This is a genomic window from Serratia sp. GW822-FHT06E05, from assembly GCF_058799445.1.
On the sequence record NZ_JBXALM010000012.1, the window covers coordinates 1 to 113,558 of the forward strand.

Sequence of the window (113,558 nt, forward strand, 5' to 3'; positions counted from 1 at the left end):
TAGTTCAGTTGGTTAGAATACCTGCCTGTCACGCAGGGGGTCGCGGGTTCGAGCCCCGTCCGTTCCGCCACTTATTTGATAAGCCCTGAGTCTATGACTCAGGGCTTTTTCATATGCAAAATTCAAGAAAATCCAAATCACTACGTGATTTATGCGGTGAAAATCTGCTTTTATAAATCATTATCTGAATTGTGCACCAATATAAAGAATAATATACCCGGCAATGTTATTCTCGCCGGGTAGTCTTTTTCTTTATCGTTATTTGATATTCTGACGGGCCAGTTCCAGTTGAATATCTTTATCCAGGTTGGCGACCCAGCGGTTATAATTCGGGTGAATATTTCCGCCTTTGACATCCATATTACTGCTGGCAATATACTTAATCTGATAACTATTCGAATTGTAATTTATACGAATATCGGCGCTATGGCCACGCAGTAAGATCTTGCCATCGATCACACCGTCACTGACTGGGTTCATGATCCAACCACGGTTAAGCCCTGCGGCGAGAATGGCCTGACGCACCTGCGCATTACTGTGGCTACCTGCAACGTTTTGACTGACGTTTTTTACTGGCGCAGTGCCTGCACAGCCGCTGGCCAGAATCGCTGCGAATACACCCGTTAAAATGAGTTTTAAAGGTTTCATACTCTTTTCCATGAGTGTTCGTTATTAAGATGTGTAATATTCATACATGAGATGTTATGTATGCTTACCCTCAATAAGATACTCCTCCGGGAGATTTTCGACAAATATTGCGGCTTTTCATTGTGATAATTCCCTCTGCGCTCAAGTCTCACGGCGTTATGTCGATAAATAACTCTAATCGGTTAATCGAGCATTTCAGCTAAAAATAGGAATTTTGGGAATGCAATCCAGGATTAAATATAATAGATTTAGCCACGGAATTTTTCTGACCGGTAATACCATTAATGGCGGGCGACATGAATATACTCAGTTGGTGGGCAATGGCTCCCGATCGTGGAACGCGTGAAGCATGGCGTCAATGGTCATCAGATGACTTTCTTGCCTCCGATTATCAGGGCTCGTTGCCTGCCTGTTCTCATATCCCCATGATGTCGCTGCGCCGAATGAGCGCCGGAACGCGTTTGGCAGTAGAAAGCGGGCTGATCTTATTGAAGGACTATCGGGCAGATATGGCGATCTTCACCAGTCGGCATGGTGAGCTGGAGCGGACGCACAAGATTCTTCAACATCTGCATCAGGAACAACCGCTATCGCCAACGGATTTTGCCATGTCGGTGCATAACACGGCGGCGGGATGGTTAACGATTATAGCGAAGAATACCTTGCCAACCACCTCGTTGGCTGCCGGCGAGGACAGTTTTCAGCAGGGCATGATAGAGGCTCAGGCCTTGTTAGCTACGGGCAGTGCGCAGCGGGTGTTATTAATTGATTTCGACGGTACCGTACCGGATGTCTATCGGCCCTTCGCGCCAGAAAATACATTCCCTTATGCGATAGCCCTGTTGCTGGAAAACGGTGGCTCGTTACACTGCAAGGTTGCTGAATCGGCGCAGGTTGAGGCTAGCCGTCGGGAACCACAGGGCCTGGCATTTTTGCGCGGTTGGCTTGGCGCTGATGCATTCACGGTCCCCGGCCAACGGCATGACTGGGTGTGGGGACGCTGATGGAAAAGGCGATGCCTGCAGAAAATACGCCGGAACAATCCTCATGGTTTAACCGTTGTTGGCGGGTGATAGCTACGGGTTTTTGTTTCTCGTTGTTTGGCCTGGGCGGTCTGTTATTGTCCGGTGTTTGGTTTAATCTTATGCGTCTTGCAGTGCGTGATCCTGCTCGTCGCAACCAACTGACGCAAAGTTCTATCCGCCACAGTTTCCGTTTCTTCCTGGCTACCACGAGGTTTTTCGGCGTACTGGACTACCATTTCGACAATGCGGAGCGCTTTCGCGAAGATCGCGGTTGTTTGGTGATCGCCAATCATCCCAGCCTGTTGGATTACGTGTTATTGGCTTCGCAAATGCCACGTTGCGACTGCATAGTGAAAGAGGCTTTGCTGAGCAATGTGTTTGTCAGCGGAGTGATCAAGGCCGCCGGATATCTGGCCAATGCGCAGTCGGATATATTGTTGGAACAGTGCGGACAAAGGCTGGCTGCCGGGGGGACAATCTTAATCTTCCCGGAAGGCACCCGCACCACACCAGGCAAGGCTCTGGCACTGCAGCGAGGAGCGGCCAATATTGCGCTGCGCGGTCAATGTAGCATCCGCATTGTGCATATCCACTGCCACCCCCCCATGCTGACGAAGCAAGGCAAATGGTATAAGATCCCGGCGGTAAAACCGCAATTCCGGATCACCGTTCAGGATAAGATCGACACCCGCGCATTCATTCATGCAAATGATGTTTCGCCCGCCCTTGCGGCAAGAAGATTAACCCAGCATTTAACTGACGCTTTACAGTCAGAACCTATAAATAATGAGAAATAGCGTAATGAATTTATTGAGCACCGAAATCAAGCAATTGATCATTGATACGCTCAATCTTGAAGGTATGACACCGGAGGAGATTGACGCCGAAGCGCCGCTGTTTGGTGATGGACTGGGTCTGGACTCCATTGATGCATTGGAACTGGGGCTGGCTTTAAAAAACCGTTACGGCGTGGTGCTGTCGGCTGAAAGCCAGGATATGCGCCAACACTTTTATTCCGTGGAAACGCTGGCGAAGTTTGTTTCTGCACAGCGTAGCCAATAAGGGGTTTTCATGGATAAGCAAGAAATTTACCTGCAAATTCAGGCGCTGCTGGTCAAACTGTTCGAGCTGGACGCCGATGACATCAAGCCAGAGTCCCGTTTGTACGAAGAGCTGGAGCTAGACAGCATCGATGCGGTGGATCTGGTGGTGCACCTGCAGAAAACGACCGGCAAAAAGATCAAACCGGAAATGTTCAAGTCGGTGCGAACCGTACAAGACGTGGTTGACGCCATTGATGAACTGCTGAAGTCAGACAGCTAAGGCTGCGGGCTAAGGTGGAGAGTCGTTGGCTGACCCCGATGTTGCGGTTGCTGCAGGGCGCAGTATGGCTGGTGCTGTCGCTGTATCCGCTGGCGGTTTGGGTCGGCCTGACGCATTGGGGAACCGCTCTCCTGGCACCGTTGTTGGTGGGAGTCTTTAGCTTGCGCCTGCTGATGTTGCGCGGGAAACTGCGCCAACAAATGTGGCTGGGAAAAGCCTTGGCCATAGTGGGCATCTTGCTGGCGCTCGCCAGTTGGGCGCTAAAGCAGAGCCACTGGTTGCTGTACTACCCGGTGCTGGTCAACGCAATACTGCTGCTGCTGTTTGCCTATTCGCTGTTTGCCCCGCCTACGGTGGTTGAGCGATTGGCCCGTATAACGGAACCGCAGTTGGACGCTGCCGGCATTGCTTATACTCGCCGGGTGACTCAGGCGTGGTGCGGGTTCTTTATTGTTAACGGTGCGATAGCGCTGACAACCTGTCTGTCCGGTGATATCACACTCTGGACGCTGTATAACGGCGGCATCAGCTATCTGCTGATGGGGGCATTAATGGGTATTGAATGGATAGTCAGGAAAAGGATCCGGCACGCCTGAGTTTGCCAATGAACCGCTGGCTCAGCACGCAACGCGATGATTCGGTGCCGATCGCCTGGCGTGGCGATCAGCTATTCTGTCTCGGCCAATTTCGCCGTGACGTTGCCGCATTGGCCGCGATACTGGCGAGTAGGGAAGAGCACCGCTGGGCGCTGTGCTTTGATGATAGCTATCGCTTTGCCGTCGCCTTGCTGGCGTCGTTGTATGCCGGCAGGCTGCCGGTGATTTTTGGTCACCAGCGAGAAGCTATCCTCAAAGAGCAACGAGCGGATTACGATGCGCTACTGACCGATTTGCCTCTCGATCCTGGCGTGCCCGTTTTGGCTGTGCGCGAGGGCGGTTGTGAGGATATCGCGCTACCCGCCTGGCCTCAGGATCCTCGTTTTATTCTTTACACTTCCGGCTCGACCGGCCAACCGCAGGCTGTGTGCAAATCCGTCGCCTGCATGGACCGTGAAAGCGAACTGTTGGCTGCCGCTTTTGGTGACGTCTTGCGAGGATGCTGCGTCGTCGCATCGGTATCCCATCAGCATATGTATGGCCTGAGCTTCCGGCTGTTTCTACCGCTGGCTTTAGGGCTGCCGTTTGATGCGCAGTTGACGCAATACCAAGAGCAGTTGATTGCCCGACATCAGGGCCGACGTTTGGTGTTTGTCAGCAGTCCGGCATGGCTCAAGCGTTTGGATAATCGTTTGACGCTCGCTGAGTGCGTGGAGGTTTTTTCCGCCGGCGGCCCGTTATCCGAAGTGGAAGCACAGCTTGCCCGGCAAATGCTGGGGGTATTGCCATTGGAAATCTACGGTACCACGGAAACCGGTTCACTGGCCTGGCGCAGGCAAAATCGGGACATTGCCCTGTGGCAGCCGTTTGCTTGCGTCAGGTTAAGGGTGGATTCAGACCACCGGATTGAGGTTATGTCACCCCTGATACCTGACACGGGTAAAACGTTGCTGAGCGACATTATCGAACTGGCGCCGGATGGTCGACAATTCCAGTTAAATGGCCGCGCCGACCGCATTATCAAGCTGGAAGAGAAACGGTTGTCGTTAACCGAGGTGGAACGTCGCCTGGTGGCCTTGCCGGAGGTTGCCGATGCTGCCGTGCTAACGCAGCAGCAAAGAGGGCGCACGCTGCTGGTGGCCGTTGTCGTGCTATCTCCGTACGGCGAGCTCCGCCGACAAACCTTGTCCGAAGGGGCTTTTACCCGTGAACTGCACCAGGCGCTGCGGGGCTGGCTGGAGCCGGTGGCTCTGCCGCGCAGTTGGCGCATTATCGATGCCATTCCGCTTAATCCGCAGGGCAAGCGCGCCTATGCTGAGCTACAGGAGCTGTTCTTATGATGCAACCTGAGGTGCTGCAACAGCAGGTGAGCGATGCCACCCATGCCAGCCTGCAACTGCATTTGCCCGCTGAACTGTTTTGGTTTCGCGGCCACTTTCCGCAACATCCGATCCTGCCGGGGGTCACGCAACTGAACTGGGTCATGCAGTATGCCCGTCAGTTGCTGGCTATCGAGGCCGGATTCAAAGGGATCGAGGTGGTCAAGTTTCAACAACCGTTACTGCCGGGGCAGAGGGTGTTACTGCAACTCGAATGGCAACCGGAACGACACAAGCTGTTGTTCAGCTATCGCGTCGGTGAGGCGATCGCCAGCAGCGGCAAGATCTCGTTATGTCAGTAAGCGCCCCTTTTTCCCCCTGTCTTCTTATCCCTTGTTTTAATCACGGGCAGATGATGGCCGCGGTACTGACATCGTTGGCGGGTTATGGCCTGCCTTGCCTGGTTGTGGACGACGGCAGCGCTGCTGCCACCGCCGAAACGCTACAGCGGCTGGCCGCCGAACTGCCCTGGGTTAGCCTGTTGCGGTTGGAAAAAAACCAGGGGAAGGGCGCAGCGGTCATCGCCGGTCTGCAATTGGCTCAGCGACAGGGCTACAGCCATGCTTTGCAGGTGGATGCCGACGGTCAGCATCAACTGAGTGATATACCGGCAATGATTGCCGAAGCGCGCGCTCATCCGGACTGTCTGATTTCCGGCCGGCCAGTCTATGACAGCTCGGTACCCAAAGCGCGCCTGTATGGGCGTTACGTCACCCACGTCTGGGTGTGGGTCGAAACCCTGTCGCTGTCATTAAAGGACAGCATGTGCGGTTTCCGCGTTTACCCGGTAGCGCCGACGCTGGCGTTGACGGCGCGCCGACCGCTTGGCAAACGCATGGATTTCGATACCGAAGTGATGGTCCGGCTGTATTGGCAGGGGGTGCAAAGCCGTTTCTTGCCGACGCGGGTTACTTACCCGGTCGATGGCGTTTCGCATTTCGATGCGCTGCGCGATAACTTGCGTATTTCCTGGATGCACACCCGGTTGTTTTTCGGCATGTTGCCGCGGATTCCGCGTTTACTGCGTCAACGCCAACGGGCGAAGAAAGCGCAGCATTGGTCAGCAACTCAGGAGCGTCATGGTCTGTGGGGGATCCGACTTATGCTGCAGGTCTACCGGATGTTTGGCCGCCGGGCATTTCAATGGCTGCTGTATCCGGTGATCGGCTACTTCTGGCTGACCGGGCGTGCCCAACGTGAAGCTTCGCGTGATTATCTGCAACGTCTGCGGCAGTTTGCCCACAATCGACAGCAACCATTACCCACGCCGCTCAACAGCTTTCGGCACTTTATGCGTTTTGGCGATGCGATGCTCGACAAGCTGGCGAGCTGGCGTGGTGAACTTCGTGACGTTCGGCTGGTAGATCCCGCGGCCTGTGAACGGCAGATCGCTTCCGGCAGAGGTACGCTGATCCTGGCCTCGCACTTGGGGGATATCGAGTCTTGCCGCGCTTTGGGTGAGTTGAATTCTGGCGTCAAGGTGAATGCTCTGGTGTTTACCGAGCATGCCGAGCGCTTCAATCAGGTGATGAAAGAGGTCAACCCTCGCGCCAACCTTAACCTGATACCGGTGACTTCACTGGGGCCTGAAACCGCCATGCGTCTGCAGGACAAACTCGATGCCGGCGAGTGGGTGGCTATCGTTGGCGATCGCACCTCGGCCGGAAAACATCAGCGCGGCGAGCAACCGAGGGTGGTGTGGAGCCGCTTTCTCGGTCAATCGGCACCTTTCCCTCAGGGGCCTTTTGTTCTGGCCGCTGCGCTGCGTTGTCCGGTATACCTGATGTTCGGTCTCAAACAGCAGGGGCGTCTGAACGTTTATTTCGAACCGTTTGCCGATCCGCTGTCATTACCCCGGCAGCAGCGCCAACAGGCGTTGCAGGATGCGGTGGACCGCTATGCCGCCCGGCTGGAGCATTATTGCCTGCTGGCGCCGCTCGACTGGTTTAATTTTTTCGATTTCTGGCAGTTGGCGGCACCGTCGCCAACGCAACAGGGGCCTGAGACATGAAGCTTAAAGACAATCCGCGATTCTCCGTCAGGGTTGAAATCACCATCCCTTTCCATGATACCGATGCCATGGGCGTGGTCTGGCACGGTAACTACTTCCGTTATTTCGAGATCGCTCGTGAAGCCTTGCTCAAACAGTTCAATTACGGATACCGACAGATGCAGGCGTCGGGCTATGTTTGGCCGATCGTAGATACGCGGGTGAAATACATTGCGCCTGTCCTGTTTGAGCAGCGCATCATCGTCTGCGCAGAGCTGGAAGAGTATGAAAACCGCCTGCGCATCGGCTACCGCATTCTGGATGCAGAGAGCGGAATAACCACCACCCGCGGCCATACTATTCAGGTCGCGGTGGACGCCGACAGCAAAGAAATGTGCTTTGTCTCCCCGCAAGTACTGTTGGATAACATCGAGGGGGCACAATGAAATTTTGGATGCTGGCTGTTGTGACCTTCTTCAGTCTGGGTGTGCAGGCGGTAACGCTGCCGGAGATGCAGCAGCGGTTTAGCCAACAGCCGGTGCTGCGCGCCGAATTTGAGCAGCAGCGCAGTATCAGCGGCATGGCAAAACCGTTAAAGTCCAGCGGTGAGCTGTTGATTTCTCAGCAGAAAGGATTGTGGTGGGCGCAACAGAAGCCTTTCCCGCTGACCCTGCTGCTGGATGATAAACGCATGGTGCAAACCCTGGCGGGCCAGCCGCCGCAGGTGGTAACGGCGGACAACAACCCGCAGATGTTCCAGTTCAATCACCTGCTGACCGCGCTGTTTCATGCCGACAGCCAGGCGCTGGAACAAAACTTTGCTCTGCAGTTCACCGATTTGGGGCATAACCACTGGCGGCTGGTGCTGACGCCGAAAACCACGCCGCTCGACAAACTGTTCAAGCGCATTACCCTCAACGGCGAACAGTACCTGGAAACTATTGATATCGACGATATGCAAAGTGACGCCACCCATATTCGCTTCTTTAATCAACGTACGGTGCCGCAGGCGCTGACTGACGAGGAGCAACAGCGTTTTGCGTCCTGAACTGCATCGGCGGCTGGCATTTGGCTGGCTGGCGATTTGCCTGCTGCTGATTGCGGCCTTGTGCTGGCTGTTGCCGCGCAGTCAAATCAACAGCAGCGTCCTGGCGTTATTGCCGAAACAGCAACTGGTTGGCGTGCCGGATGAATTAGCCGACGGCTTCAGCCGCCGCCTGGATCGTCAACTGATGTGGCTCGTCAGCCCGCCGCCAGGGGCGGATAACGCCGCAGTGGATTGGTGGTGGCAGCAGCTACGTCAGATGCCTGAGCTGCAGCGGGTTGGCGGGCCTATGGATGCACAACGTCAGCAGCAGTGGGGGCGTTTTTTCTACCAGCATCGCAATGTGCTGCTGGATGATGCCACGCGGCAACGTTTGCAGCAGGGGGCAGACGCGCAGAGCCAGTGGATCCTCGGCCAGCTCTACTCTGCTTTCGCCGGCGTCAGCGGCAAAGAGCTGGCGAACGATCCGTTGATGCTGGTACGTGCCTCACAGTTGGCGCAGCAACAGAACGGCGGCTTGCTGAGCCTGTCCAAGGGGTGGCTGGTGGCGCGTGATGCACAGGGGCGCAGTTGGTATTTGTTGCACGCCGAGCTTAGCGCATCATCTTATGACATCAGCAGTGCCCGGCTAACGGTAGATAAACTGACAGCGTTGCAGCAACAGCTGCAGCAGCGCTGGCCGGGAGCCGAAGTGCTCAGCCGCGGCACGTTGTTTTACAGCAACTACGCCAGCCAACAGGCCGAAAAGGATATTTCCACGATTGGCCTGGCGTCGGTGGCGGGCGTGTTTTTATTGGTGTTGTTTATGTTCCGCTCACCTTTGCCGCTGTTGTTGTGCGCGCTGTCGGTGGGTATTGGCGCTCTGGCCGGCACCGTCGCTACGCTGCTGGCCTTTGGCGAAATACATTTGATGACGCTGGTGCTGAGCATCAGCATCGTCGGCATTTCGGCTGACTACACGCTCTATTTCCTGACCGAGCGAATGGTGCATGGTCGGCAGTCGACGCCATTAGCCAGTTTGCAAAAGCTGTTGCCGGCATTATTGATGGCGTTGCTGACCACCGTAGTGGCCTACCTGGCGCTGTTGATTGCGCCGTTCCCCGGCTTGCAGCAGTTGGCGGTATTTGCCGCTGCCGGATTGAGCGCCGCCTGCATTACCGTTATTTGCTGGTACCCGCAATTGTCGCGACGGTTGCCGGTACGCCCAGCGCCGGGGTTAACGCTGATCCTGAATTGGCTGCATGCCTGGCGCCATCGGCCGCTGTTGCGTTATGGGTTGCCCGGCGCGGTGCTGTTGCTGGTGGTCGCGGGGTTCAGCCAGTTGAAGGTAGATGACGACATTGGCCAACTGCAGGCATTACCTGTGGCGTTACAGCAGCAGGAGCAGCGTATCGCCGCACTGACGGGCCAACATAACGATCAGAAGTGGCTGGTGGTCTACGGCGCCAATGCCGAGCAGCTGTTGCAACGTATCGAGTTGTTGCAACCCAAACTGGCTGAGGCCAAACGGCAAGGCGTGCTGGCGGATTATCGCCTGCTGCCTCTGCCTTCTTTCCAACGCCAGCAAGAAAACATCGCTTTATTGCAGCGCGTTGCGCCGCAGGTGATGAACAACCTGCAGCAGGCAGAGTTGGTACTGAGTACACCAGATTTAACGCCTGAATGGGTGAGCCCGCAGCAGTGGCTGGGCAGCGTGGTTAGCGAGGGTTGGCGTCTGCTGTGGCTGACGTTGCCCGATGGGCGCAGTGCGGCGCTGGTGCCCGTTAACGGCGTGAAGAACAGTGCGATGATGAAGACACTGGCGGAGCAGGTTCCCGGTACCGGTTGGATCGATCGGAAAACCGAGTTCAGTGACCTGTTTGGTCAATATCGCCTGTATCTTTCTTATCTGTTGGCATTGTCGGTTGCAGCGATTGCGCTGATTTACCTGTGGCGTTTTGGTCTGCGTCATGGCTTGCGCTGCATGGTGCCGACGCTACTGTCACTGGGAAGCGGTATTGCGGTATTGGCACTGAGTGGCCATACGCTAAATCTGTTTTCACTGTTGGCGCTGGTGCTGGTTTTGGGGATCGGCATCAACTATACGTTGTTCTTTACCAATCCCCGGGGCACGCCGACCACCTCGATGTTCGCCATTTTTATGGCGGTATTCACCACCCAACTGACGTTCGGCATGCTGGTACTGAGCCACACTCAGGCCATCAGTAGTTTTGGTATCGTATTGAGCAGCGGAATTGCCGTGGCATTTTTATTGGCACCGCTGACGTTAGTATCGAAAAGAAAAAGAGGGAAAGCCTGATGCGCGGCTTACGAATGGTGCTGTTAATGTGGATTGTCGTGCTGGCCGGCTGTGCCGGTTCGCAGGATCCGACGCTGCCGCAGGCGTGGCTAAAACCCGGTACGCAGGTGACCTTACCACCTCCTGCGCTGGCTCAGCCGATTAATCAGCAACAGTTGCTGACCGCCGAAGTCAAAGGGCAACAGCACTCGATGCTGGTGCTGCTCAATGCCGACGGTCAGCACTTGCAACTGGTGGGCATGTCGCCGCTCGGTATCCGTCTGTTTAACCTGACCTACGATCGTCAGGGGATCCACACCGAACAATTGATCAAGGTGGGGGAACTGCCGCCAGCCAGCCAGGTGCTGGCGGATATCATGTTGAGCTACTGGCCGGTGAAGGACTGGCAACCCTTGCTGCCAGCAGGGTGGCGACTGGAAGACCAGGCGCTGGTGCGTCGCTTGTATGACGAGCATGGGGCGGTGATCAATGAAATCCGTTACCAGCAGATGGACGGAAGGCGAGAACCGGTGTCGATCGCGCAATCTGCCTTCCATTACCGCATCATCATTCAAACGCTGGGGAACGAATAATGATCTATTTCTCCGCCGTAGGGATGGTGAATGCGCTGGGCAACGATCTGCCGCAGATCGCGCAAAACCTGGCGCGTGGTATTTCGCCCGGCATGCAGCAGCAGACGCAGTGGCTGACGGGCGGCGCGCCATCCTGGTTTGGCAACGTACAGGGGGATTTACCGGTGATCCCCGAGTCGCTCAAGCGGCATAATTCTCGCAATAATCGCCTGCTGTTGGCCGCTTTTGCGCAGATCGAGACGCCGGTACGCGAGGCCATTGCCCGTTACGGCGCCGATCGTGTCGCGGTGATTATGGGCACCAGCACTTCCGGCATTCACGAAGGCGAACTGGCGCTGCAACAGTATCAGGCGGGGCAGTGGCCACCGGGTTACCATTATCACCAGCAGGAGCTGGGCGATCCGAGCCAGTTTCTCAGCGCTTTTCTCTCGACCCGCGGTCCGGCCTATACCCTGTCGACGGCATGCTCCTCAAGCGCACGCGCCATCATCAGCGGTAAACGTCTGATTGACGCCGGGTTAGTGGACGCGGCGATTGTAGGCGGGGCAGACAGCCTGTGCCAAATGCCGATTAACGGTTTCCACAGCCTGGAGTCACTGTCCGCGGAGCGCTGCACGCCTTTTGCAACAGGACGCAGCGGGATTAATATCGGCGAGGCGGCGGCGTTAATGCTGTTGACGCGGGAACCTGCGCCGGTGGCGTTGTTGGGCGTTGGCGAATCTTCGGATGCCTGGCACATGTCGGCACCGCATCCAGCCGGTGAAGGCGCCGAGCGTGCAATGACCATGGCATTGCAGCAGGCCGGTTTGAGTACCGACCAAGTTGGTTATATTAATTTGCACGGCACGGCCACGCGGCTTAACGATCAGGTTGAAGCCCTGGTGGTGAATCGCCTGTTTGGCGAACAAACGCCGTGCAGTTCAACCAAGCATCTTACCGGCCATACGCTGGGGGCGGCTGGAGCGGTGGAAGCAGCGCTGAGCTGGCTGTTGTTGACCCAGTCATTGCCGCTGCCGCAGCAAGATTTCAGTGCAGTTCCCCGCGATGCCGAACTGGCGCCGATCGGTCTGGTGTGTGAGCCCCAGACGTTGGGAGCGCGCGCTATCCTCTCCAATTCATTTGCCTTCGGCGGCAACAATGCCTGTTTGCTGTTGGGAGATGCTCCATGAATGCTTACCGGACGGCAGAATATTACTTACCTCATGCCTCACCGATGGTGCTGCTGGAACGGGTGCTGGAAGTGGGTGAAGAGCATGCACGCTGCGCGGTCAACGTCAGTGCGAATAGCGTGCTGGCGCCGTTTCTCGACGAGCAGGGGGCACTTCTTGGTTGGTACGGCATTGAGCTGATGGCGCAGGCGATTGGGGTTTGGAGTGGCTGGCACGGTCGCCAGAGTGCCAAGCCGCCGCAGCTGGGTATGCTGCTTGGCGGGCGGGCCATTCACTGTGAGTTGCCCGCTTTTCCTGCCGGCAGCGAGCTGGTGGTTAGCGTGCAACAGTTGTTGAAAGACGAGAAATTAGCCAGTTTTGAGTGTGAAATCAGTATCGATAATGTGCCGATCGCACAGGGCAGGTTGAACACCTATCAACCTGATCAACAAGAAATTATTCAATTGACGACCTTAAGGGGAGACGCATGATGCGTTCCGTTTTAGTCACCGGCGCCAGTAAAGGGATCGGTCAGGCCATAGCCTGCCGCCTGGCTGCGGATGGCTTTTTGATTGTAGTCCACTACCACAGCGATAAGACCGGGGCAGAACACACCTTGCAGCAAATTGTCAGTGCCGGCGGGCAAGGGCGATTGATGCAGTTTGATATCAGCAACCGCATGCAGTGCCGTGAGGTGTTGGAGCAGGATATTGAAACCCACGGCGCCTACTACGGCGTGGTGAATAATGCAGGGATCACCCGCGACGGCGCTTTCCCGGCGTTAAGCGAGGAGGATTGGGATGGGGTGATCCATACCAATCTCGACAGCTTCTACAACGTGCTTCACCCCTGTGTCATGCCAATGATTGGCCTGCGCAAAGGCGGGCGGATCATCGCGTTGTCGTCGGTGTCGGGCGTCATGGGCAACCGTGGACAGGTAAACTACAGTGCGGCCAAGGCAGGTGTGATCGGTGCCTGTAAGGCGTTGGCTATCGAACTGGCGAAACGCAAAATTACCGTTAACTGCATCGCCCCGGGTTTGATTGACACTGGCATGATCGACATCGAGCCGGCGGCGCTGGATGAAGCGATGCGGGCAATCCCGCTTAAGCGTATGGGGTCGGCGGAAGAGGTGGCGGGGTTGGCCAGCTACCTGATGTCGGATATCGCCGGCTATGTAACGCGGCAGGTCATTTCCATTAATGGAGGAATGGTATGACGCAACGAGTGGTCGTCACCGGCATGGCGGGCGTTACGGCGTTCGGCAATAGCTGGGCAGAGGTATCCAGCCGGTTGAAGCAGGGCAAGAATGCGGTGCGTTACATGACGCAATGGGAAGAATACCAGGGGTTGAACACCCACCTCGGTGCCCCTATCGATAATTTCGTACTGCCTGATCACTATACGCGCAAGCGTATTCGTTCCATGGGCCGTGTTTCGCTGTTGGCGACTCGAGCGACGGAACTGGCGCTCGAACAGGCCGGGTTGCTGGGCGAGAAGGTACTGACTAACGGTGAGACCGGTATCGCCTACGGTTCTTCGACCGGCAGCACCAAGCCGGTCAGTGAATTCGCCACCATGCTCACCGAGAAGCACACCGGCAATATTACCGGCACCACCTATGTGCAGATGATGCCTCATACCGCGGCGGTAAACACTGGCCTGTTCTTCGGCCTGCGAGGCCGGGTGATCCCGACATCCAGTGCCTGCACCTCCGGCAGTCAGGCGATTGGTTATGCCTATGAGAGTATCCGCCACGGGTATCAGACGGTGATGGTGGCCGGCGGGGCCGAAGAGCTGTGCCCTTCGGAAGCGGCGGTGTTCGATACGCTGTTTGCAACCAGCCAGCAGAACGATCGCCCCGAGTTTTCGCCACGGCCGTTTGACCGTCAGCGAGATGGATTAGTGATTGGCGAAGGGGCAGGAACGCTGATCCTGGAGTCACTGGAACATGCACAGGCGCGTGGTGCGACCATTTACGGCGAGGTTATCAGCTTTGCCACCAACTGTGATGCGGCACATATCACTCAGCCGCAGCAGGAAACCATGCAGATTTGCATGCAGCAGGCGCTGAGGGCTTCCGGGTTGGCAACCGGTGATATCGGCTATATCAGTGCCCACGGCACGGCGACCGATCGTGGCGATATCGCGGAAAGTCAGGCAACGGCGGCGATTTTCGGCAATCGAACGCCGATCTCCTCGCTGAAAAGTTATTTTGGCCATACGTTGGGCGCCTGTGGTGCGTTGGAAGCCTGGATGACGTTGGAGATGATGCGCGAAGGTAGCTTCGCCCCTACCATCAACCTCAGCGAACCGGACAGCGCCTGTGGCGATCTGGACTACATCATGGGCGGCTATCGTCAGATTGATACCGAGTTTGTGCAGTCGAATAACTTCGCTTTCGGCGGCATCAATACTTCACTGATCCTGCGCCGCTGGGCGTAATCTTGCACTGCCGGAGGTTTTCCTCCGGCAATTGTTGCTATCTAATCAAAAGTCTTATGCACAATAGGGCGTTTTTGATCAACAAAACAGTTGCCATAATCCTCTCATATCGCTTCAACATCCTAATGAGAGAATAAAATTATGAGCATCCCTGCATTTGGTTTAGGCACCTTCCGTCTCCAGGAACAGGTGGTGATCGACTCGGTCACTACGGCACTCGAGCTGGGATACCGCGCGATCGATACGGCGCAAATCTATGAAAACGAAGCGGCGGTGGGGCAGGCGATTGCCGCCAGCGGCGTACCGCGTGAAGAGCTGTTTATCACCACCAAGATCTGGATCGCCAATTTGGCGAAAGGCAAGCTGATCCCGAGCCTGCAAGAGAGCCTGAGCAAGTTGCAAACCGGCTATGTTGATCTGACCCTGATTCACTGGCCTTCGCCGAACGACGAAGTTCCTGTTGCCGAGTTTATGGCCGAACTGGCGGAGGCGAAAAAATTAGGCCTGACGCGCCAAATTGGCGTTTCCAACTTCACTCTGGATCTAATGCAGCAAGCGATTGACGCCGTTGGGGCAGAGCAGATCGCCACAAACCAGATTGAGCTCTCGCCCTACCTGCAAAACCGCAAAGTGGTGGAGTTTGCCCAGCTGCACGGCATTGCCATCACTTCCTACATGACGCTGGCCTATGGTCAGGCGCTGAAGGATGAGACCATCAAGGCGATTGCGGCACGCCGCAATGCCACTCCGGCACAGGTTATTCTGGCCTGGGCGCTGCAGCTGGGTTACGCGGTGATCCCATCATCGACCAAACGTGAAAACCTGGCGATCAACCTGTTGGCGCAGCAGTTGACGTTAAGCAGTGAGGAAATGGCAGAAATTGCCAAGCTGGAAAGCAATGGCCGTTTGGTCAGCCCGGAAGGCCTGGCACCGAACTGGGATTAATTTTCCGTATCTTTGCATCAGAGAGGCGCCCAGACGGGCGCCTTTTTTATTGCCCCAGATGTTTGCTGAGAAAGTCGATAAAGCTGCGCAGGCGGTTGCTGACGGCACTGTCGCTGTAATACACCGCATTGATTGGCATGGCGACCGGCAGCGTCTCCTCCACCAAAACAGGCACCAGATCGCCGCGCTCGATGTCTGCGCTAATCATAAAATCGGACAGGCAGGCAATGCCGTTGCCATGCAGGCACAGGTGACGCTGAGTTTCACCACTGTTGGTGGTGAGGCCTGGGGTGATTTCCAACTGCCGACCGTCGGCGCAGGCCAGTGGCCAACGATTCAAACTGGGCAGATCGTTAAAACCGATGCAGCAGTGTTGCGCTAAGTCTTCCACCTTTTGTGGCATGCCATATTGTGCCAAATAGGCAGGGGAGGCCAGCACGCGTCGATAGCTGGTCATCAGTTTGCGTGCCTTCAGGCTGGAGTCGGTCAACTCACCGACGCGGATGGCAATATCCACCTTACGCTCGATCAGGTTAATAAAGTTCTCTGACGACACCAGTGACAGCGACATTTCCGGGTACAGGGCCCTAAATTCCGCCACTAGCGGCGTTAATACGTGCAGCACGACTGGCGTGGCTGCATCGACGCGCAACAGCCCCTGTGGACGCTGACGGCTTTCCATCAGCGCATTCTCCGCCGCGGCCATATCACTCAGTACCTTCTGCACCTGGCGGAAATAGTTTTCCCCTTCCTGCGTCAGGCTGATCTGACGCGTCGTGCGGTTGAGCAGCGTGACTCCGAGCTTGGTTTCCAGCTTTTTGACGGTGCGGCTAACCACCGAATTGGCCTGATCCAGCCGTTCGGCCGCACGGCTGAAACTGCCGCTTTCCACCACGGTCACGAAAGTAATCAACTCATCGGAATTCGCTTTCACTGTTGCTCCATTGGCAAAATTCATTTGATATTTTGAGCATTTTTATCATTTAAGCACAGACCGATAATAGTCGCCATCAACCTGAACGCTATTTGGAGTAAAAAAGATGCCTCTCGCATTACTTGCATTGACCATCAGCGCCTTTGCTATCGGCACCACCGAGTTTGTGATCGTCGGGCTAATCCCGACTATCGCGGAACAACTGGGGGTGACAGTACCGTCCGCCGGGCTGCTGGTTACCATTTATGCTATCGGCGTGGCGATTGGTGCGCCGGTACTGACGGCTTTAACCGGCCGCGTACCGCGCAAGCTGCTGCTGATCAGCCTGATGGTGCTGTTTACCCTCGGCAACCTGCTGGCCTGGCAGTCGCCGAGCTACGAGTCGTTGGTCGTGGCCCGCTTGTTGACCGGCCTGGCCCACGGGGTATTCTTCTCCATCGGCTCTACTATCGCTACCAGCCTGGTTGCGAAAGAGAAAGCCGCCTCGGCGATCGCCATTATGTTCGGCGGCCTGACCGTGGCGTTGGTGACAGGGGTACCCTTGGGGACCTTTATTGGCCAGCATTTTGGCTGGCGTGAAACCTTCCTGGCGGTATCGCTTATTGGCGTGATTGCCACGGTGGCCAGCGTCATCCTGGTACCCAACAACATTAAAAATCAGGCCAGCGCCAGCATTGGCGAGCAGTTTAAAGTGCTGACTCATCCACGCCTGCTGCTGATTTACGCCATCACCGCGCTGGGTTACGGCGGCGTATTCACCACCTTCACCTTCCTGGCGCCAATGATGCAGGAACTGGCGGGGTTCTCCGCCCCCGCGGTCAGTTGGATCCTGCTGGCCTACGGCATTGCGGTAGCGATTGGCAACATTTGGGGCGGAAAATTGGCCGACCGCCATGGTGCCGTCCGTGCCCTCAGCTTTATCTTTGCCGCGCTGGCCGTTTTGCTGCTGGTGTTCCAGTTCACCGCCAGCCATAGCATCGCAGCGCTGATGACGGTGGTGGTGATGGGCGTATTCGCCTTCGGTAACGTACCGGGGCTGCAGGTTTACGTGGTGCAGAAAGCCGAACAGTACACGCCGAATGCGGTAGATGTCGCTTCCGGGCTGAACATCGCAGCTTTCAACGTGGGTATTGCTCTGGGCTCGGTCATCGGCGGTCAGACCGTATCCACGCTGGGCCTGGCGCAAACGCCGTGGATTGGTGCGCTGATCGTGCTGGTGGCTCTGCTGCTGGTGGGGGTTAGCGGGCGTCTGGATAAGAAGTACCGGCAGCAATTGGCTTGATAGCAGCACCTTCCCCTTATCTGGCCCGCAAAATGCGGGCCTTTTCGCATTTATCATCGATCACCGCTAACCTTTACACACATATACTGTCAGAAGATTGAAATCCCTACCTCACGCCCCTATAACTGGAAAGGATATACCCCGTAAAAGCCATGCCGTCAGGTGAGGGCAGGCGTATAATCGATTCAATGTTGGCGGGAATGTCACCGTCAGTTTCATCCTAATGGGAAATAGGCGAATAGCGTGCCGAAACGAACTTATGCAATGAGGTATGTTGCAGGTCAGCCAGTTGAGCGAATTTTCCCTGGCGCTATTAATCAACCGCTGCCGCCCGGGGCTGCATTGCCTACGTCCGGCGCGTTGCGAGTGATGGTGTGGAACATCTTTAAACAGCAACGGGCAGACTGGCTCTCGGTGTTGAAAAGCTATGGCAAGGATGCGCAACTGGTCCTGCTGCAGGAGGCGCAAACCACGCCTGAACTGGTGAGCTTTGCCACGTCAAACTATCTGGCTGCCGATCAGGTGCCGGCTTTTGTATTGCCGCAACACCCTTCGGGTGTGATGACTTTGGCGGCAGCGCATCCGGTGTATTGCTGCCCATTACGCGAACGCGAACCACTGCTGCGGCTGGCCAAATCGGCGTTAATCACCGTTTACCCGTTGTTTAACGGCCAGCTTTTGATGGTCGTAAATATTCATGCGGTGAACTTCAGCCTGGGCGTGGACGTCTACAGTAAGCAACTGGGGCCGATTGGTGAGCAGATTGCCAACCACCACGGGCCGGTGATTATGGCCGGGGATTTTAATGCTTGGAGCCGTAAACGAATCAATGCGCTGTATCAGTTCGCCAGCGATATGGCACTGCGTGAGGTGAACTTCACGGACGATCATCGTCGTAAGGCGTTTGGCCGACCGCTGGACTTTGTGTTTTATCGCAATATGGGCGTGGCGGAGGCTTCGGTGCTGGTGACCAGCGCGTCAGACCATAATCCGCTGCTGGTGGAGTTTCATCCCGAGGCTGACAAACCGCACTGGTGATTATCGTCCGTATTCAGACAATAAAAAAGCACCCCGCAGAGTGCTTTTTTTGTGCCGAAAATTTAGGTATCCGGCGACGACTTATCACTGACAAACAGGGTCAATTTCAGACCCGGTTGCAGATTGTTAGCCTTGGCTAGCGTTGAGTTCCAACGCATCACGTCGTTAATATCGACGCCGTGACGACGTGCAATACTGGCCAGCGAATCACCTTTGCGAACCTGATAGGTGATACTGCTGTTACTGCCGGTGTTGCTGGCCACTTGCAGGGTTTGCCCAACTTTTAAGGTGCTCTTGGCACGTAAGTTGTTCCAACTCTGCAAATCGCTGGACTTAATATTCAACCGCTTGGCAATGCCCGATACCGTGTCGCCAGAGCGAACCTTATACGAGCTACCGCCTGTCAAACCGCTGTTCTTCGCCAACTGAGTGGTTGGCTGAGTCACTGCGATCTGGCCATCGGCCAACGAGTCTTTCAGCTGATCAGCATGACCTTTGGGAACCATAATGTAATGGGGCCCGTTGGGTGCCGTAACGCCTTTTTTGTAGCCTGGGTTATAAGCTTTCATCTTGGTGATTGAAAGCCCAGCCATCTCAGCCGCCTGAGTTAACTGTATTTGCTGCCCAACATCGATACGCGCCAGTGCACGGGTATTATCAGTCTTCGGAAGATTGATACCGTACTTCTTGCTGTTTTTAATGATGTCGCTCAGCGCCAGCATTTTCGGAACATAAATTGACGTTTCACGCGGAAGCGACAATGCCCAGAAATTGGTTGGCTTACCCTGGCGTTTATTCGCCTTAACCGCTTGCATGACACGGCCTTCACCACTGTTATAAGCGGCAACGGTCAGTAACCAGTCACCGTTAAACATGCGGTTCAAATACTGCATCATATCAAGCGCAGCCGTCGTCGAGGCGACGACATCGCGTCGCCCGTCATACCACTGGTTGTTTTTCAAACCATAATTGCGACCCGTTTGCGGCACGATTTGCCATAGCCCTGCGGCGTTGGCACTTGACGTGGCGTGTGGGTCAAAAGCGCTCTCCACTATGGGTAGCAGTACCAGTTCCATCGGCATATTGCGTTTCTTAATCTGCCCGACTATCCAGTACATGTACGGCTCTGCCCGTAATGTTACATCGTGGAGATAGCTCTTACTTTTTAGGTACTTTCTTTTTTGATCACGGATCCGGGAATTTTCCGGAACCTCCATCTTCAGCTCGTCGCTAATGAAGTTCCACAGGTTCTGTTGCGCGGCACCACTATTGTTATCTAGCCACCGCGCCGAGCTCGCTCGACCATTCGCTGTGTACTCTCCTGCTTCACTCTCTTGACCTGCCGAAGACAAACTCTGTGCATGCTGTTCTGGGGCCGGTGCGTCCTGCCTGGACGACTGGCACCCCACTAGCAAGACTGAGGCGAGAAATATCGCTTTAGCCTTCATGTGTGTGTCAATGTAGTTGCTTAAAAGACGAGCAATCATACTTTGCTTCGTCAAATAACACAACTAAAAGCTCAGAAGTTGTCTTTTCGCAGGCGTAATTCGGAAAAAACCGAATGAAGGTGCTGTGGTGGCGTGTGAAAGCCTAATTTTCTTTGTAAATCAGTGTCATGACAGCGTAAAAATAGGTTAATTTTACGCTCTAATTGTAGCTGAGTGGGGACGCTAGGCAGGCCTTTTGCCCGTAACGCTTCAACTTGTTGCTGATATGTTTCAATTCCTCGATCTTCCGGCAAAATAGCCCGCGCAAACTTAAGATTTGAAAGTGTATATTCATGCGCGCAACAAATTAAGGTGTTATCGGGAAGTTGCGCGAGTTGTTGAAATGAGTCGTACATTTGTTCTGCGGTCCCTTCAAACAGCCTGCCGCAGCCGGCAGAAAAAATAGTGTCTCCGCAGAAAAGATAAGGGGCGCTATAGAATGCAATATGGCCCAAGGTATGTCCGGGAACCGCGATTACGGCGAATTTTCGGCCATCGATCTCGAGGGTTTCTCCGTCATGAACGATGTGGTTAGCGCCTTTGTCGGCAGTTTCCTGTGGCCCATAGACCTTCAGCCCAGGATAGCGTGCCACAATTTGCGCTACGCCACCGACGTGATCGTGATGATGGTGGGTCAACAGAATCGCGTCAGGCGTCAAATTCAGGCGTTCCAGCGCATCAAGTACCGGCTGTGCCTCACCGGGATCGACAATGATGCCGTGCCCCTGCTGGTTATCTAACAACCAAATGTAATTGTCCTGGAAGGCGGGAATACTGATAAGATTCATCTTGGACCTCTCGTTGGCAACGGCTTGAAAGAAGATAATAAATCATGAAACCAGCCCATACTCTACAAAAGCTCGCCAGCCCACAGTCTTGGGCCGAGTTGCCGTGGGGGGAATACTATCGTGAGGCGCTAGAGCGGCAGTTGCAACCCTGGTGGCCGAAGCTGTTTGGTTTCCACCTGCTTAAAATCGGTAATCTCAGCGCCAGTCTGGCAACGGATAAATGCGCCATTTCCCACCAGGTCAACGTCAGCATGGAAGGCGATAACCTGCAGGTGGTCGCAGATGCTTACCAATTGCCCTTCGCCGCCAAGTCGGTAGATGCCTGTTTGCTGGCACACACGCTATCCTATGCTGACGATCCGCACCGCATGCTGCGTGAAGTCGATCGCGTGTTGATCGACGACGGCTGGCTGGTGATCAGCAGCTTCAACCCGTTCAGTCTGTTGGGGTTGGGGAAACTGGTGCCAGGGTTACGCCGCCGCCAGCCTTACGTCAGCCGGATGTTTACTCAAATGCGCCTGCTGGACTGGCTGAGCCTGTTGAATTATGAGGTGTTGCATCAGTCGCGTTTTCACGTGCTGCCGTGGCAGCGTAAGGGCGGGAAGTTTTTGTGCACCCATTTACCGGCGCTGGGGTGTATGAGCGTGATTGTGGCGCGTAAGCGCACTTTGCCGTTGACGCCCACGCCGATGAAGTTCGGGGCGCGAAAGCCTTCTCTCAGCCGCGCCGTCGGCGCGACCAAGAGTTATCGCAAGCAGCCTTAGTTTTCCGGTTTGTAACCCACGTCTTCCTGCGTTGGATTGCCGGCCGCCTCACGTGCCAGTACGTCGCAGCGTTCGTTTTCCGGATGGCCGGCGTGGCCCTTGACCCATTCCCATTTGACGGTGTGGCGCTGAATGGCCAGGTCCAGACGCTGCCAAAGATCGACATTCTTGACCGGCTTTTTGTCGGCGGTCTTCCAGCCACGCTTTTTCCAGTTATGGATCCAACTGGTAATGCCCTGGCGTACATATTGGCTGTCGGTGCTGAGGATCACTTCGCAAGGCGTGGTCAGCGCTTCCAATGCGACAATCGCCGCCATCATCTCCATGCGATTGTTGGTGGTCAGGCGGAAGCCCGCGCTAAAGGTTTTTTCCGTCTGCTTATAGCGCAGTATGGCGCCGTAACCACCGGGACCCGGGTTGCCAAGGCAGGAGCCGTCGGTGAAAATTTCTACCTGTTTAAGCATCTCTGGTAGACTCTTCCTATCAGTTTTATAAAAGCCAAGTCTGACATAAACGAACGCTGTGAGCACTGCAATATGATCACTACAACCACCAGACAGATTGTCCTCGATACCGAAACCACCGGTATGAACAAGCTCGGGGTGCATTACGAAGGCCATCGCATCATTGAAATTGGTGCGGTCGAGGTCATTAACCGTCGCCCGACCGGTCGCCACTACCACGTCTACATCAAGCCGGATCGGCTGGTGGACCCGGAGGCCTATGGGGTTCACGGCATCAGCGACGAGTTCCTGGCGGATAAACCGACGTTCGACCAAATTGCCGATGAGTTTATCGACTTTATCCGCGGCGGTGAGTTAGTTATCCATAATGCGGCGTTCGACATCGGCTTTATGGATCACGAATTCCGCATGCTGCAGCAGGGCATTCCGAAGACCGATACCTTCTGCACCATCACCGACAGCCTGTTAATGGCGCGTCGCCTGTTCCCGGGCAAGCGCAACAACCTCGACGCCCTGTGCAGTCGTTATGAGATAGACAACAGCAAGCGTACGCTGCACGGCGCATTGCTCGATGCCGAGATCCTGGCGGAAGTCTATCTGGCGATGACCGGCGGTCAGACGTCAATGGCCTTCCAGATGGAAGGGGATACGCAAAACAACAATTCGACGCAGGACATTCAGCGCATTGTGCGTCCGGCAACGGCAATGAAAGTGGTTTACGCCAGCGATGAAGAAGTGATGGCCCATGAGGCGCGTCTGGATTTGGTGGCGAAAAAGGGCGGCAGTTGCCTGTGGCGTACGGAAGCGGAATAACGGTATTTTCGACGTAAATAAACCGGGCGTTATCACCTTTGGGTTCCGTTAGCTGAAAAACTGTGCAAACGGTTCATTTGGTAAGAAAAAGGCATTGACGACATAGTGGCTCAACCGTAATATGCGCCTCGTTCCTCTCGCAAGAGAAGAACGGCGCGGAGCGGTAGTTCAGTTGGTTAGAATACCTGCCTGTCACGCAGGGGGTCGCGGGTTCGAGCCCCGTCCGTTCCGCCAACATTTAGAAGCCCTGAGTTAGCAATAACTCAGGGCTTCGTTGTTTTTAATCTTTGCTCAATTGCGTTTTGGCGAAGGTCACCGCCTGATTGGCTGCCCACTCCCGGCGAGCAATGATCCGATAACAGCCCCCACCCAACGCTGCCCCGATAAACCAACTGAAGTTAGCCACCTGATGCAAACTCGGCGTGAAGCTGATCGCCAACCCGATAATCACTGAGGGTACCAGCGCCCAAATCGCATTCGGATTGAAGCCATTTTTATACCAGTAACGGCCGCCTGGCGTGGCATTGTACAGGTCGTCGACGTGCAGTTCACCGCGTTTGATAATGTAGAAATCCACCAACAGAATGCCGAACAACGGGCCGATAAAGGCCGCTAATACGTCCAGCGTGTAGTGAATCAGCTCGGGTGACTGGAACAGGTTCCAGGGGGTCAACAGGAACGAGCCAACGGCGGCAATCATCCCGCCGGTACGGAAGCTGATCTTCTGCGGCGAACAGTTGGAAAAATCAAAGGCCGGCGAGACAAAGTTGGCCACGATATTGATGCCGATGGTGGCGACGATCATCGTCAGCAACCCAAGGGCCACGGCGATATCGCTGTCGAGGCGGGTGACGGTTTCGATCGGATCGGTGATCAGTTGCCCGAACAATGGCAGGGTGCCGGAAACGATCACCACGGTGACCAACGAAAACAGCAGGTAGTTGAAGGGTAAACCCCAGCGATTGCCGCGCTGTACCTCAGCAAAACTTTTTCCGTAGCGGGTAAAGTCGCCGAAGTTAAGCAGCGGGCCGGAGAAATAAGAGACCACCAGCGCGGTGGCGGTCAGCATCAGCCAGCCTTGCTCACCGGCACTCAGGTTTTTGCTCGCCAGAGTAAGGGAGAGATTAGAGAAACCGACTCGGTATACAATCCAGCCTGCCAGTGCGAACATCACCACGTAAACCGCCGGCCCGGCGATGTCGATAAAACGCTTAATTGCCTGCATACCGTGCCAAAACACCATCGCCTGCAGCAGCCACATGGTGATGTAACAAACCCAGCCAAGCTGCGACAGCCCAAGAAAATGCGGCTGGGTCATCGGTTCCAGCGACGGGAAGAATTTCAGCAGTGTGAGCATCAGCGCGTTGGAGGCCAGATAGGTTTGGATGCCATACCAGGCGAAGGCGATCATGCCGCGGATCACCGCCGGGATATTGGCGCCGAACACGCCAAACGCCTGGCGGCTTAATACGGCGTAGGGCACGCCGCCGAGCTGGCTGGGCTTGGCCACCAGGTTAGCGCAAAACTGCACGATGCAAATCCCCACCAGCAGGCAAATCAGGACCTGCCAGCTCGACAGGCCGAGGGCGAAGAAGCTGGCGGCCACCACATAGCCGCCCATGCTGTGTACATCGGACATCCAGAAAGAAAAAATGTTGTACCAGCTCCAGTTCTGGTCACGCGTAGGTGCCAGATCGTCGTTGCACAGCTTGGGACTGTAGTTTTCATTAGGGTTTGGCATAAATCGTGCTCCTCTCAAGAACGTCACCCGGATGTTGTTATCTGTTTTTTGGCAAAGGTTGCTGAGAGGGCTTTTGCAGGATCCAGGCCAGACTTTTCTTTTTTGTATACAAAATATCTTCATCTTGTATACGATTTGACTATTCAAGGGGACGGGGAGCAGAAAATGGTCGGCACGACGATCGGTACCAACGCCGCGTGGCATGGGCAACAGGCCACTTATTTCATTGAAGATAAAGACGATCATATTTACAACTCGTTGGTGAAAGCCATTGTCGAACATCGGTTGCTGCCCGGCAGCAAATTGCCGGAAGAAGCCTTGGCCGAGACCTTCGGCGTGAGCCGAACCGGGATCCGTCGGGTGCTGCAGCGCCTTGCCGCAGTGCAATTGGTGACCCAACTGCCCAAACGTGGTGCACAGGTCGCTACGCCCGGGCAGGACGAGGCAACCCAGGTATTCCAGACGCGAAAAATGCTGGAATGCACCAACCTGCCGCAGGTGCTTGCCCACTGCGACGAAAAGCATCTGCTGGCGATGGAGGAGATCGTGGCGCAGGAACAGCAGGCGCACCGCGATCAGGACGGCGCTGCGGCGATCCGCCTGTCCGCCGCGTTTCACGTTCAACTGCAGGCTATCGCCGGTAATCAGGTGCTGACCGAAATGGTGTCGCAGCTCACTTTGCGATCGTCGCTGGCGATTGCCGTTTATGGTTCACCCTGGCAGCAGGGGTGTCGCTGCCACGATCACAGCGATTTGCTGGCGCTGTTGAGGGGGAAAGACAGCGCGGCGCTGGCAGATCATATGGTCCGCCATTTTGACGATATTGTGGCGAATTTACGGTTTAACCATGACGCGAATGAAACGCCGGATTTCGCCCATATTTTTGCCGACGCAGATCCGCGGGAGACGCTATGACAACTCGCTGCATTATTCAGGTCATCAATCCGAACACCAGCCAGGCAATGACCGAAACCATCGCCGCTGCGGCGCGTGCGGTGGCTGCGCCGGGCACCGAAATCCTGGCGGTCTGCCCGCAGGAAGGGGCGCCATCGATAGAGGGACATTTTGACGAAGCCATTGCTGCCATTGGCGTTTTGCAGCAGGTGAAAGCCGGCCGAGAAGCCGGTGTGAGCGGTCATGTCATTGCTTGCTTTGGCGATCCGGGTTTGCTGGCCGCGCGTGAGCTGGCCGACAAGCCGGTGGTCGGCATCGCCGAGGCGGCAATGCACATGGCAACGCTGGTGGCGACGCGTTTTTCCATTGTTACCACGCTGCCGCGCACGTTGGTCATTGCAAGGCATTTACTGCATCAATACGGTTTTGAGCGGCACTGTGCGGCGCTGCATGCGATTGATCTGCCGGTGTTGGCGCTGGAGGACGGCAGCGGTCGGGCTCAGCAAAAAGTGCGTGAGCAGTGCATCCGGGCTAAGCAACAGGATGGCAGCGGGGCGATTGTGCTTGGCTGCGGCGGCATGGCCGATTTGGCGCGCGAACTGACGCTGGAATTGGGGATCCCGGTGATCGACGGCGTCAGCGCTGCGGTAAAAATGATCGAATCGCTAAGCGCGCTCGGTCTGAGCACCAGCAAGCACGGCGATCTGGATTTTCCGCGGGCAAAACCTTTGTCCGGCATGTTCAGTCATTTTAACGGGTGATCGGTAAGGGGAAACAACGATGAGTGATTTCGCGTTCAATAAAGATTATCCCCGTGATTTGATCGGCTACGCCGGTCGTCCGCCGCATGCTCGTTGGCCTGGTCAGGCGCGCATCGCGGTGCAGTTTGTCCTCAATTATGAGGAAGGGGCTGAAAACAACGTGCTGCATGGCGACGCCGGCTCCGAACAGTTTCTTTCCGATATCATCGGCGCGGCCAGCTATCCAGAACGGCATATGTCGATGGATTCCCTTTACGAATATGGTTCACGCGCCGGGTTCTGGCGCATCCACGATGAATTTCAGCGTCGCGGCCTGCCCTTGACGGTGTTTGGCGTGGCGATGGCGCTGGCGCGTAACCCGCAGGTGGTCGAAGCGATTAAAAACGCCGGTTACGATGTGGTCAGCCACGGCTGGCGCTGGATCCACTATCAGCAGATGGATGAAGTGACCGAACGGCAGCACATGCAGCAGGCGATGACGGTATTGCGGGATCTGTTCGGCCAGGCACCGCTCGGTTGGTATACCGGGCGGGACAGTCCCAATACCCGTCGTTTGGTGGTAGAGCACGGTGGCTTGCAATACGACAGCGACTATTACGGAGACGATTTACCGTTCTGGACCGAGGTGCAGTGCGCCAATGGTGAAACAAAGCCGCACCTGATCGTACCCTATACCCTCGAGGCCAACGATATGCGCTTTGCCTCGCCACAGGGGTTTAACACCGGCGAGCAGTTCTTTACCTATCTGAAAGACAGCTTCGACGTGCTGTATGCCGAAGGCGAGGAGTCGCCGAAGATGCTGTCGATCGGCATGCACTGCCGTTTATTGGGCCGTCCGGGCAAGTTTCGCGCGCTGCAGCGATTCCTGGACTATATCGAGCAATACGATCGGGTTTGGGTATGTCGACGCCAGGATATTGCTGACCACTGGCTGGTACAGCATCCTTTTAAGAAGTAAAAAAGGGCCGATGTGGCCCTTTTCGTTATGTTTGAGCGCAGGATTCACTCCTGCATGGATCAGAACAGTACGGAGTAGTTCAGACCAAAGGTACGGCCGCGGCCTTTATAGCTGTAAAGCTCGGGCGAGCCGTAGGTCGGGCTATAGAGAATGGGTGCGCGCTGGCCCCAAACGGTGGTGTATTCCTTATCCAGCAGGTTTTCTACGCTGAAGCTGAGTTTACCCACCGGCAACGCGTAGCTGCCGAGGAAATCGATGGTGTTGTAGCCATCAATTTTACGTCCCTGGGTAGAGCCTGCCTTGGTGTAATCGCCGTCATCCGATACGTCGAAAGTCTGCTGTGACTGCAGGCGCAGGTTCCAGTCGCCCGGCGCCCAGCCGACATAGGCAGTCACTTTGGATGGGCTGGCGGTATCCACTACCAGCTTTTTCCATTCGCCGTTGACCTTGGTCTCGGAGCGGATGAAGTTAAAGTTGGTGCCCGCACTCCAGTCGCTGTCTTCGAAGAAGTAATCGACCGCGCCTTCCATCCCGTAAATACGGCGTTTGTCCGAGTTGACGTTAATGGTCATGTCGGTTTTGTTGATCGAAATACTCTTATCGGACAGGGAGTAGTAGCCGGCAATCTGCGTGCGCAGGTTATCGCCGGTGTAACGCCAGCCAAGTTCGTAGGAGTTAACCTTAATGCCTTCCAGCTTGGAGTCGCCAACGTTGACGCTTTTGTTCAACTGGTAGTGGCCGTTGTTCAGCGCATAGGTACCGTTGCCGTAATATTTGCCCGGATCCGGGATCTCGTAACCCTGCGAGAAGTTGATCCAGGTCTGCTGACGTTCGGTCAGGTGTGCCAACAGGCCGGCGTTGAACAGGGCGTTGTTGTAGTCCGTTTTCCCGCCCGGGATAGCATCAGCCGAGGTGGCGGCGCCGGTAGCGATAGCCTGCTGCTGGTTGTAGCCGACGAAGTCATCAATCTTGTTTTCGGTGTACTGGTAGCGCACGCCGCCGCTCAGGGTAAAGATAGGGTTGATGTCGTAGCTTGCCTGCAGGAAGGACGCCAGGTTGGTGGTGCTGTAGCCTGGGTAGCGGCCGGTGTTATAGGCGTTTTGCAGGTCCATACCGCCAGACTGCTGCGCTTTCGCCAGATCGAAGAACTGCTGGTTGGAGTTGAACGTCTCATGCTCGGCGTCGATGCCGTAGGTTAACGTCAGGGCCTCGATCGGCTTACTGTTCAGCGTCAGCTTGCCGCCGTAAAAGTCGGTTTTTTGCTGGGAAGCACCGATGCTGCTGACGTAATAATTCGGGGCTTTGCCCGCCAGCGTCGGGAACGGATAGAAGGTCAGCGACTCATCACGATAGTAGACCTGCGCTACCAGATCCTGGCCGAGGAAATCGGTGTTGGAGTACTGCAGGTTGATCAGGTGGCGTTCGGTGCCTGGAATACGATCCGAATTGAGATTGCCGCTGTTGTACGCCTTGGCGCTGCCGGTCACCGCGGCGAAATTTTCCCCCAGGAACAGGCCGTGGTCGCCATCGGACTGGCTTTTGTAATACTGAGTGGTCAACTGCAACTGCTGGTGGTCATCGATATTGATGGTGCCGGTGCCCATCACGTCGAGGCGATCGGAATATTGCAGGCCAGTCTGAGTATTATCAATCAGGACTTCGTTGCCCTTGCCGTCATACCAGCCACCGTAGCGCTGATAGGAGACCGACAACCGGCCCGAGGCGTTGTCGTTGCCGCCGCTGACCGCTGCCGCTACGTTCTCGTCGTGGTCGGTGTGGCCGCCAAAGCCGGTTTTACCGCCGATCTGCAGTTCAACCTGCTGCTCTTTCTGGCCTTTTTTGGTAACGATGTTGATCAAGCCGCCGGTGCTGCCGCCGCCGTACAGCGAGGTAGCACCGGAGATCACTTCAATGTGATCGATATTAAAGGGATCGATCGAATCCAACTGGCGACTGTCGCTGCGCGATGAGTTCAAACGTACGCCGTCGATCATCACCATCATTGAGCGGCCGCGCAGGTTCATGCCGTAGTTGGTACGCCCCTGACCGCTGACGTCCATGCCCGGGATCAACTGCGCCAGCATGTCCTTGATCTCTTTACCGCCCTGGACTTGCTGCTCAATTTCCTGGCTCTCAATCACCCAGGTGGTCTGCGCCATTTCTGCCACTGTACGGTGCGTACGGCTGGCGGAAACCACCATTTGCTCTTCGCTTTTTTGTTCTTCTGCCCAGGCCGTAGGGGCGAGCATCGCCAGCAGGCAAGGGTTTAATACCCAGAGGTGTTTGCGTTTCATCGTTATTTTCCAGAGTGTCCCATATTGGTGTGTAGTTAAAACTCGGTGTAATTGAGCATGACGTGCTCGGCGCGGGACGGAATACCCGGCTGCCGACTACGCCATTGGATCACAGCCGGGGTGGACGTTAAATCGAACTGGTCGCGTCCTAAAGCCCGGTTGAGAATGCGTGCCGAACGCCAGGCCATCAGGCTGAGCTGGGGTTCGGCGATGCCGTGGCTGTGCATGCCGGCATTAACGGCAAACAGGCAGTTTTCCTTGGGGCCTTCCCACTCCAGGCTGAAGTCGGGGGCTACGCGGAACTGGTCATCGGCGGTGGTCAGCAGGCGATCGGCCAGCGGTTCGAGGAACGCTGGGCGATCCTGCTGATAGCCGGTGGCGAAAATCACCACGTCGGTGTCGAAGGTTTCTTTACCCTGATCAAGATGGTGATGGGTAACCAACTGCCAGCCATCGCCTGCGGCCTGGATTGCCGCCAGCGAACGGCTTGGCAGCAGGTGCGCCCAGGGCTTTTCGCGCAACACTTCAAACTGGTGATACATCGCGCGGTAAATAGCCAGCAGCGAATCGCTGGTGATGCCGTCAGAGGTCATCTTCTGCTCGGTCAGCATGCGCTGCTTCGCACCGTCGTTCAGGCCATAGAAGCTGTCAACGTAGTCCGGCGTGAAGTACTCGTTGGCGAAGGCGGCTTCATCCAGCGCGTTATAGTTATTGCGACGCGAGATCCAATTCAGTTGTGCAGGCTGCCCCCATTCGGCGCGGAAGATGTTCAGGAACAGGTCTGCACCGCTCTGGCCGCCACCGACGATGGTGACGCGTTTTCCGGCCAGGTTCGGGTTGCGCATCGTCATTTCGCTGGCATGGAAGCAGCGATCGTTTTGCTCGGTAACGCAGTCCGGCAGTTTGATGCGTTTGCCTATGCCCAGGCAGACGTGGCGCGCCCGGTAAGTCGCACGCTGGGTAGTGACGACGAATTGGCGCTGCTGGTCGTCAAAATCGACGCTCTGAATATCCTGACTGAACTCCAGCGACTTCAGCCCGTTGGCGGCCCAGTCGAGGTAGTCGGCGAACTCTTCGCGCGACACCGTACGCAGCTCGGTGGTCAGGAATCGATAAAACTTCTTCCTTTTCACCAGGTAGTTAAGAAAGCTGTAGGGATTGGTTGGCGATACCGCGCTGACCAGATCTTTCAGGAAGCTGGTCTGCATATGGCAATCCGGCACCATCATGCCGGGATGCCAGGAAAAGTGCGGCTTGCGTTCGAGGAATTTACTGTTAAAACCGGCAACTTCACTGCCGAGTGCGGCAATGCTGAGGTTGAACGGGCCGATACCAATGCCGATGAAATCCAGGGGCTGATTCATTGGGCAAACTCCTTGGTGACCAAGTAAAGAGGGTTATCCAGATCCTGCAGATAGTTTGGCAACATGCGGCTGCCGCCATCCTGCTCTGAGTAGGTGAGTTTTACCGGGTTGAGCACCACGCGAATAATTTGTGGTTTGAAAAGATCAAACAACGCAAAGCGTTCCGCCATGTCCGGATGCTGTGCCATATAGCCTTTCAGCACCTGTGCCAGCAGTTGATAGAAGCGGGTTTCACTGACCCCACAGGCCTTCATCAGCGGCGAGATAAAGCGCAGCACGGTGACGAAATGCCCGGTTTGCAAATCATGGATCAAATAGTCGGCGGACAGGCGCACGGTGACGTCTCTCACCACTTTCGGCAGTGATGCTGCCTCGGGGAAGTCCTGATCCACCAGACGCATATCGCCCTGGAAGTCTTTCAACAGCACGCGCTGCGGCACATGATCTTTCATCACCAGCGTGATGTTTTGCCCATGGGCGATCAGCGCTACGCCGTAGCGGCACATCAGGTGGTACATCGGCACCACCACCACCCTGAACATCTGCTGCAGCCAGGCTTCAGCGCTCAGGCCGGAACGGGCGATATAGGCGGCAATCAGCGGCTGGCCGTGGTTGTCGGTTTCCATCAGCGTCGCCATCAAGATGGCCTGTTCGCCTTCCTGCAGGTAGCAAGAGGGATTCTCACGCCAGATCACCCCCAGCATTTCCTGGTAGCGATAAGGCGCTTTGGCTAAAGAGGCGTAGGTCGGGTGGGTCATATAGCCTGCCGCCGGCTCGCCGAGGATCTCGGCACCGCTGGCGCTCAGCGTATCGTCCTCGATAAAAATCTGCTGCAGCCAACGGGAAGCGGCCGGCCCGGCGCTGATGTACTTGCCCGGAATGCCGCGATAGCACGAGGTGTTGTAAATGGTCAGCGGTAGCTTGATGTCGAAAGCGGAACGGCGGCTGATGTTGGTCAGCGTGCGTAACGATTGCTGCGCCAGATAGCTGTCGCCGAATTCACCCAGTTCCACCAGATCCCCTTCGGCCAACTGCGGCAGGAAGTGCAAAGCGATCTTTTGCTGCCACTGCCACGGGTGCAGCGGGACCGGGATCCAGTCATGGGTCAGTTTCAGCTCGCGCCAGCGGCGGTCGAAGCGTTGGCGTTCGGCACTGTCCATCGCGCTGTTAAGCAGGTTATCCAGTGAATACTCTTCGTCGGCGCACCAGACAAAGCTGCCGCGTTTAGCCGCCACCCAGTGCAGTTGGAACTGCCCCTGGTATTCGGGCGCGTACTGATGCAGCGCGGTCAGGCCCCAGCCACGACGACCTTTATTGAAGATAAACTTGGGGTGTCCGGCCAACAGGCACTGCAGCGCGTCAGCATCCAGGGCAATCAAATCCTGTGCGCTCATGCCGTGACGGGCGGACAGCAACTGCATATCGCCGCGCAGCGTGGCGTACAAATCCTCCAGATGTTCGGCGACCTGCGCATCGTCCATTTTCAACACCTGAGCCAGTTGGCGCAGCGTTTGGTCGGCGGCTAACGGCGATTGATCACAGGTCAGCGTTGCCGGGTCGATGTGCAGCCAACCCCAAATGCCGCGTTCGGCGCTGAAGCTATACTGAGCGTCGCCCAGCAGAATGCGCCATTGTTCGCCGTGTTGTTCGGCCTGCAGCGTGCGTTCATATTCCAGCTCTGCGAGGATCTTGGCGATCATCTGGCGGTTTACGCGCTGCCAGTCGGCGTAATCTACGGTGTTCATACTGAAGCCCCCCGGAAGAATTCATCACGCTGATTCATGATCAAACGCGAGCGCTTATGCGGGAAATCGAACTCTTTGACTGTGTGGTAGCCGGCTGCTGGCAGGTGACGGAACAGTCGCTGGTTATCCGCGCGCGGTTCGGCGACCACGCGCGTGGTGCGCGGTTCATCCAGATACAGATAATGCGTCAGGCCGCGTAGCCAACTGCGGATGTATTGCGCGCCGCGGCAGTCTTCTTCACCGACCAGCATGTGCAGCCCGCGGTCGAACGGCTGCCAACGGTAGTGGCGACCGATGCGATCTTCCGGAGCCCAATAGACTTCGAAATAGCCGAACGGGCGATCGTCAAAGCACCCCAGCAACGGATAGCAGTAGCTGGAGTCCAACTGACGCTGCAGGTAGGCGGCCTGAGTTTCGAGCGGGCCACTCATTTCCCAGAAGGCATCCACGCGCGGTGAATTCATCCAGCGGGTGAACTGCTCGGCGTCGTGTGCCACTTCCGGCAGGCGGAAGCTCAGGGTTCGCTTGAGCTGCGGATCGTAACGACGATACACCTCGCCGCTGGGGCGAGCGGGGCGCTGTGGGAACCACAGGCTACGCTCGGCGTCATACTGCATTTTCCCGGACGCGGAGTGGCGTTCGGCACCGAGCCACAGCGGTAACTGATAAAAGGTTTCGCGCGCCAGATAGTCACTGCTGGCTAACGCGAACAGCGTCTGTGCCTGCGGTTCTTCGCACCATTGCGCATAGGGCAAGGTGACACCGCTGAGCTGCGGTGCCGCCACCAACAACTGGTCCAGCGCCTGCACCAGCCAGTTCTGCGGCAGTGGCCCCGGATAGTGCAACACCGCGCTACCGTCCAGGCCCAGACTGAGTTGCAGCGCCTTTCCCAGCTGCTCGCAGCAAAAACCGTTGCCGGCATGCGTCAGTTTGGCTTGCGGCATCATTGAGCGGCTCCCTGGCGCAGCGGGTTGACGAAGTCGAAATAAATCACCGCCGGATCGACGATGGTGTTTTCGTTGTGGTCATGCAGATAACAGAAGAAGTTGCCTTTGCAGTTCCAGTGGCTGCTGTCGAGGACGTAGTCCAGACACAGGGTGTTTTTGGCGTTGGCACGCAGACCACTCAGCGCATCGCGCACCCGGGCCATCAGCTGTTCTTCAGTGTCGAAACCGGCCGCGGCTAACGCCGCAGTGACCGCCAGGCTGGAGTTCACCAGCAGGTAGTAAGGGAAGTAACGCAGTAACTGCTGTTCGCTGAAGCGGTTTTCCGCCTCGGCCTCGCCAATTTCTTCTAACCACGGCCCGGCATCGCGGGTAAAGCCGCTGCCCTGACAGTCGCGATACAGCATGCCGATCGGCAGATCCTGCTGCATTTCCACCAGAATATTTTGTTGGTGGGCCAGCAGCACCAGCCCGTAATTGGCTTCGGTGCTGAACAGCGGCAGTAAGACGTGTTGGCAGTAAGCATCCAGCCAGGTATGAGCGGCCTGTTGCACCGGCAGATTCAGTCTGGCGGCTAAACGCCGCACCGCCGCTGCCAGCAGGCTGTCACCGCCGTCCGGTGCGGCCTGGGTCAGGGTCACCAGCACATTGGTCTGGCTTTCCGGCTGCTCAAACAGCAGGTTATCGCGCAGTGCCATCAGGCTTTCTTCCTGAATCGTCCCGTCCGCAGCGCGCAGCCCGGCCCAGCCGTCTTCCTGCATCACGCGGAAGGTGGGATAACGTGCCTGCAGTTGCTGCCAACGTGGCGTTTGCGCCAAACGAGCCAAACGGATGCCGCGCTTCACTTCTTTTACCGACAGGGTACGCACCGAGTTGGTCAGGCGCACGCTGAGGGAGAATTTAATCATGTCGCGATTGCTGGCGCTGTACAGCGAGCGGGAAGAGCTGGTTGGCAGCCAGCGCTCGCCGGCTTCGCCCAGATCGCTGAGCAATCCCTGGGTCACCAGTTCCTGGCACCAGGTCTGCGTCAGCAAATGGTCGGCCTGCCACGGATGCATCGGCAACAGCCAGACGTCATCGGTAAAATGCGCCAGCAGTTGCGGCGCGCTTTCGGCGGCAAAACGCTGCAGGCGCTGCTGCAACGTCAGGTTCAGGCTGTCGCCGCACAGGTGGTTTTTATCGACGGCAAACCAGCGCAGCGGGAAACGGGCACCAAAATCTGGCAGGTAACGGCGCGCCTGCTGTTCGTCGAAAGGTTCATGGGATTTAGGCGCCGGGTGGAAGGCGTGGCCTACCAACAGCCCCTGTTCCGCCTGAGCGAAGTTGAGCGGCTTGTCGCGCAGCGTCGGCCAGTCCAGGCGAACCGCGATCGCCTGTTGGGTATTGTCATGACTCTCCAGTACGCGCTGGCGGAAACGGGTAACGACCTCATCCGGCAGTTCCCCCTTCAACGACGGTTTTTCCAGCAACAGGGTCACCAGTTGCTCCACGCTCAGCGCAACACCAGCGCCGTCGTCTTGCTGATGCAAGCGGGCAGGGAACAGATACTGGTGATGTTGGGTGGGGGAGGTGTGACGTAAAGTGATGCGGATAGCCTGAGAAGGCGAAAGTGGAATATGAAGCTGCGGATACTGTTGGTTGTTGGCCGCCGGAACGATTTGCCAGTCCCGGGTTTCACGCATCAACGCGTTGAGAAAACATTGCGCAGCCACGTCGGTCGTCGCGGTTTCAAACTGGATTGTCATGATCCCATTTCACTATTGAATCAATTGAGAATGATTCTTATATCAATAATATTTATTGTTATCAATCGTCGTATGATACAATTTTTCAATGAATTGAACATAACCTTATAATTTTATTAACGGTAAATTTACGTTTGATGCATATTTCATCTCCCCCTAAATCACCGCCAATAACGAATACGTCTCCTTCCAACTGGCCGCTGGCGTTGTGCGCCGGGCTGCTGGGTATCGGGCAAAACGGCCTGCTGGTGGCGTTGCCGGTGCTGGTCAGCATGACCCAGCTGTCGCTTTCAGTCTGGGCCGGGCTATTGACGCTCGGCTCGATGCTGTTTTTGGTGGGGTCACCCTGGTGGGGCAGGCAGTCTGAAATTCGCGGCTGCAAGTTCGTGGTAACCATGGCGTTAGCAGGGTATTTGTTCAGTTTTGCTTTACTGGCACTGGCGGTTTGGGGGTTGGCGGCTGGCTGGCTTTCATCGACGCTGGGGCTGGGCGGCCTGATTGCGGCACGCATTATCTACGGGCTGACGGTATCCGGCATGGTGCCGGCCAGCCAGACCTGGGCGCTCCAGCGTGCCGGCTATGAACAGCGTATGTCGGCGCTGGCGACCATCAGTTCCGGGCTGAGCTGCGGGCGACTGTTGGGGCCGCTGTGCGCCGCGCTGGCGTTGTCGATTCATCCGATGGCGCCGCTGTGGTTGATGGCGCTTGCGCCATTGATCGCCCTATTGGTAGTGTGCCGCCAGCATAACGATCCACCGCTGCCGCCGGTTGCCCATCAGCAAAACCGACTTCGCCTCAATATGATGCCTTACCTGCTGTGCGCACTGTTGCTGGCCGCGTCGGTCAGCTTGATGCAATTGGGATTGGCACCGCATTTGACCGGTTTATTCAGTCATTCCGCCACCACCGTCAGTCATCACGTTGCGGTGTTGCTGAGCGTGGCGGCGGCCTGTACGCTGTTGGCTCAGTTTCTGGTGGTGCGCCCGCAGCGTTTTAGCGCGTCGCAGCTGCTGCTGATTGCCGCCGTGCTGATGATAGTGGGACTGGGCCTGATGTGCGCTCAGCCTTTGGCGCTATTCTATGTTGGTTGCGCACTGGCCTCTTTTGGCGCTGCCATGGCGACGCCGGGCTATCAACTGATGTTGAACGAGAAATTGTCTACCGGCAAAGGGTCGGGGGCCATTGCTACCAGCCATACGCTGGGTTACGGCCTGAGCGCATTGATGGTGCCGGTGGTGGCCAAATTTTATGGTGAGTCGCAGCTGATTGCGGCGGCTTTGACGATGGCGGTTCTGCTGGGGGGCATCAGCGGCTGGCTGTGGCGCCAGCACCGCATCAGTGCAAATTCTGCGGGAGAGTAACAAGTATGTCCGGCGCATCAAGCTACAGAATTTTTGATATCACACTGAAAATAAAAGAAAACGTGTCGCCTTCCTTGCTGCGTTGCGTTTTCGAGGGGCCGGATGTCCATCGCATGAAGCTGGAGGCGCCGGATCAGCGCATCAAACTGTTGTTTCCGGCCGAAGCGGGGCAGATCCTGCGTCTGGAAAACAGCGACGACTGGTATCGCGACTATATGGCGATACCGAAAGATCAACGCCCGGTGATGCGCACCTATACGCTGCGGGCGCTGCGTGCCGAACAGAACCAAATGGACGTCGAGTTTGTGCTGCATGGTGTGAACGGCCCGGCCTCGGCGTGGGCGACCCATGCCAAACCGGGGGATGTTATTCAAACCGTAGCCCCCAATGCCGATTTTGACGGTGACAGCGGCGGTTACGAATGGGTTCCCCCGAGCGAGCTGCAGCAGGCGCTGTTAATCGCCGACGAGACGGCGGTACCGGCGGCGGTAGGCATTCTGGAACAGCTGGCGCAGCGGGCCAATCCGCCGCGGGTACAGGCTTTCTTCGAGGTTCCTGTGGCGGGCGACTGCCTGAACATGGATCGCTTCCCATTCGCCGAGGTCTATTGGCTGCCGCGTGACGTCGGGCATCAGCAGATGCACGGTACGCTGCTGGTGGAGTCGGTGCGCCAACGGGTAAATATTCCCGAATCGGCGCGGACGCAAGCGCAGTCGCTGGCGGAAAACAGTTTGGGCGGCGATCTGCTGTGGGAACGAGCCGAAGGGGCGAAAAGCTTCTACGCCTGGGTTGCGGCAGAGTCTTCCGCGGTGAAGGCGCTACGCCGTTATCTGATTGGCGAACGCGATCTCGATCGCTCCACCGTTAACTTTATGGCGTACTGGTGTTGAGGGACCCGGTCAGTTACCGGCTTCACTTTGATGGCGCACTGCCAGCAGTACAGCGGTGCTGCCATCAAAATGATACAGGGCAATATAGCCGCTGTTGCCGAAATCGATCGGCCATTCCCTAAATTCAATTGCCATATCTTCAATGGGCCGACCGGCCTGAGGATGATGGGCCAGGATATTGACGCTGCTACGAATGGATGCCACGGTCTTTTGCGCAGCCTGGCGATCTTTGGCTGCCAGAAATTGGTACAGTCGCTGAATATCGAGCAGTGCGGCAGGCGTCCATATCAGTTGTGGCACTCCGGTATCTCCGTATCATCACCTTTTTCCAGATTAGCGAGCCAATGGTCAGCCTCGTCTTGGGTCAGACGTTTACCATTGGTCTGATACGTTTCCCAGGCTTGCAGTGCGTCTTTGCGCAGCGCTTCGCGCTTTTCTTCTCGCTCGACGTATTCACGGATAGCCTCGCGCATAATCCAGTGCGCACTTCGCTGACGCGTGGCCGCGATTTGTTGCACCCGTTGCTTGAGCTCATCATCAATTTTTATCGATGTAGCCGTAGTCATAAGTAGCCTCAGTTAGCTAAAGGTAATACCTCTGACGACTATAAGGCTCAACATGCCAGACTATCCATTTTTTGTGCGCCGGGTTTGCCTTAAGCCATCAAGCTCACGTGCGCGGCGACGATGCGCCAACCGCAGGGCAACTTGACCCAGGTTTGCATCTGGCGGCCAACGCTTTCGCTGCCGGGGCGGCGGAATTCGGTACTGGCGACGGCCATATCGTCACCGTAGGTGGTGATAACGGTGTTCTCCAATAGGCGATCCAACCCTTTGGAAGGACGCTGTTGGCGGAAGTCACGGATCTGATCGATGCCGTACAAATTCTCCGTCGCGCCGTAACGGACGGTACGACCATCGTGCCAAAACAACTCATCCAGCACCTCAATATCATTGCCGATCAGCGCCTGTTCGTAACGATAAAAGGCGGCGTTCACCTCTGCCAGCACCGCCGGACGATCGATATACTCACTTTTCATCATTTAGTCCTGTTTTCCCGGTAAAACACATCTTGCCACGCCACGTTGTTCCAGCGCATAGGCGGCACGCAGTGCCAGATCCTCTCGCCAGGGGGGGGCAATCAGCTGCAGGCCTATCGGCAGGCCAGAGTCGGTTTTCAGCGGCACTGTCACTACCGGCAGGCCGAGGAAAGAGACCGGCTGCGTCAGCATGCCCATACTGGCGCGGATCGGCAGATCCGTGCCGTTGATATGCATGGTTTCCTGGCCGATCGGCGTGGCGCTGCAGGGCGTTGCGGGGGCGATGAGGATGTCCCAGCGTTCAAACAGCGGCAGCACCTGTTGCTGAAAATGGGTACGAAAGCGCTGCGCCTGCACATACCAGGCGGAGGGCAGCATGGCACCGGCCAGCAGGCGTTCACGCGACAGCGGCTCAAAGCGGTTTGGCTGGCTGCGCAACAGCGGCAGATACTGATTGCCCCCCTCGGCGGCGCTGATGATGAACGCTGCTGACCGGGCCAATTCGGCCTGCGGAAATTCAACTTCAGCCACGGCCTCCAGTGCCTGCGCAGCCTGTCTTACAGCGGTTTTAGCATCATCGTTGCACCATTGCTGAAAATACCCGCCCAGCACCGCGCAGCGCAGGCCTTGTTGGCCACGGGGCAACAGCGATTCGGTTTGCGTGACCGGTTTATCCGCCTGAAAACGGTCTTCAATATCCGTGCCCTGCATCACGTCATACACCGTTGCCAGATCTCGCACCCGGCGGGCAAAGGGGCCGAGATGATCCAGACTGGCGACGAAAGGCTGACTACCGCTGCGCGACAGACGGCCAAAGGTTGGCTTCAGCCCAAAGATGCCGCACAGCGACGCGGGTACGCGTATTGACCCATTGGTGTCGCTGCCGAGGGAAAATGTCACCAGCCCGGCGGCGACCGCCGCTGCCGAACCGCCTGAGGAGCCACCGGCAATACGCGTGGTGTCGTGCGGGTTACGCGTCGCGCCGTAGTGGCTGTTTTCGGTGGTAAAACCGTACGCATAGGCGTCCATATTCAGCATGCCGGACAGCAAGGCACCTTGGCCGGCCAGTTTGCCGATCGCCCAGGCATCCTGTTTGGCCGGCGGGTTATCGCTGAACAGACTGGCCCCCGCCAGGGTGGTTTCACCGGTGACATCGAACAGGTTTTTTACCGCGTAAGGGATCGCCGCCAGGCTCGGCATTGGAAGACCTTTGGCACGTGCACGATCGAGGTGATCGGCTTCGCTCAACATGCGTTCGCGCGTGATGTGGGTATAGGCGTTCAGCGCCGGATCCCGTGCGTCAATATTCTCTAACGTCTGTTGGGCAATCTCACGTGCAGAAATCGCACCTTGCTTCAGGGCCGCGCGGATCTCGGCGATCGATAGGGCACTTAACGAATTCATGCGCGATACACTCCTGCGATCTCCAGGCGTGGATCGAGCGGGAAGGCCATCAAGGGTTCCGCCAGTGCAGCAATGCGATTGAACTGGGTCAGCAGTTCCTGACGGCGCGCGTCATCCATTTCCAGCGCCAGTATCGCTTCCATTTGGCTGATATAGGCCGCCCAGTCGACGACAGGTTGGTTTTTCATTTTACTTCTCCCCAATAAAAATGGCGGCTAGAAGCCGGCGGCACTGCCGTTGCTGCGGGGATCGAAAGCCCCTTCAAGCATGCCGTTAGTATGGCGAACAATGGCGCCGGCATGGCCGACCGCTTCGCTAAAGTCCGGTAACAACTCCACGTCGTGGCCCCGTTGGCGCAGGTAGTCGACGGTTTCCGCGCTAAAGCGACCTTCCAACTTCAGCGAGTCAGAGCTTTCACCCCAGGTGCGGCCCAGCAGCCAGCGAGGCGCACTGATCGCCTGCTGCAGCGGCAGGCCCTGCACCACATGGCGAACAAACACCGCCGCCTGGGTTTGCGGCTGGCCGTCGCCGCCCATGGAGCCATACACCAAGGTGCGTCCGTCATACAGGCGAGCCGCCGCGGGGTTCAGGGTGTGGAAAGGCTGTTTGCCTGGCGCCAGTGCCAGCAGATGGGCGGCATCCAGGCTGAAGGACGCACCGCGGTTTTGCCACAGCACGCCACTTTGCGGCAATACCACGCCGCTGCCGAATTCGTGGTAAATGCTTTGGATAAAGGACACCGCCAGACCGCTGCTGTCCATCACGCCCATCCACACGGTATCGCCCGGCCCCTTGCCTTTGCCCCAGGCCGCGGCATGCTCAGGATCGATATGCTTGGCCAGCGTATCCAGGCGTTCTGTCGTCAGGAGTGCCTGCGGATCCTGCGTCATTTGGCGTGGATCGGTGATGAATTGGTCACGCAGACCGAAAGCCAGCTTGGTGGCCTCGACGATGCCATGCACCACTGCGCCTTCGCTTTTGCTGGCCAGGGGCAGGCGATCGGTCAAACCGAGGATTGCCAGCGACACCAGGCCCTGAGTGGGTGGGGTGAGGTTGAAGACTTCACCTTTCTGATGCTCAAGTCGCAAAGGCGTGCGCCGACGCGGCCGATAATCCGCCAGATCTTGGGCGGTGAGCGGCATGCCCAGCCGGGCCATATCGGCCGCCATGCTTTGCGCCAGTCGGCCGCGATAGAAGCTGTCCAACCCCTCTTCGGCCAGGGCAATCAGGGTATCCGCTAACTGTGGCTGGCAGAAACGCTGTCCGGCAAGGGGGATTTCCCCCTGCGGTAAGTAAGTGCGGGCAAAATGTTCCACATCCGCCAGTTCATGATATTTGCTGCGTGTGGCGGCCTCCTGCGAGGCGGTAACCGGAATGCCGTCCGCCGCATAGCGAATGGCATCGGCCAGCAGACGCGGTAGCGGCAGCTGTTCGCCGCCCAGCTCGCCGGAATAGTCTAGCGCTTCACGCCAGCCGCCAACGGTGCCGGCAACGGTCAGCGCCGCCCTGGGTCCGCGATGCGGGATGTGGCTTTCACCGGCGTAAAAATCCAGCGTGGCTAAGGAACCGGCAGCGCCGCTGGCGTCGATCGCCACCGGATCGCCCTGTGGCGGCACAATCAGCCAGAAGCCGTCACCGCCCAGGCCATTCATGTGCGGATAAACCACGGCGATAGTCGCGGCGGCGGCGACCATGGCTTCGATGGCGTTACCCCCTTCACGCAGAACCGCCAGCGCGCTTTCGCTGGCGAGGTGGTGAGGCGTGACGGCCATGCCCAATGGCGCGGTATTGCTGTTAATCATTTCTTGGCCCTTGTTTGAGGTCAGCTTCTGTCTCAAAGACAAGCAAGAGGCGTTCCATGTTTTCTTCGGCGGTAATAAACGCTTGCCAGCGGGTAGATTGGCCGTGCTATGTTCCGCTGAAACAAAGGTTACAAGCAGGAGCAGCAATGAAGCAGATCGATGAACGCCTGCGCGGGGAATATTCGCAGCTTACGCCGCAGGAACAGCGGGTAGCCGATTTTATTTTCGATCACTTTGACGACCTGATCAGCTACAACAGCGCCGAGTTGGCGCGCCTGAGCGGCGTATCTAAAGCTACCGTCAGCCGCCTGTTCAAGCGCCTGGGCTACCCAAGCTACCGTGCAATGCGTGATGAACTGCGCACCCTGCGCCAGAGCGGTATGCCGCTGACCGATAATCGTGACGCGGTGCAGGGCAACACCCTGTTGGCGCGGCACTACAAGCAGGAAATGGCCAACCTTACTCAGTGGGTGAACCATATTGACGCCGGCCAGTTCAATGCGGTGATCGCCGCCCTGGTGCAGGCTCGGCGTGTGGTACTGATGGGGTTTCGCAACAGTTATCCGATTGCCATGCACCTGCGCCAGCAACTGATGCAGGTACGTGAGCAGGTGTTATTGATGCCGCAGCCCGGGCAAACGCTGGCGGAAGAGCTGGTCGATTTGGACCACGGGGACGTGGCGGTAGTTGTGGCTTTTCGCCGCCGGCCGCGTCAGTTGCGGGCCTTGCTGACGCAGTTGCAGATTCAGCAGGTTCCGACGCTGCTGGTGTGCGAACCGCAGGCGCAGTCGCTGATCCCACTGGCGAACTGGCACCTGGCGGCGCCGCTGGATAGCGTTTCCGCCTTTGACAGCTATTCCGTCGCCATGAGCCTGGCCAATCTGCTCAGCAATGCCTTGCTGCATGAGACGCTGACGCAAGGACGCCAACGGATCCATCAGATCGCCGATCTGTATGGCGATCTGGATGAGTTGGAACAGCGCTAATTTCCGCGCCATTTTGGTGCCTTCGCACTTTGATGGTGCGCATTTTTCTCCGTGATATCCCTTTCTCCTACCACAGTCATGGCAGGGGATTTTCCTCTTAGCCCCCTAACTCAAAGACAGCAAAGGTTAAGCTGGTTGCCGCTCTCGATTGGCACATTAGTTGCAAAGTAATAATCAAAGAATCTTTTGTTTCATCATTTCACCATCGGGGATAGTCTATGAACTTCAAGAAAATCGGGGTAGCGGCGTTAGGGGCGGTGCTGTTGATGGCGCAGGCCACGTCGGTGATGGCGGATCAACTACAAGAAATCCAGCAGCGCGGCGTGTTGCGGGTAGCGGTACCGCAAGACTTCCCGCCGTTTGGCTCGGTAGGCACCGATCTGCAGCCGCAGGGTTATGACATCGATATGGCGCAGTATCTGGCCGACAAGATGAAACTTAAGTTGCAGCTGGTGCCGGTCACCAGTGCCAACCGCGTCCCTTATCTACAGACTAACAAAGTGGATTTGGTGATTTCCAGCCTGGGCAAAAATCCTGAACGCGAAAAGGCCATCGCTTTCAGCCGTGCCTATGCGCCGTTCTTCCTGGGAGTGTTTGGCCCTAAAGACACCGCGTTGAGCGATGCCGCTCAATTGGAAGGCAAGACCGTTGGTGTGACGCGCGGGGCGGTTGAAGACATGGTGTTGAGCGACACTGCGCCGAAGGGCGCGCAGATCAAACGCTACGAAGACAACAACACCACGCTGTCGGCCTACCTGTCCGGTCAGGTGCAATACATTGCTACCGGCAATCTGGTGGTGAGCGCTCTGGCGCGACAGAACCCGACCAAAGCGCCGGTGGCCAAGTTTATGTTGAAGGATTCGCCATGCTTCGTCGGCCTGCGTCTGGGCGAACCGGCGCTGAAAGCCAAAGTGGATGAATTGATTGAACAAGCGCTGAAAGATAATACCCTGAATGGGCTGTCGGAAAAATGGCTGAAAGCGCCGCTGCCCGCCCATCTTGGCGCGTAACGGGAGCACCCGATGACCTATCAGCTAAATTTTCCCGCGTTGTGGCCCTATCTGCCGGAGCTGTTGGCCGGTTTGCTAACCACGATTGAGTTGACGGCACTGGCCACCCTGATGGGCGTTGCGCTGGGGATTTTCGGGGCGGCGATCCGCAGCGGCAAAGCCAACCTGTTTAGCCGTGCCTGGGGGATTTACGTCGAGGTGGTGCGCAACACGCCGTTCGTGGTGCAGCTGTTCTTCATTGTCTTTGGTCTGCCGAGCCTGGGGTGGAAGCTGACCGCCGGGCAGGCGGCTCTGTTGGCGATGGTGATTAATCTGGGCGCCTACAGCACTGAAATTATACGCGCAGGCATTCAGGTGACGCCGAAAGGGCAGTGGGAGGCCGGGCGGGTGCTGGGCTTTAGCCGCAGCCAGACATTTTTGCGCATCGTGTTACCGCCTTCGCTGCAGCGCATTTACCCGGCGTTGGTCAGCCAGTGCATTATCGTCATGCTGGGCTCGTCGGTGGTGTCGCAGGTGTCGTTCGAAGAATTGACCTTTGCCGCCAACCTGATCCAGTCGCGCACCTTCCTCAGTTTTGAGGTGTATTTAGTGACGGCGTTGTTCTACCTGCTGCTATCGATACTGATGCGCCAACTGTTGCTGGCCGCCGGCCGCCGCTTTTTAGGGAGCCAGAACTGATGCTGACTTTTACCGACTGGGACATTGTGCGCAACCTGCTGCTGGCCGCGCGCTGGACGCTGTTGCTGTCGCTGACGGCGTTCTTTGGCGGCACACTGGTGACGCTGCCGCTGTTATTGCTGCGCCTGAGCAAGCGCCGGTGGGCGCTGCGTTTTGTCCGCTGTTATTCAGAGCTGTTTCAAGGCACGCCACTGCTGATGCAGCTGTTCCTGGCCTTCTTTGGGCTGGCGCTGTTCGGCATTGATGTTAGCCCCTGGGCCGCTGCGGCACTGGCACTGACGCTGTTTACCAGCGCTTTTCTGGTGGATATCTGGTCCGGCAGCATCGCCGCGTTGCCCAAAGGCCAATGGGAAGCGTCGCGCTGTCTTGGGCTGAGCTTCGGCCAGACCCTGGTGCGGGTAGTGGTGCCACAGGCGGTTCGCATTGCCATTGCGCCGACCGTCGGTTTTTCAGTTCAGGTGATCAAGGGCACCGCGTTGGCGTCGATCATTGGTTTTGTCGAACTGACCAAGGCAGGCACCATGTTAAACAACGTCACTTATCAACCCTTTAAAGTGTTCGGCCTGGTCGCGCTGGGCTATTTCCTGATGTGTTACCCGCTGTCGCGCTACAGCCATTATCTGGAGAGGAAGTTCCATGCCGCTCATCACAATTAATCAGGTTCAAAAATATTACGGCCAGAACCACGTGCTGAAGGGCGTGGATCTGGATATCGATATGGGCCAGGTGATTTCGATTATCGGCCGTAGCGGGTCGGGCAAGAGCACCCTGTTACGCTGTATCAACGGGCTCGAGGGTTACCAGGAAGGCAGCATCAAACTGGGTGGCATGACCATCACCGACCGTGATTCGCAGGCGCGTGAGATCAGTCGTTCCATTGGCATGGTGTTCCAGAACTTCAATCTATTTCCCCATATGACCGCGTTGGAAAACGTGATGTTGGCACCGCGTCGGGTGCTGAAGAAAAGCCCGGCGGAATGCCGCGAGTTGGCGGAAGAGATGCTGAACAAGGTTGGGCTGGGTGAGCGGATGCATTATTCCCCGGCTAACCTTTCCGGGGGGCAGCAGCAGCGGGTAGCGATTGCCCGGGCGCTGGCGATGAACCCGAAGGTGTTGTTGTGCGACGAAATCACCTCGGCGCTGGATCCTGAGCTGGTGGGCGAGGTGTTGAAAGTCCTGGAGCAGTTGGCCAAAGAGGGTATGACGCTGATTCTGGTGACCCATGAAATGAACTTTGCCCGTGAGGTCGGTGACCGGGTGGTGTTTATGCACCAGGGCAAAGTGTGGGAGCAAGGCGACAGCCGCACGCTGTTCGCCAATCCGCAAACGCAGGAATTGAAACAGTTTATTGCTTCAGTTCGCGGCCTGTCCGAGGCGTGATATGCCATGGGGCGCGTGCTGAGTTCTGAGTTTACTGAGTTATTAAGCTGGTAAGGAATTAACATGTTGGATATTACCCAGTTCGATCAGATTAACCCACCTGCCCGTCTGCTGATGGGGCCAGGGCCGATCAACGCCGATCCGCGCGTGCTGCGTGCCATGTCTAGCCAGTTGATTGGGCAGTATGATCCGGCAATGACCGGCTACATGAATCAGGTTATGGAGCTGTATCGCGCGCTGTTTCGTACCGAAAACCGCTGGACGATGCTGATCGACGGCACCTCCCGTTCGGGCATCGAAGCGATGCTGGTCTCCTCCATCCGCCCCGGCGACAAAGTGCTGGTGCCGGTGTTTGGCCGCTTTGGCCATTTGCTGTGTGAAATTGCCCGCCGCTGTCGTGCCGAAGTGCACACCCTCGAGGCGCCGTGGGGGGAAGTGTTCAGTGCCGATCAGATTGAAGATGCGATCAAGAAGGTACGTCCGCGTCTGCTGTTGACGGTGCAGGGAGACACTTCGACCACCATGCTGCAGCCGCTGGATCAACTGGGGGATATCTGCCGCCGCCACGGCGTATTGTTCTATACCGACGCGACTGCATCCTTCGCCGGTAACCCGCTGGAAACCGATGCCTGGGGGCTGGACGCGGTATCCGCAGGCCTGCAGAAATGTCTGGGTGGGCCGTCCGGCAGTTCGCCGGTCACCCTAAGCCCGCAGTTCGAAGAGATCGTCCGCCGTCGCAAGTGCGTGGAGCAGGGGATCCGCACTGCCGACCATGCCGACGGCGACGATGAGATGATCTACTCCAACTATTTTGATCTCGGCATGATCATGGATTACTGGGGCCCCGAGCGTCTGAATCACCACACCGAAGCCACCAGCATGTTGTTTGCCGCGCGCGAATGTGCCCGGGTGATCCTGGAAGAGGGGCTGGATAACACCATCGCTCGCCACAGGCTGCACGGCGCGGCGATGCTGGCCGGCATTCAGGGCATGGGGCTTGAGGTGTTCGGCGATCTCGATAACCGCATGAACAACGTGTTGGGGGTGGTGATCCCGCCGCAGGTGCATGGCGAGCAGGTGCGGCAGATGATGCTCAATGATTTTGCCATCGAGATTGGCACTTCGTTTGGCCCGCTGCAGGGCAAGATTTGGCGCATCGGCACCATGGGCTACAACGCGCGTAAAGACTGTGTGCTGCAAACCTTGACTGCGCTGGAAGCGGTGCTGAACCGTCTGGGTTTCGCCAGCAAGCAGGGGGAAGCGCTGCAGGCAGCGTGGAACACCTACGACGACGGGAGCCGGTGATGGCGTTGCGGTTAACCGTCCAGGAGGCGGAACAGGCGGCCGCACGGGTGATGGCGCGTTGCGACGCGCTGGCGGCGATCAGCGCTACGCCAGACCAACTGACGCGGGTTTATCTGTCGCCGGAGCATCGGCGCGCCAACCTGTTGGTAGGCGACTGGATGCGCAGTATCGGTATGCGGGTCTGGCAGGACGCCGTTGGCAATGTTTGTGGCCGCTACGAAGGTCAAACGCCAGGTGCGCCCGCGCTGTTACTCGGTTCGCATTTGGATACGGTGCGCAATGCTGGCCGTTATGACGGCATGCTCGGCGTATTGACCGCCTTGGAGGTGGTGGCGCATTTGCATCAGCAGCAGCGGCGTCTGCCGGTGGCGGTTGAAGTGATTGGCTTTGCCGATGAAGAAGGGACGCGATTTAGCGTCGCCCTGCTGGGCAGCCGGGGCATTACCGGCCAGTGGCCAGCCGAGTGGTTGGCGCGTACTGATGCCGAGGGCATCAGCGTGGCGCAGGCGTTGCGCGAGTTTGGCCTGGATCCGGCGGCGGTGGTTGAGGCGCGGCGAGCACCAGGTGATATCTGCGCTTATCTGGAATTGCACATTGAACAAGGGCCTTGTCTGGAGGCCGCCGATCTGGCTCTGGGCGTGGTGACGGCGATTAACGGCGCGCGTCGACTCCATTGCACCTTTAGCGGCGAGGCAGGCCATGCAGGCACCGTGCCGATGGGGCAACGCAAAGACGCCTTGGCGGCCGCGGCGGAGTGGATGGTGGCGGTTGAAGCAATAACCCGTACCCGCGATGAACATTTGGTGGCGACTGTCGGCTGTATCGAAAGTCTTCCGGGGGCGGTCAACGTCATTCCCGGTGAGGTGAAACTGTCGCTGGACGTTCGCGGCCCGCAAGATGGCCCGCTGGCGGCATTGCTTACGCAGCTGTTGGAACGGGCACAGGAGATCTGCGCACGTCGCGGATTAGGTTTTGCCAGCGAGGAGTTTTATCGCATAAACGCAACGGAATGTGATGCAGATTTGCAGCAGCGTTGGCAGCAGAGCGTGGCGGCGGTGCAGGGGCGCAGCATGGCTTTGCCCAGCGGTGCCGGGCATGACGCGATTGCCGTGGCGGCTTGCTGGCCGGTGGGCATGCTGTTTGTCCGTTGCGATCGCGGCATCAGCCATCATCCGGCCGAAGCCGTAAGCCAGGCCGATGTGGCGCTGGCTATTCAGGCCTACTGCCAGACGGTGGCCAGTTGGGAGAACACCGATGAATCTGCAGCAGTTTAATCAATTACCCGTGGCGGAAGCCGAGCGATTGCTGCAGCCCTGCGTGAACATTCCGAGCTGGATAGCTTCAGTGATTGCGGCCCGGCCGTTCAGCAGCAGCGATGCCGCGTTGGCGGTGGCCTGGCAGGCGGCGCAGCGTTGGCGACCTGAAGAGGTCAGCCAGGCATTGGCGCAGCACCCGCGCATTGGCGAACGTGCCGCAGGCCAGGGGAAAGAGGCGCAGTTCTCCAAGCGTGAACAGTCGGCGGTCAATGCCCGGGATCCGGAATTGGCTCAAGCGCTGCTGGTGGGCAACCGACGTTATGAACAGCAATTTGGCCAGGTGTTTTTGATCCGTGCCGCCGGCCGAGATGGGCGAGCCATTCTGAGTGAGCTGGAACGACGCTTGAACAACGACGTGGAGCAGGAGCGGCAGGAAACCGCCGAACAGCTGCGCGAAATCGTGATGCTGCGTTTTAAGGAGTTACTGAGCGATGAGTAATATTAGCACCCATATTTTGGATACCTCTCTGGGTAAACCGGCGGCAAAGGTGCGAGTCTGGCTGGAGCGGGAACAGCAGGGGCAATGGCGGGCGATAGCCGAAGGCACCACCGATGCCGATGGCCGCGCCCGTGAGCTAACGCCGGATGAGCTGCCCGCGGGGCATTACCGCCTGCATGCCGACGTGGGCGGTTACTTTACCGCAGACAATCGTGAAACGTTATACGCCACGGCGATCATCGATTTTGTCATCAAGGATGCGGCGCAGCATTACCATTTACCGCTGCTCATCAGCCCGTATTCCTATTCAACCTATCGGGGCAGCTAAACGCCCTTAGCGGTTAACCCGCATTGACGAGGTATCTATGGCTCTGTCTCAGGATAAGGGCGCGGCTTCGTGCTGCCCGGAAGATGAAAAATTGCCGCTGGCAAAAACCTTCGCCTACGGCCTGCAGCATATTCTGACCATGTATGGCGGCATCATAGCGCCGCCATTGATCATAGGTTCTGCCGCAGGGTTAGACGCCGCGCAAATTGGCCTGCTGGTGACGGCAGCGCTGTTTGTCAGCGGTTTGGCGACGTTATTGCAAACGCTTGGTGCGCCGGGTTTCGGCTCTCGTTTGCCGTTGGTGCAGGGCGTTTCCTTTGCGGGGGTCGCGACCATGGTGACCATAGTCACTGGCGACGGCGGGTTGCCTGCGGTGTTTGGTGCGGTGATCGCGGCGTCGTTGATTGGGTTACTTATCGCGCCGTTTTTCTCGCAGATTATTCGCTATTTCCCGCCGGTGGTGACCGGCACCGTGGTGACGGTGATTGGGCTGTCGCTGATGCCGGTGGCGGTACGCTGGGCGATGGGGGGCAACGCTAAGGCCGCAGATTGGGGATCAACCGGAAATATTGGCCTGGCGGCTTTCACACTTGCGGTTATTTTGTTGCTGAACAAGGTGGGTTCCCCGGCGTTAAAACGGTTATCGGTGCTGCTGGCGATGGCTGTCGGCTGTGTGGCGGCCGCGTGGGTGGGTAAGCTGAGCTTCGCTGCCGTAGGCCACGGGCCTTGGCTGGCATTCCCCGCGCCTTTTGCCTACGGTTGGCCAACCTTCGAATTGAGCGCAGTGCTATCCATGCTGTTGATCGTACTGGTATTACTCACGGAAACCACCGCCGGGCTGATGGCCGTCGGTGAAATTGTCGGTTCGCCGGTGAATGCGCGCCGTATCGCCCACGGGTTGCGTGCTGATATGTTGTCCAGCGCCCTGTCGCCGGTATTCAATTCGTTTCCGCAAAGCTCGTTTGCCCAGAATATCGGGCTGGTGGCGATCACCGGCGTGAAGAGCCGCTTTGTGGTCAGCGCCGGCGGGGCGATTCTGGTGCTGCTGGGGCTGTTGCCTGTCCTTGGGCGACTGGTGGCCTGCATTCCGCTGCCGGTCTTGGGCGGCGCGGGTGTGGTGCTGTTCGGCTCGGTGGCCGCCAGCGGCATCCGCACTTTGGCTAAGGTTGAGTATAAGGACAACATGAATCTGGTGGTGGTAGCAACGGCGATTGCCTTCGGCATGATCCCTATCGTGATGCCGACCTTTTACGATCAGTTTCCGAACTGGGTGCGTACTTTGCTGCATTCAGGCATCAGTGCCTCGTGCCTGGTGGCGCTGTTGCTGAACCTGTTGTTTAACCGCATTGGGGGGACAGAAGAAAAAGCGGCGGAAGAAGAGCTTTCCTGAAGCAACGGGCGTGGTGTACCGGTACCGCGCCCGAAATGCTTAATCGTGGCGCAGGAAACTGTCGGCATCCCGCCAGGCCGGGAAGGCACTGCGATAGCTTTGCAGGGTTTCCAGCGACAGTTCCGCGTCAAGCCTTGCGGCAATGCCGGGTTCCGCTTGGGACAGCGTTTCGCCCTGCGGGCTAAGGATCAGGCTGTCACCGCTGTAGTTCAGACCGTTGCCGTCTTCGCCGACGCGGTTGCAACCGGCCACGTAGACCTGATTCTCAATGGCCCGTGCCGCCAGCAACGTTTGCCAGTGTTTGCTGCGCGGTGCCGGCCAATTGGCGACGTACAGCGCCAGATCGTAATCCTGCTGGTAGCGAGACCAGACAGGAAAACGCAGGTCGTAACAGATTTGCGGCAGGATGCGCCAGCCGCGCCATTCGAAGATTTCACGCCGTTTGCCTGCCTGATAGTGCAGGTGTTCACCCGCCATGCGGAACAAGTGGCGCTTATCGTAGGCATGCACCCGGCCGTTGGGCTCCACCAGCAGGAAACGGTTAACCGCGCCCTCGGCGGTTTTCAGCGCCACGCTGCCGCCAACCAGCGCGTTGTTTTTGTTCGCCCAACCGTGCAGCCAGTCAATCACCTGCTGTTCCGGCAGTGCACTTTCCCCGGCATCCATGGCAAAACCGGTAGTAAACATCTCCGGCAATACGATCAGATCGCGGCCGCTTAAGGGGGCCAGCAAGGCGTCAAAATGTTGCAGATTGGCTTGGCCATCTCGCCACACCAGGGGTTGCTGCAACAGGGTAATTTTTAAAGTCGACATAACCGCTCCGCAGCTGCATCCAGCGTGGCATCCTGTTTAGCGAAGCACAGCCGGATCAATTTATGAGGGAAAGGATCGGCACAGAAGACCGACAGCGGGATCGCCGCCACGCCTACGTGCTCGGTTAACCAATGACAGAATGCCACGTCGTCCAGATCCGAGACCGCGCTGTAATCCGCCAGTAAGAAGTATGTCCCTTCGCAGGGTAAAATTTCCAGTCGGCTACTGGACAGCGCCTGCACGAAACGGTCGCGCTTGGCGCGGTAAAACGCAGATAGCTGCTGCCAGTGTTCCGGTTCGCTGCGCAGCATATCGGCCAGCGCCAACTGTGCCGGGGTGTTAACCGAGAAGGTCAGGTACTGGTGTACCTTGCGCACTTCCGCACTCAGCGCTGCCGGGGCGACGCAATAACCCACTTTCCAGCCGGTCATGTGGAAGGTTTTGCCGAAGGATGACACCGCAATGGCGCGTTGGCGCAGCTGCGGGTGGGCCAGCACGCTGGCATGCCCCCCTTTGGCGAAACAAATGTGCTCATAGACTTCATCGCTGAGCACATAGATTTCACGCTCGCTAATGGCATGCCACAGCTGTTGCATATCTTCCGCCTGCCAGGCGGTGGCGGAAGGGTTGTGCGGCGTATTGAGGATCACCAGGCGGGTGCGGGGCGACAATAATTCTTCGAACTGTCGCCAATCGACGCTAAAGGCCGGCGGCTGCAGTGCAATGCGTTTCAGCGTACCGCCGGACAAGGTGACCGCCGGCGCATAGCTGTCATAGCTGGGATCGAAGCAAATTACTTCATCTCCCGGACGCACCAACGCGCTGATGGCGGCGAACAGCGCTTCGGTAGCCCCAGCAGTGACGGTAACTTCGGTGGTCGCGTCCGGCAGCCAGCCATACAGCGCCGCCGTTTTCTCGGCGATGGCTTCGCGCAGGGGCGCGACGCCGGTCATCGGTGCATATTGGTTTGCGCCCTGGCTGACATGCCAGGTCAGACGCTCTTTCAGGTAGTCCGGGCCATCGAAATCGGGGAAACCCTGAGACAGGTTGATTGCCTGATGCTGCGCTGCCAGCGCGCTCATCTGGGTGAAAATGGTGGTGCCCAGAGCGGGCAGTTTGCTTTCGGGAATCAATGCTGAAGTGCTCATAGCAGGCTAATACTCCTGGCGCTTATGTTGCCGTCAATATAACACGATGTTAGTATTTGGCAATCAAGACGCTTAGATGGCTAAATGAAGAAAAAATCTAATCATTAATCAAATCATTCTAAGCTTCACCTGCTGGACGACCTTACTACCGGGAAACGATAATGACCGAAAATCCGCAACTTACAGCGCTGTTGTCTGCCTGTCACTGGATTGGCGAAAAGGGCTGGTGCCCGGCGACCGGCGGCAACATGTCGCTGCGTCTTGATGACCGACACTGTCTGGTGAGCGAATCCGGCAAGGATAAAGGCAGCCTGAGCGAATCGGATTTCCTGCTGGTGGAAACCGCCACCAACCATGTGCCGAGTGGCCGCACACCCTCGGCGGAAACCGGCCTGCATACCTTGATTTACCGGCTGTACCCGCAGATTGGCGCGGTGTTGCATACGCATTCGGTGAATGCGACAGTGTTGTCACGCGTTGAATCCAGCGAGCGTTTGGTGTTGCAGGGCTATGAGATGCAAAAATCTCTCGCCGGGCAGAGCTCTCATCTGGATACCGTAGCGATCCCCATTTTCGACAACGATCAGGACATTCCGCGCTTGGCCGCGCGCGTCGCGGCCTATGCCGAAGTGACGCCATTGCAGTACGGTTTTCTGGTGCGGGGTCACGGCCTGTATTGCTGGGGCCGCCAGGTTGCGGAGGCTCGTCGTCACCTTGAAGGGCTGGAATTCCTGTTCCAGTGCGAACTGCAACGCCGTTTACTGGAGGCAAAATGATCCGCGCCATCGTCACTGACATTGAAGGTACCACCAGCGATATCCGCTTTGTTCATCAGGTGCTGTTTCCCTATGCGCGTGAACGTTTGGCACCGTTTATCCGTCAGCACCAGGCAGAGGCTGAGGTGGCTGCGCCGCTGGCTGCCCTGCGTCATGAGATTGACCAACCGCAGGCGGATATTGAGCAACTTATTGCCGCGCTCTACCGTTTTATGGACGAAGATCGCAAATCCACCGCGCTGAAGGCACTGCAAGGCATCATCTGGCGCAGTGGTTACCACAACGGTGATTTCCGCGGGCATTTATACCCTGAAGTGGCCGGGCAGCTGAGCGCCTGGCAGCAGCAGGGGCTGAAGCTATACGTTTACTCTTCCGGCTCGGTGGAAGCGCAGAAACTGCTGTTCGGCAACAGTGATGCCGGCGATCTGCAGCCATTGTTCAGCGGGTATTTCGATACCCACGTCGGGGCCAAGCGTGAAACCGCCTCGTACCGCAACATTGCCAATGAAATCGGTATCGCCGCCGACGAGCTGCTGTTCCTTTCCGATATTCATCAAGAGCTGGATGCCGCGCGAGCCGCCGGTTGGCACACCTGTCAGCTGATCCGCGACGACGCCGATGCGCAGAGCCAGCACCCGCAGGTTAACCGTTTTGATCACATCGATTTAGGGGAGTTTGCCTCATGAGTGGATTGACGATTTTCAGCGATAAAGAGCCGCAGCAGCCGCTGTGGCAGAGCCGCGATGCCGAAGCTATTCAGCTGCAACTGGCACAAATCGGCGTGCGTTTTGAACGCTGGCAGGCCGATCGTGAACTGGGTGACAACCCGGAACCGGCGGCGGTGATTGCCGCTTACCAGCATGAAATTGATCGTCTGGTGGCGGAAAAAGGCTACCAGAGTTGGGATGTGATCAGCATGCGTCCGGACAACGCCCAGCGCGAAGTGCTGCGCGAGAAGTTTCTTTCCGAACACACCCATGGTGAAGATGAAGTGCGGTTTTTTGTCGAAGGCGCGGGGCTGTTCTGCCTGCATCTGAACGGCAAGATCTACCAGATCCTGTGCGAGAAGAACGATCTGATTTCCGTGCCGGCAGACACTCGCCATTGGTTTGACATGGGATCGGCGCCGAATTTCACGGCGATCCGCGTGTTCGATAACCCGGAAGGCTGGGTGGCACATTTCACCGGCGATAAAATCGCCGATGCTTATCCGCGTCTCAACTGATACTGCGCGGGCGTTAGCCTAACGCCCGCTGGAAGATCCCATCATTGACCTGCTGTGGCGTAATCACGCCGCTGTCAAACACCCAACCGCTGATAAGCTTCGCCGGCGTGACGTCAAACGCCGGGTTGTAAACCTGCGCATCGGTTGGCGCCCATTGGCATGAGCCAAAACTGCCCGACACACCGGTCACCTCAGCTGCGGCGCGTTGCTCGATAGGGATGGCTGCGCCGTTCGGACAGTGGGGGTCGTGCGTTGTATGCGGGGCGGCAACGTAGAAGGGGATGTTGTGGTAATGCGCCAGGACTGCCAGGCTGTAGGTGCCTATTTTATTGGCAACGTCACCGTTGGCAGCGATGCGATCGGCACCCACCCATACGGCGTCGACCTGGCCCTGCGCCATCAGGCTGGCAGCCATGGAGTCGCAAATCAACCGATAAGGAATACCCAACTCGCCCAGCTCCCAGGCGGTCAAGCGGCCACCCTGCAGCAGCGGCCGGGTTTCATCCACCCACACCTGCTGCACTTTGCCCTGCTGATGGGCGCGTAGTAGCACGCCAATGGCAGTACCGACGCCAGCGGTCGCCAAGCCACCGGTATTGCAATGGGTCAGCAGGCGACTGCCGGGTTTGACCAGTTCGGCTCCGTGGTCGGCAATGCGATCGCACAATTTGCGGTCTTCTTCCACTAGCCGCAAGGCTTCTTCAACCATCGCCGGCACCCATTGCGGTTGCGCCAGCGCCAGCTTCATGCGGTCCAGATTGTTCATCAGATTGACCGCCGTCGGCCTTGAAGCACGCAGAGTGATCAGTGCCTGCTCAAGCTGTTCACGCGGCAGCCCACGTTCTGCCAACAGGGCCAACAGCAGGCTGGCGGACAGGCCGATCAGCGGTGCGCCCCGCACCCGCAAGGTATGAATATGATCAACCAGTTCCTCTACGCTGTCGCAGGTTCGCCACTGTTTTTCCTGCGGCAAAGCCTGCTGATCGAGGATCCAAAGTCGGTTGTCACGCAGGGTCAAACTGGTGGTGTTAAGCGCTTGCATCGGCGGTTAATTCCTTGTTGCGTAGTTATTGCATCTGGAAAGCTATTCTGCCAACATGACTTCCAGATGTATAGACGTCCAAATGCTTTTACGTCTAAAAAATAATAATCGTTGTGTCAGAGAGACAGGAAAGAGGGGTTGGGAATGTCGCATTATCGTACGTTTACTGCTGCCGATGCCGTTGAGTATGCTCGCCAATACGGGCAGTTAGCCGATCCGCAGGCGCTGGTGAGCGCTGACGAGATTGGTGACGGCAATCTGAACCTGGTGTTCAAGATCCGCGATCGCGATGGCGTGAGCAGGGTGATCGTTAAACAGGCGCTGCCGTATGTACGCTGCGTGGGCGAATCCTGGCCACTGACCCTGGATCGGGCACGGATCGAAGCGGAAACTCTGTTGATCCACGGCGTTTTTTGCCCAAGACATACGGTAAAAGTGTTGCATCATGATCCCGAGCTGGCGGTGATGGTGCAGGAAGATCTTTCCGACCACCACATCTGGCGCAGTGAATTGCTCAAGGGCCACTATTACCCGCTGGCGGCCGGGCAATTGGCGGAATATTTGGCGCAGACCCTGTTCCATACCTCCGATTTCTATCAGACGGCACAGGCAAAAAAGGCCGAAGTTAGTCGCTTCACCAACCCTGAACTGTGCCAGATCACCGAAGATCTTTTCTTTACCGATCCCTATATCGATCATGAGCGTAATCAGTTTGACCCGGTGCTGCTGCCCCAGGTGCTAGAGCTGCGTAGCGATTCCGCGTTGAAACTGGCGGTGGCTGGACTGAAACACCGCTTTCTGAGCAAGGCGGAAGCGTTGCTGCACGGCGATATCCACAGCGGCTCAATTTTTGTTGCGGAAGGCAAGTTGAAGGCGATAGACGCCGAGTTTGGTTTCTATGGGCCGATCGGGTTTGACGTCGGCAGCGCCTTGGGCAATCTGTTGTTGAACTACTGCGGTCTGCCGGGGCTGTTAGGGCCGCGTGACGCCGCCGCCGGGCGAGAACAACGCCTGCAGGATGTGCGCGAACTCTGGCTGATTTTTGCCGATCGCTTCCTGGCGCTGTGCCACCAATACACTCGTGAGCCGGCGCTGGCGGTGCCAGGTTACGCCGAGCAGTTCCTGCAGCAGGTGTGGGCGGATGCGGTAGGTTATTGTGGCAGCGAACTGATTCGCCGCACTATCGGTCTGGCACACGTGGCCGATCTGGACAGTATTAGCGATGCCGAGATGCGTGCAGAATGCCAGCGCCACGCATTGAGCCTTGGCCGAGCGCTGATCGTTAATGCGTCGCAGATCGAACATATCGATGCACTGCTGGCGCGCATTCGCCAAAACGGCTAGCAGCCTGACGGATACGGCGAGGAAGGGTGCTCATGGATCTGTCGTAACAACCAACAGGCGGGGCAAGACCCGCCGTTGGGTTGCCTTACCGTTCGGGTTCGTAAGCCAAAATGGCTGCAACCTCCGTGTCCCCCAGTTTGATGCGCAATTCACACAGTGAACCGCGAGTGATCCACATCAGCGCGATAAGCGTTATGCAGATAATCATCAGCCTAAGAACGACCCGTCCCTGCTGCATTTTTGACCTCCTTATCCTTGCCTTCCGGCGGGTAAGAGGCTAACCTGACGTTGCTTAGACGTTCAGAGTGGCCTCGGGTTGATGTATCGACTCGGGGCCTTTCTCTTTCTATCCTCGACTAAACTGAAGCTCCGGACAGAAAGATCCAGAGCACCCACCGGCAGTCTATCCGATAATCTCCAGGGTTAAATTAGCCGTTCTGGTAACGTTGCGAACGGCTGCGCATTTCTCAGTGGAAATAAAAAAGGGGCGATGATTATCGCCCCTGAGTGCACGTGTTTATTGCCGTTACGCGGCTTCGGTATGCTTCTGGCGCTTATCCTGCTTTAGCGGCTTTTCCGGCTTGCTGGCCGCCAGCGCATCCGGCTCGAAATCATCCACGTTGATGGAACGCAGACGGCTCTCTTCGGCTTTCACCAGGATCTTCGCTTCATCGGCGCTGATTTTGCCTTCTTCCAGCGCCCGTTGTGCCAAACGATCCAGTCGGGTGAATGGCAGGTTTTTACCACTCTCCTTACACAGACGCAGGTGAATCGGCTCTGCGGCAATCACGTCCGCCAATGCGGCTTCCAACAGGCCTACCGGGTTATGCTCGCTCGGCGTCAGATACTGACCGCGCCCCAGACGGCTGCGGGTGGCAGACGGCTGTTGGAGGATCTTGGCCAATTGGTGATCCAGACGGTCAGAAGGTGCAGTATGCACGCGGCCGAACGGGAAGATCACGAAGCGCATCGCACCGGCGATAAAGCGGTTCGGGAAGTTGCGCAGCAGATCGTCCAACGCTTGTTCCGCCTGGTGCAGACTGTCCTGCACGCCCCAGTGAACCAGCGGTAAATCTTCTTTCTGACGGCCTTCGTCTTCAAAACGTTTCAGCGTAGCGGAAGCCAGGTACATTTGGCTGAGAATATCCCCGAGACGGGCCGAGATACGTTCGCGGCGCTTCAGGCTGCCGCCCAGCACCCCCATAGAAACGTCCGACAGCAGCGCCAGGTTAGCGCTCAGGCGGTTCAACTGCTGATAATAGCGACGAGTCGCGTCTTTGGTCGGTGTGCCACTGGTGCGGCCGTTGGTCAGGCCCAGCCAGAAGCTGCGCACCTTGTTGCTGCCTACGTGGCCCAGATGGCCGAACAGCGATTTATCGAAGGCGTTCAGGTCGTTATTTTGCGCTGCCGCCATTTCATCCAGTACATAAGGATGGCAACGGATAGCGCCCTGACCGAAGATCATCATGGTACGGGTCAGGATATTCGCGCCTTCCACCGTGATGGCGATAGGCGCACCCTGATAGGCACGGGCCAGGAAGTTGGATTTGCCCAGCATGATGCCTTTACCGCCGGCAATATCCATTGCATCGATGATTGCCTGCTGGCCTCTGTGGGTACAGTGGTATTTCACGATGGCCGACAGCACCGCCGGTTTTTCGCCCAGCATCAGGCCGCTGGTGATAAGCGTAGCCGCGGCATCCATCACATAGGTGTTACCGGCGATACGCGCCAGTGGCTCTTCGATGCCTTCCATTTTGCCAATCGAGATTTTGAACTGACGGCGGATATGGGCGTAAGCGCCAATGCCCAATGCCATGGATTTCACGCTACCGGTGGAGTTGGAAGGCAGGGTGATGCCACGGCCTACCGACAGACATTCAACCAGCATGCGCCAGCCCTGACCGGCCATTTTTGGCCCGCCAATGATGTAATCGATAGGTACGAACACGTCGTTACCGCGGGTAGGGCCGTTTTGGAACGGCACGTTCAGCGGGAAATGACGGTTACCGATTTCAACGCCCGGAGTGCTGGTTGGGATCAGCGCACAGGTGATGCCCGGTGATTCGTTGTTGCCCAGCAGGTGGTTCGGGTCATAAAGTTTGAACGCCAGGCCCAGCACGGTCGCCACCGGTGCCAGCGTGATGTAGCGCTTGTTCCAGGTCAGGCGCATGCCCAACACCTGCTCGCCTTGCCACTCACCCATGCAGACGGTACCGACATCCGGAATAGCGCCGGCATCGGAACCCGCTTCCGGGCTGGTCAGGGCGAAACAAGGGATCTCGTCGCCGCGCGCCAGGCCCGGCAAGTAATGATTTTTCTGCTCGTCAGTCCCGTAATGCTGCAGCAGTTCGCCCGGACCGAGGGAGTTCGGCACGCCAACGGTGATCGCCAGAATGCCGGAAACGCCAGCCAGTTTTTGCAGCACGCGTGCCTGAGCATAAGGAGAGAATTCCAGGCCGCCATATTCTTTCTTGATGATCATTGCGAAGAAGCGGTGTTCTTTCAGGTACGCCCACAGTTCCGGCGGCAAATCGGCCAGTTCGTGGGTGATCTGGAAGTCGTTGGCCATGCGGCAAGCTTCTTCCACCGGGCCGTCAATAAACGCCTGCTCTTCGGCGGTCAGCTGTGGTTTCGGGTAATTATGCAGCTTGTTCCAGTCCGGCGTCCCGCGGAACAGATCGCCTTCCCACCAGGTGGTACCGGCTTCGATCGCTTCCTTTTCGGTGGTGGACATAGGCGGCATTACCTTGCGGAACGCACGCAGCGCCGGTGCAGACAGCATCGAACGGCGCAGTGACGTGATGTTCAGCGGCAGCAGGATAATCGCCAGCGGCAGCAGCATCCAGAAGGTCCAAAGACCGATGGCGCCCATGGCGGCGGTGTATGCCAGCAGGATAAGGCTACTGAGGGTGAGGTTCACTCGGTGATAGAACACCACACCAATGAGTGCCAGTAAAACAACAATACTAAGAACCATCATAAGAAGCTCCAAAGTGGCAAGAGGTCTGACCTGTTGTGTGTATGTAATAGGTTTTAGTACAAGCCCATATTTTTATCAATGCATTTACAGTTTAATTACAACTTAAGTCACAATCTGACCGCACCAATCATCAAAAACCTCAGCGGCACCTCAACGAAGGCGCTGTTTGACTCAGAGTGCTTCTCGGTTTTTCCCCGATCCGGTACACTGCGGAGCGGAAGATTGACGATAACAAGAGGTTCCTCATGTACCACGACCTTATTCGCAGTGAACTGAACGAAGCGGCCGATACCCTGGCGAAATTTATCAATGACGATGCCAATATCGACGCCATTCAACGCGCGGCAGTGCTGCTGGCCGATTCCTTCAAAGCCGGTGGGAAAGTCATTTCCTGCGGTAACGGTGGCTCCCACTGTGATGCCATGCATTTTGCCGAAGAGCTGACCGGCCGCTACCGTGAAAACCGCCCAGGCTATCCGGCGATTGCCATTTCCGACGTCAGCCACCTGTCTTGCGTCAGCAACGACTTCGGCTACGAGTATGTGTTTTCGCGCTATGTGGAAGCGGTAGGCCGCGAAGGCGACGTACTGCTGGGCATTTCCACCTCAGGCAACTCCGGCAACATCATTAAAGCTATCGAAGCGGCGCGTGCCAAAGGGATGAAAGTGATCACCCTAACCGGCAAAGACGGCGGCAAAATGGCCGGTTCCGCAGACGTGGAAATCCGCGTACCGCACTTCGGTTACGCCGATCGCATCCAGGAAATTCATATCAAAGCGATCCACATCTTGATTCAGCTGATCGAAAAAGAGATGGTTAAGGCTTAACGGCTTTAGGGGGCGCACAGCCCCCGCTAATATTGTATTGGGGTGCGCCTGGCGCGCTCCAATAGACGGCGTCAGGGTGGTTAAGGAGTGGCAAGCGATGTGTGAACTGCTCGGGATGAGCGCAAACGTACCGACCGATATTTGCTTTAGCTTTACCGGGCTGGTTCAGCGCGGTGGCCGTACCGGGCCACATAAAGATGGTTGGGGCATTACCTTCTATGAAGGGAACGGTTGCCGCACGTTTAAAGATCCCCAGCCGAGTTTCGACTCGCCGATCGCCCGTCTGGTGCAAGAATATCCGATTAAGTCCTGTGCGGTGGTTTCGCATATCCGCCAGGCTAATCGCGGTGAAGTGGCGCTGGAGAATACCCACCCTTTTACCCGTGAGCTGTGGGGCCGTAACTGGACCTACGCGCACAATGGCCAATTGAAAGGCTATCGCCAGTTGGAAACCGGCAACTTCCGCCCGGTCGGCCAGACTGACAGCGAATATGCTTTCTGCTGGTTGCTGCACCAGCTTTCCCTGAAATACCCACGCACTCCGAGCCGTTGGCCGCCAGTATTCCGCTATATCGCGCTGTTGGCGGATCAACTACGCCAGAAAGGGGTATTCAACATGCTGCTGTCGGACGGGCGTTTTGTGATGGCGTACTGCTCCACCAATTTGTATTGGATCACGCGTCGTGCGCCATTCGGGAAAGCTACGTTACTCGATCAGGACGTGGAGATTGATTTCCAGCAGCAGACCACACCTAACGATGTGGTCACGGTGATTGCCACCCAACCGCTGACGGCGAATGAAACCTGGCACAAGATTGCGCCAGGCGAATTCGCGTTATTTCACTTCGGTGAGCGGCTTGGCCTGAGCGAAGGGATTGGTGCTGACAGCGGGAGCCGTGGTTGACGCATACTGCGTCATCTGGCTGCTGCTCATCAACGGTTGGCCCAGCACGTACTGACCGTTGGATACCCCCACCATTGGCGGTTGATGGTTTTTGACGAAGTAGTCATAACCCGGCTTCAACTGGCGCCAAAAAGCGATGTAGTTAGACGAACTGTGTCGCTTCAGGTTTTGATCGGTCATGCGGAACGGGTAGATACTGATATCAATCCGGCTCTGACCATAAGCGAACGCAGCTTCGACATAACGATAAATCTCATCCATATAGGTGTTGGTCATCGCGTAACACCCAATTGATTTGCATTCACCGTGGATCATCAGATAAGCGCCGGAATACCCCTGTGATTTATCGTAATCATTAGGGAAGCCGATATTTATTGCCCGATAATACTTACTGTCGGGTTTCAGATGGCGCGAGTCGACGCTATAAAAGCCTTCCGGACTTTTAAAGTCACCTTCACGACGTTTCGGGCCCAGGCCGCCGGAGAAATTGCAGATAGGGAAAGAGTTCACCAGGCGGAATTCATTGCCCATTTTGGCATACAACTCCAGCGTGCGTTCTTCTTTGAATATCTGAATATAAACCGGTGAACCCACTAATTGCTGCTTAACCACCGGCGCCTCGGGAACCTGCTCGCTGGCGCTGCAGGCCGTGATCATCGGCATAGAAAAAAGCATCGCAAACAACAACGCGATTTTGCTCATTATTATTCCTGCTTATATTTATCTGCTGGCTCAATGTAGACATGGCCAACATGCCACTGATTATTGTTTTACGGTCTTAAAACACCGTCAGATTACCAGCGTGTTCTTTTTTAGCAATATGCGATGTGTATAAAAAAACTACAAACTTCGATAAAAGTGAATCGACAGGCAGATTTTAACGATTGGTGGAGTAAAACAGCGGAAATTTAATTGCGTTTGCTTGACTCAGGTCACTGCCCAGCGCAGAAAAATGTTGTGAAAAATGTTAATATCCCGGCTCGAATTAATCTGCTGTTACGTCCGCAGAATGAGGTGTTGAGCTTACTTCTCGGGGGGATTGAATCACCCCTGCGGCAACAAAGTATTAACAGCGTTTTTAGCGCGCAAAAATGGATCCAGGAGTTATCAACGGAATGTTCGCGACCCCATTTTGTCAGTGCGAAAGATTTCATGTTGAGCGTGATGCCGTTGCGCTTAACCCAGAGGCTGCTGATGCAGTCTCATCATCCAGGCATCGTCAGCACCAGCCTCTGGGGCCGGTAAGACGTGTGAAACTAACCAACATCGTATAAATCTTATGATTAAAATCAGAAAAGGGTTAGATCTGCCCATTGCCGGAACACCGGTTCAGGCAATTCATGACGGCCCAATCATTCAGCATGTCGCCCTGCTTGGGGAAGAATACGTCGGAATGCGCCCGTCCATGCTGGTGCAGGAAGGCGATAGCGTTAAGAAAGGTCAGGCGCTGTTCGAAGATAAAAAGACCCCCGGCGTATTCTTCACTGCGCCAGCCAGCGGCCGCATCGTAGCCATCAACCGTGGTGAACGGCGCGTTTTGCAGTCGGTGGTGATCGCCATCGAAAATGACGGTGACGAACAGCTGGAGTTTGCCCATTACCCGATGGCGGAACTGGCCATGTTGCCGCGCGAGCAGGTCGAAAGCGAACTGATCGCCAGCGGCTTGTGGACGGCGTTGCGCACCCGCCCTTTCAGCAAAACTCCTGTGCCGGGAACGACGCCGCGTGCCATTTTCGTTACCGCCATGGACAGCCAGCCGCTGGCTGCCGATCCGTTGGTGATCATTACCGAACAACTGGCGGCATTTAACGCCGGGTTATCGGTATTGGCACGCTTGACCGACGGTAAAGTCCACGTCTGTCACGCATCAGGTGCGAACCTGGGCAAGCAGCCGGATGCACAGGTGACCTATAACGAGTTTGCCGGCCCGCATCCTGCCGGGTTGGTGGGGACCCATATCCACTTCCTCGAACCGGTCAGTTTGAAAAAAACCGTCTGGCATATCGGTTATCAGGACGTGATCGCTATAGGGACGCTGTTCACTACCGGCAAGCTCGATACCGATCGGGTGGTGGCGCTGGCCGGCCCGCAGGTGGAACAGCCGCAGCTGCTGCGTACCCGCCTGGGGGCCAGCCTCGATGAACTGACCGCCGGCCGTCTTAAAGCCGGTGAAAACCGGGTGATTTCAGGCTCGGTGCTGAGCGGTACCCACGTCGCCGGCCCTAACGCCTATCTTGGCCGTTTCCACTCGCAGGTTTCCGTGCTGGAAGAAGGGCGTGATAAACAGCTGTTCGGCTGGATCGCGCCGTCGCCGGATAAATTCTCTATCACCCGCACCACGCTGGGCCATTTCCTGAAAAACAAGCTGTTCGCCTTCTCGACCACCACCCACGGTGGCGAACGCGCCATGGTACCGATCGGCAACTATGAGCGGGTGATGCCGCTGGACATTCTGCCGACGCTGCTGCTGCGTGACCTTCTGGCGGGTGACAGCGACAGTGCACAGGCGCTGGGCTGTCTGGAGCTGGATGAAGAAGATCTGGCGCTTTGCACCTTCGTCTGCCCCGGCAAGTATGAATACGCTCCGGTGCTGCGCGACGTGCTGACCAAGATTGAGCAGGAAGGATAACCGATGGGCCTGAAGAACTTTTTTGACAAAATCGAGCATCACTTCACTCCGGGCGGCAAGCTGGAAAAGTGGTACCCGCTGTTTGAAGCCACGACGACGGTGTTTTACACCCCGGGTCTGGTGACGCGCGGCGCTTCGCACGTGCGCGACGCCATCGATCTGAAACGCATGATGATCCTGGTATGGCTGGCCGTTTTCCCGGCGATGTTCTGGGGCATGTACAACGTTGGCCAACAGGCCATTCCGGCGCTGCATCACCTCTATAGCGGCGATCAGCTGCAACAGGTATTGGCGGGCGACTGGCACTACCGGCTGGCGCAATGGTTGGGGGCTTCTTTGGCGGTGGACGCTGGCTGGGTCAGCAAAATGGTGCTGGGTGCCTGCTACTTCCTGCCGATATACGCCGTGGTGTTTCTGGTCGGCGGATTTTGGGAAGTGCTGTTCGCTATCATTCGCAAGCATGAGATTAACGAAGGTTTCTTTGTTACCTCGATTCTGTTTGCGCTGATTGTGCCGCCCACGCTGCCGCTGTGGCAGGCCGCGCTGGGGATTACCTTCGGCGTGGTGGTGGCGAAAGAGATTTTCGGCGGCACCGGGCGCAACTTCCTTAACCCGGCATTGGCGGGGCGCGCTTTCCTGTTCTTCGCTTATCCGGCGCAGATTTCCGGTGATCTGGTGTGGACCTCCGCCGACGGTTTCTCCGGCGCAACGCCGCTGGCGCAATGGAGCGCGGGTGGGGCGCACAGCCTGAGCAACGTCGCTACCGGCCAGTCAATCAGCTGGATGGACGCGTTTCTCGGCAACATTCCCGGCTCCGTCGGCGAAGTTTCCACGCTGATGATCCTGCTTGGCGGGGCGATAATCCTGTTCGGTCGTGTGGCATCCTGGCGCATCGTCGCCGGCGTGATGCTGGGCATGATGGCTACCGCCTTCCTGTTTAATTCCATCGGTTCTACTACTAACCCGCTGTTCGCCATGCCGTGGTACTGGCACCTGGTGTTAGGTGGTTTCGCCTTCGGCATGATCTTTATGGCCACCGATCCGGTTTCCGCCTCGTTCACCAATAAGGGGAAATGGTGGTACGGCATCCTGATTGGCGTGATGTGCGTGCTGATCAGGGTGGTCAATCCGGCCTATCCGGAAGGCATGATGCTGGCGATCCTGTTCGCCAACCTGTTCGCGCCACTGTTCGATTATCTGGTGGTGCAGGCCAACATCAAGCGGAGAAAAGCCCGTGGCGAATGAATCTAAAAACGACAGCATCGGTAAAACGCTGCTGGTGGTACTGCTGTTGTGCCTGGTGTGTTCTGTGGTGGTGGCGGGTTCCGCCGTCGGCCTGAAGTCCAAACAGCAGGAACAAAAGCTGCTCGACAAGCAGCGCAATATCCTCGATGTGGCTGGCCTGCTGCAACCGAAAATGGAGGGCGAGCAGGTCAAAACGCTGTTCACGCAACGCATCGAACCCCGGTTGCTGGATTTAAACAGCGGTGAGTTTGTTACCGGCAAGGCAGCGGCGTTCGATCTGGCTGCGGCATTGCGTGACGACAGCAAAAGTGCGGCGTTGCCGGCGGCCGACGATCCGGCGGGCATCAAACGCCGCAGTAACCAGGCGGAAATCTATCTGGTGCGTGACGACAGCGGCGCGGTGAACAAAATTGTGCTGCCGGTTTACGGCACGGGCCTGTGGTCAATGATGTACGCCTTTGTTGCGCTGGATAATGACGGTAACACGGTGAAAGGCATTACTTACTACCAGCAAGGAGAAACCCCGGGCCTGGGTGGTGAGGTTGAGAATGCCAGCTGGCGCCAGCAGTGGGTCGGTAAAAAGCTGTTTGACGATAACGGGCAACCGGCGATCCGCGTAGTGAAAGGCGGGGCACGTCAGGGAGATGAACACGGGGTGGACGGCTTGTCCGGCGCCACGCTGACCTCCAACGGCGTGCAGCATACTTTTGACTTCTGGTTGGGCGAGCACGGCTTTGGCCCGTTCCTGAAAAAAGTTCGTGAAGGAGCGCTGAAAAATGGCTGATTCCAAAGAGATTAAACGGGTCCTTTTAGGGCCTCTGTTCGACAACAACCCGATTGCCCTGCAGGTGTTGGGCGTCTGCTCCGCGCTGGCGGTGACCACCAAGCTGGAAACGGCGGTGGTGATGACCATCGCGGTGACGCTGGTTACGGCGTTTTCCAGCTTCTTTATTTCGTTGATCCGTCACCATATTCCGAACAGCGTGCGCATTATCGTGCAGATGGCGATTATCGCCTCGCTGGTGATCGTGGTCGATCAGCTGCTGCGCGCCTATGCGTTCGAGATTTCCAAACAGCTGTCGGTGTTCGTTGGCCTGATCATCACCAACTGTATCGTGATGGGGCGCGCCGAAGCCTATGCCATGAAGTCGCCGCCCATCGAGAGTTTCATGGACGGTATCGGCAATGGGCTGGGGTACGGGGTGATCCTGGTGCTGGTTGGCTTCCTGCGTGAGCTGTTCGGTTCCGGCAAGCTGTTCGGCATCCCGGTGCTGGAAACGGTACAGAACGGCGGTTGGTATCAGCCAAACGGTTTGTTCCTGCTGGCACCGAGCGCGTTCTTTATCATCGGCCTGCTGATTTGGGCGCTCCGCACCCTGAAACCAGCGCAGATCGAAAAGGAGTAATGGCCGATGGAACATTATATCAGCCTGTTTGTACGCGCAGTGTTCGTAGAGAACATGGCGTTGGCGTTCTTCCTGGGGATGTGTACCTTCCTGGCGGTATCGAAGAAGGTCTCGACCGCCTTTGGTTTGGGGATTGCGGTTACCCTGGTGCTCGGCATCTCCGTGCCGGTGAACAACCTGGTCTACAACCTGATCCTGCGTGATGGCGCGCTGGTGGAAGGCGTTGATCTGAGCTTCCTCAACTTCATCACCTTTATCGGCGTGATTGCTGCGCTGGTGCAGATTCTGGAGATGATCCTCGATCGCTTCTTCCCGTCGCTGTACAACGCACTCGGCATTTTCCTGCCGCTGATCACCGTGAACTGCGCCATCTTCGGCGGTGTGTCCTTCATGGTGCAACGTGACTACAACTTCGCCGAATCGGTGGTGTACGGCTTCGGTTCCGGCACGGGCTGGATGTTGGCGATAGTTGCGATGGCGGGGATCCGCGAAAAACTCAAGTATGCCAATGTCCCCGCAGGGTTGCGCGGCCTGGGCATTACCTTTATCACCACCGGGCTGATGGCGTTGGGCTTTATGTCCTTCTCCGGTGTTCAGTTGTAAAGGCGGGAAGAATTTATGGAAATTATTTTAGGCGTCGCGATGTTTACCGCCATCGTTATGGTGCTGGTATTGCTGATCTTGTTCGCCAAATCGAAGCTGGTGAACACCGGCGATATTGCGGTGGAAGTGAATGGCGATTTGGACAAAAGCTTTACCGCTCCGGCGGGCGACAAGCTGCTGAATATGCTCTCCAGCCAGGGGATCTTCGTTTCGTCCGCCTGTGGCGGCGGCGGTTCCTGCGGGCAATGTCGGGTGGTGATCAAAGAGGGCGGCGGCGATATCCTGCCGACTGAACTGTCGCACATCAACAAGCGTGAAGCGAAAGAGGGTTGCCGCCTGGCCTGTCAGGTGAACGTGAAGCAAAACCTGAAAATCGAGCTGCCGGAAGAAATCTTTGGCGTGAAGAAGTGGGAGTGCGAAGTTATCTCCAATGATAACAAAGCCACCTTTATCAAAGAGCTGAAGCTGAAAATTCCTGACGGTGAAGACGTGCCGTTCCGTGCCGGTGGTTTTATTCAGATCGAGGCGCCGGCGCACGACATCAGCTATGCCGATTTCGATGTGCCGGAGGAGTACCGCGGCGACTGGGACAAATTCAACCTGTTCCGCTATCGCTCAGTGGTGAATGACACCACGGTGCGCGCCTATTCCATGGCGAACTATCCGGATGAAAAGGGCATTATCATGCTCAACGTGCGTATCGCTACGCCACCGCCGCGCGATCCTGACGTGCCGCCGGGCATTATGTCTTCCTATATCTGGTCGCTGAAGGCCGGTGACAAGGTGACTATCTCCGGGCCGTTCGGCGAGTTCTTTGCCAAGGATACCGACGCCGAAATGATCTTTATCGGCGGTGGTGCCGGCATGGCGCCAATGCGTTCACACATCTTTGACCAGCTCAATCGCCTGAAGTCCAAGCGCAAAATCACCTTCTGGTACGGCGCGCGTTCGCTGCGTGAGATGTTCTACGAGGACGATTTCAACCGGTTGCAGGAAGAGAATGAAAACTTTACCTGGCACGTGGCGCTTTCCGATCCGCAGCCAGAGGATAACTGGACGGGTTACACCGGCTTTATCCATAATGTTCTGTTGGAAAACTATCTGCGCAACCACCCTGCGCCGGAAGACTGCGAATTCTACATGTGCGGTCCGCCAATGATGAACGCCGCGGTGATCAAGATGCTGAAAGATCTGGGCGTCGAAGACGAAAATATCATGCTGGATGACTTTGGTGGCTAAATGCGCGTAGGGGCAATGAAGGGCTGGATGACGACGGTGGTGCTGAGCGCCACCCTGTTATTGACCGGTTGCGGGCCGGAGCAGGTGAATCTCGAGGGTAAAACCATGGGGACCTCCTATTCGATCCGCTACGTCACCGGCGACGACACGCCGTCCGCCGCCAAGATACAGGCGGAGATCGACAAACGGTTGGAGTTGGTGAACAACCAAATGTCCACCTATCGTCCTGGCTCGGAACTGAGCCGCTTCAACGCCAGTCGCGCAGTGGATAAACCCTTCCCGGTGTCGGCCGCGACGGCAGAAGTGGTGCTGGAGGCGCTGCGTATCAACCGCGTTACTGACGGCGCGCTGGACGTAACCGTCGGGCCGTTGGTTAACCTGTGGGGCTTCGGGCCTGAAGGGCGACCGGACAAGGTGCCGAGCGCCGCCGCACTGGAGCAGCGCCGCGCCTGGACTGGCATCGACAAGCTGTCGGTACAGGGCAACGCGTTGGTCAAACGCATTCCGGAGCTGTATGTCGATCTTTCCTCGATTGCCAAGGGGTACGGGGTGGATGTCATTGCTCAGTACCTGCAGTCGCAGCAGGTGAAAAACTACATGGTCGATATTGGCGGTGAGGTGCGCACTCGCGGCCACAACGGTGAGAATAAACCGTGGCGTATCGCCATTGAGCGGCCGACCGCCGGCATGGAGCAGAAAGCGCAATTGGTGATCCAACCCGGTGAGATGTCGATAGCTACCTCGGGGGATTACCGTAACTATTTCGAACAGGATGGCGTGCGGTATTCGCATACTATAGATCCGATCACCGGCCGGCCGATCCATCACCATCTGGTGTCGGTCACGGTGTTGAGCCCAACCTGCATGGCGGCAGACGGTTTGTCGACCGGATTAAACGTACTGGGGCCGGAACGCGGCATGGCATTGGCGAACCTGATGGGGATCCCGGTGTTCATGATTGTGAAAACTGCCACCGGTTTTGAAGAGCGCTACTCTGAGGCGTTTAAACCCTATTTGAACAAGCACTCGTGAGGTCGCTATGTTGACGGTATTTGTCGCCACCTTCGTGTTGTTTCTGCTGATTGTCGGCGGCATGTCCCTGGGCTACGTGTTTAAACGTAAAAGCCTGCAGGGCAGCTGCGGCGGCATTACGGCGCTGGGGATGGATAAGGTCTGCGACTGTCCGGAACCTTGCGATGCGCGGAAAAAACGCCTGGAGAAAGAGGCGTTGCGCCAGCAGCAGTTGGAAAAGCACCGGATTATCTGACTACAAGGGGCGCATGCAGCGCCCCTTTTTTTATCGGTTATTTGGCCTGGCGAAAGTTTTTCGCATCGGCCGGTGAGTTGACCATCACCCCGTCTACCCCAAGCGCCAGCGCCTGCTGGTAGTCTGCCGGGGTGTTGATACCAAACAGAATGATGTGCGCCGGGCCTTGTGAACGGAAGCAGTCGATCGATTCTTTATCCCAGGTCAGAAACGCCTTGGAGCGCCCCTCGCCCAAGGTAAATTTCTCCACCACTTCCACTTCCCGTTTCAGTTCCAACCCGTACCAGCGTGGCTTCTGGTTATCCGGCTTCAGTTCGCACAGGTGTGACAGGCTGATATTCGCCAGCAGGTCGCGGGTTTCATCGCGGGTTTCGAAACGCTTGATAGCCGGCGGTAGCGCCTGCAAATATTTGGCATCGGTGGAGTAAACGCGGGTGCGGTTCAGGCTGTCGGTTTTTTCCAGGGTTGCCAGCAAGGTTTTACCGAACTGGGCCGGATTGGCATCCGGTGACTTGATGTCCAGATAGAAATTGACCTTGGGGAAGTCGTTGAGTATTTCATCCAGCCGAGGAATGCCAATGCCTTTCCCCCGGAACGGGTGCGTTTCCCCTTTGGCGAATGACCAGCCGGCGTCAACTTTCGCCAGTTGTTCGGCGGTGTAAGCGGAGACCAGGCCCTGTTGGTTGGTCAGCGCTTTCAGGTCTGAGGGACGGTATAGCACGATAACGCCGTCTTTGGATTCCTGCAGCGTGATCCAAATGGCGTCGGCGCCGTTTTTCAGTGCGGTTTCAATTGCGACGCGAGTGTTTTCAGGTGCGTCGGCAGTGCCACCGCGGTGCGCAATAATGGCAGGGGCTGCGCTCGCGGCAAGGGATATCAGGGATAATGCTGAAGCGAATAAATAGACCGATAATGCTTTCATGTAGGGCACCTTCCTGTGCAAGGTTTATTGTTATCAATAACTGAGGCGATTAATTTGCCACAGCGTACTATTCAAAAATTACGCTTTTTTAACAAGTCGAAGATAATTGGGTGAAACCCTGTTTTATCCGAGCTGATCCGAGTTTTGCCGAGGCTTGAGCTTTCCATTATTGGCTGTATACTTATACAGTGTTATTGGAGGGGCGATGCGTAAAATCATTCATGTCGATATGGACTGCTTCTTCGCGGCGGTAGAAATGCGCGACGATCCCAGCCTGCGCGATATTCCGTTGGCGATTGGCGGCAGCGCCGACCGGCGTGGGGTGATCAGCACCGCCAACTATCCTGCACGTCGCTATGGCGTACACAGTGCCATGTCGACGGCGATGGCGCTCAAGCTTTGCCCGCACCTTAAGCTGCTGCCCGGCCGCATGGCGGCGTACAAGGAAGCCTCGCTGCATATCCGTGAAATTTTTGCCCGCTACACCCCGTTGATCGAACCGCTGTCTCTGGATGAAGCCTATCTGGACGTCACTGACTGCAGCCAGTGCAACGGCTCGGCGACGCTGATCGCCGAACAAATCCGCCAGGCGATAGCCGATGAACTGAACCTCACCGCGTCTGCCGGTGTCGCGCCCATCAAATTCCTCGCCAAAATCGCCTCGGAGCTGAATAAGCCGAACGGCCAATACGTCATTACCCCGGCGCAGGTTCCCGCGTTTTTACAGCAACTGCCGTTGAGTAAAATCCCAGGCGTGGGAAAAGTGACCGCCAAACGGTTGGAAGAAGTGGGATTGATCACCTGCGCCGACGTGCAGCAGTACGATCTGGCAGCGTTGTTAAAGCGCTTTGGCAAATTTGGCCGCGTACTTTGGGAACGCTGTCAGGGCATCGATCTGCGTGAGGTTTCGCCAGAGCGGCTGCGCAAGTCGGTGGGGGTAGAACGCACGCTGGCGGAGGACATTCATGCCTGGGAAGAGTGCGAAGCGCTGATCGTCGACAAACTGTATCCGGAGCTGGAAATGCGCTTGCGCAAGGTAAAACCGGATCTGCATATCGCCCGCCAAGGCGTAAAGCTGAAGTTTCAGGATTTCCAGCAAACAACCCAAGAACACGTTTGGCCAGTACTGAATAAAGAGGATTTGATCAATGTAGCGCGTCAGGCATGGAGCGAAAGGCGCGAAGGGCGTGGGGTGCGGCTGGTAGGCTTGCACGTGACGCTGCTGGATCCGCAGCTTGAGCGCCAGCTGTTGCTGCCGTGGGAATAACAAGGGCGCAATGCAATATTGCGCCCTTGCTTGCACAGCCCGGTATTTTTTAGGGTTCAGCACACCGAACCCGGCAAATTACGCGCGCTCTGGGATAGCCTTCAGCAGTGCCGTCAGCAGTTTCCAGTACAGGCCCACGCTTTCGATATGCACTTGCTCATCCGGCGAGTGTGGCCCGGTGATGGTCGGCCCAATCGACACCATATCCATATTCGGGTACGGCTTTTTAAACAGGCCGCATTCCAGCCCCGCGTGGATCACCATGATGTTTGGCGTCTTGTTGAACAGATCCTGATAGATCTCGCGTACCAAATGCATGACCGGTGAGTCAGCGTCCGGTTGCCAGCCAGGGTAGCCGCCTTTCGGGGCCACTTTGGCGTTGGCCAACTGGCCCAGCGCGGTCAGCATGCCGACCACGTAATCTTTACCGCTGTCGATCAACGAACGGATCAGGCAGATGATTTCTGCTTCGCTGTCGCTGGTGGTCACTACGCCCACGTTCAGTGAGGTTTCCACCACGCCTTTCACCGCGTCGCTCATGCGGATCACACCGTTTGGCGTGCCGTTGAGCAGTGCCAGGAAACGCTGTTGGCTGTCTGCGGTCATGGCCTGAGACGTGCTGGTGGTTGGCTCCAGCAGAACGGTGATGTTCTTTTCTTTAGCGGACAGCTCATTTTGCAGGGTGGCCAGGAACGCCTGGCTCAGTGCTTTGAGCTCATCGGCCTTAGCTGCCGGTACGGCAACCACGGCAGAAGCTTCACGCGGGATGGCGTTGCGCAGGGTGCCGCCGTTCAGGTCCAGTACGCGCAGATTCAACGCCGCGGCATTATCGAACAGGAAGCGCGCCAGCAGTTTGTTGGCGTTGCCCAGACCGACGTGAATATCCGCGCCGGAGTGGCCGCCTTTCAGGCCTTTGATCGTCAGCTTCAGGGTCTGGTAACCGGCCGGTACGGCTTCACGCTGCAGCGGCAGGGTGGTGATGAAATCAATACCGCCGGCGCAACCCATGTAGATCTCGCCTTCTTCTTCGGAATCGGTGTTGATCAGGATATCCGCCTGCAGCCAGTTAGCCTGCAGCCCGAATGCACCGTCCATGCCGGCTTCTTCGGTCATGGTCAGCAGCACTTCCAGCGGACCGTGCTCGACGCTGTCGTCTGCCAGCACAGCCAGCGCGGAGGCCATGCCGATGCCGTTGTCGGCGCCCAGCGTGGTGCCGCGCGCTTTGATCCACTCACCGTCGATATACGGCTGAATCGGATCCTTGGTGAAGTCGTGCACGGTGTCGTTATTTTTCTGCGGCACCATGTCCAGGTGCGCCTGCAGGGCAACCGGCTTGCGGTTTTCCATGCCTTTGGTGGCCGGCTTGCGCAGCAGGATATTGCCTACCTGGTCACGCTCGGCGTGGAGGTTTTTCTCTTTGGCCCATTCGAGGATGTGCTGCGCCAGCGCTTCTTCATGATAAGAAGGGTGTGGAATAGAGCAGATTTTGGCAAAAATATCCCACAGCGGCTGTGGCGAAAGTTGAGACAATTCAGACACAATAAGTCTCCTGTAACGGCATTCACGGCATAGCGGGAATACCGCTCGGTTAGGGTTAGGGGCATCTGTGCGGTTTTGGCACGATCTCCAGAGAATATCACTTTCTACCGGGCGGTGCCCGTCCCGAATTGTGCTGTTTAAGCGCTTGATCACACTAGTTTGCTGCGCTGCAGTTCATTTTTTCAGCATCAATCACCAGAGGAAATACTTATGATTTCCACGGTACAACTGGTATTCGGCGCGCCCAGTCTCTATAATCTCGCGCAACCTTTTTTCCCCTGATTACTGAATAAGCCACACCCTGGCTGGCTGGGACACCATTCTATGAGCGAAAAATACGTTGTTACCTGGGACATGCTGCAAATGCAAGCGCGCAAACTGGCTCACCGCCTGCTGCCCGTAGACCAATGGACAGGCATTATTGCCGTAAGCCGCGGCGGCCTGGTGCCGGCAGCCTTACTGGCGCGTGAACTGGGTATTCGCCATGTGGATACCGTGTGCATTTCCAGCTATGACCATGACAACCAACGCGAAATGAAAGTGCTCAAGCGCGCTGAAGGCGACGGTGAAGGCTTTATCGTCATCGACGATCTGGTGGATACCGGTGGTACTGCAAAAGCCATCCGCGAGATGTACCCGAAAGCGCATTTCGTCACCATCTTTGCCAAGCCGGCAGGCCGCCCGCTGGTGGACGATTATGTGGTTGATATCCCACAGGATACCTGGATCGAACAGCCATGGGACATGGCGGTGACCTTCGTACCACCGATCGGCGGTCGTTAAGTTCGACAGGCTGTTCCATTAAAACGCCCGGTTTCGCCGGGCGTTTTCGTTATTTTGGTTTATCGCCCCAGAGTTAGGTACACTACCTCCAGTTGATTAGGCTGTTTGCGGCCTATAGCCAGATTTACGGAGGCTGTTGTTACCATGGCACAAGCCAACCTTTCTGAAATTCTGTTCAAACCCTCATTTAAACATCCTGAGACCTCGACGCTGGTGATGCGCGCGCGCAACAAAGTCAGCGCCGATTTGCATTCCACGCTGGAAGGCAACACCGTCAGCAACTGGTATCGCATGCTTAACCCGCTGTTGTGGGCCTGGCGCGGCGTTGATCCGATCGAAATCAACGAAGTGCTGGCGCGCATCGCAGTCGCCGATGTGGAGCACACCAACGACAAATGGCTGGATACCGTGGTCGGTTACCGTAACGGCAACTGGATTTACGAATGGGTTCACCAGGGCATGCGCTGGCAACAGAGCGCGTTGGAACAGCAAGATCCTTTGATCGGCGGTCAGCACTGGCTCAACGCCGCCAATTTTTACAGCATCGCCGGCTACCCGCACCTGAAAGGGGACGAACTGGCCGAGCAGGCCGAAGCGCTCTCCTGTCGGGCTTACGAAGAAGCCGCGCTGTTGCTGCCTTATCAGTTGAAAGAGCTGGAGTTCCGCATTGAGGGCGGCAGCAGCATCAATGGCTTCCTGCACCTGCCGGAAAAGGGCGAGGCCCCGTTCCCGACGGTGTTGATGTGCGGCAGCCTGGACACGCTGCAAACTGACTATCACCGCCTGTTCCGCGATTATCTGGCACCGCACGGCATCGCCATGCTGACCATCGATATGCCCTCCATCGGCTCCTCATACAAGTGGAAGCTGACGCAAGATTCCAGCTTCCTGCATCAGCAGGTGCTGATCCAGCTGGCCTCGGTGCCGTGGGTCGATCATCAGCGCGTCACCGCGTTTGGCTTCCGTTTTGGTGCCAACGTGGCGGTACGTCTGGCCTATCTGGAGCCACAGCGGCTGCGTGGCGTGGCATGTCTGGGGCCGGTGGTGCATCGCCTGCTGTGCGACAGCAAAACGCAACAGCATGTGCCGGACATGTACATGGATGTGCTGGCCAGCCGGATGGGGATGGCCAACGCGTCGGATAACGTGCTGAAGGTGGAATTGAATAGCTATTCGCTGAAAACCCAAGGGCTGTTGGGCCGCCGTTGCCCGACGCCAATGCTGGCCGGTTACTGGGATCAGGATCCGCTCAGCCCGAAAGAAGAAGCGCAGCTGATCGCATCGTCGTCGCTGGACGGCAAACTGATCGCCATACCGCGCGCCCCTGTCTACAGCAGTTTCCACAAGGCGTTGCTGCAAATGACCCACTGGATGAAAGATAAAATGCGTTAATTAGTTGCTAAATTTTAACAGTTTGTTAAAAAGAGTGGTCTACATTGAGGAGGTTAAAGAATGACGTTACCGAGTGGTCACCCTAAAAGCCGACTAATGAAACGTTTCGCCAGCTTGGGGCCGTACCTGCGTGAAGGGCAGTGTGAGAACGACCGTTTTTTCTTTGATTGTTTAGCCGTGTGCGTCAATGTTAAGCCCGCTCCAGAGAAGCGCGAATTCTGGGGTTGGTGGATCGAACTGCATGCCGAAGATACGCGTTTCACCTACGCCTATCAGTTTGGCCTGTTTGATAAAGATGGGCACTGGACGCCGGAAAAGATTAAAGATGCTGAAGTGAAAACCAAGTTGGAAACCACCCTGCGTGATTTCCACCGTCGTCTGGGCGAGCTGCTGACCACCATGGAACTGACGCTTGAACCGGCCGAGAATTTCAAAGAGAAACTGATTAAACTTTCCGCCTGACCCCGTTAGACCACAAGTATTCTGCTGATTTCGCGTTGTGCCTGTTGGCATAACGCGTCTCTCCTGCTACAAAGACCTTTGCACTCTTATTCTCATCATATCCTATAGCTTTCGAGTTGCGGCTAGGCGGCAAGCGCAGGAATCCGCAGGAGCTTACCAAGGTAAGTGACTGGGGGGATTGCGAGTAGCCAACAACGCTGCAGCTTGAAAGATGACGGATAAATTACACGGCAGAAATACTATGAACGGCAGCCAGACACTGGTTGTGAAATTGGGCACCAGCGTGTTGACCGGCGGATCGCTGCGTCTTAACCGTGCTCACATTGTCGAACTGGTACGCCAGTGCGCACAACAGCATGCAGCGGGTCACCGCATCGTTATCGTCACCTCCGGCGCGATTGCCGCCGGGCGCGAACATTTGGGTTACCCCGAACTCCCCGCCACCATCGCCTCCAAGCAGCTGCTGGCGGCGGTCGGGCAGAGCCGGCTGATCCAATTGTGGGAGCAACTGTTTTCCATTTACGGCATCCACGTCGGGCAGATGTTGCTGACGCGCGCCGATCTGGAAGACCGTGAACGCTTCCTCAACGCGCGTGACACCATGACCGCGCTGCTGGACAACCGTATCGTGCCGGTAATCAATGAGAACGACGCGGTAGCGACCGCAGAAATCAAGGTGGGCGACAACGACAACCTGTCGGCGCTGGCGGCGATCCTGGCCGGGGCCGACAAATTGCTGTTGCTGACCGATCAGCAAGGCTTGTACACCGCCGATCCGCGCAATAACCCGCAGGCGGAACTGATCCGTGAAGTGCACGGCATCGACGATGCGCTGCGTGCCATCGCTGGCGACAGCGTTTCCGGCCTGGGCACCGGCGGCATGGGCACCAAGTTGCAAGCTGCCGACGTGGCTTGTCGCGCCGGCATCGACGTGATCATTGCCGCTGGCAGCAAGCCGGGCGTGGTGGCGGACGTTATTGAAGGTAAACCGGTGGGCACGCGTTTCCACGCGCTGGAAACCCCGTTGGAAAACCGCAAACGCTGGATCTTTGGCGCACCGCCGGCCGGTGAGATCACCGTCGACGACGGCGCGGTCGATGCGATTATGGCGCGCGGCAGTTCGCTGCTGCCGAAGGGCATTCGCGAAGTGAAAGGCGATTTCTCCCGCGGTGAAGTGATCCGCATCCGCAATCTGGCGGGGCGCGATTTGGCCCACGGCGTCAGCCGCTATAACAGCGACGCGATGCGTATGATTGCCGGTCATCACTCGCAGGAAATCAGCGAAATTCTCGGTTATGAATACGGCCCGGTGGCAGTGCACCGCGACGATATGATAGTCAGTTAAGGAGTGAGCATGCTAGAGCAAATGGGGAAAGCCGCCAAACAGGCTTCCTGGCAACTGGCGGTGCTGAGCACGGCGAAGAAAAACCAGGTGTTGTCGGTCATCGCCGACCGGTTGGAAGCCGAAAGCGAAGTGATTTTGCAGGCTAACGAGCAGGATATGGCGCAGGCACGCGCCAGCGGGATGAGCGAAGCGCTGCTCGATCGCCTGCTACTGACCCCGGCGCGACTGGCGGCGATCGCCAACGATGTGCGCCAGGTGTGTCGTTTAAACGACCCGGTCGGCCACGTGTTGGACGGTAGCTTGCTGGACAGCGGGCTGAAACTGGAACGCCGTCGCGTGCCGTTGGGCGTGATTGGCGTGATTTATGAAGCACGGCCAAACGTCACCATCGACGTTGCCAGCCTGTGCCTGAAAACCGGCAACGCGGTGATCCTGCGTGGCGGTAAAGAAACCCACCATACCAATCAGGCGACGGTGAAAGTGATCCAGCAGGCGCTGGAACAGTGCGGCCTACCGGCGGCGGCGGTACAGGCTATCGACAGCCCGGATCGCGCGTTGGTGAATGAACTGCTGCGCCTGGATCGCTACGTCGATATGCTGATCCCACGCGGTGGCGCGGGGCTGCACAAGCTGTGTCGTGAACAGTCGACCATCCCGGTGATCACTGGCGGTATCGGCGTTTGCCACACCTACGTTGATGACAGCGTTGATTTCGACAAGGCGCTGACGGTGATAGAGAACGCCAAAATTCAGCGCCCAAGCGCCTGTAACTCGCTGGAAACGCTGCTGGTGAACCGCAGCATCGCCGCAGAGTTCCTGCCGGCGCTGAGTGCCAGAATGGCGGCGGTGGGGGTTACCCTGCACGCGGCGGAGAATGCCATGCCGCTGCTGCAAGACGGCCCGGCAACGGTGGTGGCGGTGGCGGCAGAAGATTATGACGACGAATGGCTGTCGTTGGATCTGAACGTGGCGCTGGTGGACGATATCGATCAGGCCATCGACCATATCCGTACCCACGGCACCAGCCACTCCGACGCGATCCTCACCCGTTCACTGAGCAGCGCCGAGCACTTTGTGCGTGCGGTGGACTCCAGTGCGGTATATGTGAATGCCAGCACCCGCTTCACCGACGGCGGCCAGTTCGGTCTGGGTGCAGAAGTGGCGGTCAGCACGCAGAAACTGCATGCCCGCGGTCCAATGGGCCTGGACGCTCTGACCACCTACAAGTGGATCGGCTACGGCGACGATTTGGTTCGCAGTTAACGTTTAGTACGGCGTTGAGATTTCATGTAGGGGCGCAGCATGCTGCGCCCTTTTTGTATGCTGGTTCATACCAGAACTGGCATTGTTGCAGGCCCAAAGAAACCTACTCTGACAGTCGGCCTGGTGCCAAAAAGGGGCATAACGACTGGCGGCCAAGAGTAAAAAAACAGCCTAAGAATAATTTAAATATCAAGAAAATCAAATCGTGGTCGATAAGCTTATAACTCTTCATTTCTATTTTAATAGGAAATAAAATGGCTGAAAAACTTAGCGAAGGAAAAATAATGGTAGCCCTTAATTGGGCTTACGATAAAGCATTGGACGGTACTATTCCGGGAACGGATTCTTCTTATGAAATGGCTGAAAACTACCAAAAGGGTGAGGCGGACTTAGCTGATAAGGTTAATTCTCTCATCAGATGGCAAAACACCAAATCTGCGACTACCGGGTTTGTTTCCGGGCTTGGGGGGATAATTACTATGCCTGTTGCAATTCCAGCAAGCATTGCAACCGTGATTTATGTCCAAATCCGCATGATAACAGCAATTGCTATCATGGGAGGATATGATGTGAAAGATGATCGTGTCAAAGCTCTAGTGTACTCATGCTTAGCTGGTAATGCTGCAAAAGATATCCTTAAAGGAACAGGGATCATTATTGGCTCGAAGATGTCCACTCAGTTAATTAAAAGCATATCAAAGGAAACTATTTTCGCAATTAACAAACGGGTTGGTTTTAGACTGCTAACTAAATTTGGTGAAAAAGGTGCGATCAACTTAGGTAAAATGATTCCACTCGTGGGCGGCGTTATTGGTGGTACGTTTGATGGTATTTCGACCAATGTCGTTGGTAATGTTGCTAGGAAAACCTTCATTGAAGGTAGCGCTATAAATGAAGTGTAAGAATGTCTATGTATATCGATCTTGTGATATGCATTTAAGATGCTCATGATGCCTTAGGAATACTCACCTGCTGCAGTTTCTATCAACTCTTACGGACGTTACAGTCAGTCAACGTCCGCACTTCGTGCATTGTAGACGTCATGTTCTTCGGACCTGTCCGCTTTGTGCTAAAAGCCGACCCTTGGTTTATATTATTCAATATCGCCTTATGCCAGCAATCATATTGCATTTTTAGCGACCATCACGCCATCATATTATTGACGGCATGACTACCAATGTCATGCCGTCAACTTTGTCTCATCGAACGATGTTTCTGAGACGTAGCTCCTGAATAAAAAGAATAATAGCAACAATCATGACAATTGCAAAAAAAACAATGCCAGAGACATCGTAATTAAAAATAGTTTTAAGATTATCATTGTTATATAAATGATTGTGCCGATATGAATACGTTGTGTAAATATTACTGAAGATCTCGCAAAATGATCCAATTATTAAAAAAAACCATAATAATAGGCAGTTTGCAGTGATTTTATTACTTTTGCGTCTTTTGGTGAATATGAGTAAACCAATAATAGCGGGGGTTATAAATGAAACTAAATCGGTAAGAGTGAATGCTAATAGATTTTTCATTGATAAAAGTCCTTTTTTATTAAATTTAGGTGGGCAGTATTTGTGCCATCACTGAATGTTTCTATGATCTGTTTGATAATCATTATAATTCAATTTACACTCTGTGTCCTTCTTTTTATGAGCGGATTTTATCTTGTCGTTTGAACCAAAATTAGCGAACAGCACGCACAATGATGTCCGCTTTCACTATAGCGGCCATTCTTTAGTAGAACCCAGAGATGTTTATTAAGGATAATGAAAACAGAAGATAAAATAATGGGGCGGCGGTTAACCCTTCCCGCCGACCCCACTAATTTCTAATGAATATAAAAATTATTTTTTAACCATAAGATGACTGCGCTCTTCTTTACTCATCGCCTTGTTTGAGCTGGAAATAACGCAGTTATATTCTTTACCTTCATTAATAATCATAAAGGTGCTGACGGGGTTTTTAAAATCTTTGCCGATGGTGAAGTAAACATAATCCTTAGGCAACACATTGGGTTTGAAGGCACCAAATGCATAAACCCCTTCTATGCCGAGTGCTGATAAATCAACCGTAAGCTCCAGCGGCTGCGTGCCCATCGGCGATGGCAGCATGGATTTAGCCGACATCATCATCGAACTGGTATTGACGGTGTATTCGCTGGTGACTTTCATCCCGACATACTTGGAGGTTGGCATCGAAAGTTCTTTCATACAGGCGGCATCGTGCTGCGGGGCGGGGCTGCCGTTTTGTTGCACGGCGTGTACGTGTTCCAATGTCACCTGCACTTTGCCAGTCACCGGTTGTTTAGTGTCTGCCGCGTGAGCCATGCCGACCATCGTGATGGCAGCAATCGTAGGTAAAATAACGCCAGTCATTATTTTCATTACTCTTCTCCTGACTTTTAAGTTTGGAAAAGTCGGATTAACTTTTCCGTGTGTGTAGCCGATAGAATTGAATTAATGAAATCATGGGTAGCACTATGCGGCCCTGTGCCGTCATTGGGCATGGCATAGCGGATTTTAAAAACAACTGGCGTTTTTTAAGATAAATGCAATGAGTGGATAAGAGCTTTTTCTTACGGAACTCTGTCAGTCCATGGGCTTATATTTTGTATGAATAACCTTAGTCAAGATCCGGGATAGATACAACTCGGCGTATATAAATTTTTCTAACCGTTTGGCTCCTGGAAATTAATAAGCCAATGGACTATTTCCAATGACTTATATTCATATGCTTATTATTGCAATGTTGGGGTTGTCATTTCGGGCTAACGCCGATTCAACCAAGGCAGCATACGCACCAGCGCATTGTCCTTAACGATATAGTGATGGAACAGCGCTGCGGCGGCATGCAGCCCGATCAGCCAATAGCCGAAAGCCGCCAGCGTCTTATGCCAGCCGATAATCGTCCGCGCCTGCGGTCGGTCGGCAATCTCGGCGAAGGGCATCGGCAAGCCGAATAAAAACCATTCTTTCCCCCCCAAATAGCGGGAATAAACGCCCAGAATCGGCAACGTCAGCAGCAGCAGGTAAATCAGGCTGTGTACCAGATGGGCTACGCCAGTTTGCCATTTTGCCGGTTTCGGCTCGATAGCGGGGCTGGTGTGGCGCCAGCGCAGAAACAAGCGGGCGATCATCAGAACAAATACTGTCACTCCGCAACTGAAATGGGTCACCACCAGCACGTACCACACCGGGGTGCCCGGTACGGCAAGCCCTCTCAGCTCAATCGTCGTGCAGGTCACAACCAGCAGGATCGCCACCAGCCAGTGCAGACGGATCTGCATCGGCATATAAGAGTTCTGCACCGGGTTACCTTTTGATGTTAAATCACAGTGTTGATGAGAGTAACCAAATGTTACAGGAGAGGAAAGCGCCGGATGAGAATTTCATCCGGCGGATTGCCGGTGTGGCACCCAACGCGGGTGCCACACTTTCACTCAGTTGATCTTGGCCTTGGCAAAGTCGCTGCCGTTAACGTCAACCACATAGCCGCTGACGTTGCTGCGGGTGGCGTAGAACACCTTGCCGTTAGCCAGCGGCAGCAGCGGAGCCTGCTGGGCAAAAATCACCTGTGCCTGCTGATAAAGCTTGGCACGTTCGGCCGGGACGCTAACCTTAATCGCCTGCTGGATCAGCTTGTCGTAGCTGCTGTCGCACCAGCGTGCCGCGTTGGCACCGGTTTGCACGCCGGCGCAGTTGAGCAGGGTAGCGAAGTTGTCCGGGTCGCCGTTATCCGACATCCAGCCATACAGCGCGCTCTGCTGTTCCCCTTTGCGCAACCCGGCCAGATACTGGCCCCATTCCCAGGTGACGATTTTGGCTTTTACGCCCACTTTCGCCCAGTCGTTTTGGATCATCTGAGCGATGCGGCGTGAATTCGGGTTGTAAGGGCGGGCTACCGGCATCGACCAGATATCGGTCTCAAACCCTTTCTCCAGCCCGGCCTGCTTGAGCAGTTCACGCGCTTTTTCCGGGTTGTAAGCGTATTCGGGCAGTTTGTCGTTATAGCCCAGCATGCCCGGTGGCAGTATCGAATAGGCCGGCGTGCCGCTGTCTTTGAATACCGCCGCAACGATGGCCTTTTTGTCCACCGCATAGCTCAGAGCCTGGCGTACCAACACGTTGTCGAACGGCTTCTTCTGGGTGTTGAACGCCAGATAGCCGACGTTCAGGCCGTCGATGTTGTGCAACTGCAGGTTTTTGTCGCTCTTGATGGCGTCAAACTGCTCCGCCAGCGGGGCAGGGATAATCTGACACTCGTTGGTTTTCAGCTTGGCCAGCCGGGTTTCCGGGTTTGGCGTAATGGAGAAAATCAGGTGTTTGCTGGCCACTTCGCCCTGCCAGTAATGCGGGTTGGCGATGTAGCGGATCAGCGAGTCCTGTTTGTACTGCTGCAGCGCAAACGGACCGGTGCCGATCGGCCAGTTATCGACATATTCCGGGGTGCCTTTTTTCAGCATGGCATCGGCATATTCGGCGGAAAGGATCGAGGCGAAGTCCATCGTCCAGTCGGCGAGGAACGCGGCGTTAGGCTGGCTCAGCGTAAAGCGCACGTGGTCATTATCCACCGCCTCCACTTTGGTGATCAGCTTGTCCAGCCCGGTGTCGGTGAAGTACTCGTAGTTGCCGCCGGACACCTTGTGATACGGATGATTGGGGTCCTTTTGACGCATCACGGTGAACACCACGTCCTCGGCGTTGAAGTCGCGCGTCGGGGTGAAGTATTTGTTGCTGTTGAATTTCACACCCTTGCGCAGCGTAAAGGTGTAGGTTTTGCCATCCGGGCTGATGGTCCACTCGGTCGCCAGTGAGGGCGCCGGGGTTTTATCGCTTTCACGCAGCGTCAGCAGGCGGTTGTACAGCACCTGCGAGGTGGCGATAAAGGTGGTGCCGGAGCTGGAAAGCTGCGGGTTGAAAGATTCGGGCGAGGCTACGGTGCAGTAGACCAGGGTATCCGTGGCGGCCAGTGCGTTGCCCGTCGTCAACAGGCCGGTTCCTGCCAACAACAGACACGCAGTGCTTTGTTTTAAACGCATAAAATGGATGGCTCCCTCAGGTTGATTGAGGACACTGCCGCCGCGGTGGCATTCAGGCAGCCCTCAATTTAAATATAAGTGATTGATCGCGAATATGGGAACTGAGGAATGACGATTGTTCGACGGTCGCAGACCGGTCGGGCGTCAAGATAGCCGATGAAATTGTATGCTTAGGTAAATAACCCCGGTTTTTCGGTTGTCTGACAAAAATGTTATCGACGAGTCACTTTGGGGTCAGCAACCCCCACTTAGAATCACCTCACCAGGCAGAACCTGGTCTGGTCAATCTAATGAGGTGGTTATATGAAAGCGATTAAATATGTCATGGCGGCGTTTATCCTGGCGGTGGTGTCCACCAGCAGCTTTGCGGCCAACAGCGTCAGTTCCGAGCAGGGGCTGACTAAACTCGGCGTGGTCTCCGCCAGCGGAGCACTGACGCTCTCAGGTCTGGAAAAGCAATTGGCGAAGAAAGCCGATCAGGCCGGGGCCAGTTCATACCGCATTATTTCCGCCAGCGGAGGTAATAAACTGCACGGCGTAGCAGTAATTTACCAATAATGGCAGGTGCATGCCGTTAGACCGGGGCGGTACTTGTTTTTACCGCCCCAGAAGGTTCCTGTTTTGTTGGTTTGTAGCCCTCATCCTCCGCCACTTAACCCTCGGTCACTCCTCAGGCGCACTCTCCCCGTCAATTAAGTTTGCAGCATGAACAGGTTGTTCTATATTCATGAAAATGATAATAAGTGTTATTATCATTTTCATTTGTAACCAAACCGAAACATCTTCAGTGCGTTGCCCTGGCCTTGGAAAAGGTGGCTGCGCCGTCTCGCTTTACGTGCGCCAGGGAGGTCAAGCACGCCAACCACAACACAATAATAAGGATCACGCCGGGCAGCCCTTGGGCTGGTCATCCAACCGTGTCCGCCATTTACCCCGCTTTTGGCCGTTATCGGCGGCAGCGGGGTTTTCGCTTCCGTTGTTTCAACATTTGTTTATGGCTTATCAAAGGTAGGTAACATGTCGGAAACTGTTTTGGCTACTGAATGGCTGCCGCTGACACCGGCGCAGTTAGACTTCTGGGACGAATTTACCTTGCACCCCGGACAGCCTTTTTCCACCGTCGCTCACGTCACCGAACTACGCGGCGCGGTAGATGAAGAGGCGCTGTGTCGGGCTATCACTCAGACGATGGCGGAAACGCAGGCGTTTGCATTGCGTTTTCACGGCGGCACTGGCGAGAGCTTGCCGCAGCAGCGTTATGATCCCCAGGCAATACCGCAACTTAATCGCCTTGATCTTCAGGCACAGCCCGATCCTTACCAGACCGCGATGCGGCTGATGCAGGCGGATGTCGATCAACCACTGGATCTGTGCAGCCAGCCGGTGGCCGCGGTGTGGTTGATTAGGCTGGGGCCTTCGCATTTTATTTGGTACGTGCGCGCCCACCATATTGTGATTGATGGCTTTGGCATGGCGTTGGTTGAACATCGTTGTGCCGCGCTGTATACGCATTTCCTCGACGACAGCGCGGCGGGGCACGCACTGGGCGAGATTCATGCTTTTCAGCACCATGAACTGGCCTATGCGGCTTCTGAACGCTGCGCTAAAGACCGGTATTTTTGGCAGCGGTATTTGCCGCCGTCGCAGACCTTGCCAACGGTGCGCAAAGGCGGCAGGGAATATGGCGTTAAATCCCTGAGTACCAGCACGCCGTTGCCGGAGGAGATCCCGCAGCGGTTGCGTTGGCTGTCGGAACGTAGCGGTATCGGTTGGCCCGACCTGTTGCTTTCCCTGTCCGCCGCCTGGCTGTTCTTTACCTTGCCGCCGTTGCCGCATGACAAGGGCGATTCGCGCACCATGTGGATGCCGGTGATGAACCGCCGCAGCAGCCAGGCCACCAATACGCCGGCGCTGGCGGTCAATACGCTGCCGCTTTTGGTGTCGCTGCGTGCGGAAGAGACTTTGGGCCATTTTCTGTCGGGCATGGCGAAGATGCTGCGTGAGCTGCGCAGCCACGCAGGTTACCGTCTGCGGCACATTGCCGCAGATCGCGGTGTGACGCCGGCCTCTCGTTTGTTTATCTCGCCGTTTATCAACGTCCAGCCGTTTGATCCCGCCGGTTTCAGCGGCTGCACCTGTACGCGACGGGTACTGGCAGGAGGATCTGGCGACGGCGCTAACCTGACCTTCCGCGGGCGCACCGATGCTGGCGATCTGCACCTGGATATCGATGTTTACGTGCAGCAGTTTGCCTGCGATGGGATCGAAGACTATGGGCGTGACCTGCAGGCGTTTTTATTGCGTGCGTTGCGGGAAGAAGCGCTGGAGACGGCGCTCGGCGAACTGGTGGCGGTGCCCGCCTGATGGCCGAAAGGTCAGCGTAATGGTTGGGGCCATGCTCGACCCGATATAAGTTTGAATGAGGTGATAGGGGGCTGCATGCAGCCCCTTTTAGTTTGAACCGTTTAACGTGCCAACAACGCCGCCACTTCCCGCGCATTTTTGCAGGGGATTAACAGCGTTGGCGGCAGTTGGGTGCCAAAGGCCTGGTTAAGCTGCGCCGCCACCTGGCGAATGTGCGGCAGCTTCAACCCCATGCTGATAAAGGCCGTTTCTTCTCCCCATTCCGGGCGCGGCGTTGCGCCGATGGCCTGTAAATAGATCGACAGGATCTTGCCGCTGTGCGCCGGTGGCGCGCTCGGCAGCGGTGCCGCACAGGCATTCAGGCCCGGAGCGGCACGATCGGCGCTGAAGGCTGCGCGGATACGGTGACGGTCGGTCTTGCCGTTACCCGACAGCGGCAGCAACTCGGTATGAATAAAGCGTGTCGGGATATGGGTACAAGGAAGGTAGCCGGTCGAAAAAGCGCGGATCGCCGCCAGCGACAGCGGTTTGCCGTCGTGGGTGAGGTACATCGCCCCGAGCGTCGCTTCGCCATTGTCACCGCCAGGGTAATCCACTACCACGATATCGAGAATAGCCTCGTGTCCGCGCAACACATCTTCAATTTCCGGCAGCGAAACGCGCACGCCACGGATTTTCACGTAGCCGTTCACCCGGCTGGCGAAAAGGATATTGCCGTCCGGGCGATAGTACCCCTGATCGCCGGTACGGAAGGCCCGCAGCGGTTGCCCGTCGGGCCCCTCCAGCGTAACGAAATCATGTTGTTTTAAATCACCGTCCTCCAGATACCCCAGCGCCAGATTCACCCCGGAGGTGTGGATGCGGCCGACCACGCCGGTCGGGCAGTGGGTACCGTCATCATGGCAGATAAAGTATTGGTTAGCCGGCAGCGGCTGACCATAAGGCACGGTGCCGGTGTCCTGCGGCGCTATCGGGTGCCAGATGCTCCAGATGGTGGTTTCGGTCGGGCCACCGAGCGAGAACAGGCTGATGTCCGGACGCAGGCCGCGCAATTGCTGTACCGTCGCCGGTTTGATGTAATCGCCCCCCTGAGCCACCAGTCGCAGCGAACGCAGGCTATCGTCGGTTTTACAGGTAAGCAGCATTTCCAGAATGGCGGGGACCGAACACCACAGGCTGACGCCATGGCGCTCAACCAACTGGTTCCAACTGATGGCGTCCTTTTCCTGATGTGGTGCCGGTAACACCAGCGTGGCACCGGCGCTGAGCGAGCCGAACAGATCAAACATCGACATATCGTGGTGCGGCGGCGTGACCGAAATCATCACGTCGTCGGCGGTGACCGCCCAGCGCTGCAGGGTTTGGCCGATAACGTTGGCGGTGGCGCGGTTATTGAGCACCACGCATTTCGGTTTGCCGGTGGTACCGGAGGTATACAGATAATAACTGGCTTCGGTGCTGACGCTGCGCTCGGTCAGCGTCTGGCTGTCCGGCCGCTTGGCGGCGCCCGCCGTCGGGTCAAGCAGTTCCTCTGGCGTAACCCCGAACGAGGTGTCCAGCTCACCCTTGTGTACCACCAGATCCGGCCGGCAGTTGGTCAGCAGATAGGCGGTACGTTCCGGCGGTGAGTTGATGTCGATCGGCACCCAGATAATGCCCAACAGCGCACAGGCGAGTGAGATGGTTACATGCTCCGGACTGCGCGCCAGATACAAGGCCAGCACGCTGCCTGGCTTCAGGCCACGCTGTTGCAGATTTGCCATCACTGCGCTAACCCGTTGGCCCAATTCCGGGTACGTCAGGCTTAGTTGGTCGCAGATTAACGCGGGGCGCGGCTGCGGATCGTTAAACAACCTGTCGGCCAACTGCGCAAGATAAGGGTAAGCGCTGAATGACGTCTCGCTGTGGTTATGGCGGTAATGTTGGTAATCGATAAATTGCGCGGGGGGAATTTCCACATCGCCGTCCCGGCACATCAACATTACCCGCCGTTGCAATGCGTCCAGCATTGCCTGCACTTGCTCGCCATCCAACGCTTGCTCGGCGTAGTCGACGCACAGCAGCAGGTTCTTGTCGGCATCTTGTGTCAGGCGGATATCGATCGCCACCTGCGGCGTCTGGGTCACGCCGTCATGGTAGCGAACCGGCGCGTTGCCAGGCAGCGTCTCCCACCCCAGGCAGTTGGTGAGGATCACCGGCAGCGCCGGGGAACCCTGGCTGAGGTTTAGCAACTGCCGCGCCAGGTCAACGCCGGAAAATGCCAGATGGTCGAGCGCCCCCAGCACGTCGTCCTGCAAGGCCTGGGCGCGGCTGATAAAGGTGCCCCCCAGGCGGGAATAGCGTACCGCCACAAAGGTAGAGGCGTTGCTGAGCGCACCATTTGCCGCAGGAAACGCCACCGGCACGCCGACGCAGAGTTCGCCGTCGGTGGTCCACTGCGCCAGCGTATCGAGGATCAGAGCCGAAAGGCTGCTGTTGCGCAGCAGGGCATGGGAGGATCCCAGGCGCGAGAACTGTTTTAGAACCTCGCGCGGCAAAGTCAGGTTGGCGCGGCGATAGCGAGAGGATTTGATATTGGCCAGCGGGGTGCGCCACGGCAACGCCGACGGCGTGGTGACGTCCTGTAGCTTGGCTTGCCAGTAGGCGGCATCAATCTGACGCTGTTCCGCCGTGGCTGCAGCCGGTGGGCTTGGCGGCACGACAGGCGGCAGCGGGGCGTCGTCGAACAGCCGGGCGATGACGGTGGAGATACCCTGGCCGTCGAGGATCAGCGCGTCGAAGCTGGTGAAAATCACGGTGTCGTAGGGGTTGCCGGTGGCCTCCTGCGTCTCCGAGAGCTGAATGGCGGCAATACGCCACAACGGCTGCGCGGGATCGTGGCGCTGATGCGAATATTGCTCGCGCAAGTCAGCCAATTGGCGTTGCGCTGCCTGATGGTCGAGCGCACGCAGATCGTGCCGATCCAGATTCAGCGTGGCCTCTGCCCGCACGTGTTGGGTGAAACGCTGGGTATCGATGCAGGTGCGCAGCGCCGCATAGTGCTGCACCAGTTCGCTCAATCGGCTTTCCAGGCGGGCCAAATCCAGTCCCAGACCGCGATATTCGCGAAAGTCGTGCATCGCTACGCCGCCGAGCGGCCATTGTTCGCTGCGCCCGAGCAGGTAAGCCTGCTGCAGTGCGCTTAATGGTGTCTCCATGGTATTTCCCTATTGATTGTCACTAACCCACGAAATAGAAAGCAGGGCGCATGAGACCACGCGCCCGGATCGGTATCAGGCTTTAGGTGCCAGCACCTGCAATAACAGTTGAGCGCCCTCGGCGGCATTGGGGGCTCGCTCGCAGATCACTGCGGCAAGAGCGGCCGGAGTCGGGTTCGCCTCTATATCCTTCGGCGCCAGCGCCACCGGCAGGTATTTGTTAAGTACCGCCAATAGGGCCATCAGAGCGTCCTGCGGCAGTTGCAGGGTACGGATATCGTCATCGTCACCCAGCCTGGCGTCCGGCGCGACCCGTGCCAGCAGCCGGTGCAGCAGTTGGCGAACCGGCATCTGGCGTGCCTGGCCCGCTGGGGAGCATTGCGCCAACCACTGCGAAAGCGGCTGATTAAAGCTGTCCGGCCGGTTGGCGGCCCGTTTCAGCAAGGCGCCGTAAGTGGCGAACAGCTGCGGTAACAGCCGATCAGGGAAGGCGTCCAGGCGGACGTCCCAGTTGATCAGAATGCCGCCGTTGGCGTGTGCCACCTGCGCATCCAGCGCCACCTGTGGCCCCTGGGATATTACCCACTCCAGCGGGCCAAAGGTGCGGGTGACGTTGTCAGAAAACAACGCTTTGCCACGGATGCCAAACCCGGCGGTAAACACGACGGGTGAAGGCTGCATGCTGCCTTGCAGGCGCGACAAATCGCGCATCACGCTGACGCCGGGGTAATCGGCGTGAGCTATTAACTCCGCCAGCTGGGCCATCAGGCGGCGGCTGAAAGCCGGCAAGTTTTCAGCCGGGTTCAGCTCCACGCCCAGCAGCACCAGGTTAGAGAAGTCGCCAATGATCGTGGCGAGGTTGGCTTCATCCCGGTGGAACAGCGGCACGTTGAGCCTGAAGCGCGACATGTTCCAGCCATGGCCGACGGTAACGGCAAACAGCGCCAGAAACAGGGATGACAGCGTGATGCCGTGCGCTCTGGCGGCATCTTCCAGCGCTTTGGTTTCGCTCGCGCTCAGTTGCAGCGCCAGCCGATCGCTGCGGCAAATATCCGGTGTGCGCAACAGGTGTGGTGCCGGCGGCAGCTGAGGCAGGCGTTCGCGCCACCAGGCCTGAGCGCGGGTGCGACGTGCCTGCTGCGCGGTATCGGCATAGTGACGATCCAGATAGTCAAAGTAGGGTACGCCATTGTCGGCGGGGGATGCCGGACATTGGTGATAAAACCGCGCCAAATCCTCCATCAACACGCGGAAACCCATGGCATCGCCGGCGATCATATCCAGATCAACATGCAGCCTGCTGTGGCCGCCCGGCAGCAGGCTGAGGCTGATATCGCAGGGGATACCTTGTTCCAGCGGCAGTTTTTGGCTGCTTTTTTGCTGCCGTTTGGCTGTGAGCCGGTGGCTCGCTTCGGGGATATCGAACTGGCTGAAATCGTCCAGATGCAGGCCATGTTCAGGGCCGCAGGGGCTGATGGTCTGCTGGCCATCGGCCGTGATGCACAGGCGCAACATAGGGTGATGCAGGTAAAGGGCGGCAACGGCCTGTCTCAGTCGTTCGACGTCCAGGTCGCAGCAGTTAAATTCCGCATACAGGTGGGCGGATACGCCCCCCAGCGGCGCTTCGGATTGCCGACCTACCCAGTAGGCGGCCTGCATCGTGGTCAACGCTTTCATCGGGTTTCCATCAGTATTGAGAGACTGTAAGAATATATTGCAATGTTAATGGGAATGAAAATTATTACTATTTTTATTTGTTAGTATAAAACGTAAGGGTAATGTGGAAAGGGGAGGTTCTCGCTCGCTTATAGAAAATATTAATACCGATATAATTATGTTTTATATTCATTTTAATTGAAATTATTGGTTTTAAAGAACCTACAATAACTGCGTTTTATCGTTCAGCACTTTACCCGCTGCGCATCCTGTTTATTTGTTTAGTTGATAATGATTTGCATTAAAAAATGTAAAATATTATCATTATTAACATTTCTTTACGTTTCCAGACAAAAAATCTGCGTCCGCCCCCGGTTTATCTGGGGTGGGGCGGCTGTCTGCGGCAGGGATATGCAATAGCAAGGTCAGGAAGGCCGCAATGCCATTGTCAGTGTGAGAATCAGCGTCGTTACCTATGTGAAATAAAACATATTTTTGTGCATCTGGGATGAAAGGAGAATACATCTATGAGCAAGCATTCAGCGGCTCAAAGGCATAAAATCGTAGGAAACAAGGAAAAAGCAGGCTTGCAGGCCATTGGGGCATTTTCCTCACTCTTTCTGAGTCTTTGTTCTTTATCTGTGGGCAGCGTTAACGCCGCCGCAGTGGACGAAAAGGTGCAGGAAGCCGCCGACAGCAAACGTAACGATAATTGGCAGGACTCCGAAAGCCTGCTGGTGACTGGCGAAAAGATAAAGCGCAGCATTTTCGACACCGGCTCCAGCGTGCAGGTGTTCGACAGTGAGCGGATCGCCGCTATGCCCAACGCGTTGCAGATCCCCGATTTATTACGCATGACGGCCAACGTCATGGATGTCGGCATCGGTAACGATCTGCCCACCGTGCGCGGTATCGACGGCTCCGGCCCGAACACCGGCGCCAACGCCTTCCTCAGCGGCACCCGTCCGCGCCTCAATTTGTCTCTGGATGGTCGCTCCCTGACCTATAACGAGCAGGCCTATGGCCCGCAGTCGCTGTGGGATCTGGATCGCGTCGAAGTGTTCCTCGGCCCGCAGAGCTATATTCAGGGGCGTAACGCCATTGCCGGTGCGATCGTGATGGCCAGTAAGGATCCCACTTTCGATTGGGAGAGTGCCTTCAAGGGCGGTGCGGGCAACCAGCACTCTTCGCAATTGTCCGCTATGGTTTCAGGCCCGCTGGTGGAAGATCAACTGGCGTTCCGCGTCAGCGTCGATCGCCAGCGTCGCCGCAGCGATGTCGATCTTCCTGCTTATGAGCCGGTGGGCGATCCGCGTGAGGTTGAAGCCACTACCGCTCGTGCCAAACTGTTGTTCAATCCGGCAGGCCTGCGCGAGCTGACCACCAAGCTGACCTTTAACCACTTTGGCAGTACCTCGCCGCAAAACGAGAGCCTCAACCCGCTGGTTCACCCGACCAGCCTGCGCCACGATCCGCGCCGGGCGGTGTTTAAAAGCAACACCAACAGCGGCGTTTGGGATCTGTCCTGGGAGCAATCCGACAGCCTGACGCTGGAAAACCGCGTTATTTATACCGACTTCAATATTAACCGTCCTACGGCTTATGCCTTGCCGTACGCCGATATCGGCGGAAAAGAGGTGCACGTGGAGCCTGTGGCGCGCTTTGGTGGGCCAGACAGCCGCCTGCGCGGGCTGGCAGGGTTGCGTTATTTCCACTCCAAGCAGGATGAGTTCGTTAACATTTTCGGCGGTTCGACCTTCAAGGATAAAACCGACACCAACTCGGCCTTTGCCGAGCTGACCTACGCCATCACGCCGAAGGTGGATATCACCGCCGCCAGCCGTTTGGAACGCGAGCACCGTCAGCGTACCGGCGGCAGCAAGGCCGTGCGTATCGATTTCGATGAAACCTACGACGTATTCCTGCCGAAGCTGGATCTGGCCTGGAAACCGACGGATACCCAGACCTACGGTGCCAAGGTGGCGCGCGGCTATAACGCCGGTGGCGCAGGCATCACGATCGGCACGCCGGTAGTCAATTACACCTATGGTTCGGAATATGTCTGGAACTATGAGTTGTACACCCGTCACCACCTGAAAGATGCCAACGTCATCCTGACCAGCAACATCTTCTACAACGACTACAAGGACATGCAGCTGCCGTATTCCCTGGGGCCGAACTCCTCGGTGATCCGCAATGCCGACAAGGTAGAAACCTACGGCGCGGAAATGGGGGCGACCTGGCAGCCGCGTTGGGACTTCGAACTGTTCACGAACGTCGGTCTGTTGAAGACCAAGATCAAGAAGTTCTCGGGCAGCGGCGTAGATGGGCATGAACTGGCGCGTGCGCCGGCTTATACCGCCAACATGGGCGCCAAGTACCAGTTGATGGCCGGGTTGGAACTGAGCGGCAACGTGGCGTTCTCGGACTCCTACTACTCGCAGTACGACAACGACTCTCGCGGGCGCATCGGATCTTACTGGTCGGCGAATACTCAACTGGCGTACACCTTCGCCTATGGCCGCGCCACCCTGTATGCGCAGAACCTGTTTGACTCGGAACGTCGCGTGATGGTCAGCGGCAACGACGTCTACACCGCGACTCAGCAGCGTCCACGCATGATCGGTGCGGCGCTGGAGCTGACATTCTGATGCGATAGCAATCGGTCTGCAGCAGGGGCGTATTCACGCCTTGGATTGTTGGCGCTTGCGCGAGTTTGTCAGCGATCTGTGGTGGATACGTCCCTGTTTATGGCCCGCGTTCCCCCCGAGGTTCCGGTATGGCCGGGCACAAGGAGATAGAGCAGTGAGCGGTTATTTTGACAATATTCTCAGCGATGACGAGGCCCAGCGTCTGGACCTGGCGTTTCAGACGCTGGGCGAGCGGGCGGCGGATGCCTCACAGCCATTGAGCGAAGCGGAAGAACTGGCGTGGTTCATGCACCAGCAGCGCGGCGACGGCGGTTGCCAGCAGGCGATGGCCTGGCGGCTGGGCGGCGAGCCGGATATCGGCAGACTGGCCAGCGCGCTGGAGGCTCTGACCCGACTGATGCCGGAACTGGACGTTCGTTACGATTTCGACGATGAGCAAGGCTTACGCAAACTGCGCGGCAACGCAACGCTGAATCCGGTGAGCATTCAGCCTGTCGCGGACGAACAGCAGGCGGTAAGCCGTCTGTTGCAGGCGCAGGCGACGCCTCTTGAGTTGGCAAGCGAAGCACCAGTTCGTTTTCTGCTGTTTACCGGTGCCGGTTCGGTGCTGGGCGTCGTTGCCCACGATATTTTGGCTGAACGGCTGTCGTGTCGACAATTATTGACGATGCTGTCGGCGCTGTATAATCGCCATGATCCCCTGCCAGTCCCGGACACTCTGTCGCCGGTTGTACTGAATACGCCATTGCCGGAAGCGACGGAGCTGGTTCTGCCGTGGCCACGCCATGCGACAGCGCTGCGGGACTACCGACAATTGGCAGCACAGGACGAGCGTCTGGCGCAGGCCGGGGTACGTATAGCGACCCGCGTGGCGCGCAAGATTTTGCCCGTAACCGAGAACCCAACCACCTTACTGGCGGCGATCGCCGTTCGCTTTGGCCGCTTTATCGCCGCTCAGTCCGGCGGGCAACCGGTGCAGTTGTGCGTGCCGCTCGACGACGCACAACAGGCAAACGGCATGGACGGCTGGCAGGGCGCTAGCCGATTGAAACGCCTGACCTTGCAGCCTGCGGATCAGGAGGTGGAAAGCCGACTGCTGGCACAGCAAACGGCGGAAGCGCCCAACCCAGAATTAGCTCAGCTTCTGGTGAGCTGGCTGGCGGATCCTTCGGTGGCGCTGCAGTTGGATGGGGTTAGTGCTGAACGCCTGCTGTTACCGCCGCTGCATACGCCTTTTGAACTGATGCTGGCTTTGAGCCTGCCCGAGCCGGACTCGGTGGTGTTGGAGTTAGTGGCGGATCCGCGCCTGACTCCGCATGTCGCGCCGTTCCTGCTGGAGCAGTTCGTCGCTTATCTCGCCGGACGGACGATCACGACAGCCCTGCTGCCTGCCGCTGAGCAACCGTTGGCCCAGCCCGAAGCTGTTCTGGCGGGAGAGGATGCACAACAACAAGAAAATGATGAAATCGCCCAATTGATCCTGGCGGAATTCCGCGATGCCCTGGTGGCGCCGGACATGACCGTCGATGAAGATTTCTTCGATCGCGGCGGGCATTCGCTGGTCGCGACCCGCGTCATCGGTCGTTTGTTAAGCCTGCACCGTATCGAACTCAACATTAACGATCTGTTCAGTCACGCCACGGCCCGAGGGCTGTCGGCCTACGCCAAACGTCAGGCGGTTACGGCACCGGCGGTACAAGCGCCCAGTACACAGCTGCGGGATGAGGTCGTCCAGGCACCGCTGTCGCTGGCCCAGCACTCCCTGTGGAAAGTGTACGAGGCCTTCGGTCACGACGAGATCTTCAATCTGCCTTTCGCCATCAATTTCCTCGATCCGGTGGATGAAATGGCCCTGCGTCAGGCGTTTATCGACGTCATGACGCGCCACAGCGTATTGCGTTCACTGTTTATCGAACATCAGGGGGAGGTTCGCCAACAGGTCGTGCCTGCGGCTGAACTGCTCGATTACGAGTGGTTCCACTTCTCTCATGAAACACCGGCCGGTAACGCCAGCGAACTGTTGGCCAAGGCCGGCGACCACCGCTTTGATCTGACCCGCGAGCTGCCGCTGCGCGCCACCTTCCTGCGTGACGCGGCAACCGGCCGGCAACTGCTTTCGCTGCTGTTCCACCATGTGGTGCTGGATGAATGGTCGCTGAACCTGATGATGGACGAGCTGGGCATCGCCTACAGCCACCGTGTGGCGGGGCAGAAGCCGCAGTGGAAAGGTGAAGTGCCGCAGTTTTATGCCTTTGCCCGGCAGCAGCAGGCCGGCGGCGTCGCACAGCAACACCTGGACTATTGGCTCGATAACCTGCGCGATGCGCCGGTCGGTCAGCCGCTGTTCCAGCAGGAACCTTCGCACCATCCTGCAGTCCCGGCCGATGCAGACGTCAACGGCGGATGGCTGGAATTTGACGTCGAACCAACGGTGGCTGAGGGGTTGTACGCGCAGGCCAGGAAGAACAACGCCTCACTGTTCAACGTGGTCTACGCCGGTATCACTACGGCGCTGCGCCTGTTGGGCGGTTCGACGGATCTGCTGGTGGGGACTTCCACCTCCGGCCGTAACGACGCCGAGTTCTTTGACACCATCGGCTACTTCACCACGGTGGTGGTGCACCGGGTGCGCTTCACCGAACAGCTGACGGTCGCAGGGCTGATTGAGCAGGTGAAAAACACCATCAATGGTTCTATGCCTTACACCGATATTCCTATCGATCTGGTGGAAGAAGGGCTGTTTGGCGCTCATGCCGACCGCAAGAACCACATGTTCGAAGTGTTCATTCAGATCCACAGCCGTATCAAGCTGAACGGGGCATTTACCCTGCAGGACGGCAGCACGGTGGCCTATCGTCAGGTGGAGCCGGAGAAAACCGAATCGCTGCTCGGTTTGCAGTTTGAAGTGATGGAAGAAAACCTCGACGGCGTGAAATCCCTGCGCGTGATGATGACCTACCGTACCGATCATTACACCGCGCAACAGGCGGGGTTGATCGCTGCAACTATTCAGCACGTTTTCTCTCACTTTGCCCAACAGGCTGGTGGGGATATGCCACTGTCGGCCTTGCCGCCGGCGCCACAGCAATAACGTTGTTCACCCTAACTGACTTTATTACTTTCATGGAGATAAACGGATGTCTGGAACAATAGGAACACCCCGCGCTTTACTGTCGCTGTTGATTGCAACGTCGTTGGTGGTGGCCGGTGCGGCGCAGGCCCGTGACGCAGGGATCACTCAGCAGGATATCAAGCGCCAGCCATTGTCGTCGGCGCTGGTGGAAATGGCCTACAGCCCAAGCCAGAAGTCGCTGTTCGTCAGCGCACCGGACTGGAAGGAAGAGGCGAAATCCCGCGTGTTGCGTCTGGATCCGACCACGTTGGCGGTGCAGGCGGAGATCCCTCTGCAGGTGAAGGGGTTCGGCGTAGCCCTGGATGATGCCGGCCACCGGCTGTATCTGACTCAAGGGTTCAATGGCTCGGTCGGCGTGGTGGATACCACCACCAACCGTGCGCTGGACAGCATTCCGGTGACCGAAAAAACGATGCTGGAGCAGACCTACAAAGAGGCCGGTATCAGCGGCAAGCGCCTAGAGTTCCTGCTCAAGGAGCTTAAGCGCTTCAAGATCACCGAGGACTATCAGTACCGCATCCGCGAAATGAAGTATGACGCGCAGAGCGGCCGCCTGTTCTTGCCGGGGTTGGGTTTTGGGGTAGATAGCGTGCTGTTTGTGGTCAATACCCGGACTCAAAAGCTGGAGAAAATGATCCCCGGTTTCGGCTACAACGCGGTGGGCATCACTCTGGATGAGAAAGGACGGCGCGTATTTGTCTCTAACATGCAGGGGCAACTGATTACCCTGAATGCCGATACCCTGGCGATCACCTCTACCAAAGAGATTCAAGCGGATCAGCTGCTGAACCTGGTGTACGACGGGAAGAATAACCGTCTATTAGGGGTGGATCAGGGGATCGACCGCGACAACTACCGCAATACCCACCTTGAGCGCGACTACGTGAAGCGCAGCAGCGGTCACCGGGTGTTTGCGTTGGATGCGGACAGCGGCAAAGTGTTAGCCAGCGAACTGACCGATGAAGTGCCAATTGGCCTGCTGTTGGACGATCGCAACCAGCGTGTGTATGTCGCCAACCGCAAAGGGATCCGCGTCGATCATGGCGCAGGTACGTTGACGGTGTTTGATTCAAACAGCCTCAAGCGCCTGCAAACCGTAGAACTGCCGCCGCACCCTAACAGCCTGGCGCTGGACACCAGCAACAACGTGCTGTTCGTGACGGTGAAGAATGACGGAGCCAGCACCAAAGCCGGCAAACCGGAAAGCGTAGTCCGTATTCAACTGCCAAAAAACTAAGTGTGATCCCGCTGCGTCAGTGAAGGCTGACGCAGCGTATTCTTGGCATAAGTCTTCTTGCCCGCAGTGAATCCATACTCACCAATATTGTTATTAATTAACGGCATACTTATTTCGCTGCCGCCTCTTCTGAGGCGGTTGTGTAGCATGACGTCTGGGGCGCAGAACGCCACTGACGGCCCGCATGGCCCCTTGATGTGAGCCAATCCCACATAAATACAAGGTAATAAAAACTGGTCTTGTTCCGATAATTTGATTATAAACACCGCCGTTAGGGACAATGTTCTCATCTGAATTGGAGTAGTTATGTTGGCTAAAGTTAATCGGCTGTTCGCCGGTGCGCTCCTGGCGCTATTGCTTCCTGCTGTCGCCGTGGCGGCGGATTACCGTGCTGGCGAGCAATATTCTCGCCTGGATAAACCGGTGGCGTCAGCCCCTGCGGTGGTGGAGTTTTTCTCTTTTTATTGCGGCCCTTGTTATCAGTTTGCCGAAACCTACCATGTTGGCAGCACCGTCAGCCAGGCGCTGCCTGAGGGCACCAAGCTGACCAAATATCATGTCGGCCTGATGGGCAAATTGGGCAATGAGCTGACTGAAGCCTGGTCGGTAGCGATGGTGATGGGCATCGAGGATAAAATCGAAGGCCTGCTGTTCGACGAGCTGCAAAAAAAGCGCGCCATCAACAGTGAAGAGGATATTCAGCGGGTGTTTGCCGCCGCCGGCGTCGATGCCGCGGCCTATGAAAATGCGCGCCACAGCCTGTTGGTGAAGGGCTTGATTGCCAAGCAGAATGAAGCGGTGAAAGCGCTGGACGTACGGGCAACCCCATCGTTTTATGTCTCCGGCAAGTACAAAATCGATAATGCCGGAATGGCGAGCCAAAGCGTTGACGGCTATGCAAAAGAATACGCGGCCGTGGTGCGTTATCTGCTGGATAGCCAGCCTTAATCCTCCCGATTTTCCCGTTTTTATCAACCCGGCTACGGCCGGGTTTTTCATGTCTGGAGCCATAAGGCGCAATTTGTGATCCCAGCGCCAGATCCCACTGTCGGCATTGCTTGTATGTTACTGGGTTGTTATGTTGATTTTCTGTTCATTGCCGCTTGCGGTTCGAACGCGTCCATCGCTGATGTGTGAAGGGGGGATCCATGGCAATTTCCGTACCGGTCAGGGAGGTTGGCTTCGAGGAGTGGTTGGCGAAAATCAACTCCGCCTGCGGCCGGTTCTGCGCCCGAACTCTGGGGCCGGGATTTAGCGGCGCGATGCAGGAATTTCGTGCCCACGCGTTACGTATGAGCGTGGTGGATGCGACGCAAACCCGCCTGTATCGAACCCAAAAAGAAATTAACCGCAGCGACGGCTCGCATTTTTTCACGGTCTTTCAACTGCGCGGCAGTTCATTGATGGAGCAGGGTGACCGACAGGCAGTCTTGTCCGCCGGTGACGTCACGCTGATCGACGCTTCACGTACCAGCAGTTTTACCTTTCAACAGGACTCCCGCCAAATCTCATTACTGATGCCGCGCAGCTATTTCGAACGGTCGGCACGTTTTAGCGATCTGCAATTCGCACGACGGCTGGATGGGCAAAGCAGCATGGCGCGCCTCAGTCGGCAACTGGTCTTGGGCTGCATGCAGGACGCGCAGATGAGCGCACCGGAGAGCGAGGCGATACTGAGTGCTGTGGCAACTCTGTTGCGCCCGGCGCTGGTGGAACCTGAAGTGGGAGCGGAGGTTTTCCCGCAGGCTTTCACCCGTACGCTGGCGTTTATCGATACGCATATCCAGTCGCCGCAGTTGCGGCCTGAGTGGATCGCCGCTGAACTGGGCATTTCGGTACGCAGCCTGTACCGGATGTTTGCCCGTCAGGGACTGGTGGTGGCGCAATATATCAAGCACCGCCGTCTTGATTTGTGCGCTCAGGTGCTACGCACGGCGCCTGAGCGGCAAAAGTTGGTCACTATCGGCCATGACTGGGGTTTTGCCGATCACAGCCATTTCTCCACCGCCTTCAAAAGCCGTTTTGGCGTTTCGCCCAGCGAATACCGTAAGCAGTATCAGTAGCGCCCTGGAGGGCGCTACTGGCGATTAAGGCGCTGTTCAGTAACGAATGCACACCGATTTGGATTCGGTATAAGCATCCAGCCAGTCCGGGCCGAAATCACGGCCGCTACCCGATTGTTTGAAGCCGCCGAAAGGCATGTTGGCGTCGATCAGCGTATGGGTGTTGACCCACACCGTGCCAGCCTGAATTCGTGGCGTGAAGGCCATCGCCGCTTGCAGGCTGGTGGTCCACAGGCTGGCGGTCAGGCCGTAGTCGGTGTCGTTGGCTTTGCGCAACGCTTCTTCAGCATCAGCCACGCGGATCAGATTGACCACCGGGCCAAACACTTCTTCGCGCGTCAGGTTCAGCTTGTCGTCCGGGTTAATTACCAGCGTCGGCGGAATATAGAACCCTTGCGAGTCCGGCCCGGTCGCGCCGCTGATCAACTCAGCGTGCTTGGATCTGGCATCGTCCAGATAGGCCGCCACTTTATTGCGGTGGTCGCTGGAGACCAGTGGGTTGATCTGCGCACTGGCATCCATGCCCGGTCCGACGGACAGGGATTTCACCGCCTGCTCGAACCCGGCCACCAAGGTGTCGTAGATTGGCGCTTCAATATAAATCCGCGAGCTGGCGGCGCACACCTGTCCCTGGTTCAGGAAGCTGCCCGCCATCAGGCCTTCGATAACCTGCTGCGGGTCGGCATCTTTCAGCACGATGGCCGGGTTTTTACCGCCCAGTTCCAGCGTCACGCGTGTCAGCCGGTCCGCCGCCGCGCGGGCGATGCCTTTGCCGACCGGCGTGGAGCCGGTGAAGCTCACTTTGGCGATCAGCGGGTGTTCGGTCAGCGCTTTGCCGCAGCCGGTACCTTTACCCGTCACCACGTTGAATACCCCCGTTGGAATGCCGGCTTCGGTCGCCAATTCGGCCATGCGCAGCAGGGTGAGCGGCGTGGTCTCCGAGGGTTTGATCACGATGGAACAACCTGCGGCCAGCGCTGGCATCACTTTCCACATACCGATCATCAGTGGGAAGTTCCACGGCACAATGCCGGCCACCACGCCAATCGGCTCTTTACGGGTATACACCTGATATTTGGCCCCCGGCGGCATGGGGATCGATACGTCCAGGGTTTGGCCGGTGATCTTGGTGGTCAGCCCGGCGGTGTAGCGCATCCAGTTCAGCGTGCAGCCTACCTCGAACATGCGGGCAATATTGATCGACTTGCCCTGTTCCAGCGTTTCCAACTGGGCCAGTTCTTCGGTGTGCTGTTCAACCAAATCGGCATAGCGCAATAAAATACGCTCGCGCTCGGCAGGTAAACGTTGCGCCCAGACCCCAGAGGTAAACGCCTGATGGGCCGATTGTACGGCGCGAGCGACGTCTTGCGCGTTGGCGTCGGCGGTGGAGGAAATTTGTTGTCCATTGGCGGGGTTATACACCGCCAGCCGGCCTTCGGCGGTGGAACCACACCATTGGCCGTCGATATACAGCCCATGATGACGATCGAGAAAACGTGAAACGCTGTCCATCACTGCTACGTTATTGTCAGGCATACGCCCTCCTGTCAGACAAAAAAGGTCGCTATCGTTAACCTTAAAAGTCTATAGCAGGCAGAGAAGGAGGGCTTTTGTCTGTCTGACATTCGGTTTGTCGTGCGTGACAGAGTAGAGAAAACGGCTGAGGGGATCAGCCGTTAATGCGGAGAACTAGGAGCTGAGGGTGGCCAAACGAGTGGCGAAGCCGAGGAACAGCAGGCCGATCAGGCCATTACCCAGTTTTGCCAGGCCTTTCTTATGGTTAAAGAAGTGCGCCAGCATCGCGCCGGAGAAGATCAGCGTGGTCATGTAGATAAAACTGACCGATTCGAGGATCAGCGCCAGAATGGTGAACGACAGGCCGGTGTGCGCATAGTTGAAGTCGATAAACTGCACGAAGAACGACACGTAGAACAGGATCGCTTTCGGGTTGGTCAGGCTGAGCGTCAGCGATTTGCGCAGGATGCTGTGGCCGCCTTCAATCTGTTGTTGCTGCGCCGCATTTTTCTGGATAAAGGTGGCGTAGAGAATTTTCGCACCGAGGAACAGCAGGTAAATTGCGCCGAGAAAACGCACCAGGGTAAACAGGAACGGCGTGGTACGGATCAGTGAAGCCACGCCAATATAGGCGCAGAAAATCAGGATCGCATCGCCGATAAACACGCCCAGCGCGGCGGTATAACCGGCACGTACGCCACGTGTCACACCGGTCTTCAGTACGTACAGCGTATTCGGGCCTGGCAGAATGATGATAAATACCACCCCGGCCAGATAGGTCCAAAGATTCAGGACGCCAAAACTCTCTAACACAATAACCTCTCCATGCGCGGAACTGACAGCCAATAACACTGGCTACACCCGTAGCCGGGCGCGATCCTAACGCCGCAGCGGCGGGTTGGCAACGTATTAAACTTCATGTTGTTTGCCGTATTTTGCTACAGGTCGGCACCGGTCAATACTGTATCGAGCGGCGCCAATTGAAGGGATTTTAGGGTTTACGCGCCAGCAGCGTAGCAAAGCGCAGCGAAATGCGGTTACCGGCGGCGTCGGTTTTGTGCAGTTGGCCGACATCCTCGTTGTACTTCAGGATATCCCAGTCGGCGTAATACTCCTTCAGCTCGCCCGGTTTAAAGGTGAAGGGGAAGGGCAGACTGCAAGGGTAATCCGGAGTATCCATCGCGGCGACAATCAGGTTGTAACCGCCGTTCAGGGTGCTGTCCTGCATGTTTTTCACCAACCCTGGAATTCGCTCGCGGCTGAGGAACATAAACACCACGGTGGAAAGAATAAAGTCGTAATCGCCGCTGAAGGTGTGAGCATTGAGGTCTTGCACGCTGGCGCGAATGTGCGTCAGTCCTTCGCTATCAATGATGCTATTGAGGTTGTCGATCGACGGGCCATGTTTGTCCCAGGCGGTGACGTCAAAGCCTTTCAGATTGAGATAGAGCGAGTTGCGCCCGCCGCCGCAGCCCAGATCCAGCGCTTTGCCGGGTTTTATGCGCTGCACGGCTTCGATCACCTCGGAATGGGTGCGCGTCAGTTGGTGCTTTTTGTGGTAGTAATCTTCCGGTGAACAGTAGAAAGCCAGTTGGCAGGTCATATCATCGGAAAATGAAACGATGCGGTGCCATTGCTGTGGTTCGATAAACGGTGGCTGGCTCTCAGGGCTGAACTGCCAGGTTTCGGTAGTTTCGCCCTCTTCGGTCATCAACGCAAAGGTCAGGGTGCCGCTCAGCAGCGTGAGTTTGGCCCAGGTGCCGCTTTGGGTGTTGTGCTTTTGCTGGAAACTCTCCGGCAGCGTCACGCTGTTCCATACCGGCAGGGTTTTATAACAAAGCAGCTCATTCATGCGTCTCTCCTTAAATTTTGCGTTGCCCCGGTGTGGGCGAATAAAATGATTTTATATGTTGCATATAAAATACACCTTTATCAGCTCATTGAAAATGCCCGCGATCATGAAAGGTGTGATTAGAAGTGAGCAAGGCAAGATGCTTAACCCCACGGTCATTCCTTTAAGGTGTATTTCCTGGCAAACGCCTGCTCTCAGCTCCGGATCAACACATTTAGACTGGATCGGGGTCCGCTGCTGGGCTAACGTCACTGCAGTGTATGTCAAAACGATCAGGGAAAAGATGCCAATTCGCCGTTTTATCAACCCGATGACCTTGCGTCCGTTGAGCCTGGCCGCGCTGCTGGTGCTGGCCGGTTGTACCACGAAAACCACCACGACTTCACCGGTGCAACGCCCGGCTGACGTCAAAGCTCAACTGGTGCGTTTGATGCCGGCTAACACCGCCGATCGCCAGGGCTGGGCCACCGATATCACCGCCGCTTTTGCCGCACAGGGTATCGAGCCCAGCGACCAAAACCTGTGTTCAGTGCTGGCGGTAACCGAGCAGGAGTCGACCTTCCAGGCCAATCCGCCGGTGCCGGGGCTGCCCAAAATCGCCTGGAAAGAGATCGACCGCCGCGCTGATCAGTTACATATTCCCAACTTTCTGGTGCATACCGCTTTGCTGATCAAATCATCGAACGGCAAGAGCTACAGCGAGCGTTTGGATAAGGTTCGCACCGAAAAAGACCTGAGCGATATCTTTGACGATATGATTGATTCGGTGCCGATGGGGCAAAAGCTGTTTGGCAGCCTGAACCCGGTGCATACCGCCGGGCCGATGCAGGTCAGCATCGCCTTTGCCGAAGCGCATGCCAAAGGTTATCCGTATCCGATCGACGGCTCGATCCGCCGTGAAGTGTTCAGCCGCCGCGGCGGCATGTATTTCGGCATTGCCCACCTGTTGGGTTACCCGGCTGACTACAGCCAGCCGATCTACCGTTTCGCCGACTTCAATGCCGGTTGGTACGCCAGCCGCAACGCCGCTTTCCAAAGTGCGGTCAGCCGCACGACGGGCATTCCGTTGGCACTGGATGGCGACTTGATTAACTACGGCACCGACAAACCCGGCACCACCGAGCTGGCGGTGCGTACCCTCGGCAAGCGGCTCAATATGAGCGACTCGGCAATTCGCCGGGCGCTGGAGAAGGGGGACCTGCCCGAATTTGCCGATACCGACCTGTATGCGCGGGTGTATGCGCTGGCAGAGAAAACCACCGGCAAGAAACTGCCGCGGGAAATGCTGCCAGGCATTCAGTTGGAAAGCCCGAAAATCACCCGTAAGCTGACCACCGCCTGGTTTGCCAAACGGGTAGATGAGCGGCGCCAACGCTGCATGACGCGCGCTTCGGCAGGTTAAACCTGCGGAGTGCTGATAAACGCCGGGTGTTGTTCGGCCTGAGCAGCAAATGCCGCCAAAGTCGGGTGTTGCTGGTCGCTGATCTGCCCGGGCAGCATCAGTTGGGTGAAGCCCCAGGCCACCGCCACGCTGACCTCTGCGCTGCCCATAAATGGTGACACGGCGGACTGCGGCAACTGTTTTTCCAGTTCGGCGTAGGCCGCCTGCAGTTGGCCCTGGACACGATCCAGCCAGGGCTGATGCTGCTTTTCTTGCGGACGCAACTGCTGTTCATAAACGATTTGCACCGTTTTTTCGCAGGTGACCAATGCCAGCCCGTTCAACTGCAGGGCGTTCAGTCTCGCCGCGCCCTGATTTGGCAGTAAAGCTCTGCCGGAGGGGGCGATACCTGCGGCATATTCCAGAATAAGCGAAGAATCCATCAAGATCTGGCCGTCGGCCAGCACCAGCGTTGGGGCCTTTACCACCGGATTAATGGCTTTAAACCGGTCAAAACCGCTGAACACTGAAATTGCCTGGTGCTCAAACTCTATCTCCAACAATTTCAAACAAATAGCGACCCGGCGCACATAGGGTGAATCCAGCATGCCTATCAATTGCATTGTGTTCTCCTGAGCGCATTCGCCCGATTTAAAGTGAATGAATAAAGGTCTCCAGCTGTTGGGATACGGCTTCCGGTGCATCTTCCATAAGAAAATGCCCCGCCTGCGGGATCACCTGCAGCCTGGCGCCGGGAATGTCAGCTTGTAAACGGTAGGCGTAACTGACCGGCTGCCATTCATCGTTTTCTCCCCACAGGATTTGCACCGGTAGGCGCAGTTTTGGCAGACGCTGCGCGAAATCATCAGTATAGCGGGCATCATAATGGGCGATCTGTTGCTGATAAAAGGCCGGTTGACCGAGCACGCCAACGATCGGGGCCAGATAGCTCTGCAACAGCTCTCCCATCATCAGCGATTTGTTGAACACGGCCATTTGCAACTGACGCGTTAGGGTTTGTTGATGTTGTAAGGGGTCCATGACGGCGTACTGACGATAATTATCGCGGATGCTGCGCCAGGTGGGTGAAGGCCAGGAATCGTAGCTGCAAATGTCCGCAATGGTTAGCGAGCGAAAGCGATTAGCGTTCCCGAAGGCCGCGCGCAGTGATAACGCGCCACCAATATCGTGGCCAAATACGTGGGCGGAATCCAGTTGCCAGTGGTTCAGCAGGGCGATCAGTAAATCCGCCTGTGCGATAATCGAGGTCTCTGCGGACAATGGGCGTTCCGATGCGCCGTAGCCCAGCAGATCATAGTAATAAACCTGGAAGCCGGCCACCGTCAGGCGGGGCAGCAAATTTCGCCATATGATCGAATGGGCGGGGGTTCCGTGTACCAACACCAGTGGCACACCAGTCCCCTGTACGCCAGTGGCAATCCGATGCCCTTGAATAATGACCTGTTGATTAACCTGAGAAGTTAAGCCGCTCATGATGATTTCTCCCCATTACCGTGTTGAATATCACCCTACCCCTCGTCTTTTCATGACGCCAATGACAAGTTATGGTGATTCAATCCAACTTTTGTCATGAGGGCGTTTATGAACCAGCGTTTATCCATCGATGCATTGCGGGCGCTGCAGAGCGTAATCGACACCGGCAGCATGACGCGTGCGGCGAAACAGCTAAATCTCAGTCAGTCGGCAGTGAGTTGGAAAATCAAACGGTTGGAGGAACAGCTGGGCCGCACTCTGATCGATCGCCAGGGAGCCGCTTTGATCGCCACCGTGGACGGTGAGGCGCTGTTGATGCATGGACGACAGATTTTGCAGGCACACGATCGGGCATTGGCGCATTTTTCCCCCTCGTTATTGCAGGGGACAGTGCGTTTTGGCGCCACAGAGCAGATGTCGCTGTCCCGGTTGGCCACCTTGTTGGCGACCTTTACCCATCAACATCCGCAGGTTGACGTGCAGTTGGTCATCGATCAAAGCCAGGTATTGCGTAACGCTTTGGCTCAGGGAGAGTTGGACCTGGTACTGCATCAGCAGTTTTGCGATGCGTTAAGCACCGAAGATGTGGTGCTGGCAACGGAACAAATTCACTGGTGTGCGCCGCCAGGATGGCGTTTTCAGCCTGGTGACTGTGTGAAATTGGTCAGTTACGGCCCAGACTGCTTTTATCGCCGGCTGGCTGAAGAGCGCCTGAGTGCCGCGGGCATTGCCCACAAGGTCTCGGTGGAGTGTCCTTCGATATCCGGCATGTTGGCAGCGATTTCTGCCGGTATGGGGATTGGCCTGCTTAATCAGCAATCTGTCGATCGGCGGGTGGGGATCGAGACGGTATTTGAGCGTAAGTTACCCTTGCCGAAGGTGGCACATGCGTTGCGTTTGGGCCACCGGCGGCAACACCCGCTGCTGCAAAGTTTACAGCGGCAGGTGGTGCAAGGTCTGGAGGGGTCCGCCGCGCATTGAGCTACGGCGGATCTTGACGGGGTTAAGCGCGACGCGGGTTGGTCAAGCCGAAGTTAAAGTTATTGCAGCGGTTGCAGAATTCCTTCATCACCGGCGGGGTGTCCATCATCGGCACCTTAACTTCGATAAAGGCCAGCCGATCCTGACGCGAGGCGTGTTCCAGCGCCAATTCCAACTGGTGGGTAGTTTCTACCGCCACGCTGAACGGCTTCGCCTGGGTATTGAGCACCGCCGGCAGTTTGGCGTAGTCCCAGGGGCCGATATCGTTGTACGACGAGTTCTCGCCAAGAATATAACGTTCGATGGTGTAACCATCATTGTTAATCAAGAAGATAATCGGCTTCTGATCGTAGCGCAGCAGGGTGGAAACTTCCTGAGCGGTCAGTTGGAAAGAACCGTCGCCAATGAACAGCATATGTCGGCGGTCTGGTGCGGCCATCATGGTCCCCAGCAGCGCCGGCAGGGTATAGCCAATCGAGCCCCAGATCGGTTGATTGACCACCTGAACACCATCCGGCATACGCATGCCGCCAATCGCCGCGCCCGAGGTACCATTCTCCACCACAATTACGTCATCGGCGCGAATAAAGCGTTGTATGCGTTGCCATAAGTAAGCCTGATCGATAGGGGTATCGCTGGGCGTTGCCAACCGATGCCGCGCTTCAGGCAGGGGCGTCGGCGGGTGGCCTGTTACCTCTTCACCCAGTGCCAGCAGCGCCTGCAACAGGTCGGCGGTCGCCACTGCCGGGTAAGAGGTGGTGCCCAGCTTCACGGAGAACGGCTGAATATCAATTTGCGCGTCAGCCGGGATCTGGTGCGAAAAATACCCGGTTGTCGAGTCCACCAGGCGAACGCCAAAGCTCAGCACGCAGTCGGCGTGCGCCATATGTTCATAGAGTTCGGGGCGCGAAAGGTTGCCGCTGTAACCGCCCATCCAACCCGGCGTGGTTTCCGGAATGATGCATTTGGCCGTCGGCATATTGGTGAGGGGAATGGCAAATTTATGTGCGACCTCGATCACTAATTGCTGCAGTTGAAAGCGATCCACCATTTGGTCGACCAGAATAATCGATTTCTTTGCCTGTTTTATTCGCGCCAGCAATGCCATGGCCGCCAACTGGACATTATATTGGTCGCTGGCTGGCAATTGCGGCGCGACCATTGCCTGAGTGATTTCAATTTCCACATCACAAATATCAGAAGGTAACTGTAAATAAACCGGTTTCTTTTCCGTCCAGGCACGGGAAATAACGCGAGGGATCTCCATCGCCGCATTTTCTGGCGTGATCAACGCTTGGGCGACGGTGAATTGTTTAAAACAGTTCATGACGTTATCAAAATTGCCGTCCGCCAGCGTGTGGTGCAGCAGCTCATGATTTTTCATTGCGTGCAGCGGCGGGGTACCGGCCAGACAGACAACCGGTGCGGACTCGGCGTAAGCCCCGGCAATACCGGACAGCGCGGCCAGATCGCCGACGCCGTAGGTGGTGATCAGTGCCCCAGCCCCTTTTAACCGTGCATAACCGTCGGCCGCGTAGGACGCATTCAGCTCATTGCAGTTGCCAATAAATTCAATATTGCTGTCGTGCTCGATCAATTCCAGCAGCGCCAGATTATAGTCGCCGGGTACGCCATAAATACGATCGATGTTCAGGGTGCGGAGCTGTTGCAGGATGAATGCCCCGATAGTGATTTTCATGTGTTTCTCCGGATTTTTTATCTTTCTTTTATCAGGCAGAGAGCAGCAAATAACTTGCTGGCGATGTTGTGTTATGAGCAATTCAATAAACGTTCAGCCCTTGCAGACCGGGTCATGCTCGTTAGCTTTAACAATTATTTAAACTATCGGCTTGTTCAAGTTGAGTGGGGCGCATGAGAGGGTAGCTTGTTGTATTTGCGGGTTTACGTTGGGAGTGAGGGGGATTAACCGCAGCGATGTTGTGGGTGGTATTTTTCACCTAATGTAATAGATATGTGAAATATGGCAGCTGTGGCCGGAACATGGCGCGCGGGATGATCATCGGTACTTTTGCCTGCCGCTAAAAATGACGGTGGGAAGTCATCCGTTTTTGCCGTTGCAGGTCTCTAAAACAGCGTTGTAACTGCAAATTTACAGTCGTGTCGCCTGACAGGGCCTTGAGCTTATTGAGATTGCCGCAAAACGGGGGGAGAGAACCCACGAAAAGCGTGACGGCGATTACAGTTGCTCTTTGGGCAGCAGTAAAGATTTCGCTACGTTCAGAGCAGGAAAGAAGTTCTCTGGCAGGCTGGTGAGCCGCCGGGTTTTACTTCGGCAGCGGCATGATTGCGGAGTATTCCGACAGACGGTGCATAGGGAGCGCAGTAGCCTGAGCGCCCGGAGTCGACCCGCCGGGCGCGCTTCCCTTTACCTGCGGCTAAACTTAACCAAGTGACAACGAGGTAGGAGAAAGCAGTTGGATAAATAAGATACAGCTTGATCTTGATGGGTCGATCGGTAAGAATCGCCGGCCTTATTTTTTACAGGAGTTTGATGATGTTTTTTAAACGGACAATTTTGGCTTGCTCAGTGGCGCTGCTATTTCCTGCACTACCTTCTTACGCTGAGGTTGGTGCAGAAAATGGCAGCGCGGCGCAGGCTGAAAAACCTGGGTTGTGGCAGCGTTTCACCGATAACGTGGCGGAAACCTGGAACAACTCGCCGAATAAAGACATTTATCTGCCGGCCATCACCTGGCATAACCGCTGGACTTACGACGACGAACATATCGATAAGTACAACGAGCGCCCCTGGGGCGCCGGCTATGGTATTTCGCGTTACGACAGCGACGGTGACTGGCACGGTATCTATCTGATGGCATTCAAGGATTCATTCAATAAGTGGGAGCCGATCGGCGGTTACGCTTATGAGAAGATCTGGCGTCCTCTGGACGACAAGGACTTCCGACTGGGTCTGGGCTTCACCGCCAGTGTCACTGCGCGAGATAACTGGAATTACATTCCTATCCCGGCCCCGTTGCCTTTGGCTTCTATCGGTTATAAGCGTCTGACCTTCCAGGCCACTTATATTCCTGGCACCTATAATAACGGCAACGTGTTCTTCGCCTGGCTGCGTTGGCAGTTCTGATCCCCCGCGGGTCGCCCAGTTTGGCGGCCCATAGCGCCTAGCTGTACATTCCTCGCTCAAAAAATTACCTGAATTCTGAAAAAACGCCGTATTGCCGACTAAAAGGAACTTGTCGCCGTGGGTGACGTCCCAAGAGGTGACCCGGCGCATTGCGCTGATTGCACACGATTCGCCCATCCGCTTTCTCCTGTTGCCAATGGCAAGGGGGGATGCTGAAAGGATGGCGAGATAAACAGGAGCTTTACCCCATGAACACCAAGCATCGTTTACTGCTGGCGCTGACATTGACTTCCGCCATGACTTGCGGCGCCGCTCAGGCAGCCGGCCTGATGGACTCCCTCAGCAGCGCGGCCGGTGAACTGAGTAAATCGGGTGGCAGCACCAGTGGCACTTCACTGTCTTCCCTGACCGGTTTACTGAACGGTGGCGACAAAGCGCTGAGCTCCAGCAGCATGACCAACGCGGCCGGCATCTTGCAGTACTGCGTGAAAAATAACGTCCTGTCGGCCAACGGCACCGAAGCGGTGAAAGACCAACTGCTGAGTAAACTGGGCATCACCAGCACGGAGAACGCCAAAAGCCAGGACTACCAGCAAGGGCTGGGCGGTCTGCTGAAAACCGGCGAAGGCAAGAGTCTGGATCTGAACAGCCTGGGCACTTCGCAAATCACTGAAAAAGTGAAGCAAAAAGCCTGTGATTTGGTCCTGAAACAGGGCGCGTCCTTTATTTCCTGATAGCCTGAACGGCGGTATGCTCAGGCTGCCGCCGTTTTTAACTTTCCCCGCCGTATTTCAAACGGGCCGGCTATCTGCGACGTGAAATAGACCGGGAGTGGTAAGAGAAAAATGAAAAAAATTCTGATGGTTTCCCTGCTGGCAGGGATGGCGATATTACAGGGCTGCAGCATGAAATCTAACGATGCGCCACCGCCGCCGCAGGTAAAACCAATTGGCATGGCGAACCCGGCGGACGTGTATTGCACTAAGATCGGCGGCAAGCTGAACGCCAAGCAAAATGCTGACGGCCAGTATTCCACCTGTACCTTGCCGAACGGCCAGGAAATCGAAAGCTGGGAATTATTCCGCCGCGATCATCCGGTGAAGAAATAAGCCTCGCGATTAAAACTCGCGGTCGCTGATCGGCTGGTATTGCACACTGCCGTCCGTTTGCAGTTTCAGCGACAGCCGCCAATCCTGATGACGACTCAGGGTGAAAGGTTTGGAGCGGAAGTTACAGCCGGTTTTGATGTTTTTAATTTTCATCACGTATTCCCCGGCCGGGTTGGTTTTGATATTAAAACTGCCGGCTGCGGGAATAAAAACTTCCGCCAAACGCTGTGGCGCGCCCGGCGTCTCCAGTTTGACCAACACCGCAAAATTGTTGTTTTGATTATCCAGCGTCAGTTGTTGCAGTGGGTTGGCGGTTTTGCCTTCCGGCTGATGCAGGTAGCCGGCCGAAAGAGGCCAGGGTTGCCCGGCATTGTCATGCAGCGGGCCACCACACTGTTCGCGAGCTTCGCGCATCGGCATTTCACGCTGGATGGCCCGGTTGTAATCTGTGGTAGCCGTCGCGACAAACTCATCGTCATTTTGATCGGCTCGCAGATAGCGTTTGGCGCTGAAAACCCCAGCGGCAATCAGCATAAAGAAGATAAAAATCGTCAGGCGGCTCCTGAAAATGCCCCCAAACAGCCTGCCCGGCAATTGAAATAGCCACTTCGCAATTTTTGACAGCATCCTTTTCCCTTAGCGCCCAAGCCGTTACGTTCTGCGGTAACCTTGCTCGCCTCAGTATAGCCAAATCACTTGGGGTGAGGTAATAGCCCCGTAAAATTCCTGCGTGTTACCCCATCCCTTCTTCCAGCAGCAACAGCAGTAAAAAACCGACAAAAAACATCGCGGTGGCGAGCGGGGTATCTTTACCTCCTTCATGCGCCTCAACCAGCAACTCCTCCGTGACCAGATAGAGCAAGGCAATCAGGCCGAAGGCCAGAAACGCGGTTAGCCAGAATGCCCCCAGCATGGCAATCGGCGCACCCAGCATACCGCCTAGTGGCAACAGCAGAGCCAGGCCGCCAATCGCCAGCATGGCTTTTATCCGTCGGCCGAAAAAATCACGTAAATCGCCCACGATCGACAGCCCCAGAAACAGCACTTCCAACGTTAGCGCGAGCGTCAATAACAGGCCCGCTTTTGCACCGGCAGCGAAGGCGATGCCCAGCACCAGGCCATCGATAAAAATATCCACGCCGACGGTTGCCACAAAGCCCACCGGCCCCTGAGCTCGTTCGCCCAAACGCCTGACCAGCAGCATCATCAGCACACCTGCGGCACCACCGAGCAGCACTGCCCAGGGCGATTGTTGCTTGAGGTCGGGTAGAATTTCGGTCGCGGCCGCGGCAAAGACGATACCAGCGGTAAAGTGATGAATGATGCGCATGGCGGCATCGCCAGGGCGGCGGTACAGCGCGATGGCGGCGCCAATGACGGTTGCTGCGGCGGGGAATAAGGTATAAAGCACGGCTGAGGTCATCAATAGTCCTTTATTTGAGACGTAAAGTTTCAGTCTAGCCCAGCGCTGCCCTTTCGTAGCGTTGCATAAAAATTTGTACGTTTATGCACGTTTGTGTACATTTGTGATCACTTGTTCGCCATCGAGAAGCCGAATGTCCAAAATGTTGCCCAATCAGCGCCACGACGCGATC

General features: G+C 56.6%; 109 protein-coding genes and 1 tRNA gene (1 of these 110 running past the window's edge). 72 read left to right on the plus strand and 38 right to left on the minus strand.

All coding sequences use genetic code 11. The annotated features are described in order from the left end of the window. Positions 1-258: 258 nt before the first annotated feature. The gene (locus AC1RKC_RS21725; protein ID WP_261134943.1) at positions 259-648 is read right to left on the minus strand and encodes a hypothetical protein; all 390 of its coding nucleotides are present in this window, start codon (positions 646-648) and stop codon (positions 259-261) included. Between the two features lie 284 nt (positions 649-932). Here AC1RKC_RS21725 and AC1RKC_RS21730 point away from each other — a divergent pair, with 284 nt between their 5' ends. The 17 genes from AC1RKC_RS21730 (at position 933) to dkgB (ending at position 15,415) form a co-directional block, all read left to right on the plus strand. Then, entirely contained in the window at positions 933-1,652 is a 720-nt protein-coding gene (locus tag AC1RKC_RS21730) for a beta-ketoacyl synthase chain length factor (protein ID WP_115060039.1), read from the plus strand. After that, complete coding sequence (locus tag AC1RKC_RS21735) at positions 1,652-2,470, plus strand: lysophospholipid acyltransferase family protein (RefSeq protein WP_128864348.1); 819 nt, start codon at positions 1,652-1,654, stop codon at positions 2,468-2,470. Before AC1RKC_RS21730 ends, AC1RKC_RS21735 begins: the two co-directional genes overlap by 1 nt. Positions 2,471-2,474: 4 nt before the next feature. Further along, on the plus strand, positions 2,475-2,735 hold the full coding sequence (locus AC1RKC_RS21740; protein ID WP_044548404.1) for a phosphopantetheine-binding protein: 261 nt from the start codon (positions 2,475-2,477) through the stop codon (positions 2,733-2,735). 9 nt (positions 2,736-2,744) lie between these two features. Next, the gene (locus AC1RKC_RS21745; RefSeq protein ID WP_012005336.1) at positions 2,745-2,996 is read left to right on the plus strand and encodes an acyl carrier protein; all 252 of its coding nucleotides are present in this window, start codon (positions 2,745-2,747) and stop codon (positions 2,994-2,996) included. A gap of 38 nt (positions 2,997-3,034) precedes the next feature. Then, positions 3,035-3,592, plus strand: a complete 558-nt coding sequence (locus tag AC1RKC_RS21750) for a COG4648 family protein (protein ID WP_493092551.1) — start codon at positions 3,035-3,037, stop codon at positions 3,590-3,592. Then, positions 3,559-4,932, plus strand: coding sequence for an AMP-binding protein (locus tag AC1RKC_RS21755; RefSeq protein ID WP_337047015.1), 1,374 nt, complete (start codon positions 3,559-3,561; stop codon positions 4,930-4,932). Before AC1RKC_RS21750 ends, AC1RKC_RS21755 begins: the two co-directional genes overlap by 34 nt. Then, entirely contained in the window at positions 4,929-5,273 is a 345-nt protein-coding gene (locus AC1RKC_RS21760; RefSeq protein WP_020825309.1) for a 3-hydroxyacyl-ACP dehydratase FabZ family protein, read from the plus strand. Before AC1RKC_RS21755 ends, AC1RKC_RS21760 begins: the two co-directional genes overlap by 4 nt. Further along, the gene (locus AC1RKC_RS21765) at positions 5,264-6,982 is read left to right on the plus strand and encodes a glycosyltransferase family 2 protein (protein WP_493092497.1); all 1,719 of its coding nucleotides are present in this window, start codon (positions 5,264-5,266) and stop codon (positions 6,980-6,982) included. Before AC1RKC_RS21760 ends, AC1RKC_RS21765 begins: the two co-directional genes overlap by 10 nt. After that, positions 6,979-7,407 (plus strand): acyl-CoA thioesterase, encoded by a 429-nt coding sequence (locus tag AC1RKC_RS21770; RefSeq protein ID WP_046374459.1) that lies wholly within the window; start codon positions 6,979-6,981, stop codon positions 7,405-7,407. Before AC1RKC_RS21765 ends, AC1RKC_RS21770 begins: the two co-directional genes overlap by 4 nt. Beyond that, positions 7,404-8,009, plus strand: coding sequence for a LolA family protein (locus tag AC1RKC_RS21775; RefSeq protein ID WP_493092498.1), 606 nt, complete (start codon positions 7,404-7,406; stop codon positions 8,007-8,009). The genes AC1RKC_RS21770 and AC1RKC_RS21775 overlap by 4 nt, the downstream gene beginning before the upstream one ends. Then, on the plus strand, positions 7,999-10,305 hold the full coding sequence (locus AC1RKC_RS21780) for an MMPL family transporter (protein WP_493092499.1): 2,307 nt from the start codon (positions 7,999-8,001) through the stop codon (positions 10,303-10,305). Before AC1RKC_RS21775 ends, AC1RKC_RS21780 begins: the two co-directional genes overlap by 11 nt. Continuing rightward, the gene (locus AC1RKC_RS21785; RefSeq protein ID WP_261109753.1) at positions 10,305-10,877 is read left to right on the plus strand and encodes a DUF3261 domain-containing protein; all 573 of its coding nucleotides are present in this window, start codon (positions 10,305-10,307) and stop codon (positions 10,875-10,877) included. Before AC1RKC_RS21780 ends, AC1RKC_RS21785 begins: the two co-directional genes overlap by 1 nt. Beyond that, entirely contained in the window at positions 10,877-12,046 is a 1,170-nt protein-coding gene (locus AC1RKC_RS21790) for a beta-ketoacyl-[acyl-carrier-protein] synthase family protein (RefSeq protein WP_261138807.1), read from the plus strand. The genes AC1RKC_RS21785 and AC1RKC_RS21790 overlap by 1 nt, the downstream gene beginning before the upstream one ends. Beyond that, the gene (locus AC1RKC_RS21795) at positions 12,043-12,516 is read left to right on the plus strand and encodes a hotdog family protein (protein ID WP_493092500.1); all 474 of its coding nucleotides are present in this window, start codon (positions 12,043-12,045) and stop codon (positions 12,514-12,516) included. The genes AC1RKC_RS21790 and AC1RKC_RS21795 overlap by 4 nt, the downstream gene beginning before the upstream one ends. Next, positions 12,513-13,244, plus strand: coding sequence for a 3-ketoacyl-ACP reductase FabG2 (locus AC1RKC_RS21800; RefSeq protein ID WP_115060019.1), 732 nt, complete (start codon positions 12,513-12,515; stop codon positions 13,242-13,244). Before AC1RKC_RS21795 ends, AC1RKC_RS21800 begins: the two co-directional genes overlap by 4 nt. Further along, positions 13,241-14,470, plus strand: a complete 1,230-nt coding sequence (locus tag AC1RKC_RS21805) for a beta-ketoacyl-ACP synthase (protein WP_434678573.1) — start codon at positions 13,241-13,243, stop codon at positions 14,468-14,470. The genes AC1RKC_RS21800 and AC1RKC_RS21805 overlap by 4 nt, the downstream gene beginning before the upstream one ends. Positions 14,471-14,611: 141 nt before the next feature. Then, positions 14,612-15,415 carry a 2,5-didehydrogluconate reductase DkgB gene (dkgB, locus tag AC1RKC_RS21810; protein WP_493092501.1) on the plus strand — a complete coding sequence of 268 codons (804 nt, stop codon included), beginning with the start codon at positions 14,612-14,614 and terminating at the stop codon, positions 15,413-15,415. A gap of 46 nt (positions 15,416-15,461) precedes the next feature. Here dkgB and yafC read toward each other — a convergent pair whose 3' ends face one another. After that, on the minus strand, positions 15,462-16,349 hold the full coding sequence (yafC, locus tag AC1RKC_RS21815; RefSeq protein ID WP_115060016.1) for a DNA-binding transcriptional regulator YafC: 888 nt from the start codon (positions 16,347-16,349) through the stop codon (positions 15,462-15,464). Positions 16,350-16,455: 106 nt separating this feature from the next. Between yafC and AC1RKC_RS21820 the strand changes: the two genes are divergently transcribed. Next, a complete protein-coding gene (locus AC1RKC_RS21820) occupies positions 16,456-17,631 on the plus strand; it encodes an MFS transporter (RefSeq protein WP_020825321.1) in 1,176 nt (391 codons plus the stop codon). 243 nt (positions 17,632-17,874) lie between these two features. Further along, a complete protein-coding gene (locus AC1RKC_RS21825) occupies positions 17,875-18,669 on the plus strand; it encodes an endonuclease/exonuclease/phosphatase family protein (RefSeq protein WP_071844577.1) in 795 nt (264 codons plus the stop codon). 62 nt (positions 18,670-18,731) lie between these two features. Here AC1RKC_RS21825 and mltD read toward each other — a convergent pair whose 3' ends face one another. Then, positions 18,732-20,117, minus strand: coding sequence for a murein transglycosylase D (gene mltD / locus AC1RKC_RS21830; protein ID WP_170868526.1), 1,386 nt, complete (start codon positions 20,115-20,117; stop codon positions 18,732-18,734). A 71-nt stretch (positions 20,118-20,188) separates the two neighbouring features. Next, the gene (gloB, locus tag AC1RKC_RS21835; protein ID WP_116691247.1) at positions 20,189-20,944 is read right to left on the minus strand and encodes a hydroxyacylglutathione hydrolase; all 756 of its coding nucleotides are present in this window, start codon (positions 20,942-20,944) and stop codon (positions 20,189-20,191) included. A gap of 44 nt (positions 20,945-20,988) precedes the next feature. On the opposite strand from gloB, the gene AC1RKC_RS21840 reads away from it, so the two are divergent. Continuing rightward, positions 20,989-21,708, plus strand: a complete 720-nt coding sequence (locus AC1RKC_RS21840; RefSeq protein ID WP_261134950.1) for a class I SAM-dependent methyltransferase — start codon at positions 20,989-20,991, stop codon at positions 21,706-21,708. Here the strand turns inward: AC1RKC_RS21840 and rnhA are convergent. Further along, positions 21,705-22,172, minus strand: a complete 468-nt coding sequence (rnhA, locus tag AC1RKC_RS21845; RefSeq protein WP_020825327.1) for a ribonuclease HI — start codon at positions 22,170-22,172, stop codon at positions 21,705-21,707. The genes AC1RKC_RS21840 and rnhA overlap by 4 nt on opposite strands. A gap of 72 nt (positions 22,173-22,244) precedes the next feature. Between rnhA and dnaQ the strand changes: the two genes are divergently transcribed. Together dnaQ and AC1RKC_RS21855 are read left to right on the plus strand one after the other, a co-directional pair. Further along, positions 22,245-22,985, plus strand: coding sequence for a DNA polymerase III subunit epsilon (gene dnaQ, locus AC1RKC_RS21850; protein ID WP_020825328.1), 741 nt, complete (start codon positions 22,245-22,247; stop codon positions 22,983-22,985). A 157-nt stretch (positions 22,986-23,142) separates the two neighbouring features. Further along, positions 23,143-23,219: transfer RNA gene (locus tag AC1RKC_RS21855), tRNA-Asp, on the plus strand. A 46-nt stretch (positions 23,220-23,265) separates the two neighbouring features. Here AC1RKC_RS21855 and AC1RKC_RS21860 read toward each other — a convergent pair. Continuing rightward, positions 23,266-24,726, minus strand: coding sequence for an NCS1 family nucleobase:cation symporter-1 (locus tag AC1RKC_RS21860; protein WP_020825329.1), 1,461 nt, complete (start codon positions 24,724-24,726; stop codon positions 23,266-23,268). Positions 24,727-24,891: 165 nt separating this feature from the next. On the opposite strand from AC1RKC_RS21860, the gene AC1RKC_RS21865 reads away from it, so the two are divergent. The 3 genes from AC1RKC_RS21865 to puuE are packed head-to-tail and all read left to right on the plus strand — an operon-like array spanning position 24,892 to position 27,339. After that, positions 24,892-25,641 (plus strand): GntR family transcriptional regulator, encoded by a 750-nt coding sequence (locus tag AC1RKC_RS21865; protein ID WP_048759750.1) that lies wholly within the window; start codon positions 24,892-24,894, stop codon positions 25,639-25,641. Then, positions 25,638-26,381, plus strand: coding sequence for an allantoin racemase (gene hpxA / locus AC1RKC_RS21870; RefSeq protein ID WP_046374450.1), 744 nt, complete (start codon positions 25,638-25,640; stop codon positions 26,379-26,381). Before AC1RKC_RS21865 ends, hpxA begins: the two co-directional genes overlap by 4 nt. A 19-nt stretch (positions 26,382-26,400) precedes the next feature. Then, a complete protein-coding gene (gene puuE, locus AC1RKC_RS21875) occupies positions 26,401-27,339 on the plus strand; it encodes an allantoinase PuuE (RefSeq protein ID WP_493092502.1) in 939 nt (312 codons plus the stop codon). Positions 27,340-27,398: 59 nt separating this feature from the next. Here the strand turns inward: puuE and AC1RKC_RS21880 are convergent, their stop codons facing one another. Genes AC1RKC_RS21880 through AC1RKC_RS21900 form a run of 5 tightly spaced genes read right to left on the minus strand, consistent with a single transcriptional unit; the run spans position 27,399 to position 35,431 of the window. Next, positions 27,399-29,633, minus strand: a complete 2,235-nt coding sequence (locus tag AC1RKC_RS21880) for a TonB-dependent siderophore receptor (protein WP_048759747.1) — start codon at positions 29,631-29,633, stop codon at positions 27,399-27,401. A gap of 35 nt (positions 29,634-29,668) precedes the next feature. After that, complete coding sequence (locus tag AC1RKC_RS21885) at positions 29,669-30,997, minus strand: lysine N(6)-hydroxylase/L-ornithine N(5)-oxygenase family protein (protein ID WP_044548447.1); 1,329 nt, start codon at positions 30,995-30,997, stop codon at positions 29,669-29,671. Beyond that, entirely contained in the window at positions 30,994-32,742 is a 1,749-nt protein-coding gene (gene iucC / locus AC1RKC_RS21890; RefSeq protein ID WP_392457314.1) for an aerobactin synthase IucC, read from the minus strand. Before iucC ends, AC1RKC_RS21885 begins: the two co-directional genes overlap by 4 nt. Beyond that, positions 32,739-33,689 (minus strand): GNAT family N-acetyltransferase, encoded by a 951-nt coding sequence (locus tag AC1RKC_RS21895; RefSeq protein WP_392457311.1) that lies wholly within the window; start codon positions 33,687-33,689, stop codon positions 32,739-32,741. Before AC1RKC_RS21895 ends, iucC begins: the two co-directional genes overlap by 4 nt. Beyond that, entirely contained in the window at positions 33,686-35,431 is a 1,746-nt protein-coding gene (locus tag AC1RKC_RS21900) for an IucA/IucC family protein (protein ID WP_493092503.1), read from the minus strand. The genes AC1RKC_RS21895 and AC1RKC_RS21900 overlap by 4 nt, the downstream gene beginning before the upstream one ends. Before the next feature lie 137 nt (positions 35,432-35,568). Here AC1RKC_RS21900 and AC1RKC_RS21905 point away from each other — a divergent pair, with 137 nt between their 5' ends. Further along, positions 35,569-36,792, plus strand: a complete 1,224-nt coding sequence (locus AC1RKC_RS21905) for an MFS transporter (protein ID WP_046374444.1) — start codon at positions 35,569-35,571, stop codon at positions 36,790-36,792. A 5-nt stretch (positions 36,793-36,797) separates the two neighbouring features. Then, complete coding sequence (locus AC1RKC_RS21910; protein ID WP_116691237.1) at positions 36,798-37,682, plus strand: siderophore-interacting protein; 885 nt, start codon at positions 36,798-36,800, stop codon at positions 37,680-37,682. 9 nt (positions 37,683-37,691) lie between these two features. Here the strand turns inward: AC1RKC_RS21910 and AC1RKC_RS21915 are convergent, their stop codons facing one another. From AC1RKC_RS21915 to AC1RKC_RS21940, 6 genes are all read right to left on the minus strand, one after another. Then, positions 37,692-37,982 (minus strand): type II toxin-antitoxin system RelE/ParE family toxin, encoded by a 291-nt coding sequence (locus tag AC1RKC_RS21915; protein WP_046374442.1) that lies wholly within the window; start codon positions 37,980-37,982, stop codon positions 37,692-37,694. Then, on the minus strand, positions 37,970-38,248 hold the full coding sequence (locus AC1RKC_RS21920) for a CopG family ribbon-helix-helix protein (RefSeq protein ID WP_493092504.1): 279 nt from the start codon (positions 38,246-38,248) through the stop codon (positions 37,970-37,972). The genes AC1RKC_RS21915 and AC1RKC_RS21920 overlap by 13 nt, the downstream gene beginning before the upstream one ends. Before the next feature lie 89 nt (positions 38,249-38,337). Beyond that, a complete protein-coding gene (hpxZ, locus tag AC1RKC_RS21925; RefSeq protein ID WP_041415223.1) occupies positions 38,338-38,721 on the minus strand; it encodes an oxalurate catabolism protein HpxZ in 384 nt (127 codons plus the stop codon). 3 nt (positions 38,722-38,724) lie between these two features. Beyond that, a complete protein-coding gene (locus AC1RKC_RS21930) occupies positions 38,725-40,125 on the minus strand; it encodes an AtzE family amidohydrolase (RefSeq protein ID WP_420283053.1) in 1,401 nt (466 codons plus the stop codon). Further along, positions 40,122-40,313 (minus strand): oxalurate catabolism protein HpxX, encoded by a 192-nt coding sequence (gene hpxX, locus AC1RKC_RS21935; RefSeq protein ID WP_115059989.1) that lies wholly within the window; start codon positions 40,311-40,313, stop codon positions 40,122-40,124. Before hpxX ends, AC1RKC_RS21930 begins: the two co-directional genes overlap by 4 nt. Positions 40,314-40,340: 27 nt before the next feature. Continuing rightward, positions 40,341-41,927, minus strand: a complete 1,587-nt coding sequence (locus AC1RKC_RS21940; RefSeq protein WP_048759737.1) for a gamma-glutamyltransferase family protein — start codon at positions 41,925-41,927, stop codon at positions 40,341-40,343. A 146-nt stretch (positions 41,928-42,073) separates the two neighbouring features. Here AC1RKC_RS21940 and AC1RKC_RS21945 point away from each other — a divergent pair, with 146 nt between their 5' ends. From AC1RKC_RS21945 to AC1RKC_RS21990, 10 genes are all read left to right on the plus strand, one after another. Further along, complete coding sequence (locus tag AC1RKC_RS21945; RefSeq protein WP_048759736.1) at positions 42,074-42,913, plus strand: MurR/RpiR family transcriptional regulator; 840 nt, start codon at positions 42,074-42,076, stop codon at positions 42,911-42,913. 218 nt (positions 42,914-43,131) lie between these two features. Beyond that, complete coding sequence (locus AC1RKC_RS21950) at positions 43,132-43,923, plus strand: transporter substrate-binding domain-containing protein (protein WP_044548462.1); 792 nt, start codon at positions 43,132-43,134, stop codon at positions 43,921-43,923. Positions 43,924-43,935: 12 nt separating this feature from the next. Then, positions 43,936-44,601 (plus strand): amino acid ABC transporter permease, encoded by a 666-nt coding sequence (locus AC1RKC_RS21955; RefSeq protein WP_020825348.1) that lies wholly within the window; start codon positions 43,936-43,938, stop codon positions 44,599-44,601. Further along, positions 44,601-45,257 (plus strand): amino acid ABC transporter permease, encoded by a 657-nt coding sequence (locus AC1RKC_RS21960; RefSeq protein ID WP_046374437.1) that lies wholly within the window; start codon positions 44,601-44,603, stop codon positions 45,255-45,257. Before AC1RKC_RS21955 ends, AC1RKC_RS21960 begins: the two co-directional genes overlap by 1 nt. Then, positions 45,238-45,981 (plus strand): amino acid ABC transporter ATP-binding protein, encoded by a 744-nt coding sequence (locus AC1RKC_RS21965; protein WP_044548464.1) that lies wholly within the window; start codon positions 45,238-45,240, stop codon positions 45,979-45,981. The genes AC1RKC_RS21960 and AC1RKC_RS21965 overlap by 20 nt, the downstream gene beginning before the upstream one ends. A gap of 63 nt (positions 45,982-46,044) precedes the next feature. Then, positions 46,045-47,286 carry a pyridoxal-phosphate-dependent aminotransferase family protein gene (locus tag AC1RKC_RS21970; protein WP_046374436.1) on the plus strand — a complete coding sequence of 414 codons (1,242 nt, stop codon included), beginning with the start codon at positions 46,045-46,047 and terminating at the stop codon, positions 47,284-47,286. Then, complete coding sequence (gene hpxK / locus AC1RKC_RS21975; RefSeq protein ID WP_392457294.1) at positions 47,286-48,560, plus strand: allantoate amidohydrolase; 1,275 nt, start codon at positions 47,286-47,288, stop codon at positions 48,558-48,560. Before AC1RKC_RS21970 ends, hpxK begins: the two co-directional genes overlap by 1 nt. Then, positions 48,541-49,041, plus strand: a complete 501-nt coding sequence (gene uraD, locus AC1RKC_RS21980; RefSeq protein WP_046374434.1) for a 2-oxo-4-hydroxy-4-carboxy-5-ureidoimidazoline decarboxylase — start codon at positions 48,541-48,543, stop codon at positions 49,039-49,041. The genes hpxK and uraD overlap by 20 nt, the downstream gene beginning before the upstream one ends. Beyond that, a complete protein-coding gene (uraH, locus tag AC1RKC_RS21985) occupies positions 49,034-49,369 on the plus strand; it encodes a hydroxyisourate hydrolase (RefSeq protein ID WP_046374433.1) in 336 nt (111 codons plus the stop codon). Before uraD ends, uraH begins: the two co-directional genes overlap by 8 nt. Positions 49,370-49,406: 37 nt before the next feature. Beyond that, positions 49,407-50,759 carry a nucleobase:cation symporter-2 family protein gene (locus AC1RKC_RS21990; RefSeq protein WP_493092505.1) on the plus strand — a complete coding sequence of 451 codons (1,353 nt, stop codon included), beginning with the start codon at positions 49,407-49,409 and terminating at the stop codon, positions 50,757-50,759. A gap of 39 nt (positions 50,760-50,798) precedes the next feature. Here AC1RKC_RS21990 and AC1RKC_RS21995 read toward each other — a convergent pair whose 3' ends face one another. Both AC1RKC_RS21995 and AC1RKC_RS22000 read right to left on the minus strand, forming a co-directional pair. Continuing rightward, positions 50,799-51,572, minus strand: coding sequence for an amidohydrolase (locus AC1RKC_RS21995; protein WP_048759725.1), 774 nt, complete (start codon positions 51,570-51,572; stop codon positions 50,799-50,801). Further along, positions 51,560-52,720: a pyridoxal phosphate-dependent aminotransferase gene (locus AC1RKC_RS22000; protein WP_048759722.1), complete on the minus strand. Its 1,161-nt coding sequence runs from the start codon at positions 52,718-52,720 to the stop codon at positions 51,560-51,562. The genes AC1RKC_RS21995 and AC1RKC_RS22000 overlap by 13 nt, the downstream gene beginning before the upstream one ends. 161 nt (positions 52,721-52,881) lie before the next feature. Between AC1RKC_RS22000 and AC1RKC_RS22005 the strand changes: the two genes are divergently transcribed. The 3 genes from AC1RKC_RS22005 to AC1RKC_RS22015 are packed head-to-tail and all read left to right on the plus strand — an operon-like array spanning position 52,882 to position 54,721. Further along, positions 52,882-53,496: a methylthioribulose 1-phosphate dehydratase gene (locus AC1RKC_RS22005; RefSeq protein WP_020825358.1), complete on the plus strand. Its 615-nt coding sequence runs from the start codon at positions 52,882-52,884 to the stop codon at positions 53,494-53,496. Further along, positions 53,493-54,182, plus strand: coding sequence for an acireductone synthase (gene mtnC / locus AC1RKC_RS22010; protein WP_116691228.1), 690 nt, complete (start codon positions 53,493-53,495; stop codon positions 54,180-54,182). The genes AC1RKC_RS22005 and mtnC overlap by 4 nt, the downstream gene beginning before the upstream one ends. Then, on the plus strand, positions 54,179-54,721 hold the full coding sequence (locus AC1RKC_RS22015; protein WP_128864369.1) for a 1,2-dihydroxy-3-keto-5-methylthiopentene dioxygenase: 543 nt from the start codon (positions 54,179-54,181) through the stop codon (positions 54,719-54,721). Before mtnC ends, AC1RKC_RS22015 begins: the two co-directional genes overlap by 4 nt. A 13-nt stretch (positions 54,722-54,734) precedes the next feature. Here the strand turns inward: AC1RKC_RS22015 and mtnA are convergent, their stop codons facing one another. Continuing rightward, on the minus strand, positions 54,735-55,763 hold the full coding sequence (gene mtnA, locus AC1RKC_RS22020; RefSeq protein WP_493092506.1) for an S-methyl-5-thioribose-1-phosphate isomerase: 1,029 nt from the start codon (positions 55,761-55,763) through the stop codon (positions 54,735-54,737). A gap of 144 nt (positions 55,764-55,907) precedes the next feature. Between mtnA and mtnK the strand changes: the two genes are divergently transcribed. Continuing rightward, entirely contained in the window at positions 55,908-57,107 is a 1,200-nt protein-coding gene (mtnK, locus tag AC1RKC_RS22025; protein ID WP_046374427.1) for an S-methyl-5-thioribose kinase, read from the plus strand. Positions 57,108-57,192: 85 nt separating this feature from the next. Here the strand turns inward: mtnK and AC1RKC_RS22030 are convergent, their stop codons facing one another. Next, positions 57,193-57,345, minus strand: a complete 153-nt coding sequence (locus tag AC1RKC_RS22030; RefSeq protein WP_046374426.1) for a Hok/Gef family protein — start codon at positions 57,343-57,345, stop codon at positions 57,193-57,195. A 288-nt stretch (positions 57,346-57,633) separates the two neighbouring features. Further along, positions 57,634-60,090, minus strand: coding sequence for an acyl-CoA dehydrogenase FadE (fadE, locus tag AC1RKC_RS22035; RefSeq protein ID WP_176983595.1), 2,457 nt, complete (start codon positions 60,088-60,090; stop codon positions 57,634-57,636). Between the two features lie 245 nt (positions 60,091-60,335). On the opposite strand from fadE, the gene lpcA reads away from it, so the two are divergent. Next, positions 60,336-60,917 (plus strand): D-sedoheptulose 7-phosphate isomerase, encoded by a 582-nt coding sequence (lpcA, locus tag AC1RKC_RS22040; RefSeq protein ID WP_004949058.1) that lies wholly within the window; start codon positions 60,336-60,338, stop codon positions 60,915-60,917. A 97-nt stretch (positions 60,918-61,014) separates the two neighbouring features. Beyond that, on the plus strand, positions 61,015-61,821 hold the full coding sequence (locus AC1RKC_RS22045; protein WP_020825364.1) for a class II glutamine amidotransferase: 807 nt from the start codon (positions 61,015-61,017) through the stop codon (positions 61,819-61,821). On the opposite strand, the gene dpaA is transcribed toward AC1RKC_RS22045, so the two are convergent. Beyond that, positions 61,753-62,523 (minus strand): peptidoglycan meso-diaminopimelic acid protein amidase, encoded by a 771-nt coding sequence (dpaA, locus tag AC1RKC_RS22050; protein WP_020825365.1) that lies wholly within the window; start codon positions 62,521-62,523, stop codon positions 61,753-61,755. The genes AC1RKC_RS22045 and dpaA overlap by 69 nt on opposite strands. A gap of 255 nt (positions 62,524-62,778) precedes the next feature. Between dpaA and AC1RKC_RS22055 the strand changes: the two genes are divergently transcribed. The 9 genes from AC1RKC_RS22055 to nqrM are packed head-to-tail and all read left to right on the plus strand — an operon-like array spanning position 62,779 to position 70,210. Further along, positions 62,779-63,066 (plus strand): hypothetical protein, encoded by a 288-nt coding sequence (locus AC1RKC_RS22055; protein ID WP_128864373.1) that lies wholly within the window; start codon positions 62,779-62,781, stop codon positions 63,064-63,066. A 34-nt stretch (positions 63,067-63,100) separates the two neighbouring features. Further along, a complete protein-coding gene (locus AC1RKC_RS22060) occupies positions 63,101-64,450 on the plus strand; it encodes a Na(+)-translocating NADH-quinone reductase subunit A (protein WP_046374425.1) in 1,350 nt (449 codons plus the stop codon). Positions 64,451-64,453: 3 nt separating this feature from the next. Continuing rightward, on the plus strand, positions 64,454-65,695 hold the full coding sequence (locus AC1RKC_RS22065) for an NADH:ubiquinone reductase (Na(+)-transporting) subunit B (protein WP_046374424.1): 1,242 nt from the start codon (positions 64,454-64,456) through the stop codon (positions 65,693-65,695). Further along, the gene (locus AC1RKC_RS22070; protein ID WP_020825368.1) at positions 65,685-66,479 is read left to right on the plus strand and encodes a Na(+)-translocating NADH-quinone reductase subunit C; all 795 of its coding nucleotides are present in this window, start codon (positions 65,685-65,687) and stop codon (positions 66,477-66,479) included. Before AC1RKC_RS22065 ends, AC1RKC_RS22070 begins: the two co-directional genes overlap by 11 nt. After that, positions 66,472-67,101, plus strand: coding sequence for an NADH:ubiquinone reductase (Na(+)-transporting) subunit D (locus tag AC1RKC_RS22075; protein WP_020825369.1), 630 nt, complete (start codon positions 66,472-66,474; stop codon positions 67,099-67,101). Before AC1RKC_RS22070 ends, AC1RKC_RS22075 begins: the two co-directional genes overlap by 8 nt. Before the next feature lie 6 nt (positions 67,102-67,107). Beyond that, on the plus strand, positions 67,108-67,704 hold the full coding sequence (gene nqrE, locus AC1RKC_RS22080) for an NADH:ubiquinone reductase (Na(+)-transporting) subunit E (RefSeq protein ID WP_012005400.1): 597 nt from the start codon (positions 67,108-67,110) through the stop codon (positions 67,702-67,704). A gap of 15 nt (positions 67,705-67,719) precedes the next feature. Then, a complete protein-coding gene (nqrF, locus tag AC1RKC_RS22085) occupies positions 67,720-68,943 on the plus strand; it encodes an NADH:ubiquinone reductase (Na(+)-transporting) subunit F (RefSeq protein ID WP_044548498.1) in 1,224 nt (407 codons plus the stop codon). Next, entirely contained in the window at positions 68,944-69,975 is a 1,032-nt protein-coding gene (locus tag AC1RKC_RS22090; protein WP_261134964.1) for an FAD:protein FMN transferase, read from the plus strand. A gap of 7 nt (positions 69,976-69,982) precedes the next feature. Beyond that, on the plus strand, positions 69,983-70,210 hold the full coding sequence (gene nqrM, locus AC1RKC_RS22095) for a (Na+)-NQR maturation NqrM (RefSeq protein WP_020825372.1): 228 nt from the start codon (positions 69,983-69,985) through the stop codon (positions 70,208-70,210). Positions 70,211-70,247: 37 nt separating this feature from the next. On the opposite strand, the gene AC1RKC_RS22100 is transcribed toward nqrM, so the two are convergent. After that, on the minus strand, positions 70,248-71,132 hold the full coding sequence (locus AC1RKC_RS22100; protein WP_020825373.1) for a glycerophosphodiester phosphodiesterase family protein: 885 nt from the start codon (positions 71,130-71,132) through the stop codon (positions 70,248-70,250). Positions 71,133-71,337: 205 nt separating this feature from the next. Here AC1RKC_RS22100 and dinB point away from each other — a divergent pair, with 205 nt between their 5' ends. After that, entirely contained in the window at positions 71,338-72,399 is a 1,062-nt protein-coding gene (gene dinB, locus AC1RKC_RS22105; RefSeq protein ID WP_020825374.1) for a DNA polymerase IV, read from the plus strand. 78 nt (positions 72,400-72,477) lie between these two features. On the opposite strand, the gene pepD is transcribed toward dinB, so the two are convergent. Further along, entirely contained in the window at positions 72,478-73,938 is a 1,461-nt protein-coding gene (pepD, locus tag AC1RKC_RS22110; protein WP_020825375.1) for a beta-Ala-His dipeptidase, read from the minus strand. Positions 73,939-74,262: 324 nt separating this feature from the next. Between pepD and gpt the strand changes: the two genes are divergently transcribed. From gpt to AC1RKC_RS22140, 6 genes are all read left to right on the plus strand, one after another. Beyond that, positions 74,263-74,721 (plus strand): xanthine phosphoribosyltransferase, encoded by a 459-nt coding sequence (gene gpt / locus AC1RKC_RS22115; protein ID WP_044548512.1) that lies wholly within the window; start codon positions 74,263-74,265, stop codon positions 74,719-74,721. 144 nt (positions 74,722-74,865) lie between these two features. Next, entirely contained in the window at positions 74,866-76,113 is a 1,248-nt protein-coding gene (gene frsA, locus AC1RKC_RS22120; protein WP_044548514.1) for an esterase FrsA, read from the plus strand. Positions 76,114-76,173: 60 nt separating this feature from the next. Then, positions 76,174-76,575 (plus strand): sigma factor-binding protein Crl, encoded by a 402-nt coding sequence (gene crl, locus AC1RKC_RS22125; protein WP_041414255.1) that lies wholly within the window; start codon positions 76,174-76,176, stop codon positions 76,573-76,575. 241 nt (positions 76,576-76,816) lie between these two features. Then, a complete protein-coding gene (gene proB, locus AC1RKC_RS22130) occupies positions 76,817-77,920 on the plus strand; it encodes a glutamate 5-kinase (RefSeq protein ID WP_020825379.1) in 1,104 nt (367 codons plus the stop codon). Between the two features lie 9 nt (positions 77,921-77,929). Further along, positions 77,930-79,183 (plus strand): glutamate-5-semialdehyde dehydrogenase, encoded by a 1,254-nt coding sequence (gene proA, locus AC1RKC_RS22135; RefSeq protein WP_048759703.1) that lies wholly within the window; start codon positions 77,930-77,932, stop codon positions 79,181-79,183. 254 nt (positions 79,184-79,437) lie between these two features. Beyond that, entirely contained in the window at positions 79,438-80,085 is a 648-nt protein-coding gene (locus tag AC1RKC_RS22140) for an EcsC family protein (protein ID WP_046374419.1), read from the plus strand. A 945-nt stretch (positions 80,086-81,030) separates the two neighbouring features. Here the strand turns inward: AC1RKC_RS22140 and AC1RKC_RS22145 are convergent. The 3 genes from AC1RKC_RS22145 to AC1RKC_RS22155 all read right to left on the minus strand — a co-directional run bounded on the left by AC1RKC_RS22145 (position 81,031) and on the right by AC1RKC_RS22155 (position 84,224). Beyond that, positions 81,031-81,570: a hypothetical protein gene (locus tag AC1RKC_RS22145; protein WP_046374417.1), complete on the minus strand. Its 540-nt coding sequence runs from the start codon at positions 81,568-81,570 to the stop codon at positions 81,031-81,033. Positions 81,571-81,953: 383 nt separating this feature from the next. Then, entirely contained in the window at positions 81,954-82,478 is a 525-nt protein-coding gene (gene cybB / locus AC1RKC_RS22150; RefSeq protein ID WP_081667723.1) for a cytochrome b561, read from the minus strand. Positions 82,479-82,625: 147 nt separating this feature from the next. Continuing rightward, a complete protein-coding gene (locus AC1RKC_RS22155) occupies positions 82,626-84,224 on the minus strand; it encodes an ABC transporter substrate-binding protein (protein WP_201895703.1) in 1,599 nt (532 codons plus the stop codon). Positions 84,225-84,527: 303 nt separating this feature from the next. Between AC1RKC_RS22155 and bhsA the strand changes: the two genes are divergently transcribed. After that, positions 84,528-84,782 carry a multiple stress resistance protein BhsA gene (bhsA, locus tag AC1RKC_RS22160; RefSeq protein ID WP_020825385.1) on the plus strand — a complete coding sequence of 85 codons (255 nt, stop codon included), beginning with the start codon at positions 84,528-84,530 and terminating at the stop codon, positions 84,780-84,782. Between the two features lie 459 nt (positions 84,783-85,241). Beyond that, positions 85,242-86,588: a condensation domain-containing protein gene (locus AC1RKC_RS22165; protein ID WP_262016928.1), complete on the plus strand. Its 1,347-nt coding sequence runs from the start codon at positions 85,242-85,244 to the stop codon at positions 86,586-86,588. Between the two features lie 101 nt (positions 86,589-86,689). Here the strand turns inward: AC1RKC_RS22165 and AC1RKC_RS22170 are convergent, their stop codons facing one another. Beyond that, positions 86,690-89,785: an amino acid adenylation domain-containing protein gene (locus tag AC1RKC_RS22170; RefSeq protein WP_234528978.1), complete on the minus strand. Its 3,096-nt coding sequence runs from the start codon at positions 89,783-89,785 to the stop codon at positions 86,690-86,692. 75 nt (positions 89,786-89,860) lie between these two features. Further along, positions 89,861-91,462: a condensation domain-containing protein gene (locus tag AC1RKC_RS22175; protein ID WP_493092510.1), complete on the minus strand. Its 1,602-nt coding sequence runs from the start codon at positions 91,460-91,462 to the stop codon at positions 89,861-89,863. A gap of 506 nt (positions 91,463-91,968) precedes the next feature. On the opposite strand from AC1RKC_RS22175, the gene AC1RKC_RS22180 reads away from it, so the two are divergent. The 5 genes from AC1RKC_RS22180 (at position 91,969) to feaR (ending at position 100,525) form a co-directional block, all read left to right on the plus strand. Further along, complete coding sequence (locus AC1RKC_RS22180; RefSeq protein WP_174573785.1) at positions 91,969-94,092, plus strand: TonB-dependent receptor; 2,124 nt, start codon at positions 91,969-91,971, stop codon at positions 94,090-94,092. A gap of 154 nt (positions 94,093-94,246) precedes the next feature. Beyond that, positions 94,247-97,183 (plus strand): condensation domain-containing protein, encoded by a 2,937-nt coding sequence (locus tag AC1RKC_RS22185; protein ID WP_493092511.1) that lies wholly within the window; start codon positions 94,247-94,249, stop codon positions 97,181-97,183. A 46-nt stretch (positions 97,184-97,229) separates the two neighbouring features. Beyond that, a complete protein-coding gene (locus AC1RKC_RS22190) occupies positions 97,230-98,462 on the plus strand; it encodes a YncE family protein (protein WP_046374410.1) in 1,233 nt (410 codons plus the stop codon). A gap of 306 nt (positions 98,463-98,768) precedes the next feature. Continuing rightward, on the plus strand, positions 98,769-99,410 hold the full coding sequence (locus tag AC1RKC_RS22195; RefSeq protein ID WP_261134974.1) for a DsbA family protein: 642 nt from the start codon (positions 98,769-98,771) through the stop codon (positions 99,408-99,410). A gap of 200 nt (positions 99,411-99,610) precedes the next feature. After that, the gene (gene feaR / locus AC1RKC_RS22200) at positions 99,611-100,525 is read left to right on the plus strand and encodes a transcriptional regulator FeaR (RefSeq protein WP_490633361.1); all 915 of its coding nucleotides are present in this window, start codon (positions 99,611-99,613) and stop codon (positions 100,523-100,525) included. 36 nt (positions 100,526-100,561) lie between these two features. On the opposite strand, the gene AC1RKC_RS22205 is transcribed toward feaR, so the two are convergent. The 3 genes from AC1RKC_RS22205 to tehB all read right to left on the minus strand — a co-directional run bounded on the left by AC1RKC_RS22205 (position 100,562) and on the right by tehB (position 103,892). Then, positions 100,562-102,061, minus strand: coding sequence for an aldehyde dehydrogenase family protein (locus AC1RKC_RS22205; protein WP_493092513.1), 1,500 nt, complete (start codon positions 102,059-102,061; stop codon positions 100,562-100,564). A 153-nt stretch (positions 102,062-102,214) separates the two neighbouring features. Continuing rightward, positions 102,215-102,853 (minus strand): leucine efflux protein LeuE, encoded by a 639-nt coding sequence (gene leuE / locus AC1RKC_RS22210; RefSeq protein ID WP_020825394.1) that lies wholly within the window; start codon positions 102,851-102,853, stop codon positions 102,215-102,217. A gap of 178 nt (positions 102,854-103,031) precedes the next feature. Then, the gene (gene tehB / locus AC1RKC_RS22215) at positions 103,032-103,892 is read right to left on the minus strand and encodes an SAM-dependent methyltransferase TehB (RefSeq protein WP_493092515.1); all 861 of its coding nucleotides are present in this window, start codon (positions 103,890-103,892) and stop codon (positions 103,032-103,034) included. Positions 103,893-104,175: 283 nt separating this feature from the next. On the opposite strand from tehB, the gene AC1RKC_RS22220 reads away from it, so the two are divergent. Beyond that, positions 104,176-105,294, plus strand: a complete 1,119-nt coding sequence (locus AC1RKC_RS22220; protein WP_048759678.1) for a DUF1615 domain-containing protein — start codon at positions 104,176-104,178, stop codon at positions 105,292-105,294. Here the strand turns inward: AC1RKC_RS22220 and AC1RKC_RS22225 are convergent. After that, a complete protein-coding gene (locus tag AC1RKC_RS22225; RefSeq protein WP_493092517.1) occupies positions 105,291-105,896 on the minus strand; it encodes a glutathione S-transferase in 606 nt (201 codons plus the stop codon). The two genes, AC1RKC_RS22220 and AC1RKC_RS22225, sit on opposite strands and share 4 nt — an antisense overlap. Positions 105,897-105,924: 28 nt before the next feature. After that, positions 105,925-106,767 (minus strand): alpha/beta fold hydrolase, encoded by an 843-nt coding sequence (locus AC1RKC_RS22230; RefSeq protein ID WP_172958951.1) that lies wholly within the window; start codon positions 106,765-106,767, stop codon positions 105,925-105,927. A gap of 108 nt (positions 106,768-106,875) precedes the next feature. Between AC1RKC_RS22230 and AC1RKC_RS22235 the strand changes: the two genes are divergently transcribed. Further along, a complete protein-coding gene (locus tag AC1RKC_RS22235) occupies positions 106,876-107,748 on the plus strand; it encodes a LysR family transcriptional regulator (protein WP_046374402.1) in 873 nt (290 codons plus the stop codon). A gap of 22 nt (positions 107,749-107,770) precedes the next feature. On the opposite strand, the gene AC1RKC_RS22240 is transcribed toward AC1RKC_RS22235, so the two are convergent. After that, positions 107,771-109,447: an alpha-keto acid decarboxylase family protein gene (locus AC1RKC_RS22240; protein ID WP_493092519.1), complete on the minus strand. Its 1,677-nt coding sequence runs from the start codon at positions 109,445-109,447 to the stop codon at positions 107,771-107,773. An 813-nt stretch (positions 109,448-110,260) separates the two neighbouring features. Between AC1RKC_RS22240 and pagP the strand changes: the two genes are divergently transcribed. The 3 genes from pagP (at position 110,261) to AC1RKC_RS22255 (ending at position 111,963) form a co-directional block, all read left to right on the plus strand. Further along, positions 110,261-110,854 (plus strand): lipid IV(A) palmitoyltransferase PagP, encoded by a 594-nt coding sequence (gene pagP / locus AC1RKC_RS22245; RefSeq protein WP_170868519.1) that lies wholly within the window; start codon positions 110,261-110,263, stop codon positions 110,852-110,854. Between the two features lie 248 nt (positions 110,855-111,102). Next, positions 111,103-111,588 carry a YjjA family protein gene (locus AC1RKC_RS22250; RefSeq protein ID WP_020825399.1) on the plus strand — a complete coding sequence of 162 codons (486 nt, stop codon included), beginning with the start codon at positions 111,103-111,105 and terminating at the stop codon, positions 111,586-111,588. Between the two features lie 111 nt (positions 111,589-111,699). Then, the gene (locus AC1RKC_RS22255) at positions 111,700-111,963 is read left to right on the plus strand and encodes a putative hemolysin (RefSeq protein ID WP_020825400.1); all 264 of its coding nucleotides are present in this window, start codon (positions 111,700-111,702) and stop codon (positions 111,961-111,963) included. Positions 111,964-111,972: 9 nt separating this feature from the next. Here AC1RKC_RS22255 and AC1RKC_RS22260 read toward each other — a convergent pair whose 3' ends face one another. Both AC1RKC_RS22260 and AC1RKC_RS22265 read right to left on the minus strand, forming a co-directional pair. Next, the gene (locus AC1RKC_RS22260) at positions 111,973-112,590 is read right to left on the minus strand and encodes a hypothetical protein (RefSeq protein WP_392457246.1); all 618 of its coding nucleotides are present in this window, start codon (positions 112,588-112,590) and stop codon (positions 111,973-111,975) included. Between the two features lie 106 nt (positions 112,591-112,696). Continuing rightward, positions 112,697-113,386 carry a ZIP family metal transporter gene (locus tag AC1RKC_RS22265; RefSeq protein WP_020825402.1) on the minus strand — a complete coding sequence of 230 codons (690 nt, stop codon included), beginning with the start codon at positions 113,384-113,386 and terminating at the stop codon, positions 112,697-112,699. 133 nt (positions 113,387-113,519) lie between these two features. On the opposite strand from AC1RKC_RS22265, the gene AC1RKC_RS22270 reads away from it, so the two are divergent. After that, positions 113,520-113,558: the 5' end (the start) of a DeoR/GlpR family DNA-binding transcription regulator gene (locus tag AC1RKC_RS22270; RefSeq protein WP_116691206.1), read on the plus strand. 744 nt of this gene lie beyond the right edge of the window; 39 of the gene's 783 nt are visible here — the first part of the coding sequence; it begins with the start codon at positions 113,520-113,522; the stop codon falls past the right edge of the window.

Bases quoted from the DNA above. Each gene is read 5' to 3' on its own strand.
- AC1RKC_RS21725 (WP_261134943.1), bottom strand. From the start codon at position 648: ATGAAACCTTTAAAACTCATTTTAACGGGTGTATTCGCAGCGATTCTG.
- AC1RKC_RS21730 (WP_115060039.1), top strand. From the start codon at position 933: ATGGCGGGCGACATGAATATACTCAGTTGGTGGGCAATGGCTCCCGAT.
- AC1RKC_RS21735 (WP_128864348.1), top strand. From the start codon at position 1,652: ATGGAAAAGGCGATGCCTGCAGAAAATACGCCGGAACAATCCTCATGG.
- AC1RKC_RS21740 (WP_044548404.1), top strand. From the start codon at position 2,475: ATGAATTTATTGAGCACCGAAATCAAGCAATTGATCATTGATACGCTC.
- AC1RKC_RS21745 (WP_012005336.1), top strand. From the start codon at position 2,745: ATGGATAAGCAAGAAATTTACCTGCAAATTCAGGCGCTGCTGGTCAAA.
- AC1RKC_RS21750 (WP_493092551.1), top strand. From the start codon at position 3,035: ATGTTGCGGTTGCTGCAGGGCGCAGTATGGCTGGTGCTGTCGCTGTAT.
- AC1RKC_RS21755 (WP_337047015.1), top strand. From the start codon at position 3,559: ATGGATAGTCAGGAAAAGGATCCGGCACGCCTGAGTTTGCCAATGAAC.
- AC1RKC_RS21760 (WP_020825309.1), top strand. From the start codon at position 4,929: ATGATGCAACCTGAGGTGCTGCAACAGCAGGTGAGCGATGCCACCCAT.
- AC1RKC_RS21765 (WP_493092497.1), top strand. From the start codon at position 5,264: ATGTCAGTAAGCGCCCCTTTTTCCCCCTGTCTTCTTATCCCTTGTTTT.
- AC1RKC_RS21770 (WP_046374459.1), top strand. From the start codon at position 6,979: ATGAAGCTTAAAGACAATCCGCGATTCTCCGTCAGGGTTGAAATCACC.
- AC1RKC_RS21775 (WP_493092498.1), top strand. From the start codon at position 7,404: ATGAAATTTTGGATGCTGGCTGTTGTGACCTTCTTCAGTCTGGGTGTG.
- AC1RKC_RS21785 (WP_261109753.1), top strand. From the start codon at position 10,305: ATGCGCGGCTTACGAATGGTGCTGTTAATGTGGATTGTCGTGCTGGCC.
- AC1RKC_RS21790 (WP_261138807.1), top strand. From the start codon at position 10,877: ATGATCTATTTCTCCGCCGTAGGGATGGTGAATGCGCTGGGCAACGAT.
- AC1RKC_RS21795 (WP_493092500.1), top strand. From the start codon at position 12,043: ATGAATGCTTACCGGACGGCAGAATATTACTTACCTCATGCCTCACCG.
- AC1RKC_RS21800 (WP_115060019.1), top strand. From the start codon at position 12,513: ATGATGCGTTCCGTTTTAGTCACCGGCGCCAGTAAAGGGATCGGTCAG.
- AC1RKC_RS21805 (WP_434678573.1), top strand. From the start codon at position 13,241: ATGACGCAACGAGTGGTCGTCACCGGCATGGCGGGCGTTACGGCGTTC.
- dkgB (WP_493092501.1), top strand. From the start codon at position 14,612: ATGAGCATCCCTGCATTTGGTTTAGGCACCTTCCGTCTCCAGGAACAG.
- AC1RKC_RS21820 (WP_020825321.1), top strand. From the start codon at position 16,456: ATGCCTCTCGCATTACTTGCATTGACCATCAGCGCCTTTGCTATCGGC.
- mltD (WP_170868526.1), bottom strand. From the start codon at position 20,117: ATGAAGGCTAAAGCGATATTTCTCGCCTCAGTCTTGCTAGTGGGGTGC.
- gloB (WP_116691247.1), bottom strand. From the start codon at position 20,944: ATGAATCTTATCAGTATTCCCGCCTTCCAGGACAATTACATTTGGTTG.
- AC1RKC_RS21840 (WP_261134950.1), top strand. From the start codon at position 20,989: ATGAAACCAGCCCATACTCTACAAAAGCTCGCCAGCCCACAGTCTTGG.
- rnhA (WP_020825327.1), bottom strand. From the start codon at position 22,172: ATGCTTAAACAGGTAGAAATTTTCACCGACGGCTCCTGCCTTGGCAAC.
- dnaQ (WP_020825328.1), top strand. From the start codon at position 22,245: ATGATCACTACAACCACCAGACAGATTGTCCTCGATACCGAAACCACC.
- AC1RKC_RS21860 (WP_020825329.1), bottom strand. From the start codon at position 24,726: ATGCCAAACCCTAATGAAAACTACAGTCCCAAGCTGTGCAACGACGAT.
- AC1RKC_RS21865 (WP_048759750.1), top strand. From the start codon at position 24,892: ATGGTCGGCACGACGATCGGTACCAACGCCGCGTGGCATGGGCAACAG.
- hpxA (WP_046374450.1), top strand. From the start codon at position 25,638: ATGACAACTCGCTGCATTATTCAGGTCATCAATCCGAACACCAGCCAG.
- puuE (WP_493092502.1), top strand. From the start codon at position 26,401: ATGAGTGATTTCGCGTTCAATAAAGATTATCCCCGTGATTTGATCGGC.
- AC1RKC_RS21880 (WP_048759747.1), bottom strand. From the start codon at position 29,633: ATGAAACGCAAACACCTCTGGGTATTAAACCCTTGCCTGCTGGCGATG.
- AC1RKC_RS21885 (WP_044548447.1), bottom strand. From the start codon at position 30,997: ATGAATCAGCCCCTGGATTTCATCGGCATTGGTATCGGCCCGTTCAAC.
- iucC (WP_392457314.1), bottom strand. From the start codon at position 32,742: ATGAACACCGTAGATTACGCCGACTGGCAGCGCGTAAACCGCCAGATG.
- AC1RKC_RS21895 (WP_392457311.1), bottom strand. From the start codon at position 33,689: ATGATGCCGCAAGCCAAACTGACGCATGCCGGCAACGGTTTTTGCTGC.
- AC1RKC_RS21900 (WP_493092503.1), bottom strand. From the start codon at position 35,431: ATGACAATCCAGTTTGAAACCGCGACGACCGACGTGGCTGCGCAATGT.
- AC1RKC_RS21905 (WP_046374444.1), top strand. From the start codon at position 35,569: ATGCATATTTCATCTCCCCCTAAATCACCGCCAATAACGAATACGTCT.
- AC1RKC_RS21910 (WP_116691237.1), top strand. From the start codon at position 36,798: ATGTCCGGCGCATCAAGCTACAGAATTTTTGATATCACACTGAAAATA.
- AC1RKC_RS21920 (WP_493092504.1), bottom strand. From the start codon at position 38,248: ATGACTACGGCTACATCGATAAAAATTGATGATGAGCTCAAGCAACGG.
- hpxZ (WP_041415223.1), bottom strand. From the start codon at position 38,721: ATGAAAAGTGAGTATATCGATCGTCCGGCGGTGCTGGCAGAGGTGAAC.
- AC1RKC_RS21930 (WP_420283053.1), bottom strand. From the start codon at position 40,125: ATGAATTCGTTAAGTGCCCTATCGATCGCCGAGATCCGCGCGGCCCTG.
- hpxX (WP_115059989.1), bottom strand. From the start codon at position 40,313: ATGAAAAACCAACCTGTCGTCGACTGGGCGGCCTATATCAGCCAAATG.
- AC1RKC_RS21940 (WP_048759737.1), bottom strand. From the start codon at position 41,927: ATGATTAACAGCAATACCGCGCCATTGGGCATGGCCGTCACGCCTCAC.
- AC1RKC_RS21945 (WP_048759736.1), top strand. From the start codon at position 42,074: ATGAAGCAGATCGATGAACGCCTGCGCGGGGAATATTCGCAGCTTACG.
- AC1RKC_RS21950 (WP_044548462.1), top strand. From the start codon at position 43,132: ATGAACTTCAAGAAAATCGGGGTAGCGGCGTTAGGGGCGGTGCTGTTG.
- AC1RKC_RS21955 (WP_020825348.1), top strand. From the start codon at position 43,936: ATGACCTATCAGCTAAATTTTCCCGCGTTGTGGCCCTATCTGCCGGAG.
- AC1RKC_RS21960 (WP_046374437.1), top strand. From the start codon at position 44,601: ATGCTGACTTTTACCGACTGGGACATTGTGCGCAACCTGCTGCTGGCC.
- AC1RKC_RS21965 (WP_044548464.1), top strand. From the start codon at position 45,238: ATGCCGCTCATCACAATTAATCAGGTTCAAAAATATTACGGCCAGAAC.
- AC1RKC_RS21970 (WP_046374436.1), top strand. From the start codon at position 46,045: ATGTTGGATATTACCCAGTTCGATCAGATTAACCCACCTGCCCGTCTG.
- hpxK (WP_392457294.1), top strand. From the start codon at position 47,286: ATGGCGTTGCGGTTAACCGTCCAGGAGGCGGAACAGGCGGCCGCACGG.
- uraD (WP_046374434.1), top strand. From the start codon at position 48,541: ATGAATCTGCAGCAGTTTAATCAATTACCCGTGGCGGAAGCCGAGCGA.
- uraH (WP_046374433.1), top strand. From the start codon at position 49,034: ATGAGTAATATTAGCACCCATATTTTGGATACCTCTCTGGGTAAACCG.
- AC1RKC_RS21990 (WP_493092505.1), top strand. From the start codon at position 49,407: ATGGCTCTGTCTCAGGATAAGGGCGCGGCTTCGTGCTGCCCGGAAGAT.
- AC1RKC_RS21995 (WP_048759725.1), bottom strand. From the start codon at position 51,572: ATGTCGACTTTAAAAATTACCCTGTTGCAGCAACCCCTGGTGTGGCGA.
- AC1RKC_RS22000 (WP_048759722.1), bottom strand. From the start codon at position 52,720: ATGAGCACTTCAGCATTGATTCCCGAAAGCAAACTGCCCGCTCTGGGC.
- AC1RKC_RS22005 (WP_020825358.1), top strand. From the start codon at position 52,882: ATGACCGAAAATCCGCAACTTACAGCGCTGTTGTCTGCCTGTCACTGG.
- mtnC (WP_116691228.1), top strand. From the start codon at position 53,493: ATGATCCGCGCCATCGTCACTGACATTGAAGGTACCACCAGCGATATC.
- AC1RKC_RS22015 (WP_128864369.1), top strand. From the start codon at position 54,179: ATGAGTGGATTGACGATTTTCAGCGATAAAGAGCCGCAGCAGCCGCTG.
- mtnA (WP_493092506.1), bottom strand. From the start codon at position 55,763: ATGCAAGCGCTTAACACCACCAGTTTGACCCTGCGTGACAACCGACTT.
- mtnK (WP_046374427.1), top strand. From the start codon at position 55,908: ATGTCGCATTATCGTACGTTTACTGCTGCCGATGCCGTTGAGTATGCT.
- AC1RKC_RS22030 (WP_046374426.1), bottom strand. From the start codon at position 57,345: ATGCAGCAGGGACGGGTCGTTCTTAGGCTGATGATTATCTGCATAACG.
- fadE (WP_176983595.1), bottom strand. From the start codon at position 60,090: ATGATGGTTCTTAGTATTGTTGTTTTACTGGCACTCATTGGTGTGGTG.
- lpcA (WP_004949058.1), top strand. From the start codon at position 60,336: ATGTACCACGACCTTATTCGCAGTGAACTGAACGAAGCGGCCGATACC.
- AC1RKC_RS22045 (WP_020825364.1), top strand. From the start codon at position 61,015: ATGTGTGAACTGCTCGGGATGAGCGCAAACGTACCGACCGATATTTGC.
- dpaA (WP_020825365.1), bottom strand. From the start codon at position 62,523: ATGAGCAAAATCGCGTTGTTGTTTGCGATGCTTTTTTCTATGCCGATG.
- AC1RKC_RS22060 (WP_046374425.1), top strand. From the start codon at position 63,101: ATGATTAAAATCAGAAAAGGGTTAGATCTGCCCATTGCCGGAACACCG.
- AC1RKC_RS22065 (WP_046374424.1), top strand. From the start codon at position 64,454: ATGGGCCTGAAGAACTTTTTTGACAAAATCGAGCATCACTTCACTCCG.
- AC1RKC_RS22075 (WP_020825369.1), top strand. From the start codon at position 66,472: ATGGCTGATTCCAAAGAGATTAAACGGGTCCTTTTAGGGCCTCTGTTC.
- nqrE (WP_012005400.1), top strand. From the start codon at position 67,108: ATGGAACATTATATCAGCCTGTTTGTACGCGCAGTGTTCGTAGAGAAC.
- nqrF (WP_044548498.1), top strand. From the start codon at position 67,720: ATGGAAATTATTTTAGGCGTCGCGATGTTTACCGCCATCGTTATGGTG.
- AC1RKC_RS22090 (WP_261134964.1), top strand. From the start codon at position 68,944: ATGCGCGTAGGGGCAATGAAGGGCTGGATGACGACGGTGGTGCTGAGC.
- nqrM (WP_020825372.1), top strand. From the start codon at position 69,983: ATGTTGACGGTATTTGTCGCCACCTTCGTGTTGTTTCTGCTGATTGTC.
- AC1RKC_RS22100 (WP_020825373.1), bottom strand. From the start codon at position 71,132: ATGAAAGCATTATCGGTCTATTTATTCGCTTCAGCATTATCCCTGATA.
- dinB (WP_020825374.1), top strand. From the start codon at position 71,338: ATGCGTAAAATCATTCATGTCGATATGGACTGCTTCTTCGCGGCGGTA.
- gpt (WP_044548512.1), top strand. From the start codon at position 74,263: ATGAGCGAAAAATACGTTGTTACCTGGGACATGCTGCAAATGCAAGCG.
- frsA (WP_044548514.1), top strand. From the start codon at position 74,866: ATGGCACAAGCCAACCTTTCTGAAATTCTGTTCAAACCCTCATTTAAA.
- crl (WP_041414255.1), top strand. From the start codon at position 76,174: ATGACGTTACCGAGTGGTCACCCTAAAAGCCGACTAATGAAACGTTTC.
- proB (WP_020825379.1), top strand. From the start codon at position 76,817: ATGAACGGCAGCCAGACACTGGTTGTGAAATTGGGCACCAGCGTGTTG.
- proA (WP_048759703.1), top strand. From the start codon at position 77,930: ATGCTAGAGCAAATGGGGAAAGCCGCCAAACAGGCTTCCTGGCAACTG.
- AC1RKC_RS22140 (WP_046374419.1), top strand. From the start codon at position 79,438: ATGGCTGAAAAACTTAGCGAAGGAAAAATAATGGTAGCCCTTAATTGG.
- AC1RKC_RS22145 (WP_046374417.1), bottom strand. From the start codon at position 81,570: ATGAAAATAATGACTGGCGTTATTTTACCTACGATTGCTGCCATCACG.
- cybB (WP_081667723.1), bottom strand. From the start codon at position 82,478: ATGCCGATGCAGATCCGTCTGCACTGGCTGGTGGCGATCCTGCTGGTT.
- AC1RKC_RS22155 (WP_201895703.1), bottom strand. From the start codon at position 84,224: ATGCGTTTAAAACAAAGCACTGCGTGTCTGTTGTTGGCAGGAACCGGC.
- bhsA (WP_020825385.1), top strand. From the start codon at position 84,528: ATGAAAGCGATTAAATATGTCATGGCGGCGTTTATCCTGGCGGTGGTG.
- AC1RKC_RS22165 (WP_262016928.1), top strand. From the start codon at position 85,242: ATGTCGGAAACTGTTTTGGCTACTGAATGGCTGCCGCTGACACCGGCG.
- AC1RKC_RS22170 (WP_234528978.1), bottom strand. From the start codon at position 89,785: ATGGAGACACCATTAAGCGCACTGCAGCAGGCTTACCTGCTCGGGCGC.
- AC1RKC_RS22175 (WP_493092510.1), bottom strand. From the start codon at position 91,462: ATGAAAGCGTTGACCACGATGCAGGCCGCCTACTGGGTAGGTCGGCAA.
- AC1RKC_RS22180 (WP_174573785.1), top strand. From the start codon at position 91,969: ATGAGCAAGCATTCAGCGGCTCAAAGGCATAAAATCGTAGGAAACAAG.
- AC1RKC_RS22190 (WP_046374410.1), top strand. From the start codon at position 97,230: ATGTCTGGAACAATAGGAACACCCCGCGCTTTACTGTCGCTGTTGATT.
- AC1RKC_RS22195 (WP_261134974.1), top strand. From the start codon at position 98,769: ATGTTGGCTAAAGTTAATCGGCTGTTCGCCGGTGCGCTCCTGGCGCTA.
- feaR (WP_490633361.1), top strand. From the start codon at position 99,611: ATGGCAATTTCCGTACCGGTCAGGGAGGTTGGCTTCGAGGAGTGGTTG.
- AC1RKC_RS22205 (WP_493092513.1), bottom strand. From the start codon at position 102,061: ATGCCTGACAATAACGTAGCAGTGATGGACAGCGTTTCACGTTTTCTC.
- tehB (WP_493092515.1), bottom strand. From the start codon at position 103,892: ATGAATGAGCTGCTTTGTTATAAAACCCTGCCGGTATGGAACAGCGTG.
- AC1RKC_RS22220 (WP_048759678.1), top strand. From the start codon at position 104,176: ATGCCAATTCGCCGTTTTATCAACCCGATGACCTTGCGTCCGTTGAGC.
- AC1RKC_RS22225 (WP_493092517.1), bottom strand. From the start codon at position 105,896: ATGCAATTGATAGGCATGCTGGATTCACCCTATGTGCGCCGGGTCGCT.
- AC1RKC_RS22230 (WP_172958951.1), bottom strand. From the start codon at position 106,767: ATGAGCGGCTTAACTTCTCAGGTTAATCAACAGGTCATTATTCAAGGG.
- AC1RKC_RS22235 (WP_046374402.1), top strand. From the start codon at position 106,876: ATGAACCAGCGTTTATCCATCGATGCATTGCGGGCGCTGCAGAGCGTA.
- AC1RKC_RS22240 (WP_493092519.1), bottom strand. From the start codon at position 109,447: ATGAAAATCACTATCGGGGCATTCATCCTGCAACAGCTCCGCACCCTG.
- pagP (WP_170868519.1), top strand. From the start codon at position 110,261: ATGATGTTTTTTAAACGGACAATTTTGGCTTGCTCAGTGGCGCTGCTA.
- AC1RKC_RS22250 (WP_020825399.1), top strand. From the start codon at position 111,103: ATGAACACCAAGCATCGTTTACTGCTGGCGCTGACATTGACTTCCGCC.
- AC1RKC_RS22255 (WP_020825400.1), top strand. From the start codon at position 111,700: ATGAAAAAAATTCTGATGGTTTCCCTGCTGGCAGGGATGGCGATATTA.
- AC1RKC_RS22260 (WP_392457246.1), bottom strand. From the start codon at position 112,590: ATGCTGTCAAAAATTGCGAAGTGGCTATTTCAATTGCCGGGCAGGCTG.
- AC1RKC_RS22265 (WP_020825402.1), bottom strand. From the start codon at position 113,386: ATGACCTCAGCCGTGCTTTATACCTTATTCCCCGCCGCAGCAACCGTC.